Source organism: Dyella sp. 333MFSha, assembly GCF_900102405.1.
GTDB lineage: Bacteria > Pseudomonadota > Gammaproteobacteria > Xanthomonadales > Rhodanobacteraceae > Luteibacter > Luteibacter mycovicinus.
Genome location: NZ_FNBR01000001.1, coordinates 627588 through 741629 on the forward strand (window position 1 = coordinate 627588; position 114042 = coordinate 741629).

99 protein-coding genes, 1 other RNA gene and 1 pseudogene (2 of these 101 running past the window's edge) are annotated in these 114042 nt (G+C 65.0%); 55 read left to right on the plus strand and 46 right to left on the minus strand.

All coding sequences use genetic code 11. The annotated features are described in order from the left end of the window. The 5 genes from infB to pnp form a co-directional block, all read left to right on the plus strand. A protein-coding gene (infB, locus tag BLT40_RS02915) for a translation initiation factor IF-2 (protein WP_090351246.1) crosses the window boundary here: on the plus strand, positions 1-1719 show its 3' portion. Its footprint begins 1203 nt before the window's first position; only the last 1719 of its 2922 coding nucleotides appear in the window; the start codon falls outside the window, past its left edge; it ends in the stop codon at positions 1717-1719. 77 nt (positions 1720-1796) lie between these two features. After that, complete coding sequence (gene rbfA / locus BLT40_RS02920; RefSeq protein ID WP_036112272.1) at positions 1797-2171, plus strand: 30S ribosome-binding factor RbfA; 375 nt, start codon at positions 1797-1799, stop codon at positions 2169-2171. Between the two features lie 35 nt (positions 2172-2206). Next, the gene (gene truB / locus BLT40_RS02925) at positions 2207-3124 is read left to right on the plus strand and encodes a tRNA pseudouridine(55) synthase TruB (RefSeq protein ID WP_090351249.1); all 918 of its coding nucleotides are present in this window, start codon (positions 2207-2209) and stop codon (positions 3122-3124) included. A gap of 143 nt (positions 3125-3267) precedes the next feature. After that, positions 3268-3534: a 30S ribosomal protein S15 gene (gene rpsO, locus BLT40_RS02930; RefSeq protein WP_036112276.1), complete on the plus strand. Its 267-nt coding sequence runs from the start codon at positions 3268-3270 to the stop codon at positions 3532-3534. A 30-nt stretch (positions 3535-3564) separates the two neighbouring features. Beyond that, the gene (gene pnp / locus BLT40_RS02935; protein ID WP_090351252.1) at positions 3565-5670 is read left to right on the plus strand and encodes a polyribonucleotide nucleotidyltransferase; all 2106 of its coding nucleotides are present in this window, start codon (positions 3565-3567) and stop codon (positions 5668-5670) included. Positions 5671-5733: 63 nt separating this feature from the next. Here the strand turns inward: pnp and BLT40_RS02940 are convergent, their stop codons facing one another. Next, positions 5734-6483 carry an SDR family NAD(P)-dependent oxidoreductase gene (locus BLT40_RS02940; protein ID WP_090351255.1) on the minus strand — a complete coding sequence of 250 codons (750 nt, stop codon included), beginning with the start codon at positions 6481-6483 and terminating at the stop codon, positions 5734-5736. 77 nt (positions 6484-6560) lie between these two features. On the opposite strand from BLT40_RS02940, the gene BLT40_RS02945 reads away from it, so the two are divergent. The 7 genes from BLT40_RS02945 (at position 6561) to gyrA (ending at position 16022) form a co-directional block, all read left to right on the plus strand. Beyond that, positions 6561-7127, plus strand: coding sequence for a TetR/AcrR family transcriptional regulator (locus tag BLT40_RS02945; RefSeq protein ID WP_090351258.1), 567 nt, complete (start codon positions 6561-6563; stop codon positions 7125-7127). An 82-nt stretch (positions 7128-7209) separates the two neighbouring features. Continuing rightward, positions 7210-9567, plus strand: coding sequence for a glycoside hydrolase family 3 N-terminal domain-containing protein (locus BLT40_RS02950; protein WP_090351260.1), 2358 nt, complete (start codon positions 7210-7212; stop codon positions 9565-9567). A gap of 41 nt (positions 9568-9608) precedes the next feature. Next, on the plus strand, positions 9609-10649 hold the full coding sequence (locus BLT40_RS20715) for a poly(R)-hydroxyalkanoic acid synthase subunit PhaE (protein ID WP_090351263.1): 1041 nt from the start codon (positions 9609-9611) through the stop codon (positions 10647-10649). Then, the gene (locus BLT40_RS02960; RefSeq protein WP_036112288.1) at positions 10646-11713 is read left to right on the plus strand and encodes a class III poly(R)-hydroxyalkanoic acid synthase subunit PhaC; all 1068 of its coding nucleotides are present in this window, start codon (positions 10646-10648) and stop codon (positions 11711-11713) included. Before BLT40_RS20715 ends, BLT40_RS02960 begins: the two co-directional genes overlap by 4 nt. A gap of 91 nt (positions 11714-11804) precedes the next feature. After that, entirely contained in the window at positions 11805-12818 is a 1014-nt protein-coding gene (gene mtnA / locus BLT40_RS02965) for an S-methyl-5-thioribose-1-phosphate isomerase (protein WP_090351266.1), read from the plus strand. Continuing rightward, entirely contained in the window at positions 12815-13228 is a 414-nt protein-coding gene (locus tag BLT40_RS02970; protein ID WP_255363917.1) for a GtrA family protein, read from the plus strand. Before mtnA ends, BLT40_RS02970 begins: the two co-directional genes overlap by 4 nt. Positions 13229-13367: 139 nt before the next feature. Next, on the plus strand, positions 13368-16022 hold the full coding sequence (gene gyrA, locus BLT40_RS02975; protein WP_090351268.1) for a DNA gyrase subunit A: 2655 nt from the start codon (positions 13368-13370) through the stop codon (positions 16020-16022). Between the two features lie 409 nt (positions 16023-16431). On the opposite strand, the gene BLT40_RS02980 is transcribed toward gyrA, so the two are convergent. Further along, positions 16432-16914, minus strand: coding sequence for a peroxiredoxin (locus BLT40_RS02980; protein ID WP_079520966.1), 483 nt, complete (start codon positions 16912-16914; stop codon positions 16432-16434). A 158-nt stretch (positions 16915-17072) separates the two neighbouring features. Between BLT40_RS02980 and BLT40_RS02985 the strand changes: the two genes are divergently transcribed. Beyond that, on the plus strand, positions 17073-17525 hold the full coding sequence (locus BLT40_RS02985) for an Hsp20/alpha crystallin family protein (RefSeq protein ID WP_090351270.1): 453 nt from the start codon (positions 17073-17075) through the stop codon (positions 17523-17525). 92 nt (positions 17526-17617) lie between these two features. Further along, the gene (locus BLT40_RS02990; RefSeq protein ID WP_036112301.1) at positions 17618-18535 is read left to right on the plus strand and encodes a DnaJ C-terminal domain-containing protein; all 918 of its coding nucleotides are present in this window, start codon (positions 17618-17620) and stop codon (positions 18533-18535) included. Between the two features lie 91 nt (positions 18536-18626). Here BLT40_RS02990 and pilH read toward each other — a convergent pair whose 3' ends face one another. The 8 genes from pilH to BLT40_RS03030 form a co-directional block, all read right to left on the minus strand. Next, on the minus strand, positions 18627-18992 hold the full coding sequence (gene pilH, locus BLT40_RS02995; RefSeq protein WP_036112304.1) for a twitching motility response regulator PilH: 366 nt from the start codon (positions 18990-18992) through the stop codon (positions 18627-18629). Positions 18993-19175: 183 nt separating this feature from the next. Beyond that, positions 19176-20168 (minus strand): acrylyl-CoA reductase family protein, encoded by a 993-nt coding sequence (locus BLT40_RS03000; protein ID WP_090351273.1) that lies wholly within the window; start codon positions 20166-20168, stop codon positions 19176-19178. Positions 20169-20224: 56 nt separating this feature from the next. Beyond that, positions 20225-20815: an LOG family protein gene (locus BLT40_RS03005; RefSeq protein WP_036112310.1), complete on the minus strand. Its 591-nt coding sequence runs from the start codon at positions 20813-20815 to the stop codon at positions 20225-20227. A gap of 158 nt (positions 20816-20973) precedes the next feature. Next, entirely contained in the window at positions 20974-22401 is a 1428-nt protein-coding gene (lpdA, locus tag BLT40_RS03010; RefSeq protein WP_043694639.1) for a dihydrolipoyl dehydrogenase, read from the minus strand. Between the two features lie 112 nt (positions 22402-22513). Further along, positions 22514-23725, minus strand: coding sequence for a 2-oxoglutarate dehydrogenase complex dihydrolipoyllysine-residue succinyltransferase (gene odhB, locus BLT40_RS03015; protein ID WP_090351275.1), 1212 nt, complete (start codon positions 23723-23725; stop codon positions 22514-22516). A 7-nt stretch (positions 23726-23732) separates the two neighbouring features. Beyond that, positions 23733-26585 carry a 2-oxoglutarate dehydrogenase E1 component gene (locus tag BLT40_RS03020; RefSeq protein ID WP_036112319.1) on the minus strand — a complete coding sequence of 951 codons (2853 nt, stop codon included), beginning with the start codon at positions 26583-26585 and terminating at the stop codon, positions 23733-23735. A 132-nt stretch (positions 26586-26717) separates the two neighbouring features. After that, entirely contained in the window at positions 26718-27212 is a 495-nt protein-coding gene (locus BLT40_RS03025) for a DUF7931 domain-containing protein (protein ID WP_090351278.1), read from the minus strand. Next, positions 27209-28411: a cupin domain-containing protein gene (locus BLT40_RS03030; protein WP_079521116.1), complete on the minus strand. Its 1203-nt coding sequence runs from the start codon at positions 28409-28411 to the stop codon at positions 27209-27211. The genes BLT40_RS03025 and BLT40_RS03030 overlap by 4 nt, the downstream gene beginning before the upstream one ends. A gap of 182 nt (positions 28412-28593) precedes the next feature. Between BLT40_RS03030 and BLT40_RS03035 the strand changes: the two genes are divergently transcribed. Continuing rightward, positions 28594-28776, plus strand: coding sequence for a hypothetical protein (locus BLT40_RS03035; RefSeq protein WP_090351280.1), 183 nt, complete (start codon positions 28594-28596; stop codon positions 28774-28776). A 415-nt stretch (positions 28777-29191) separates the two neighbouring features. Here the strand turns inward: BLT40_RS03035 and BLT40_RS03040 are convergent, their stop codons facing one another. Next, positions 29192-29635 (minus strand): lysozyme inhibitor LprI family protein, encoded by a 444-nt coding sequence (locus BLT40_RS03040; RefSeq protein WP_090351283.1) that lies wholly within the window; start codon positions 29633-29635, stop codon positions 29192-29194. Between the two features lie 144 nt (positions 29636-29779). Continuing rightward, positions 29780-31147, minus strand: coding sequence for an adenylosuccinate lyase (gene purB / locus BLT40_RS03045; RefSeq protein WP_090351285.1), 1368 nt, complete (start codon positions 31145-31147; stop codon positions 29780-29782). Positions 31148-31350: 203 nt separating this feature from the next. Here purB and BLT40_RS03050 point away from each other — a divergent pair, with 203 nt between their 5' ends. Together BLT40_RS03050 and BLT40_RS03055 are read left to right on the plus strand one after the other, a co-directional pair. After that, entirely contained in the window at positions 31351-32748 is a 1398-nt protein-coding gene (locus tag BLT40_RS03050; protein WP_036112327.1) for a class II fumarate hydratase, read from the plus strand. A 405-nt stretch (positions 32749-33153) separates the two neighbouring features. Further along, positions 33154-35268, plus strand: a complete 2115-nt coding sequence (locus BLT40_RS03055; protein ID WP_090351288.1) for a TonB-dependent receptor family protein — start codon at positions 33154-33156, stop codon at positions 35266-35268. A 37-nt stretch (positions 35269-35305) separates the two neighbouring features. On the opposite strand, the gene BLT40_RS03060 is transcribed toward BLT40_RS03055, so the two are convergent. From BLT40_RS03060 to BLT40_RS03090, 7 genes are all read right to left on the minus strand, one after another. Continuing rightward, positions 35306-38746 carry a patatin-like phospholipase family protein gene (locus tag BLT40_RS03060; RefSeq protein ID WP_090351289.1) on the minus strand — a complete coding sequence of 1147 codons (3441 nt, stop codon included), beginning with the start codon at positions 38744-38746 and terminating at the stop codon, positions 35306-35308. Between the two features lie 218 nt (positions 38747-38964). Next, a complete protein-coding gene (locus tag BLT40_RS03065) occupies positions 38965-39927 on the minus strand; it encodes a hypothetical protein (protein WP_036112336.1) in 963 nt (320 codons plus the stop codon). Further along, positions 39924-40781 carry an ABC transporter ATP-binding protein gene (locus tag BLT40_RS03070; protein WP_090351292.1) on the minus strand — a complete coding sequence of 286 codons (858 nt, stop codon included), beginning with the start codon at positions 40779-40781 and terminating at the stop codon, positions 39924-39926. Before BLT40_RS03070 ends, BLT40_RS03065 begins: the two co-directional genes overlap by 4 nt. Then, positions 40778-41152 carry a GntR family transcriptional regulator gene (locus BLT40_RS03075; RefSeq protein ID WP_036112341.1) on the minus strand — a complete coding sequence of 125 codons (375 nt, stop codon included), beginning with the start codon at positions 41150-41152 and terminating at the stop codon, positions 40778-40780. Before BLT40_RS03075 ends, BLT40_RS03070 begins: the two co-directional genes overlap by 4 nt. A gap of 5 nt (positions 41153-41157) precedes the next feature. Beyond that, a complete protein-coding gene (locus tag BLT40_RS03080; RefSeq protein ID WP_079520952.1) occupies positions 41158-41493 on the minus strand; it encodes a hypothetical protein in 336 nt (111 codons plus the stop codon). A gap of 49 nt (positions 41494-41542) precedes the next feature. Next, positions 41543-41725, minus strand: coding sequence for a hypothetical protein (locus tag BLT40_RS03085; protein ID WP_079520951.1), 183 nt, complete (start codon positions 41723-41725; stop codon positions 41543-41545). 275 nt (positions 41726-42000) lie between these two features. Next, complete coding sequence (locus BLT40_RS03090) at positions 42001-44268, minus strand: TonB-dependent receptor (protein WP_255363918.1); 2268 nt, start codon at positions 44266-44268, stop codon at positions 42001-42003. Between the two features lie 347 nt (positions 44269-44615). Between BLT40_RS03090 and BLT40_RS03095 the strand changes: the two genes are divergently transcribed. Beyond that, on the plus strand, positions 44616-46007 hold the full coding sequence (locus BLT40_RS03095) for a porin (RefSeq protein WP_197062471.1): 1392 nt from the start codon (positions 44616-44618) through the stop codon (positions 46005-46007). A 143-nt stretch (positions 46008-46150) separates the two neighbouring features. Here BLT40_RS03095 and BLT40_RS03100 read toward each other — a convergent pair whose 3' ends face one another. After that, positions 46151-47893: a M28 family metallopeptidase gene (locus BLT40_RS03100; protein WP_090351294.1), complete on the minus strand. Its 1743-nt coding sequence runs from the start codon at positions 47891-47893 to the stop codon at positions 46151-46153. 115 nt (positions 47894-48008) lie between these two features. On the opposite strand from BLT40_RS03100, the gene BLT40_RS03105 reads away from it, so the two are divergent. The 3 genes from BLT40_RS03105 (at position 48009) to BLT40_RS03115 (ending at position 51613) form a co-directional block, all read left to right on the plus strand. Continuing rightward, a complete protein-coding gene (locus tag BLT40_RS03105; protein ID WP_090351297.1) occupies positions 48009-49385 on the plus strand; it encodes an Hsp70 family protein in 1377 nt (458 codons plus the stop codon). Positions 49386-49586: 201 nt separating this feature from the next. Then, entirely contained in the window at positions 49587-50567 is a 981-nt protein-coding gene (locus BLT40_RS03110) for a helix-turn-helix domain-containing protein (protein ID WP_079520947.1), read from the plus strand. Positions 50568-50641: 74 nt separating this feature from the next. Further along, entirely contained in the window at positions 50642-51613 is a 972-nt protein-coding gene (locus BLT40_RS03115) for an LD-carboxypeptidase (protein ID WP_255363919.1), read from the plus strand. On the opposite strand, the gene BLT40_RS03120 is transcribed toward BLT40_RS03115, so the two are convergent. Continuing rightward, positions 51614-51955: a hypothetical protein gene (locus tag BLT40_RS03120; RefSeq protein ID WP_036112357.1), complete on the minus strand. Its 342-nt coding sequence runs from the start codon at positions 51953-51955 to the stop codon at positions 51614-51616. Between the two features lie 202 nt (positions 51956-52157). On the opposite strand from BLT40_RS03120, the gene BLT40_RS03125 reads away from it, so the two are divergent. The 3 genes from BLT40_RS03125 to BLT40_RS03135 are packed head-to-tail and all read left to right on the plus strand — an operon-like array spanning position 52158 to position 54515. Further along, complete coding sequence (locus tag BLT40_RS03125) at positions 52158-53411, plus strand: sensor histidine kinase (RefSeq protein WP_090351300.1); 1254 nt, start codon at positions 52158-52160, stop codon at positions 53409-53411. Then, positions 53404-54171, plus strand: coding sequence for a LytR/AlgR family response regulator transcription factor (locus BLT40_RS03130; protein ID WP_036112362.1), 768 nt, complete (start codon positions 53404-53406; stop codon positions 54169-54171). Before BLT40_RS03125 ends, BLT40_RS03130 begins: the two co-directional genes overlap by 8 nt. A gap of 14 nt (positions 54172-54185) precedes the next feature. Beyond that, on the plus strand, positions 54186-54515 hold the full coding sequence (locus BLT40_RS03135; protein WP_051943485.1) for a hypothetical protein: 330 nt from the start codon (positions 54186-54188) through the stop codon (positions 54513-54515). Positions 54516-54605: 90 nt separating this feature from the next. Here BLT40_RS03135 and BLT40_RS03140 read toward each other — a convergent pair whose 3' ends face one another. Together BLT40_RS03140 and BLT40_RS03145 are read right to left on the minus strand one after the other, a co-directional pair. Further along, a complete protein-coding gene (locus BLT40_RS03140; RefSeq protein ID WP_090351303.1) occupies positions 54606-56591 on the minus strand; it encodes a CocE/NonD family hydrolase in 1986 nt (661 codons plus the stop codon). 154 nt (positions 56592-56745) lie between these two features. Continuing rightward, the gene (locus tag BLT40_RS03145; protein ID WP_090351307.1) at positions 56746-57528 is read right to left on the minus strand and encodes a dioxygenase family protein; all 783 of its coding nucleotides are present in this window, start codon (positions 57526-57528) and stop codon (positions 56746-56748) included. A 144-nt stretch (positions 57529-57672) separates the two neighbouring features. Between BLT40_RS03145 and BLT40_RS03150 the strand changes: the two genes are divergently transcribed. Beyond that, the gene (locus tag BLT40_RS03150; protein WP_255363921.1) at positions 57673-58551 is read left to right on the plus strand and encodes a LysR family transcriptional regulator; all 879 of its coding nucleotides are present in this window, start codon (positions 57673-57675) and stop codon (positions 58549-58551) included. A gap of 3 nt (positions 58552-58554) precedes the next feature. On the opposite strand, the gene BLT40_RS03155 is transcribed toward BLT40_RS03150, so the two are convergent. Next, positions 58555-58773, minus strand: coding sequence for a hypothetical protein (locus BLT40_RS03155; RefSeq protein WP_090351312.1), 219 nt, complete (start codon positions 58771-58773; stop codon positions 58555-58557). 108 nt (positions 58774-58881) lie between these two features. Here BLT40_RS03155 and BLT40_RS03160 point away from each other — a divergent pair, with 108 nt between their 5' ends. Beyond that, complete coding sequence (locus BLT40_RS03160; protein WP_255363922.1) at positions 58882-59673, plus strand: VOC family protein; 792 nt, start codon at positions 58882-58884, stop codon at positions 59671-59673. Continuing rightward, on the plus strand, positions 59640-61235 hold the full coding sequence (locus BLT40_RS03165; protein WP_090351315.1) for a Na+/H+ antiporter: 1596 nt from the start codon (positions 59640-59642) through the stop codon (positions 61233-61235). The genes BLT40_RS03160 and BLT40_RS03165 overlap by 34 nt, the downstream gene beginning before the upstream one ends. Before the next feature lie 133 nt (positions 61236-61368). On the opposite strand, the gene BLT40_RS03170 is transcribed toward BLT40_RS03165, so the two are convergent. The 7 genes from BLT40_RS03170 to BLT40_RS20185 all read right to left on the minus strand — a co-directional run bounded on the left by BLT40_RS03170 (position 61369) and on the right by BLT40_RS20185 (position 67819). Beyond that, positions 61369-62796, minus strand: coding sequence for a c-type cytochrome (locus BLT40_RS03170; protein WP_090351317.1), 1428 nt, complete (start codon positions 62794-62796; stop codon positions 61369-61371). Further along, positions 62796-64382: a GMC family oxidoreductase gene (locus BLT40_RS03175; protein WP_079522406.1), complete on the minus strand. Its 1587-nt coding sequence runs from the start codon at positions 64380-64382 to the stop codon at positions 62796-62798. Before BLT40_RS03175 ends, BLT40_RS03170 begins: the two co-directional genes overlap by 1 nt. Positions 64383-64442: 60 nt before the next feature. Continuing rightward, positions 64443-65021 carry a sugar dehydrogenase complex small subunit gene (locus BLT40_RS03180; RefSeq protein WP_052191320.1) on the minus strand — a complete coding sequence of 193 codons (579 nt, stop codon included), beginning with the start codon at positions 65019-65021 and terminating at the stop codon, positions 64443-64445. A 206-nt stretch (positions 65022-65227) separates the two neighbouring features. Beyond that, a complete protein-coding gene (locus tag BLT40_RS03185) occupies positions 65228-66262 on the minus strand; it encodes a LacI family DNA-binding transcriptional regulator (protein ID WP_079522408.1) in 1035 nt (344 codons plus the stop codon). A 123-nt stretch (positions 66263-66385) separates the two neighbouring features. Next, positions 66386-66820 carry a hypothetical protein gene (locus BLT40_RS03190; protein ID WP_079522409.1) on the minus strand — a complete coding sequence of 145 codons (435 nt, stop codon included), beginning with the start codon at positions 66818-66820 and terminating at the stop codon, positions 66386-66388. A 318-nt stretch (positions 66821-67138) separates the two neighbouring features. Further along, entirely contained in the window at positions 67139-67603 is a 465-nt protein-coding gene (locus tag BLT40_RS03195) for a heme-degrading domain-containing protein (protein WP_079522410.1), read from the minus strand. Between the two features lie 48 nt (positions 67604-67651). Beyond that, positions 67652-67819, minus strand: coding sequence for a hypothetical protein (locus tag BLT40_RS20185; protein WP_156108705.1), 168 nt, complete (start codon positions 67817-67819; stop codon positions 67652-67654). A 347-nt stretch (positions 67820-68166) separates the two neighbouring features. Here BLT40_RS20185 and BLT40_RS03200 point away from each other — a divergent pair, with 347 nt between their 5' ends. Then, on the plus strand, positions 68167-69594 hold the full coding sequence (locus BLT40_RS03200) for a sugar porter family MFS transporter (RefSeq protein WP_090351320.1): 1428 nt from the start codon (positions 68167-68169) through the stop codon (positions 69592-69594). A 61-nt stretch (positions 69595-69655) separates the two neighbouring features. Continuing rightward, on the plus strand, positions 69656-71311 hold the full coding sequence (locus BLT40_RS03205) for a glycoside hydrolase family 13 protein (protein ID WP_090351324.1): 1656 nt from the start codon (positions 69656-69658) through the stop codon (positions 71309-71311). Positions 71312-71396: 85 nt separating this feature from the next. Here BLT40_RS03205 and BLT40_RS03210 read toward each other — a convergent pair whose 3' ends face one another. Further along, positions 71397-72401 (minus strand): zinc-dependent alcohol dehydrogenase family protein, encoded by a 1005-nt coding sequence (locus BLT40_RS03210; RefSeq protein ID WP_090351327.1) that lies wholly within the window; start codon positions 72399-72401, stop codon positions 71397-71399. Between the two features lie 97 nt (positions 72402-72498). Here BLT40_RS03210 and BLT40_RS03215 point away from each other — a divergent pair, with 97 nt between their 5' ends. Beyond that, positions 72499-73428, plus strand: a complete 930-nt coding sequence (locus tag BLT40_RS03215) for a LysR family transcriptional regulator (RefSeq protein WP_090351329.1) — start codon at positions 72499-72501, stop codon at positions 73426-73428. Here the strand turns inward: BLT40_RS03215 and BLT40_RS03220 are convergent. Both BLT40_RS03220 and BLT40_RS03225 read right to left on the minus strand, forming a co-directional pair. Continuing rightward, on the minus strand, positions 73409-74380 hold the full coding sequence (locus tag BLT40_RS03220; RefSeq protein WP_090351331.1) for an MASE1 domain-containing protein: 972 nt from the start codon (positions 74378-74380) through the stop codon (positions 73409-73411). The two genes, BLT40_RS03215 and BLT40_RS03220, sit on opposite strands and share 20 nt — an antisense overlap. Positions 74381-74410: 30 nt before the next feature. After that, positions 74411-74860, minus strand: coding sequence for a MerC domain-containing protein (locus BLT40_RS03225; protein WP_079522416.1), 450 nt, complete (start codon positions 74858-74860; stop codon positions 74411-74413). Between the two features lie 38 nt (positions 74861-74898). Here BLT40_RS03225 and BLT40_RS03230 point away from each other — a divergent pair, with 38 nt between their 5' ends. The 6 genes from BLT40_RS03230 to BLT40_RS03255 all read left to right on the plus strand — a co-directional run bounded on the left by BLT40_RS03230 (position 74899) and on the right by BLT40_RS03255 (position 80843). Then, a complete protein-coding gene (locus BLT40_RS03230) occupies positions 74899-75420 on the plus strand; it encodes a ZrgA family zinc uptake protein (protein WP_090351333.1) in 522 nt (173 codons plus the stop codon). Then, positions 75417-76121: an ABC transporter ATP-binding protein gene (locus BLT40_RS03235; protein WP_043694574.1), complete on the plus strand. Its 705-nt coding sequence runs from the start codon at positions 75417-75419 to the stop codon at positions 76119-76121. Before BLT40_RS03230 ends, BLT40_RS03235 begins: the two co-directional genes overlap by 4 nt. After that, a complete protein-coding gene (locus tag BLT40_RS03240; protein WP_090351336.1) occupies positions 76121-77377 on the plus strand; it encodes an ABC transporter permease in 1257 nt (418 codons plus the stop codon). Before BLT40_RS03235 ends, BLT40_RS03240 begins: the two co-directional genes overlap by 1 nt. Before the next feature lie 218 nt (positions 77378-77595). Further along, the gene (locus tag BLT40_RS20190; protein WP_176809079.1) at positions 77596-78099 is read left to right on the plus strand and encodes a DUF3299 domain-containing protein; all 504 of its coding nucleotides are present in this window, start codon (positions 77596-77598) and stop codon (positions 78097-78099) included. Beyond that, entirely contained in the window at positions 78096-78869 is a 774-nt protein-coding gene (locus tag BLT40_RS03250; protein WP_143025819.1) for a hypothetical protein, read from the plus strand. The genes BLT40_RS20190 and BLT40_RS03250 overlap by 4 nt, the downstream gene beginning before the upstream one ends. Before the next feature lie 33 nt (positions 78870-78902). Further along, entirely contained in the window at positions 78903-80843 is a 1941-nt protein-coding gene (locus BLT40_RS03255; protein WP_218124525.1) for a CocE/NonD family hydrolase, read from the plus strand. A gap of 60 nt (positions 80844-80903) precedes the next feature. Here the strand turns inward: BLT40_RS03255 and BLT40_RS03260 are convergent, their stop codons facing one another. Both BLT40_RS03260 and BLT40_RS03265 read right to left on the minus strand, forming a co-directional pair. Then, positions 80904-82550 carry a S53 family peptidase gene (locus tag BLT40_RS03260; protein WP_176167859.1) on the minus strand — a complete coding sequence of 549 codons (1647 nt, stop codon included), beginning with the start codon at positions 82548-82550 and terminating at the stop codon, positions 80904-80906. Positions 82551-82848: 298 nt separating this feature from the next. After that, positions 82849-85782: a glycoside hydrolase family 35 protein gene (locus BLT40_RS03265; RefSeq protein ID WP_090351344.1), complete on the minus strand. Its 2934-nt coding sequence runs from the start codon at positions 85780-85782 to the stop codon at positions 82849-82851. A 314-nt stretch (positions 85783-86096) separates the two neighbouring features. On the opposite strand from BLT40_RS03265, the gene BLT40_RS03270 reads away from it, so the two are divergent. Next, positions 86097-87986, plus strand: coding sequence for a tetratricopeptide repeat protein (locus tag BLT40_RS03270; protein WP_143025820.1), 1890 nt, complete (start codon positions 86097-86099; stop codon positions 87984-87986). A 266-nt stretch (positions 87987-88252) separates the two neighbouring features. Further along, positions 88253-88696 (plus strand): hypothetical protein, encoded by a 444-nt coding sequence (locus BLT40_RS03275; RefSeq protein WP_090351350.1) that lies wholly within the window; start codon positions 88253-88255, stop codon positions 88694-88696. A gap of 8 nt (positions 88697-88704) precedes the next feature. On the opposite strand, the gene BLT40_RS03280 is transcribed toward BLT40_RS03275, so the two are convergent. Then, positions 88705-89649 carry an MASE1 domain-containing protein gene (locus BLT40_RS03280; protein WP_090351353.1) on the minus strand — a complete coding sequence of 315 codons (945 nt, stop codon included), beginning with the start codon at positions 89647-89649 and terminating at the stop codon, positions 88705-88707. Positions 89650-90331: 682 nt separating this feature from the next. Here BLT40_RS03280 and BLT40_RS03290 point away from each other — a divergent pair. Next, the gene (locus BLT40_RS03290; RefSeq protein ID WP_079522427.1) at positions 90332-90868 is read left to right on the plus strand and encodes a helix-turn-helix transcriptional regulator; all 537 of its coding nucleotides are present in this window, start codon (positions 90332-90334) and stop codon (positions 90866-90868) included. 99 nt (positions 90869-90967) lie between these two features. Here BLT40_RS03290 and kdsA read toward each other — a convergent pair whose 3' ends face one another. After that, positions 90968-91813, minus strand: coding sequence for a 3-deoxy-8-phosphooctulonate synthase (gene kdsA / locus BLT40_RS03295; RefSeq protein WP_079522428.1), 846 nt, complete (start codon positions 91811-91813; stop codon positions 90968-90970). Between the two features lie 146 nt (positions 91814-91959). Between kdsA and BLT40_RS03300 the strand changes: the two genes are divergently transcribed. From BLT40_RS03300 to BLT40_RS03320, 5 genes are all read left to right on the plus strand, one after another. Then, positions 91960-93390: an ATP-binding protein gene (locus BLT40_RS03300; RefSeq protein ID WP_090351357.1), complete on the plus strand. Its 1431-nt coding sequence runs from the start codon at positions 91960-91962 to the stop codon at positions 93388-93390. Then, the gene (locus BLT40_RS03305; protein WP_079522429.1) at positions 93375-94715 is read left to right on the plus strand and encodes a sigma-54-dependent transcriptional regulator; all 1341 of its coding nucleotides are present in this window, start codon (positions 93375-93377) and stop codon (positions 94713-94715) included. Before BLT40_RS03300 ends, BLT40_RS03305 begins: the two co-directional genes overlap by 16 nt. Positions 94716-94866: 151 nt before the next feature. Beyond that, positions 94867-95628: a hypothetical protein gene (locus BLT40_RS03310; protein ID WP_176809081.1), complete on the plus strand. Its 762-nt coding sequence runs from the start codon at positions 94867-94869 to the stop codon at positions 95626-95628. Positions 95629-95702: 74 nt separating this feature from the next. Continuing rightward, on the plus strand, positions 95703-96272 hold the full coding sequence (locus BLT40_RS03315) for a hypothetical protein (protein WP_036112448.1): 570 nt from the start codon (positions 95703-95705) through the stop codon (positions 96270-96272). A 39-nt stretch (positions 96273-96311) separates the two neighbouring features. Continuing rightward, positions 96312-97511: an MFS transporter gene (locus BLT40_RS03320; protein WP_176809082.1), complete on the plus strand. Its 1200-nt coding sequence runs from the start codon at positions 96312-96314 to the stop codon at positions 97509-97511. 24 nt (positions 97512-97535) lie between these two features. Here the strand turns inward: BLT40_RS03320 and BLT40_RS03325 are convergent, their stop codons facing one another. Further along, positions 97536-99980, minus strand: coding sequence for a mechanosensitive ion channel domain-containing protein (locus BLT40_RS03325; protein ID WP_090351364.1), 2445 nt, complete (start codon positions 99978-99980; stop codon positions 97536-97538). Between the two features lie 261 nt (positions 99981-100241). Between BLT40_RS03325 and BLT40_RS03330 the strand changes: the two genes are divergently transcribed. The 3 genes from BLT40_RS03330 to BLT40_RS19885 all read left to right on the plus strand — a co-directional run bounded on the left by BLT40_RS03330 (position 100242) and on the right by BLT40_RS19885 (position 103282). Beyond that, entirely contained in the window at positions 100242-100715 is a 474-nt protein-coding gene (locus BLT40_RS03330) for an Hsp20 family protein (RefSeq protein ID WP_090351366.1), read from the plus strand. Positions 100716-100992: 277 nt separating this feature from the next. Beyond that, entirely contained in the window at positions 100993-102651 is a 1659-nt protein-coding gene (locus tag BLT40_RS03335) for a methyl-accepting chemotaxis protein (RefSeq protein ID WP_090351370.1), read from the plus strand. 295 nt (positions 102652-102946) lie between these two features. Then, positions 102947-103282 carry a hypothetical protein gene (locus BLT40_RS19885; RefSeq protein WP_139382803.1) on the plus strand — a complete coding sequence of 112 codons (336 nt, stop codon included), beginning with the start codon at positions 102947-102949 and terminating at the stop codon, positions 103280-103282. Positions 103283-103309: 27 nt separating this feature from the next. Here BLT40_RS19885 and BLT40_RS03345 read toward each other — a convergent pair whose 3' ends face one another. Further along, positions 103310-103714, minus strand: a complete 405-nt coding sequence (locus tag BLT40_RS03345) for a response regulator (RefSeq protein WP_090351373.1) — start codon at positions 103712-103714, stop codon at positions 103310-103312. Between the two features lie 86 nt (positions 103715-103800). Next, positions 103801-103968 carry a DUF2256 domain-containing protein gene (locus BLT40_RS03350; RefSeq protein ID WP_218124526.1) on the minus strand — a complete coding sequence of 56 codons (168 nt, stop codon included), beginning with the start codon at positions 103966-103968 and terminating at the stop codon, positions 103801-103803. A gap of 179 nt (positions 103969-104147) precedes the next feature. Between BLT40_RS03350 and BLT40_RS03355 the strand changes: the two genes are divergently transcribed. The 3 genes and pseudogenes from BLT40_RS03355 to BLT40_RS03365 all read left to right on the plus strand — a co-directional run. Continuing rightward, positions 104148-104984 (plus strand): alpha/beta fold hydrolase, encoded by an 837-nt coding sequence (locus BLT40_RS03355; RefSeq protein ID WP_090351379.1) that lies wholly within the window; start codon positions 104148-104150, stop codon positions 104982-104984. Positions 104985-105141: 157 nt separating this feature from the next. Further along, positions 105142-105600, plus strand: coding sequence for a hypothetical protein (locus BLT40_RS03360; RefSeq protein WP_090351381.1), 459 nt, complete (start codon positions 105142-105144; stop codon positions 105598-105600). Positions 105601-105686: 86 nt separating this feature from the next. Next, positions 105687-106036 (plus strand): annotated as a pseudogene (locus BLT40_RS03365) (transposase); the annotation flags it as partial. Between the two features lie 189 nt (positions 106037-106225). Here BLT40_RS03365 and ssrA read toward each other — a convergent pair. After that, positions 106226-106618, minus strand: a transfer-messenger RNA (tmRNA) gene (gene ssrA, locus BLT40_RS03370). Between the two features lie 81 nt (positions 106619-106699). Then, positions 106700-107200, minus strand: a complete 501-nt coding sequence (smpB, locus tag BLT40_RS03375; protein WP_036112483.1) for an SsrA-binding protein SmpB — start codon at positions 107198-107200, stop codon at positions 106700-106702. A 79-nt stretch (positions 107201-107279) separates the two neighbouring features. Between smpB and BLT40_RS03380 the strand changes: the two genes are divergently transcribed. Both BLT40_RS03380 and BLT40_RS03385 read left to right on the plus strand, forming a co-directional pair. Continuing rightward, the gene (locus BLT40_RS03380; protein WP_036112485.1) at positions 107280-107708 is read left to right on the plus strand and encodes a type II toxin-antitoxin system RatA family toxin; all 429 of its coding nucleotides are present in this window, start codon (positions 107280-107282) and stop codon (positions 107706-107708) included. Continuing rightward, positions 107701-107979 carry an RnfH family protein gene (locus tag BLT40_RS03385; RefSeq protein ID WP_176809084.1) on the plus strand — a complete coding sequence of 93 codons (279 nt, stop codon included), beginning with the start codon at positions 107701-107703 and terminating at the stop codon, positions 107977-107979. Before BLT40_RS03380 ends, BLT40_RS03385 begins: the two co-directional genes overlap by 8 nt. A gap of 13 nt (positions 107980-107992) precedes the next feature. On the opposite strand, the gene bamE is transcribed toward BLT40_RS03385, so the two are convergent. Then, positions 107993-108454 carry an outer membrane protein assembly factor BamE gene (gene bamE / locus BLT40_RS03390; RefSeq protein ID WP_036112489.1) on the minus strand — a complete coding sequence of 154 codons (462 nt, stop codon included), beginning with the start codon at positions 108452-108454 and terminating at the stop codon, positions 107993-107995. A 72-nt stretch (positions 108455-108526) separates the two neighbouring features. On the opposite strand from bamE, the gene fur reads away from it, so the two are divergent. Beyond that, positions 108527-108940 carry a ferric iron uptake transcriptional regulator gene (fur, locus tag BLT40_RS03395; protein ID WP_036112492.1) on the plus strand — a complete coding sequence of 138 codons (414 nt, stop codon included), beginning with the start codon at positions 108527-108529 and terminating at the stop codon, positions 108938-108940. A gap of 318 nt (positions 108941-109258) precedes the next feature. Here fur and BLT40_RS03400 read toward each other — a convergent pair whose 3' ends face one another. Next, positions 109259-110878: an MASE1 domain-containing sensor histidine kinase gene (locus BLT40_RS03400; protein ID WP_051943514.1), complete on the minus strand. Its 1620-nt coding sequence runs from the start codon at positions 110876-110878 to the stop codon at positions 109259-109261. Between the two features lie 86 nt (positions 110879-110964). On the opposite strand from BLT40_RS03400, the gene BLT40_RS03405 reads away from it, so the two are divergent. After that, complete coding sequence (locus tag BLT40_RS03405; RefSeq protein ID WP_036112494.1) at positions 110965-111594, plus strand: response regulator transcription factor; 630 nt, start codon at positions 110965-110967, stop codon at positions 111592-111594. A gap of 3 nt (positions 111595-111597) precedes the next feature. On the opposite strand, the gene recN is transcribed toward BLT40_RS03405, so the two are convergent. Beyond that, positions 111598-113268 carry a DNA repair protein RecN gene (recN, locus tag BLT40_RS03410; RefSeq protein ID WP_090352514.1) on the minus strand — a complete coding sequence of 557 codons (1671 nt, stop codon included), beginning with the start codon at positions 113266-113268 and terminating at the stop codon, positions 111598-111600. A gap of 134 nt (positions 113269-113402) precedes the next feature. Here recN and hrcA point away from each other — a divergent pair, with 134 nt between their 5' ends. After that, positions 113403-114042, plus strand: partial view of a heat-inducible transcriptional repressor HrcA gene (hrcA, locus tag BLT40_RS03415; RefSeq protein ID WP_036112496.1) — the 5' portion only. It continues 422 nt past the right edge of the window; only the first 640 of its 1062 coding nucleotides appear in the window; its start codon is at positions 113403-113405; the stop codon falls past the right edge of the window.

A 114042-nucleotide genomic window follows, 5' to 3' on the forward strand; every position in this document is an offset into this window, starting at 1 on the left:
CTGGCCCAGAAGATGGCCGTCAAGGGCGCCGAGGTGGTGAAGGCGCTGTTCAAGATGGGCGTCATGGCCACGATCAATCAGACGATCGACCATGACACCGCCGCGCTCGTGGTCGAAGAACTGGGTCACAACCCGGTTCGCGCCACCGAGAACGACGCCGAAGCCGCGCTCGCGACGCACACGCAGAATGCGGAGCTCGAGGGCGACAAGGTCACGCGTCCGCCGGTCGTCACGATCATGGGTCACGTCGACCACGGCAAGACCTCGCTGCTCGACTACATCCGTCGTACCAAGGTCGCCTCCGGCGAAGCGGGTGGCATTACGCAGCACATCGGCGCTTACCACGTCGAAACGAGCCGTGGCGTCATCACCTTCCTCGACACCCCGGGCCATGCGGCGTTTACGTCCATGCGTGCCCGCGGCGCGCAGTCGACGGATATCGTGGTGCTCGTGGTCGCCGCCGACGACGGTGTCATGCCGCAGACGCAGGAAGCCGTGAAGCACGCGCGCGCCGCCAAGGTGCCGCTGATCGTCGCGGTCAACAAGATGGACAAGTCCGGCGCCAACCCGGACAACGTCAAGCAGGGCCTCGGCCTTCTCGAAGTCATCCCTGAAGAGTGGGGTGGCGATACCCCGTTCGTTCCGCTTTCGGCGAAGACGGGCGACGGCGTGGACGCGCTGCTCGACGCCATCTCGATCCAGGCTGAAATCATGGAGCTCAAGGCAGTGGCCGATGGCCGCGCTTCGGGTGTCGTGATCGAATCCAGCCTCGACCGCGGTCGCGGTCCGGTGGCGACGGTGCTGGTGCAGCAGGGCACGCTGAAGAAGGGCGACTTCGTCGTCTGCGGTGTCGAATACGGCCGCATGCGTGCGCTCGTCGACGAAACCGGCAAGCAGGTCAATGAAGCCGGTCCGTCGATTCCGGTCCAGGTCCTGGGTCTGTCGGGCGTGCCCGAGTCGGGTGACGATTTCGTCGCCGTGAAGGACGAGCGTCTGGCGCGCGAAGTGGCGGCTGAGCGTCTGCTCAAGCGTCGCGAGACCCGCCTGGTCAGCAAATCCAACCGTCTGGAAGACATCATGGCCCAGATGGGTCAGGGTCAGGGCCAGCAGACCCTCAACATCCTCGTCAAGGCGGATGTGCAGGGTTCGGTCGAGGCGCTGCGCGATTCGCTCACCCAGATCGGCAACGAGCTGGTCAAGGTGAACGTGATCTCGTCCGGCGTGGGTGGCATCACCGAGTCGGAAGCCACGCTGGCGGCGGCGTCCAAGGCGCTGATCATCGGCTTCAACGTCCGTGCGGATGCGTCGGCACGCAAGGTGATCGATACCAACGGTCTCGATGTCCGCTACTTCTCGATCATTTACGACGTCATCGATCAGGTGAAGCAGGCGGCGTCGGGTCTGCTCGGTGTCGAGATTCGCGAAGAGATCATCGGTATCGCGCAGGTCCGCGACGTGTTCCGTTCGTCGAAGTTCGGCGCGGTCGCGGGCTGCATGATCGTCGAGGGCCTGGTGAAGCGCTCCAAGCCGATCCGCGTGCTGCGTGACAACGTGGTGGTGTTCCAGGGCGAACTCGAGTCGCTGCGCCGCTTCAAGGAACTCGTCGACGAGGTCCGTAACGGCATGGAATGCGGTATCGCGGTCAAGCAGTACAACGACGTCAAGGTCGGCGACCAGATCGAGTGCTTCGAGCGTATCGAAGTGCCGCGCACGCTGTAACGGCATGCAATGCGCCTCCCCGGCATACGCCGGGGAGGCTTTTTCGTTAGTGCACCTTATTCAGGCTGGAGGCGGATATGCCGTCCCGTGATTTCAAGCGTACCGACCGCGTGTCCGCCCAGCTTCGCCGTGAAATCGGTGAACTGGTCCACGCCGCCGTGCGCGACCACGCGCTGCCTTCGGTCAGCGTGTCGGATGTGGAAGTAACCCGTGACCTCGACTGGGCCACCGTGTGGGTGACGGCCCTGATGCCCGACCAGTCGGCGGTGGTGGTCAAGGCGCTGAAGGAGCTCGCCCCCGAGTTCCGTCATTCGCTGTCGAAGTCGATGATCCTGCGTCGCGTGCCGCAGCTGCGTTTCAAGTACGACGAATCCGTCGATACCGGCGAGCGCATCGAGCGCCTGCTGCGCGAAAACCCCGTTCCGCCGGCCGATCCGTCCGACGAAACCTGATGACCGCGCGCCTGGCGCGCGGGTAAGCGTGTGTGATGAATCGCCGAACCTTCCGTGACCTGCACGGCATCCTTCTGCTCGACAAGCCGCTCGGCCTGAGTTCCAACCAGGCGCTGCAGACGGCGCGTCGGCTCGTGGGCGCCGCCAAGGGTGGCCATACCGGCAGCCTCGATCCGCTCGCCACGGGCCTGTTGCCACTGTGCTTCGGCGAGGCGACCAAGCTCGCCGGCTGGTTGCTCGGCTCGCGCAAGGCCTACGAGGCTGAGGTTCGCCTGGGTGTGACCACGACCACCGCCGATCTCGAGGGCGAGGTGGTGGAGACACGCCCGGTGCCCGCGCTGGACGATGCGGTCATCGAAGCCGCGCTGGCGCCCCTGCGCGGGCACATCGTACAGATCCCTCCCGCGTATTCGGCGATCAAGCAGGACGGCGTGCCGCTGTATGTCCGTGCCCGCCGCGGTGAGGACGTCGACGTGCCGGCGCGCGAGGTCGACGTGTACCGTCTCGAGGTGATCGGTCGCGAGGGCGACACCGTGCGCCTGATGGTCGAGTGTGGCTCGGGGACGTACGTGCGCAGCCTTGCGGTGGATCTCGGTGCGAACCTCGGTTGCGGCGCCCACCTCACGGGCTTGCGCCGGCTCTGGGTCGAGCCGTTCATGGCGCCGGCGATGGTGACGCTGGACGAACTTCGCATCGCCGCCGAAACCGGGCCGGATCCACTCGAAGCCTGTATTTTGCCGGTCGACGCCGGACTCAGTCATATTCCCCGGGTGGAACTCGACCCGGAGCGGACCCGTGTCCTCGGTTTCGGCCAGCCGGTGCCGCTGGGGCAGGGCGTTTCACCCGGTCGCTGCGGTGTCTGGGGTGCCGACGGGCGCCTGATGGCGCTCGGGGAAGCCGGCGAAGACGGCATCCTGAGGATCGTGCGGGGCCTGAACATGCCGCCCGTCTGACCGGGCTTGTTGCCGCTACGCGCAGGACGTTACAATTACGTGCTCGTTTAACAGCTTTCATTCAAAAGCGAGGCTTGCGCAACTTCATCGGTATCCGTTGAGGTTGCGCAAGTCTCGTATCCGCTTTTAAGGAATCGATACACATGCTTACTCCCGAACAGACTGGTCAGATCATCAAGGATTACGGCCGCAAGGAAAACGACACCGGCTCGACCGAAGTCCAGGTCGCCCTGCTGTCCGCCAACATCCTTCAGCTCCAGGATCATTTCCAGGCGCACAAGCAGGATCACCACTCGCGTCGCGGTCTGCTGAAGATGGTCAATCAGCGCAAGAAGCTGCTTGCCTATCTCAAGACGAACGACCTCGCTCGCTACCAGACCCTGATCGAACGCCTCGGCCTGCGCCGTTAATTCACCGGAACAGGACGAGGAGAGATCGAAGTGGCGAAAGTAACCAAGTCATTCCAGTACGGTTCTCACGAAGTCACACTGGAGACGGGCGAAATCGCCCGGCAGGCCTCCGGTGCGGTCATGGTCAGCATGGGCGGCACCGTCGTCCTGGTGACGGTCGTCGCGGCGCCCAAGGCGCGCGAAGGCCAGGACTTCTTCCCCCTCACGGTCGACTACATGGAGAAGTTCTACTCCGCGGGTCGCATCCCGGGTGGCTTCTTCAAGCGCGAAGGCCGTCCGACCGAGAAGGAGACGCTGACTTCGCGCCTCATCGATCGTCCGCTTCGTCCGCTGTTCCCGGAAGAGTTCCGCAACGAGATCCAGGTCATCGCCCAGGTCGTCTCGCTGAACCCGGAAGTCGACGGTGACATCCCGGCGCTGCTCGGTGCCTCCGCGGCCATGTCGCTCGCCGGTGTGCCCTTCAAGGGTCCGATCGGCGCGGCGCGCGTCGGCTACGCCAACGGCCAGTACATCCTCAACCCGACCGCCACGCAGCTGAAGACCTCGGACCTCGACCTCGTCGTGGCCGGTACGTCCAGCGCCGTGATGATGGTCGAGTCGGAAGCCAAGCTGCTCAGCGAAGACGTCATGCTCGGCTCGGTGGTCTTCGGCCACCAGCAGATGCAGGCGGCGATCGACACGATCAACGCCTTCGTCGCCGAAGCCGGCGCCAAGACGTTCAAGTGGGAAGCCCCGGCAGCCAAGACGGCCCTGTACGACGCGGTCAAGGCCGCCGTCGGCAACCGTTTCGCCGAAGCCTTCCAGATCCGCGACAAGCTGGCGCGTCGTGACGTCATCAGCGCGCTCAAGAGCGACGTGAAGGCATCCATCGCCACCGACGCCGAAGCCAATGGCTGGACCGATGGCGACATCGGCAACGCCTTTGGCGAAGTCGAGTACCGCACCCTGCGTGACGGCGTGCTCAGCACCAAGGTCCGTATCGACGGTCGCCAGCTCGACGACGTCCGTCCGATCTCGGTGCGCGTCGGCGTCCTGCCGCGCACGCACGGTTCGGCGCTGTTCACCCGCGGTGAGACCCAGGCGCTGGTCGTTGCCACGCTCGGCACCACGCGTGACTCGCAGCTTATCGACGCGCCGGAAGGCGAGTGGAAGGACACGTTCCTCTTCCATTACAACTTCCCTCCGTTCTCGGTCGGCGAGACCGGTCGCGTCGGCAGCCCGAAGCGTCGCGAAATCGGCCACGGCCGTCTCGCCAAGCGCGGCGTGCAGGCGGTCAAGCCGACGATCGAAGAGTTCCCGTACGTGATCCGCGTCGTCTCCGAAATCACCGAGTCGAACGGTTCCTCGTCGATGGCATCGGTCTGCGGTTCGTCGCTGGCCATGATGGACGCGGGCGTTCCGCTGAAGTCGGCCGTCGCCGGTATCGCCATGGGCCTGGTGAAGGAAGGCAACGACTTCGTCGTGCTGTCCGACATCCTCGGTGACGAAGATCACCTCGGCGACATGGACTTCAAGGTGGCCGGTACCGCCGATGGCGTTTCCGCGCTGCAGATGGACATCAAGGTCGACGGCATCACCGAAGAGATCATGCGTTCGGCGCTGGCCCAGGCCAAGCGCGGTCGTCTGCACATCCTCGGCGAAATGGCCAAGTGCATCACCGAAGCCCGCTCGGAAATGAGCGAGTTCGCACCGCGCCTGCTCACGATCAAGATCCACCCGGACAAGATCCGCGAAGTGATCGGCAAGGGTGGCGCGACCATCCGTTCGATCACGGAAGAGACCGGTACCACGATCGACATCACGGACGACGGCAACGTCGTGATCGCCTCGGTGAACCGCGAAGCAGCCGAAGCTGCCCGCAAGCGCATCGAGCAGATCGTCTCCGACGTCGAGCCGGGCCGCATCTACGAAGGCAAGGTCGCCAAGCTGATGGACTTCGGTGCATTCGTCACGATCATGCCGGGCAAGGATGGTCTGGTGCACGTGTCGCAGATCTCCAGCGAGCGCGTCGAGAAGGTTTCCGACAAGCTCAAGGAAGGCGACATCGTCAAGGTCAAGGTCCTCGAAGTCGACAAGCAGGGCCGTATCCGCCTGTCGATGAAGGCCGTCACCGAAGATGAAAACGTCACGGGCTGATTCATCGCCTCGTGTGTGTAAAAAAACGGCGCCGAAAGGCGCCGTTTTTTTTGTCACCGAGCCTCACACCGCCATCGACCCCCCATCTACAAACAATTCCGTGCCGGCGATATAGCTGCTTTCGCCGGACGCCAGGAAAAGCACCGCCCGTGCGACCTCATCCGGCTGCCCCAGCCGTCCCATCGGCACCATCTGGTTGATGATGTCCTCGACCCCGGGGCGTGCCTCGAGATAGCGACGCATCGGCGTCGTCTCGGTGCCGCTCGGCGACACGACATTCACCCGGATGCCCCGGTCCTTCAGGTCTGTCGTCCAGCTGCGCGCAAACGACCGGACCGCCGCCTTGCTCGCGTTGTAAAGCGACTGGCCCGGGAAACCCTTGCTGCCGGCAACCGAGCCGTTGAGGACGATCGCGCCGCCGTCCTGCAGCAGGGGAAGCGCCTTCTGCACGCTGAAGAGCAGGCCGCGCACGTTGAGCCCGAAGACGTGATCGAAGCCCGCCTCGTCGATCGATCCCACGGGTCGCGGTTCGACTTCCGCCACACCGGCGTTCGCGAAAACGACGTCCAGCGTGCCGTGGTCCCGCTTCACCCGGTCGTATAGCCGGTCGAGATCGTCCAGGTTCGAGGCGTCGCCCTGGACGCCGACCGCGCCGTGGCCGATCGTGGCCACCGCCTCGTCGAGACGGTCCTGCCGGCGTCCGGTGATATAGACCTTCGCGCCCTCGGCGGCGAACTGCCGCGCCGTGGCGAGACCGATGCCCTCGCTGCCGCCCGTGATGACGACGACCTTGTGCTCAAACCGCGTTGCCATATCTGATCCTTGTGTAAGTGGAGGATTGCTCCACTTACTATATGGAGGCATCATCCGCTTTGCAATCGAGGGCGTCGATGAACAACAAGAGGGTCAGTGACGAGGCGCCGCTGCGCGCGGATGCGGCCCGTAACCGTGCGCGGATTCTCGAGGCCGCCGAAGCCGTCTTCGTGGAGCGCGGTGCGGATGCTTCGCTGGAGGAGGTCGCCAGGCGCGCCAACGTCGGCATCGGTACGCTCTACCGTCGATTCCCTACCCGGGAAGACCTTCTCGCGGCCATGAGTGACGAGCGTCTTCTGGCGATCGCCGATGCCAGCCGTCAGCGTGACGAGCTCGGCCCCATGGCCTCCATCCGGATGTTTGTCACCGAACTCGTCGCTCATACGACGCACTACCGGGGACTGGCGGCAACGCTGGGCGCGGTGCTGCGAAGCGAAACGCCGGGATGTCACGCGAGCACGGCGGAAGGGTGCCGGCTGCTCCTCTGGGCGAAGGAGACGGGCGTCATGCGCCCGGACGTGACCATCGGCGATCTGGTCTGCGTGATCATGGCCATCTCGCTCGCCGTCGAGCAGGATGCGTCCGTGAAGGCACGGACCGCACATCGGGTCGATCTGTTTCTCGAGGGTTTCGGGGCGCGCTGAATTCGTCCGTCCGCGACGCGCGCCCATGGCGATGTAAACGTTTCGCTGGCAGTCTCGGGCGGTTATCGTTTCCGGAGCCGTCATGCCTTACACCGTTCGCCTCACTCTCTGCGTCGCGTTGCTCGGTACCGCCACGGCACCCGTCGCGGCCGACACGGCGCTGCCTGCGGACATGGCTGCAAGGCCGTCCAATGCGCAGATCGCCTCGCCCGATATCGGGAACAAGGTCGACGCACTCCTCGCGCGTATGACGTTGCAGGAGAAAATCGGTCAGCTGGTCCAGTACGCGGCCCAGGGCGCGTCGGCCGGCGGCGATAACGACGCCTTCGCGCCCAATCCCGAAACGCGTACGCAGGTCGACACGATGGCATTGGCGCGCCGAGGCCAGCTGGGATCGGTACTCAATCTGGTCGGCGCGGAAAAGACGCGGCCTTTTCAGGAGGCCGCTCTGAAAAGCCGTCTTGGCATCCCGTTATTGTTCGGCGCGGACATCATCCACGGCTACCGCACCATCTATCCCATCCCTCTCGCACTGTCGGCGACATGGGATCCGCGGCTCGTGCACGACCTCTCGCGGATGGCTGCGCTGGAAGCGACCGGCGGCGGGGTGACGTGGGTGTTCTCACCCATGGTCGATATCTCGCGCGATGCGCGTTGGGGGCGTTCGGCGGAAGGCGCGGGAGAGGACGCCTACCTGGGCTCCGCCATGGCGCGCGCGTACATCCTCGGGTATCAGGGTGATGACCTGGCGAGCCCGGATAGCGTGGCCGCCTCGGTAAAGCACTTTGCCGCGTATGGTGCCGCCGAAGCGGGTCGGGAATACAACACGACGGACATGTCCGACGTACGCCTGCGCCAGGTATATCTGCCGCCGTATCGCGCGGCGGTCGAAGCGGGTGCGGCGACGATGATGAGTGCGTTCAACGCGCTGAACGGCGTGCCGGCCACCGCCGATCCCTACCTCATGACCGATGTGCTGCGGAAGGAGTGGGGCTTCAACGGCTTCGTGGTCAGCGACTACACGGCGATCATGGAACTGACTCACCACGGCGTCGCGTCCGATGCGGCTGCCGCGGCGCGCAAGGCGCTCGAGGCGGGTGTTGAGATGGACATGATGAGCCATTACTACGACACCCAGATTCCGGTCTTGCTGGAGCAGGGCAAGCTCTCGATGGCGACAGTCGACGAGGCGGTGCGTCGCGTCCTGCGGGTGAAGTTCGCGCTGGGTCTTTTCGAGCATCCCTATGCACGCACCGTTGAGCTGAAGGCGCCCGCGGCGGCCAACCACGCATTGGCGCGCCGTGCGGCGGAGGAGTCGTTCGTGTTGCTGAAGAACGACCGCGTGGGTACCGCGCCCTTGCTTCCGCTCGGTCCCGGTGCGCGAAAGGTCGCGTTGATCGGTCCGTTGGCGGATGCGGTCAGCGAGATGCAGGGCCCGTGGGGTGGGGCGCGCACGTTCGATGACTTCACCACGGTACGCAAGGGGCTCGCCGGCCGGATGAAAGCGCAGGGCGGCGAGCTGATCTACGCGAAGGGCACCGGGATCGACGACGATTCCGACGCCGGTTTTGCCGAGGCGCTCAAGGCCGCCGCGCAAGCGGACGTGGTCGTGATGGCACTCGGTGAAGCCGCCGACATGAGTGGTGAAGCCGGCGCCCGCGCGCACCTCGGGCTGCCCGGCAATCAGCAGAAGTTGCTCGAGCAGGTGGTCGCCACCGGCAAGCCCGTCGTGCTGCTGGTGTTCTCCGGGCGGCCGCTCGTACTTGCCTGGGCCGACGCGCATGTACCGGCAATCATGGCGGTGTGGTTCCCGGGTGCCGAGGCGGGTAACGCGGTGGCCAATGCACTGTTCGGCGATGTGGTACCGAGCGGCAAGCTGACCATGAGTTTCCCGTACACGGAAGGGCAGGAGCCGCTGTATTACAACGCACTGCCGACCGGGCGCCCCGCAGGCGATATCGATACGCATCAGCCACCCTCGCACGACACGACCTACGTATCGCGTTATATCGACGCACCCAACGATGCGCTCTATCCGTTCGGTTACGGCCTGTCGTACACGACGTTCAGTTATTCGGACGTCCGCGTCTCGCGCGCGTCCGTGCCGTTGGCGGAGGCGAATCGCTCCGATGCGCGAAACCTCGTCACCGTGACGGCCACGGTGACGAACACGGGTCGTCGTGCTGCGACGGAGGTGGCGCAGCTCTACGTGCGCAACGTCGGCGCCAGTGTTTCCCAGCCGGTGCGCGGGCTGCAGGGCTTCCAACGGGTGCCCCTGCAGCCGGGTGAGTCGAAGCGGGTATCCTTCCAGCTCGGCTTCCCGGAGCTGTCGTTCTGGAATGCGAGAAGCAGGCAGGTGGTCGAGGCGACCCGGTACACGGTATGGGTCGGTGGCAGCTCGCGGGCCGAACAGGAGGCGGTGTTCACGATCGCCCCCTGATCCGGGGCGCAGCGGCCCGACGGGTGCCGTAACATAGACCCATGGCCGATAAACCTCACGATTTCATTGACCAGTACCAGGCCCTCGTGCGCGACGGCCTAGAGGCGTGGTCCCGTCAGTTCGATCCCAAGGGCGATACCGCTCCCGGAGTGCCTCCTGCCGACATCATGAGCCGCATGTTTGGCGGTCTGGGCGGCTATGGTGACTGGATGCGTTCGTTCACGTCGGGCGAGCCCGCCGGTGCGCCGCCGTTTCCCATGGGCGGCATGCCGCCCTTCGGCGCCACGGGACCGGGTCCCATGCCTTACGGCGCAGGCGGTCCGGGCATGCCACCGTTCGCCGCAAGCGCCGCCGGAGCGGGACCGTTCGGCTATGGCGCGCCTCCCGGGGCTTCCGCCCAGCCCGGTACGCAGAACTTCGATGACTGGGCGCGCGTCGCGCGTGAAACGCTGTCGATGCCCGCCTTCGGCCTGACGCGTGAACAGCAGGAAGAACAGCAGGCCTTGCTGCGCGCCTGGATCGACTACGCGGAACATTACCAGCGCTACCAGACGCTGTTGCAGGGTGTGCAGGATCGCGCCGGCGCGGCGCTCCGCGAGCAGGCGCCGCCGACGGACGCGGACTCCATGCGCTCGGTATACGACCGCTGGGTGAACCTCGCCGAGGAAAGTTACGGTGAGGCTGCGCTGTCGGAAGAATTCAAGGACGTCTATGCGTCCCTGGTGAACGCGCAGATGCGCCTCAGGCTGCTGCAACAGAAGCAGGTCGAGCGCTTTGCGGTACAGACGGGCATGCCGACGCGAACTGAAGTCGATCGTCTCGGCGAGCGGCTGCAGGCGGTGCGTCGTGAACTGCGTCAGTTGCAGGGCGTGGCGGCTGAAGTCGAGGCGCTGAAGGCGGAGATTGCATCGCTGCGCGGTGGTGAGCCGAAGAAGGCCGAGCCCAGGACATCCGTGCCCGTGGAGACGGCGCCCTCGAAGGGCGGACCCTCAAAGACCGCACCCCGGAAAGTCGCAGCTAAAAAAGCCGCCGCTAAAAAAGTCACGGCCAGGAAAGCCACCTCCCGGGGCGGCAGCCGATGACCGATAACCCGTTCTCGTTCGATCCCGCCCGCGCACAGGCCGAGGTCGACGCGTTCCGCCGCAAGCTCGAAGCCGGCATGGAAACGCTCAGACATGTCGGCCCCATCGAACTGGGTACGACGCCGCGCGAAGCCGTCTATACCGAAGACAAGCTCACCGTCTGGCACTTCAGGGGTGAGAAGAAGCCCACCGCGAAAACGCCGCTGCTGATCTGCTATGCGCTGGTCAACACGCCGTGGATGGTCGACCTGCAGGAAGACCGCTCGATGGTGCGCAACCTGCTCGATCAGGGAGAAGACGTCTACCTCATCGACTGGGGTTACCCCGACGGCGCCGATCGCTGGCTCACCCTCGAGGACTATATCGACGGCTACCTCGATCGCTGCGTGGACGCGGTTCGCGACCGCCATGGCGACGAATCGCTGAACCTGCTCGGCATCTGCCAGGGCGGGGTGTTCTCTCTTTGCTACGCCGCGCTGCATCCGGAAAAGGTCCGCAACCTCGTCACCATGGTCACGCCGGTGGACTTCCATACGCCGGACAACATGCTGTCGCACTGGGCGCGTAACGTCGACATCGACCTGTTCGTCGACACGATGGGCAACATCCCCGCCGACCTGATGAACTTCGCCTACCTGACGCTGAAACCCGTGCGGCTCAATCAGCAGAAATACGTGGGCCTGGTCGACGTCCTCGATAATCCCCGGGAAGTCGAAAATTTTCTGCGCATGGAAAAGTGGATCTTCGATTCGCCGGATCAGGCGGGCGAGGCGTTCCGCGAGTTCGCGCGCGACTTCTTCCAGAAGAACCTTCTGATCAAGGGCGAGGCGAAGGTCGGCCGTCACCGCATCGACCTGAAAAACATCACTCAGCCCGTGCTGAACATCTACGCCGAGCAGGATCACCTCGTGCCGCCTGCCGCATCGAAACCGCTCGGGGACGCGATCGGAAGCACCGATTACACGGCGCTGGCCTTCCAGGGCGGTCACATCGGTATATACGTGTCGGGCCGCGCGCAGAAGCTGGTGCCCCCGGCCATTCATGAGTGGCTGGCGGATCGCTGAGTCCTTCCGGTCGGCGCACGGCCTCGGTGGCGAATGCGCAGGGTTTTCCGCGCTGGCTCCGTCCGGCCGGTGGGAGTGCGATAATGCTCCGATGAATACGACCGCCTCCCATGATTCCATTCGCGCCGTCCAGTGGCACGGCGACCGTCTGCGCCTGCTCGATCAGCGCCGTCTCCCCGCCGAGGAAATCTGGTTCGACAGCACGACGTCCGATCAGGTGACCACGGCCATTCGCGACCTCGCCGTGCGCGGTGCGCCGGCCATCGGCATCGCGGCTGCCTGGGGTGTCGTACTGGCGGCGAAGGCCGGCGAAGACCTGCCCACGGCCCTGGCGACTCTGCGCGCCGCGCGGCCCACGGCGGTGAACCTGATGTGGGCGCTGGATCGCATGAACCGGCGCATCCTCGATGGGGCCGATACGGACGCACTCGAACGCGAGGCGCAAGCCATTCAGGACGAGGATCTCGCCGCCAATCGTCACATGGGCGAACTCGGCGCCGCGCTGATCGAGCCCGGGTCGCACGTACTCACGCACTGCAATACGGGTTCTCTCGCGACGGCCGGCTACGGTACGGCGCTCGGCGTCATTCGCGCCGGTGTGGCGTCCGGCCATATCGAGCAGGTCTACGCCGGTGAAACGCGGCCGTGGCAGCAGGGTGCCCGCCTGACCATGTGGGAACTCGTTCGGGACGGCATCCCCGCACGGCTGATCGCCGACTCCGCCGCGTCGCACCTGATGAAGGATGGCAAGGTGAAGTGGGTGATCGTCGGCGCCGACCGCATCGCGGCCAACGGCGACACGGCCAACAAGATCGGTACCTACCAGCTGGCCATCGCGGCGCGGCATCATGGCGTCAAGTTCATGGTGGTGGCACCGTCGACGACAGTCGACATGGCGACGGCCAACGGCGACGATATCGAGATCGAACTGCGCGATGCGGCCGAGCTCCTGTCGATGTCCGGCACGCGCACTGTCATTGAAGGTGCGGACGCCTGGAATCCCGTGTTCGACGTGACGCCCGCCGAGCTGATCGACGCGATCGTCACCGAGCGCGGCGTGATCCTGAGGCCCGACGAAGAGCAGATGCGGATCCTGTTTCCGTGAAGCACATCCGCCGCGAAGTCGCTCTGTTCGCGGCGGGCGGTGTGCTCGGTCTCTGCGTCGACGCGGGCATGGCGCAGGCACTGGTCGGCTTCGTCGGCTGGAACGTCTACACGGCGCGCGTGGTGTCGTTCCTGTCCGCCGCGACGTTCACCTGGTGGTGGAACAGCCGGCACACCTTCGCGCATCGCGATTCCGGTCGCGGCGCACGCGCGGAATGGCTGCACTGGATGGCTTTGATGGCCGTCGGCGCGGTGATCAACAACGGCGTGTATCTGCTGGTGCTGCAGGCGTTTCCGGGCCTGCGGCCCTGGCCGGCGGTGGCTGTCGCGCTCGGCTCTGCGGCGGGGGCGACGGCGAATTATCTGTTCGCTAGGACCCTGCTTTTCCGCGCCCCGAAAACACTCGCGTAAGTCATTGTTTTTACGCCGTTTTTCGCTGTCTTTTCGGCTCCGGTTGTGATATCATCGATGGGTTGGGTCGACCGCGTCGCCATACCGCGACACATGCGGGCGGCGGGGGCATTTTGATGGACATCCAGGAAGCCGTTTGATGGCAGAACTCGCCAAAGAAATCATCCGCGTCAACATCGAAGACGAGATGCGTCAGAGCTACCTCGATTACGCCATGAGCGTCATCGTCGGCCGCGCACTCCCCGATGTCCGCGACGGCCTGAAGCCGGTGCATCGACGCGTTCTGTTCGCCATGAACGAACTCGGTAACGGTTGGAACCGTGCTTACAAGAAATCGGCGCGCGTCGTCGGTGACGTGATCGGTAAATACCATCCTCATGGCGATTCGTCGGTATACGACGCCATCGTCCGTATGGCTCAGCCGTTCTCGCTGCGTTACATGCTGGTCGACGGCCAGGGTAACTTCGGTTCGGTCGACGGCGACAACGCCGCAGCCATGCGATACACCGAGGTGCGCATGTCGCGCCTCACGCACGAGCTGCTGGCCGACATCGACAAGGAGACCGTCGATTTCGGGCCCAACTACGACGAAAGCGAAAGCGAGCCGCTGGTCCTTCCCGCGCGCGTGCCCAATCTGCTCGTCAACGGTTCGGCCGGTATCGCCGTCGGCATGGCGACGAACATCCCGCCGCACAACATGACCGAGGTGATCAACGCCGTACTCGCACTGATCGAGGATCCCTCGCTCGGTGTGGACGAGCTGATGACCTTCGTTCCGGGCCCGGATTTCCCGACCGCCGGCATCATCAACGGCTCGTCGGGCATCGTCGAGGCCTACCGTACCGGCCGTGGCCGCATCCTCGTGCGCGCCCGCGCCGAGATCGAAACCGAGGCCAACGGCCGCGAGACGATCCTGATCCACGAGCTGCCGTACCAGGTCAACAAGGCGCGTCTGATCGAGAAGATCGCCGAGCTGGTCAAGGAAAAGAAGCTCGAAGGCATCAGCGAGCTGCGCGACGAGTCCGACAAGGACGGCATGCGCGTGGTCATCGAGATCCGCCGTGACGCGATGGCCGACGTCGTGCTGAACAATCTGTTCCAGCAGACGCAGCTGCAGGTCACGTTCGGCATCAACATGGTCGCGCTGCTCGATGGCCAGCCGAAGCTGCTCAACCTCAAGGACATCCTCGAGGCGTTCATCCGTCACCGCCGCGAAGTCGTCACCCGTCGCACCATCTTCGATCTGCGCAAGGCGCGTCAGCGCGCGCATATCCTCGAAGGCCTGACGGTCGCGCTCGCCAACATCGACGAGATGATCGAACTGATCCGCACGTCGGCTTCCTCGACCGAAGCACGCGAGCGTATGGTCGCCCGTCGCTGGGAGCCGGGCCTGGTCAAGGCGCTGCTCGATGCCGCCGGTGCGGCATCGTCGCGTCCGGAAGACATGGATCCGCGCGATGGACTGCGTGACGACGGCTACCAGTTGTCCGAAGCCCAGGCGACGGAGATCCTGCAGATGCGTCTGCATCGCCTCACGGGTCTGGAGCAGGAAAAGCTCTCCGACGAATACAAGGAAATCCTCGAAGCCATCCGTGGCCTCATCGAGATTCTCGAAAACCCGGCGGTGCTGCTCGAAGTCATTCGTGGCGAGCTCGAGCAGATCCGCACGGATTACGGCGACGCCCGTCGCACCGAGATCCAGCACTCACAGGAGGACCTGAACGTCCTCGACCTGATCGCGCCGGAAGACGTCGTGGTCACGCTGTCGCACACCGGCTACATCAAGCGTCAGGCCGCCAGCCTGTACCGCGCGCAGAAGCGTGGCGGCAAGGGTCGTTCGGCCTCGGCGCTGAAAGACGAAGACGTGGTGCAGCAGCTGTGGGTGGTCAACACGCACGACACGCTGCTGACCTTTACCAGCACCGGTCGCGTCTATTGGCTCAAGGTCTACCAGATGCCGGAAGCCGGTCCTGGCGCGCGTGGCAAGCCCATCGTCAACCTGCTGCCGCTGGGTGAGGGCGAGAAGGTGCAGGCCGTCTTGCCGGTGCGCGATTACGACCCGACCTGCTTCGTGTTCTTTGCCACCCGCAACGGTACGGTCAAGAAGACGCCGCTCACGGAGTTCGCATTCCAGCTGCAGAAGGGCAAGGCCGCGATCAACCTCGACGAGGGCGATGCGCTGGTCGACGTGGCGATGACCTCGGGCGAAAGCGACGTGCTGCTGTTCGCGTCCAACGGCAAGGTCGTGCGTTTCGACGAAGGCACCGTGCGCTCGATGGGCCGTACGGCCACCGGCGTGCGCGGCATGCGTCTGGCCGAGGACACCGAAGTCGTTTCGCTGATCGTCGCGAAGGGTGAGGGCGATATCCTCACGGCAACGGCGCGTGGCTATGGCAAGCGGACCGTGCTCGAGGAGTTCCCGAAGAAGGGCCGCGGCACTCAGGGTGTCATCGGCATCCAGTGCTCCGAGCGCAACGGCAAGCTGGTCGCCGCCACGCAGGTCACCGAGGCCCAGCAGCTGATGCTGATCTCCGACCAGGGCACGCTGGTGCGTACGCGCGTCTCGGAAGTCTCCCAGCTCAGCCGTAACACGCAGGGCGTCACGCTGATCAAGCTGCCGAAGGACGAGACCCTGATCGGTATCGTCCGTCTCGAGGCCGAGGAAGAGCTCGAGATCGAAGGCGAGGGCGACGTGGTGGTTGACGGTGACGTCGCGGCCGATCTGCCGCCGGTGGAGAGTGGGCCGACGGGTGCGGATGACCCGGACGAGCCGACTGAGCCGACGGAAGGCTAAAAGAAGAACCCCGCGGAGACGCGGGGTTTTTTTTCGCGCGTCGAGGTGGGGGAGTCGTCGGCTGCCGTTTCCTCTCGCTAAGTCCTCCTCCGGCCTTCGCCTACGTGCGGAATCGCTCCAGGAAACGGCAGCCGACGACTCCCTTTCGACGATGCGGCGGGTTGGGAGGCGAGCGGAGCTGCGCGGCGACACTTCACGCAGCGCTTTGCTTGTCGCGTTCCTTTCCGCAGCCTCATGGGTTGGAGGGCGCTGTTGGGTGTCGTTCTCGGAGCGCTTCCGCACGTAGGCGAAGGCCGAAGGAGGACTTAGCGACGAGAATGACACCCAACGGCGCCCATCCCTCAGCGCGAACAGCCAACGCGATGGCGAAGCCGAGCCCGTGCGCAGGACGCGGCTTACGCCACAACGCTCAGGCGTCGATCGCGGCCAGGACAGTCTCGGCCATCGACACACGAAACTCGCCCGGTGCCTCGACATTGAGCACCTTCACCACGCCATCCTCGATGTACATGGCGAAGCGCTTTGCGCGAATGCCCATGCCGTTCTTCGTGCCATCGAGTTCCAGGCCCAGCGCTCGCGCGAACGTGGCATTGCCATCGCCCAGCATCACCAGGTCCTCGGGGACGCCCTGCGACTCGCCCCAGGCGTGCATCACGAAGGCGTCGTTGACCGACAGGCAGGCGACCTTGACCCCGCGCTCGCGGAAATCTTCCATGTGCTGGATGTAGCCGGGCAGGTGCTTGTTGGAGCAGGTCGGGGTGAAGGCGCCGGGTACGGCGAACAGCACGACCTTGCCCTGGCCGAGCACGTCGGTGCTGGTGACGGTTTCGATACCGTCCTTGAAGACGGTAAGGGTGCCCTCGGGAATGCGGTCGCCAACTGCGATGGTCATGGCAAGGTCCTTCGTGGAGGAAAGCCCCGAGTGTACGTGAAGGCCATTTCCCTGAAGCGACGGCAACCGCAACCGTCGCCCTCTTGAATCGCGCCGGGTCGGTCATATCTTTCTTCGCAGACGGCCACGGGCCGAAAAACTTCTTGGGAGTCAAACAGATGAACCAGCTTCGTCAGGTGTCGTTCCGTCGTGCGCCGGTGTTCGCCAGCGATGTCCGCAACGTCTTCGATCACCTCTTCGGCAACGAGATTCCCGCGCCGGCCAGCCAGGCCGAGAGCGCGTGGGCGCCGCGTGTCGACATTCGTGAGGAAGCCGGTCGCTTCCTGATCCTTGCCGATGTGCCGGGTGTGGATCTGGCCGCCATCGACATCCAGATGGAAAAGAACGTGCTCAGCATCAAGGGCGAGCGCAAGGCATTCGCCAGTGAGACCGAGGGCAAGTTCAGCCGGGTCGAGCGGACCGCGGGTGCGTTCAAGCGTAGCTTCACCCTGCCGGAAAGCGCCGATGCCGAAGGTATTACCGCGTCGGGAAGCAACGGTGTGCTGGAAATCGCCATCCCGAAGAAGGCGGAAAGCGCTCCTCGGCGTATTGTAGTTAACGCCGTGGGCTGATTCGCTCTAAGCTTGCAGGTCAGGCCCGCGGTGGACGCTGTCCGCCGCGGGCATTTCGTTTTATTGGTGTCGACACAAGCCCGGGAGAGCCTGTGGAGTTCAAGGATTACTACGAAGCATTAGGGGTCAAGCCCGACGCGACCGACGCCGAGATCAAGGCGGCGTACCGCAAGCTTGCCCGCAAATACCACCCGGACAAGAACAAAGAGGCGGGTGCCGAAGAGAAGTTCAAGGCGATCAACGAGGCCAATGAGGCCCTGAAGGATCCCGAGAAGCGTCGTCAGTACGACCAGTTCCGCGCCGGCGGCTATCGCCAGGGGGAGCAGTTCCGTCCGCCGCCGGGCTTTGGCCAGGGTGGTGGTGGGTTCGACTTCGGCGACATGGGCGGCCGCGGCAACGGCGACTTCAGCGACTTCTTCGAGAGCCTGTTCGGCGGCGCGGGTCGCGGTCGTGGTCAGCAGCAGAGTCAGGCCCGTCGCGGGCGTGACATCCAGGCGCGGATCGAGACCGATCTGCAGACCGCCTTCAACGGCGGCAAGACCCGGGTCGTGCTCAACGATTCCAACGGCGGCGAGCGCGTGCTCGAGGTAAAGATTCCGGCGGGTATCACGCCGGGGCAGACCATCCGGCTCGGCGGGCAGGGTCACCCGGGTATGGGCGGTGGCCCGTCAGGCGACCTCTTACTGGAGATCGGCATCCGCGACGACGCGCGATTCCGGCTGGACGGGCGGACGGTCACGCATACGCTGCCGATTACGCCCTGGGAGGCCGCGCTGGGTGCCACGGTGCCCGTGCCGACGCTGGGCGGTCACGTGGACCTGCGTATTCCCTCGGGCTCGCAGTCGGGCCGCAAGCTACGGCTGAAGGGGCGTGGTTTGCCGGGTTCGGAGCCGGGTGACCAGATCGTCGTGCTGGAGATACGCGTGCCGGTGCCTGAGACTCATGAAGAGCAGGCGGCCTACGCGGAGTTCAAGGATGCGTTCGCGGGGTTCGACCCGCGGAAGGGGTAAGACCTTCGCGGGCTGCTTTTACGCCAACGGGGTTGGCTCCCAACGGAGCCAACCTCCTTGAGCAGACCCGCTCGACAGCCGTCAGGCTGGATCAGCCTGGCAGATGCTCTTTCAGAGCCGCGACCAGCTCGTCTTCCTTGATCGGCTTGACGACGTAAGCACGCGCGCCTTGGCGCAGGCCCCACACCTTGTCGGTGTCCTGATCCTTGGTGGTCACCAGGATGATCGGGATGTGTTTGGTCGTTTCTTCCTTGCTGATGGTGCGCGTGGCCTGAAACCCATTGAGGTTGGGCATGACGACGTCCATCAGGATGAGGTCGGGTATTTCACGCTTGGCCACTTCGACGCCCTGGGCGCCGTCTTCGGCGGTGATGGCCTCGTGGCCCAGTTTCTCGACGATGCGCTTGATTCCCAGCAACTGCGACGGCGAATCGTCGACGATCAGGATGCGAGCCATTCACTTTCCCCCGGGTCGATGCCCGATGCGTTTTCCTTGGTGACGTGCGCCATCCGGGCGAACGTCTTCGATAACCACGGCGACGTAATTCTGTCGCGCGTTGCGCCTCTGGCGATGCGCCATTCTACCGACCGCTGCGCCCGTATCAATGGTGCGGCGGCGTAAACCTTCCGGGACAGCGACTTAACCGCCAATCCTGACCACGGTTCGACCGAAGGAACCGCCCTCGAGCATGGTGTCGAAAACGCTCGCCACGTCTTCAAGTGCCAGCTCCTTCGTGCACATGGTGTCGAGATGGCGTGGTTTCCAGTCACTGGAAAGGCGTTGCCATACCTCATCGCGAATGGCCCGGCCCGTACCGGCGGACGCCACGCCCAGCACGCTGACCCCGCGGATGATGAAAGGCATAACCGTCGTCGCGAGGTCGGGGCTGCCAGCGAGGCCGCAGATCGCCGCGTTGCCGTAGGACGCGATCATCGGAAGGAAGCCGGCCAGGGTCTTGCCGCCGACGTTGTCGAGCAGGCCGCCGTATTTTGCCGATTCCATGGGCTTGCCGCTGAAGCTCAGTGCGTGGCGATCGAGGCAATCGACCGCCCCGAGCCCCCGCAGGAAGTCGAAGCGGTCGGTTTTACCGCTGATCGCATGCACCTGATAGCCGGCCCGGGTGAAGATATCGATGCCGAGCATGCCTACGCCGCCCGTGGCACCGGTGATGGCGATCGGGCCGAGGTCCGGCGTCTGCCGGTTGTCGGTCATGCGCAGCAGCGCCAGCGCGGCGGTGAAGCCGGCGGTGCCCAGGATCATCGCCTCGCGCGTGGTCAGTGTGGCGGGAAGGGGAATGGTCAGATCGGCCGGAAGCCGGACGTATTCGCCGTAGCCGCCGTCGCGGGTCTCGGAGAGGCCGCTGCCGGTAGCGAGCACCTTGTCACCCTCTCTGAAGCGGGTGTCGGTGGATGCGACGACCGTGCCGGCGACGTCGATGCCGCCGTTCAATGGGAACCTGCGCAGGATTTTTCCCTTACCGGTGCCGGCGAGGGCGTCCTTGTAGTTCACCGAGGACCACTCGGCTTTGACCAGTACCTCGCCGGGTGAGAGGGCGTCGGTGTCCATGGTTTCGATGCCGGCGCGATAGCCGGCGTCGTCGCTGTGGATGCGGAAGGCTTTCATGAGGGGCATCGGCGGTGTCTTTCCTGGCGGTGGCTGCTTGGGGCCTTCGCGCGCGGGGCGCGCTCCTACACCGCGTCTTTGGTGATCCACTTAGGCGTGTAGGTCGACTCGTAGTGCTTCATCCAGTCGAACAGCGCGTCGATGCTGTCGCCGAACCAGACCTGCTCGCGCTGGTTCGGCTTGACGAAGCCTTCCGCCACCATGTGGTCCATGCTCGCCGACACGTGGGAGTAGAAGCCACGCACATTGAGGAAGGCGCAGGGATAGCTGTGCAGACCGAGCTGCGCCCAGGTCAGCATCTCGAACATCTCGTCCATCGTGCCGAAGCCGCCGGGCAGGGCGACGAAGGCATCGGACAGTTCGTACATGCGCGTCTTGCGCTCGTGCATGGTCTCGAGCACCTGCAGCTCGGAGAGGCCCGTATGCGCGACTTCTTTCTCGACCAGCTGGCGCGGAATGACGCCAATGACGCGGCCACCCGCGGCAAGCACGGCATCGGCCACGGTACCCATCAGGCCGACCTTGCCGCCCCCGTAAACCAGAGCGATGCCTTCCTTCGCCATCCGTGTCCCGAAGGCGATGGCCGCCTCGGTGTATTCGGGATGCGAGCCGCTGTTGGATCCGCAGTAAACGCACAGCGATTTGATGTCACGCATAAAAAAATCTCCGACGTATTTCTAGGAGCGCGCCCCGCGCGCGACGGGATTTGCGATGACATCCATCGCGCGCGGGGCGCGCTCCTACAAAGGCGCCGCTTCCGGAACGAAAAAGCCCGCCCATGCTACTCGCAGGGGCGGGCTCGTTTCACGCGGGCTTAGTTGCCCTTGTGGATAGCGCGCTTGTCGACCGACAGGGCAGCTTCGTGCACGACTTCCGACAGCGCCGGGTGAGCGTGGACGATGCGGGCAAGGTCTTCCGACGAGCCCTTGAACTCCATCGCCACGACGCACTCATGGATCAGCTCGGACACGACCGGGCCGACCATGTGCACGCCGAGGATGCGATCGGTTTCGGCGTGGGCGATCATCTTGACCTGGCCGATGCCCTCGTTCATCGCGACAGCGCGACCATTGGCGGCGAACGGGAAGGCGCCCGTCTTATAGGGGATGCCTTCTTCCTTCAGCTGCTCTTCGGTCTTGCCGACCCAGGCGATTTCCGGCTCGGTGTAGATGACCCAGGGCACGGTGTCGAGGTTGATGTGACCCGGCTTCCCGGCGATCAGCTCGGCGACCATGACGCCTTCTTCGGAGCCCTTGTGTGCCAGCATCGGGCCGCGCACGGCATCGCCGATGGCCCAGACACCGTCGACACCGGTGTGGTTGTGCTCGTCGACGACGATGCGGCCGCGCTCGTCGAGCTTCACGCCCGTATCGTCAGCCAGCAGGCCGGCGGTGTAGGCGCGACGGCCCACGGCCACCAGCAGCTTGTCGACGACCAGCGACTGCGCCGCGCCGTCCTTGTCGGTGTAGCCCAGGTGCACTTCGTCGCCCTTGACCTCGGCGGAGGTGACCTTGGCGTTGACCTTGATGTCGAGGCCCTGCTTGGCGAACTCGCGGGCGGCCATCTTGGCGATGTCCTGGTCGGCCACGGCGAGGAATTTCGGCAGCGCTTCGAGCACGGTGACTTCGGCGCCCAGGCGCTTCCACACGCTGCCCAGCTCCAGGCCGATGACGCCGGCGCCGATCACGCCGAGGCGCTTCGGCACGTCGGTCAGGTCGAGCGCGCCGGCGTTGTCGATGATGTGCTTGCCGTCGAACCTGGCGAACGGCAGTTCGATGGGCACCGAGCCCGAGGCGAGGATGACGTTGGTCGCCGAGATGGTCGAGACCGTGCCGTCGTTACCGGTGACTTCGACTTCGTTGCCCTTGAGCAGCTTGCCCTTGCCGAAGAACGAGGTGACCTTGTTCGCCTTGAACAGCATGGTCACGCCGCCGGTGAACTGCTTGACGATCTTGTCCTTGCGGCCGATGAACGTGCCGATGTCGATCTTCGGATTCTCGGCGGTGATGCCGTGGTCCTTGAAGTTGTGCGTCAGGTTGTGGAACTGCTTGGACGAATCCAGCAGTGCCTTGGACGGGATGCAACCGACGTTGAGGCAGGTACCGCCGAGGGCGGCCTTGCCGTCCTTGCCGACGAACGCGTCGACCACGGCGGTCTTCAGGCCCAGCTGCGCGGCGCGGATCGCGGCCACATAGCCCGCGGGACCCGCACCGATGACGATGACGTCGAACTTGTCGCTCATAGCTCTTGCTCCGGATGTTTCTGCGGTAGTTGGCTACCGCCCAATATGGGGTCGGAACACGAAAACGGGAGTCTTTCGACTCCCGCCTTCACGTGTGACGTTCAGCCGATCATTACAGGCCGAGCAGCATCCGCTGCGGGTTTTCCAGCTGGTTCTTGATGTCGACCAGGAACAGCACGGCGTCACGGCCGTCGATGATCCGGTGGTCGTACGACAGGGCGATGTACATCATCGGGGCGGCGATGACCTGGCCGTTCTCGACGATGGGGCGCTCCTTGATCGTGTGCATGCCCAGAATGGCGCTCTGCGGCGGGTTGACGATCGGCGTGGAGAGCAGCGAACCGAAGGTGCCGCCATTGGTGATCGTGAAGGTGCCGCCCTGGAGGTCGTCCAGGCCGAGCTTGCCGTCACGCGCCTTCTTGGCGTAACCGATGATGCCCTTCTCGACGTCGGCGAACGACATGTCCTGCACGTCGCGCAGGACCGGGGTCACGAGGCCCTTGTCGGTGGAGACGGCGATGGAGATGTCCTGGTAGCCGTGGTAGATGATGTCCGACCCGTCGACCGAGGCGTTGATCACCGGGTAGCGCTTGAGGGCTTCGGTCGCGGCCTTCACGAAGAAGCTCATGAAGCCCAGCTTGACGCCGTTGGCCTTCTCGAACTGCTCGCCCAGCGACTTACGCAGCTTGACCACCTCGGCGAGGTTCACCTCGTTGAACGAGGTGAGCATCGCGATGGAGTTCTTCGACTGCATCAGGCGCTCGGCGATGCGCGTACGGATGCGGGTCATGGCGACGCGCTCTTCCGGGCGCGAACCCGGCGTCGGCCTGGCGGCCGGAGCGGCGGAGGCGGCCGGAGCGGCGGAGCCACCCTTGCCGGCGTTGACCAGGTCTTCCTTGGTCACGCGGCCATCGCGGCCGGTGCCGGCGACCTTGGACGGGTCGATGTTTTCTTCCACGGCGACGCGACGGCCGGCGGGCGACAGCTCGTCGACGCCCTGGGGTGCGGCGGCGGCTTCGGTCTTCTCAGCCTTCGGTGCTCCGGCGGCGGCCGGCGCGGCGGCCGGGGCGGGTGCGGCAGCGGCGGCGCCTTCCTCGATCACGGCGATGACCTGGCTGCTGGTGACCGTGGCGCCTTCCTCGAACTTGATTTCCTTCAGCACGCCGTCGACGGGCGAGGGCACTTCGAGCACGACCTTGTCGGTTTCGAGATCCAGCAGGTTCTCGTCGCGCTTGACCGCATCACCGGCCTTCTTGTGCCAGGTGGCGATGAGCGCGTCGGAGACCGATTCCGGCAGGACCGGGACTTTGACTTCGATGGACATGCTTGTCTTACTCCGCTGCGTGATCGGTGCCGACGGGCGCGACGAGGGCTTGCTCGACGAGCGCCGTCTGTTCGGCGATATGGGTGTTGAGGTGGCCGGCGGCCGGCGAGGGCGAGCGCGAGCGTCCCGCATAGGACAGGCTCTGCTTCGACCCGATGCAGGCCTGCAGGTGATGACGGATCTGGAACCACGCGCCCTGGTTCATTGGTTCTTCCTGGCACCAGACCACTTCCTTCGCGGAAGGGTACTTTTCCAGTTCGGCCGAGACTTCCGGACGGGGGAACGGGTAGAGCTGCTCGACGCGGACGATGGCCACATCGGTGAGACCGCGCTTCTCGGCGTCTTCGAGCAGGTCGTAGTAGACCTTGCCCGAGCACAGCACGACGCGCTGAACCTTCCTGGCGACCAGCTCGCGATGCTCGCCGATCACCAGCTTGAACTGGCCGTGGGCGAGTTCGTCCAGCGAGGAGACGGCCAGCTTGTGGCGCAGCAGCGACTTGGGCGTCATGACGATCAGCGGCTTGCGCACCGGGCGCACCTGCTGACGACGGATCATGTGGAACGCCTGCGCCGGGGTGGTCGGCACGCAGACCTGCATGTTGTCCAGCGCGCACAGCTGCAGGAAGCGCTCGAGGCGCGCGGAGGAGTGCTCCGGGCCCTGACCTTCGTAACCGTGCGGCAGGAACAGCGACAGGCCACAGAGGCGATCCCACTTGGCTTCGCCGGAGCTGATGAACTGGTCGATGACGACCTGGGCGCCGTTGGCGAAGTCGCCGAACTGGCCTTCCCAGATGGTGAGCTGATCGGGCGAGGTGGTGGCTTCGCCGTACTCGAAGGCCATCACGGCTTCTTCGGAGAGCAGCGAGTCGATGACGTCGACGCGGGCGTCGGCGCGCACCTTGGACAGCGGCAGGTAGGTGTCGTCGCTCTTCTGGTCGTGCAGCACGGCATGACGGTGGAAGAACGTACCGCGGCCGGCGTCCTGACCGACCACGCGGAGGTCGTTGCCCTCGGCGATCAGCGTGCCGTAAGCGAGGTTCTCGGCGAAGCCCCAGTCACCCGGCAGCTCGCCGGCGGCCATCTTCCGGCGGTCTTCGTAGATCTTGGCGACGCGCGGGTGCAGGGTGACGTCGGACGGAATGTCGAGCAGCGCATCCAGCACCTTGCCGAGCTGTTCGCGCGGCACGCCGGTGTCGACCGACATCGACAGCTTGTTGTTCTGGAAGCGGCTCCAGTCCACCGGGATGTCGCGCGTCGGGTTCGGATCGATCGCGATCAGCGGCTCGCCCTTTTCGAGGCGGGCGCGGTAATCGTCGAGCATCTTCTGGCCGTCGTCGGCACCGATGGTCGAGGACTTGACCAGCGACTGCGCGTAGAGGTCGCGCGTGGTCGGGCGCTTGCGGATGATCTGGTACATCAGCGGCTGGGTCGCCGCCGGCTCGTCGGCCTCGTTATGGCCATGACGGCGGTAGCAGACGAGGTCGATGACCACGTCCTTCTTGAACTGCTTGCGGAACTCGTAAGCCAGGCGGGTGACCTGGATCACCGCTTCCGGGTCGTCACCGTTGACGTGGAACACCGGCGCGTTGACCATCTTGGCCAGATCGGTGCAGTACAGCGTGGAGCGCGAATCTTCGCGCTTGGACGTGGTGAAGCCGACCTGGTTGTTGACCACCATGTGCAAGGTGCCGCCGATGGCGAAACCGCGCGCCTGCGACATCTGCAGGAGTTCCATGTTGACGCCCTGGCCCGCGAAGGCGGCATCGCCGTGGATCAGGACGGCCAGCGATTTGTCGCGCGCGACATCGCGGCGACGCGACTGGCGCGCATGCACCGAGCCGGCGACCACCGGGTTGACGATTTCCAGATGCGACGGGTTGAACGCCAGCGCGACGTGGACGCCGCCGTTGGGTGTCTTGACGTCGGTGGAGAAGCCCATGTGGTACTTCACGTCACCCGTGTGGATGGCGCTGTCGTCATGCTCGAACTTGCCTTCGAACTCGTTGAAGAGCTGCGAGGGCGCCTTGCCGAGGATGTTGACCAGGACGTTGAGGCGGCCGCGGTGGGCCATGCCGATGATGACTTCCTTGACGCCGTTGTCGCCGGCGGCACGGACGACGTCGTCGACCATCGGGATCAGGCTGTCGCCACCTTCGAGCGAGAAGCGCTTCTGGCCGACGTACTTGGTGTGCAGGTAACGCTCCAGACCCTCGGCGGCGGTGAGCGCCTCGAGGATGCGGACCTTCTCGGCGTTCTGCAGGCCCGGCGAACCGGCGGCCTTCTCGAGACGCGAGTAGATCCACGACCGCTGGTCGTAGTCGGAGATGTACATGAACTCGGCGCCGATGGTGCCGGTGTAGATCTGCTTGAGCTTCGCCAGCAGGTCGCGCAGCGTCATGCGCTGGCCGCCACCGGCGAAGGTGCCCGCGTCGAATTCGGTGCCGAGGTCGGCGTCGGAGAGGCCGTGGAAGGCAAGACCGAGGTCCGGGGTGTCGACGTCCGAGACGGTCAGGCCGAGGGGATCGACCTGCGCGGAAATGTGGCCGCGCGAGCGATAGGCTGTCAGAAGGCGGAGGACGCCGGCCTGTTTCTGCGCGTAGGCATCGTCGGCGGAACCGACGGCGGGTGCGGCGACCGCGGAGCGACGCTGTTTCTGCGCGGCCTCGATGCGGGCGATCACGGCGGAGTGGGCGACGTCGCCGGCCTCGCGGCCCTTCAGCGTCTTGAAATAGCCATCCCACTCGGCCGTGACGGAGCCGGGATCGGCCAGCCAGGATTCGTAGATCTGCTCTACGTAGTCGGCGTTACCGCCGGCGAGTTGGGAGGATTCGGAAAACTCGCGGATCAGGTTTGCGCTCACGTCACCACCGGCACACACGAAAAGGACGGGCTGCCGCTGGCCGCACGAGGGCGTGCCGCGGCATAAGAATCCGTTAAGTATAGCTCCGTGCTGCGGCATCACGCCAACTTGAATCGACGTTTCTCATGCCAGCTAGATCCCAAGTGGTCTTATTTGCCACGCGGGCTCGGCCCGCTCCCAGACTTCCTCGAAATAGGCCATCAGGCGAGAGGTCTCACCGGGTGCGTCGAGGTCGCCGCGTGCCTCGAAGCGACTCGCGACGGGTCGGAACAGGTAGCCACTTGTCGTATCGCAGATGAACGCCGATGCGTAGCCCACGTGGATTTCATCGGTCGGCACACGGATGGAGACGGCCGTGGGGAGGCGCTGGGCGAGCGCGATCAGCCGGTGACCCTCGCGGTGCGCCTGCTCGGCATCATGGGTGAGGATACGGACCTGCGCCTGCCGCCCGCTGGTGGCCAGGCGGCGAAGCTCCGTGAGGATCGTCTCATGGTCCAGCATGCCGACGTCCATGCGCGGCAGGTAGATCGCGGCCCGGTAGCGGGCCTGGGTCAGCAGGCGGACATGCGCGATCTCGAGACCGGCACGGTCTTCGACGATCAGCGCGGTGTCCGCCGCGCCGCTCACCGGGAGCGACCCTTGCGAACGACCAGCGCGCCGTCGTTGACCAGAGCCAGCAGAACCTCCCGTTCGGCAGCCGAGGGTGCGCGCTGCAGGCGTACGTCCCGCTCGGTGGCCAGTCGCTCGGCCAGGTCGGCCGGGCAGGCATAGGCACTGCCGCTGACATAGAGGGTGGCGTCCTTCTTGCCACGCACCCACGCAAGCCGCGCGTAGGGGTGACGGATCAGGCCCGAGCCACCGGCCAGTGCCTTGTCCAGCGCGGCGACGGTGGTCGCCTTCGGGGGCGCGGCCGGGGACTGGGCATTGCGGTAGCGGGTGATGAAGCGCCCGAACCAGTCGGCCAGCAGGTCACGATCGAGCGCGGCGGCGAAGGGCAGGGCCTGACGCAGGCGGTTGAGCGCAGCCGTGTCGATCTCGCCGATGCGCTTGACCGGGGTCAGGTCGGCATCGGTGTAACGAAGCTCGTCGGGCATGCGTTCGGCGAGGAAGTCCGCCAGGTCGCCGGTCAGCTCGGCCTGCGAGGGCGCGCGCATGCCGACCGACAACGTCATGCAATTGCCCAGGGCGACGCCGTCGTGCGGCACGCCTGGCGGAAGGTAAAGCATGTCGCCGGGTTCGAGCAGCCACTCGTGGGTCGGCAGGAATTCCTTCAGCTGCTTCAGTTCGACGTCGTTGCGGAAGTCGAGCGGTGCGTCCGGGTCGTCGCTGATCGCCCAGTGGCGCTGACCGATGCCCTGGATGAGGAAGACGTCGTACTGGTCGACGTGCGCGCCGACGCCGCCGCCGTCCTCGGCATAGGACACCATGACATCGTCCACGCGCCAGCTGGGCAGAAACGCAAAGTGCTCGAGCAGGCCCGCCACGTCGGCATCCCACTTGTCGACATCCTGGACCAGCAGGGTCCAGTCGCGCTTGGGCGTCTTGCCGAATTCGGCTTCCTCGAAGGGGCCGCTCCTGACCGTCCAGCGGTCACGCTTTTCGTCATGAACGATGAGGCGGGCGAGCACCCCCTCTTCGCAGGCGAGGCCGGCAAGGTCGTTGGGCTCGATGGGCGCTTCGAAGTCCGGGAAGGCGTTACGGATCAGCAGCGGACGCTTCTGCCAGTAATCGCGCAGAAACTGCGCGGCACTCATGCCAAGCGGCTGGCTGGCGCTGCCGCGCACTTCGATCGGGAGGGGCTTACGGGTGGGGGTCTGGATGGCCATGCCGGCATTGTAGCCGCGCAGCCCGCCTCCGCGCTGCGTCACCGCCCAGCCGGAGCCTGCGTCGCAGGAGCGCGCCCTGCGCGCGAAAAGCCAGAACACCGCTTCCTGCGCTTCATCCCGCATTGATTGACGCACGCGTACGTTACGTCCAAGGCAATAAGCCGCGATCGAAAGAGGCTCTGATGAAACGTCCGCTGCTTATCGCACTGGTTCTGCTTTCCGCTTTCTCCCTGAGCGGCTGCATCATTCGCGACCATCGCCACGGTGGCTACGGAGACCGCGGTGGTCCGGGTTACCACGACGATCGTGATCGTCATTGCGATGATCGCGACCATCGCTGCGATGACGATCACTCGCGTCATTAACATCCGCCAAGGTTCCTATCTGAGTCCCGGGCCGACAATCGATGTTCGCCGTAAATCGGCTTTTCCCCGCCTCTTACCGATGCCTTGCTACGTTGCAACTAGCCTGGTCGGTTGTGCACGACTTGCAGGGTGAGATTGCCATTTGAAGGTGTGCTCAGCTCGTTTAGCTGTGACTGTAGCGCGGTGACCCCCGCGCCGTGCGATCCGACGCGAAGCACGGCGGATACAGGCGTCGAATGCACGGCAGATGTACCGCCAATGACATGCAGCGCTTCCCTGACGTCGTCATCGGCACCTTGGCTGGAAGGGTCGAAGTTTCGATCCGCGACCTTTTGCTCAGCACGCCGCAGTGCGTCGCCTCGCCCGTATTCATTAAGCGCACGCTGGTACGCGCTGGCTATGTCGGCTGCTTTCACTAATAGCCGATGCCGAAAAGATAATGCTCAAGCGTGTTAGCCTGCAGGCAATACCGGAAGAGTTCCGATTCCGCTACGTCTAAATCGTTGATCTGGCTGGATGCGCCGATACTCGTCTGCGCGATGATCGACTTGTTGTTGAAATCAAGCCATGCCCGTTCCGCGGCTCGAAGACTGGCTTTCGACTTCTCGTCGATATGAGCCATTAGCGAGTTGTATGCCTTGTTGAGGCGAACGTCTTGGGCCTTCTTTTCGACGTCGATGCAGTCGCTGAGCTTGTCCTTGTCGGATCCTGCTTTGCCAATGCACGAATAGAAAGCGTCGGAAATTCCCCTGGGGGCCTTGAGCCGAATTGATTGAGCGGTGCTCACATCCTCGGCATGCGTCTGAAGCGATGCCGCGAGCACTGCCATGGCGGCGAAGCCACTAAACTTGCCTCTCATTCACGCTCCTTAGTTTGAAGGCCCACGGCGCAGTGCAGTCACGCTACCGTAGCCAGCCGCTGTGGTCCATCGAACAATTCTGAAAAGCTGACCGAAAAAAGCCCGGCTACGCCGGGCTTGTCGTTTTGCTTCTTGCTACTTGAGTCAGATCGCCTTGGCCAGCTTGTCCGCCAGTCCGATGTAGCTGGCCGGCGTCAGCTCAGCCAGCGCCTGCTTCGCGTCGGCGGGCAGGTCGAGGCCAGCGATAAACGCGCGCATCGACTCCTTCGTAATCCCCTGGCCGCGGGTCAGTGCCTTGAGCTGCTCGTACGGCTCGGGCAGGCCAAAGCGGCGCATGACCGTCTGCACGGCTTCCGCCAGCACTTCCCAGCTGTTGTCGAGGTCGGCGGAGACGCGTTCGGCGTTGACGTTGAGCTTGCCCAGACCCTTGAGCAGCGACTCGATGGCGACCAGCGAGTGACCATAGGCCGTGCCCAGCGCGCGAAGTACGGTGGAGTCGGTGAGGTCGCGCTGCCAGCGGCTGATCGGGAGCTTCTCGGCGAAGTGGCCGAGCAGGGCGTTGGCGAGACCGAAGTTACCTTCGGCGTTCTCGAAGTCGATGGGGTTGACCTTGTGCGGCATCGTGGACGAGCCGACTTCACCCGCCTTCAGTGCCTGGCGGAAGTATCCCAGCGAGATGTAACCCCAGATGTCACGCGCGAGATCGATCAGGATGATGTTGATCCGGCGCAGCACGTCGGCGAACTCGGCGATGCCGTCGTGCGGTTCGATCTGCGTGGTGTACGGATTGAAGGTGAGGCCCAGACCGTCGACGAAGTGGGAGGCAAGACCCGGCCAGTCCACCGCGGGGTACGCGATGACGTGCGCGTTGTAGTTGCCGACCGCGCCGTTGATCTTGCCCGGGATCTCGATCGCGACCAGCTGCTTGCGCTGGCGCTCGAGACGCGCCACGACGTTGGCGATTTCCTTGCCCATGGTGCTGGGCGAGGCGGTCTGGCCGTGCGTGCGCGACAGCAGCGACAGGCCGGCGTGTTCGTGAGCCAGTGCGCGGAGTTTCGCGATGACCTGATCCAGCGCCGGCAGCAGCACCGACTCACGGGCGTCGCGCAGCATCAGCGAGTAGGCGAGGTTGTTGATGTCTTCGCTGGTGCAGGCGAAGTGCACGAACTCCTTGGCCTGGGCGAGGGAGGGATCGTTGCCGATCTTCTCCTTGATCAGATACTCGACCGCCTTGACGTCGTGGTTGGTGGTCGCCTCGATCGCTTTGATCCGCTCGCCGTCTTCGATGGAGAAGTCGTCGGCGATGGCGAGCAGGGTCTTCACCGCGTCGGCCGGAAAGGCCGGCAGCTCGATGATGCCCGGATGCGAGGCCAGGGCCAGCAGCCAGTGGATTTCCACATGTACGCGGCGATGCATGAGGCCGAATTCGCTGAAGATCGGGCGCAGCGGCTCGACCTTGGAGGCGTAGCGGCCGTCCAGCGGCGAGAGGGCGGTCAGCGTGGCGTGGGACATGGGGTGTTCCTGAGGCTTGGCGGGAGCAGCCGGAGATTATAACCCGGCGGGGTGGTGGGGTCCGGTTACCGCGAACGGCCAGGAGGCGGGCTCCCGCCAGAACGGGCCTCTACCACTTAGCGGCGGCCCGACGGGAGCCAGACGGCTGGCGATGGGTGCTTGCGAGGCTTAATGTAAGGGAATCCCCCCCAGGAGCTTCCCGCATGACAAGGTTCCGCACCGAACGTGACAGCATGGGTGAGTTGAAGGTCCCCGCCAAAGCCCTCTACGGGGCCCAGACCCAGCGCGCGGTGGACAATTTCCCTGTCTCCGGCCTCACCCTGCCGCGCGAGTTCATCCGCGCACTGGGCCTGATCAAATCGGCCGCCGCCGAGGCCAACGTCAAACTTGGCCACCTCGACAAAGCGTCCGCCAAGGCCATCCGCGCCGCCGCCGAGCGCGTGGCAGCCGGTGAGGTCGACGAGCACTTTCCGATCGACGTGTTCCAGACCGGCTCGGGCACCAGCTCGAACATGAATGCCAACGAGGTGATCGCACACCTGGCCGAGGCGGCAGGGAGCCCGGTTCACCCGAACGATCACGTCAACGCGGGGCAGAGCTCCAACGATGTCATTCCGACGGCCATCCTGGTCAGCGCGACGCTGGCGACCAGCGAGAAGCTGCTGCCCGCGCTGAAGCATCTGCGCAAGGTCATCGACGGCCGGGCGAAGGAACTGAGGAAAGTGGTAAAGACCGGTCGCACGCATCTGATGGATGCGATGCCGATCACCTTCGGTCAGGAGCTTTCGGGGTGGTCGGCGCAGATCGGCGATGCCGCCGAGCGCATTACCGATACGCTGAAGCGCACGCGTCGTCTGCCGCAGGGCGGCAGCGCGGTGGGCACGGGCATCAACGCCGATCCGAAGTTCGGCCCGGCCGTGGCGACGGAGCTGTCGAAGCTGACGGGGCTAAAATTCGAGTCCTCGGAAAACTACTTTGCCGGCATGGCGGCACAGGACGCACCGGTCGAACTGTCGGGCCAGCTGCGCACGCTCGCCGTCGCGGTGATGAAGATCGCCAACGACCTGCGCTGGATGAATTCCGGTCCGTTGGCCGGCCTGGGTGAAATCGAGCTGCCGGCGTTGCAACCGGGTTCGTCGATCATGCCGGGCAAGGTCAATCCGGTGATCCCCGAGGCAGCCGCGATGGTCGCCGCTCAGGTCATAGGCAACGACGCGACCATCGCGATCGCGGGTCAGTCGGGCAACTTCCAGCTCAACGTCATGCTGCCCGTCATCGCCTACAACCTGCTGCAGTCGATCGAGATCCTGGCCAACGTGACGACGCTGCTCGCCGACAAGGCGATCGCCGGCTTCAAGGTCAACCAGGAGCACATCCGCGAAGCCCTGGACAAGAATCCGATCCTGGTTACCGCACTCAATCCCGTGATCGGTTACGAGAAGGGCGCCGCGACCGCCAAGCAGGCTTACAAGGAAAAGCGTCCCATTATGGATGTGGCGCTCGAAACCACGGGGCTCAGCAAAGCCGAGCTGGCCAAGCTGCTCGATCCGGCGGCACTGACCAAGGGCGGGATCCACGGCGGCGGTGGCGGAGGCGGTTGACCCGCCAGGTCAGCCCAAGGAAATCAAGGTAGGAGCGCGCCCTGCGCGCGATAGGCGTCAGACGACGCCGGATCGCGCGCAGTGCGCGCTCCTACACGTGGGTCTGGCACGGTAGATCGCCACCTCTCCCGACGACGCGACTGCATCGCTCATTCCCGCCTCGCACGTGCGAGCGCCACCCCTTGTTATCGATAATAATTCGCATTATCGTTCGCCGTGGTCGCTTCACCATCGATGCGACAGGACGCAATGAGGCGTCAGACCGGCATTCCGAATTCGCTCCCGGCTCCGGGTTGCCCGTGGCCCTCTTCGGGGAAAACCGCGGGTTGCTCCAGGCTGCCTTACGCAACCGCGTCGCCGGGCTGCGCGACGTCCGACTTCTCTCTTCTCCAACGGAAACGCTACATGAAGGACCGCATCCGCCAGCGCCAGATCGTTTTCGCCCTGGCCCTCGCGCTCGCCGCGCAAGCCGCGGCGGCGCAGGACACCACGCAGGACACGGCGACGGACAAGACACGCAAGCTCGACCCGGTCGTGGTGACAGGCAGCGTGCTGGGCGCGTCGCGCGTGGAAGACGTCAGGACGTATGCGGGCAGCCGCCAGGTCATCGACCACGAAGCGCTGTCGACAGGTGCGAACCGGTCTCTTGACGATGCCTTGCAGCGCGTGCCCGGTGTGAAGATCTTCGACGAGACCGGTACCGGCGTACTGCCCCAGATCGCTCTGCGTGGTCTCTATGAAAGCCGCAGCGGTCGTGTTCAGGCGCTGCTCGATGGCATTCCGCTCTCGCTTGCGCCCTACGGACAGACCAGCCTCTCGCTGTTCCCGGTCACCATGAACCAGATCGACCGCATCGACATCGTGCGTGGCGGCGCGGCGGTGCAGTACGGCCCGAACAACGTCGGTGGCGTGATCAACTTCGTCAGCAAGCCTATCCCGGAGCGCTGGACGACGACCGTCGGCGAGAAGATCACCGCTTACGGCCGTGGCCAGATGCTCCGCGACACGTCGGTATCGACAGGTGGCTACCTCACGCCGAACTTCGGCATGCAGCTCGACGCCGATTACCTCAAAGGCGAATACTTTCGCGGACACAGCGGCACCGACGTGAAAAACGTACGTCTGCGGACCGAATGGTGGATCGCGGACGACAAGGTAGTGAAGGCCGATGTGCAGCGCTACGTGGCGCGCATGGATATGGCCGGTGCACTGTCTGTCGCCGATTACCTTGACGACCCGCGGCAGGCCACACGTCCGCTCGATCGCTTCCATGGCACCACCACGCGTGCCTCGCTGACGTATGAGCAGGATCTGGGTGCCTGGTGGGCCTTCGACAGCTCGAAGTTCAGCTGGACCAACTTCAGCGCGGACAGCGAGCGCAACTTCATCGTGGGCATGCGTCGTCTCGCCACCGAGACCTGGCGCCCCGATCTGCCGCCGCAGTTGCTGCAGAGTGCACCGCGCGGCTTCAAGGTCTACGGCACGCAACCCCAGTTCAGCCTGCACGTGGATGGACCGGTGACCCAGCAGATCACCGTGGGCGCCCGTGCCGTCCACGAGAATATCGATTTTCTCGTGGGCAACACGGGCCTGGATAACGGCGTCTACACGCTGGTCCGCGACTGGCAGTTCCGCGACCGCGCCTGGGCGGGTTACCTCAGCGACGCCATCGGCTTCGCGGACGATCGCTTCACCGTGACCCCGGGTGTGCGTTACGAGCACCTCGACGCGACCTATCTCAATCGCGCCAACGGTGTGTCGTTCACCAACAACGTGCGCAACTGGCTGCCCGGCCTGACCGTGGGCTTCAAGGCATCGGAGCGCTGGTACGTCTACGCGGATGCGCAGCGCTCCCTGCGCGCGCCGCAGGTGACCCAGATCGTGTTCGGCGATAACCTCGATTCCGAACTCGCATGGAATTACGAGCTCGGTGCGCGGTTCAACCCATCCGCGCGCACGGCGATCCACGCCGACGTCTACCGGATCGACTTCGATAAGCAGATCCAGCTCGACAACACCACGCGTACCTACGGCAATATCGGCAAGACCGTGCATCAGGGCCTCGAGGCGGATGTCGCCTGGTCGCCTGAAGTGCTGGACGGTCTGAAGCTCACCGCAGGCTATGCCTACCTCGACGCCGAGCAGAAATCCGGTCTGTACGAAGGCCTTCGTGTGCCATACACCTCGCGTAACCAGGTCAATCTCGGCGCTTCGTATACACGGGGTCATACAACGGTCGCGTTGTCCGGCTATTACTTCAGCAGCGCGTACACCGACGCGGCCAATACGCGCACGGAGAACGCCATCGCCTCGGTCGGTCAGCTTCCTTCCTACGCCGTATGGAACGCGCAGTGGACGCAGGTGCTGATGACGCGTGGCACGTCGTTGCTGACGGGATCGCTCGCAGTAAACAACCTTTTTGACAAGCAGTACTGGTACAGGGGAATCGATACCAGCCCGTGGGGCCGCCAGCCAGCTCCGAGTCGCAGTGTGACTGTCGGGCTGGAGCTGTCCTTCTGACGCTCGACGTTTCGACGACCGGCCAGCTTCGCATGGGTCACCGAGCGGCCAGCGGCCGCGGCACCCACAGTTCGAGAACATTCGCGCTACCCGTGCCGATCGGCAGCGGCACGGCGCGCGCGGGATTGTGCGCGAGCGAAGGCATGGTCGCGTTCGCCCAGTTCACCAGTGCAGTGGCGCAGTCCTTACCATCGGGTGCATAGAGGAGGGTGGGCGTCTTCCATTCGAACGGGCCGTGGCGACCGTCACGTCTGGCCGTCTCGGTGACGTTCTCGACGCCCGCCGCCACGATGCCGAGCTGGCGCACCGCCGCGAGTTCGCGCAGCACGATCACGCGCTGGCTTTCCTCGTAGATCTGCGTATAGAGCATGAAAGGCTGGCGTGCGCTGCCGCAGGCCTTGATCGCCGCGTCGCGGGGTCCGACCGCCGACGGGGCGGCCGACGGCGCAGGCGCGGGCGGTGGCGGCGCGCTCCCAACCGTGCCGGTGACGGCACTCGTCGATTGTGCGGAGGCTGCCCCGGGCGTCGAGGCTTGCGTCGCCGGCGGCGTGCGGGCGAGCACGTCGGCAGCGCGTCGGGCCTGCAACACCGCATCTCGCTCTGCGTCACGCCAGGCCTGATAGTCGTCCATGGCCCGGTCCCAGTCGCCTTTCGACGCCATCCCGTCGGCGCTCAGGGCGAACGCCTGGCGGCTGCACTGGGTCGAGAGCCCGGCATCCGATGTGCGGAGGCATATAGGCTGCAGCAGGTCGCTGACATCCTGAAAGACGCGCTTCTGTTCGTCCGATAAGGTCAGGCCACCGATCACCGCGGTGAGCATGTTGACCTGCGCGTCCATCTCGCTGTCGAATTCGCCGCCCTTGACTGTGGGCGTGGACAGGTAATCGATGAGCAGACGGGTATCGCTGTTGAGCTGGCGGGCCAGATTCGCGCTTTCCGCTTGCAGGGACAGGCGTTGCTGCGAATGGGCGTCCCACGCCTGCCATCCGGCGAGCAGGGCGGTCAGCAGGGCGCCCACACCGATGCCGGTACCGACGGTGGTGGCCAGTCGCTGTCCACGGGTCATTGGCGTCGCCGCCGGAGAGAGCGTGGCGCAGTTCGCGCCGAGGACCGGTGTGCTCCATGCCCAGTCGCCGGCGTGGCGCAGCATGGCGGCATCGACCGGCGCGCCAAGCAGCGCACCGAGTTCGCAATAACTCTCCCACTGGGCTTCGCTGTAGAACAGGTTGGTCGTACTTTGCTGGGGGAAGCTGCTGTCGCTGCCGGCGTAGCCGGCGACGTCCAGCGGCAGGTCGGTGGGGAGGCGTGGTTTGACCACCAGCAGCGTTCCACGCGTGCCATCGACATAGGTGATGCGGGCCAGCATCAGGTGGGCGTCGCCCGGTGCGGCTTCGAGGGTGTTCGGCGAGCCGAACAACGCCGCCAGCGGGCCGGCCGCTGGCGCCAGCTGGTCGGGATCCACGAACGCGATCGTTGCGTCGTAGTCGATGCGCGCCTTGCGCACCAGATTCTCGACATCCGCAAAGCGGAAATCGGGATCGGCGCCACAGTCGGCCAGCACGATGAGCGAGAGGCGTCGTTTGAGCAGCGCGTAGACGCCGGTGTTGTCGAACTGGCCACCGTCGGACAGATACCAGTCACGGCTGCGCAGGCCGGGAAAGCGCGCGAACATCTCGGCCAGCATCGCGCGGTATTTGGCGAACCATGCTCGCCCGCGTACGTAACCGACCGTGAGGTTGGCCTGCCAGTAGCCGAGGCGGAGGCCGCTCAGAAAGGACATCGCCGCCGTGCCAGGCCGGGTCAATGATCCCATGCCCGAGCCCACGGCCGCGCCCGAAATAGCGATCCATTCGGCCAGTGTGGTGTGCTCGAGAAACACCTCCGATCCGGCCACGGGCCCGTGGGTTCCTGTTTCCACACCGAGCGCGCTCACGGTCAGGCTGACGCCTTTGCGATCCGCGTTATAGGTACTCGTGCGGTCGTCCACCGTCTGATTGATGCAACAGTTGACCAGATGAATGGGGCCGCCGAAGCGATGCGGCGTGTAGCTTGTCATTCCAGGGTCGTCGCCATCCAGCAGCCGGGTGACCTTGGTCACTTCTTCGGTGAGTTCGCGCGTGTTGTCCACGAGCGGGCTGGCCGGGAATCGCGGGCTGGGCGCCCCGTCGCTCGCGACATTGCCGACGGAAACATACGCCCGTGCGATGCGCGAACGGTAGAAGTAGTGCAGCGACGATCGATTGAGCTGTTGCAGGGCCCGTCCGTTGAGCAGGATGTAGATGGCGCTGACGATCGCCACCCATGCCCACCGCGCATACGCATTGCGCAGGAGGATGCTGAGTGGATCATCCTTCGCAGGAAAGATCAGCGTCTGGAAAATCGTCATCCAGAACAGCGTGAGGGCGAGCGTCAGGGCGATACCCAGCACGTTCGCCACGACACCCCACGAGATCTTCACCATGCCGCCTTTACCGCCGTCTTGCAGCATGGGCATGAGGTAGCGCGCGAGGCTCATTAGCAGCGTGGTGATTCCGACGCCGGCGGCGACGTGACCCGTCGCGTTCCCGCTCAGTGCCGCGACGAGCCAGACCTTCAGGTACCAGCTGAGCATGTCGAATGCGCCGAGGGCGAAGACCGCGGCAAGCGCCCTCAGGCACATCGCCAGCGCCGTCGTGTAGCGCACGCGGTTGGCTTCTTCCTTTCTTCGCAGGCCACTGACCCGTGCGCAGAGCCATGCGAGTGGCGCGGGTAGCAGGAGGAAGGCCGCGGTGCCCAGCAAAATCTGGTCGAACGAGGCCGGAGCGGATCCGCCTTGAGCCGTGTAGGCCCAGTGTCCGAGGTAGATGCCCACGCCGGCGGCGATCAGAGCGGTCGCTACCCCGCTACCCGTTTCCTTCCCGAGGAACCAGTACCCGTAGCAAGCCGTAAGCACACCAGCCAGCGGAACGGGTAAAAGCCACCACCAGAGGCTGACGGCCAGGGGTATGTTTTGTGTGAGGGGGACGAACCACGAATAGGCGAGGTGAGGAAGGGTGACCGCGCAGGCGACCAGCATCATCAGCACCAGGACCTCCGCCTGCGTGGCGAGAAAGCCGCGAAGCTGGCTGGAGAACGCCTGCAGCAGGTCGCGAGCCCCGGCTGGTGCGAGAAAGCGACCGTTGTTGCGTAGCCACCACAGGAACAACGACCGGTCATTGGCGACACCGGCTTCCACCGAGGCGGCGTCGCCATGGGCACCGGCATGAAACAATCGGCCCAGTGCCGATCCGATGTAGCCGCCGCCCGAGACGGTGGACAGATAGTCGAAACGGTGCAGCACCTTGTTACGCGCCAGCGCACGCAGCAGACCCAGGCAGAACGTCGCGCTGCGAATGCCGCCGCCCGACAACGCCAGTCCGATGACGGGCTCGCCGCTTGCCACCCCGGCTTCGGAGCGCCGGCGGGCCAGCGCCTCGCTTTCAGTTTCCACTGCCGTCATATCCGAATCCCGTGGCTGGGTCGATACGATGCGGCGGTCCCCACGCCGGGCGCTTCGTTACGTTGTTGTAGCGTCAGCGCGGATGGCTCGCAACCCGCCATCCAGCGTATTCCCGTGCGCTGGCGCACGAATCGGAAAGCGCCTCGTACCTGGGCGGCGGTCAGCAGCGGCGCCTGAAAGCAAACGGCCCCCGAAGGGGCCGCTGCCTGGTGCATGGATCAGCTGTCGTCGCGCCATCGGCGGAACCAGATGGCACCGGCGATCATCGCCACACCCGCCGCGGCTCCGATCCAGAGCGAGGGGCTGGCCAGCGCGCTGTAGTGGTAGGCCAGATCCAGGCTTTCGAGCAGGTCGGCCGGATTGTCGTGACCGGGGACGATCATGGGGGACGCATTGCCGACCCATCCACCGGGAGCCAGGCTGCCCAGCAGGCGGCCCACGATATTCTTCCAGAACCAGCCACTTTCCAGACCCGCCAGGCCCATCAGGCCGAACCAGCTGACGATCACGCCGGCACCGAGGGGCAGGGCGATCGCCCAGAGGAACGGCTTGCCACGAGCCCAGGCGGAGCAGAGCAGCAGCCAGCCGATGGTGGGCAGCGCCCAGATCGCATACAGCGGGATCAGCAGCACCAGCTTCAGCACGACCTGAATCGGGTGAGCCTCCATCAGCAGGCGCCAGATGCCCAGGCCATGCAGGGACCCGACCACCGCCAGCACCATCGCCAGGCAAAGACCCACGACCACGCCGACCACGATGGAAATGACCGGGGCGACCAGCGCGGCACTCGCCACCTTCGACAGCACGGTGGACGTATCGGACAGCGGCAGCGACTTCCAGAACAGGATGCTGCGGTCGCGTCGGTCGTCGTACAGCGCGCCAAGGCAGTAGAAGAAAATCACGATGGCGGTGACCGCGAGCACGATGCCAGCCACGGCGTACAACATGATGTCGACGGCCGCACCCGCATTGCGTAGCTGCTCGGCGTCCATGCCGCCCTGGAAGTGCATCTGGTCGAACTTGAAGCCGCCCCACTTGCTGCTGCGGCCGAACACTTCGCCCACGGCGATGCCCATGGTGTTGAGCACGAGGAAAACGATGCCGGTGATCACCGGGGCCCAGAAAAACCCGCCCTTGTGCTCCCAGAATTCGCGCTTGACCATCCAGTAGAAGGTTTTCATGCGTAAGTGCCCTTCATGGTGGCGACGAAGAGGTCGCCGATCGACGGACGTCGTACCTCGCCCAGCTCTTCCAGCTTCAGCCGGTTGACGTTGTCGAAGAGGAAGATGCTCTTGCCGAACACCTGGCGTTCATCCAGGGGTTGCAGGGCGCGTGCGGCGGGAGCGTGTTCGGCGCCGACCAGAACTTCAGCGAAGCGCTCGCCCAGGCTGTCCATGTCCGTATCGAGCACGATCTTGCCGTCGCGGATGAACATCAGGTCGGTGAGGATGTGTTCGATTTCCTCGACCTGGTGGGTAGTCACCAGGATGGTTTTCTCTTCGTCGAAGTAGTCTTCCAGAAGGCTCTGGTAGAACTGCTTGCGATAGAGGATGTCTAGGCCCAGTGTCGGCTCGTCCAGGACCAGCAGCTTCGCGTCGATCGACATCACCAGTGCGAGGTGCAGCTGGACGATCATGCCCTTGGACAGCTGCTTCACCTTCTGTCCCGGCTGCAGTTTGGTGCGGGCCAGGAAGGCGTCGCACTTCTTGCGGTCGAACCGGGGGTGCGTATTGGCGACGAAGTTCACCGCGTCACCCACCTTGAGCCAGCGCGGCAGCACCGCGACGTCAGCGATGAAGCAGACCTGTTCCATCAGCTTGCCGCGATCCTTGCGGGGGTCGAGGCCGAGCACGTTGAGCTCGCCGTCGAAGGTGGTCAGGCCAAGGATCGCCTTGAGCGCCGTGGTCTTGCCGGCGCCGTTCGGGCCGATCAGGCCGACGATGCGGCCCGAACCGATCTGGAAGGAGGCGCCATCCAGCGCCAGGGACGACTTGAAGCGCTTGGTCAGGCCGGTGGCGGTAACGACCGCGGTCATGACGGATCCTCTGTGGAGCCATGGGCTTCACGCATCAGGGTTTTCAGGTCGAGGCCCATGCGCTGGAGGCGGGCGAACAGCGCCGGCCACTCTTCGCGCAGGAAGCGCTCTCTCTCACTTTTAAGCAGCGCGTCGCGCGCTCCGTCAATCACGAACATGCCAAGACCCCTCCGTTTCTCAACCAGTTGTTCGTCGACCAGCTCCTGATACGCCTTCGAAACGGTCAGCGGGTTGATCTGAAAATCCCCCGCGACCTGGCGTACCGACGGCAGCGGGTCGCCCTCACTCAAGGCGCCGTCCAGAATCATCGCCACCACGCGTTCGCGCAGCTGGCGGTAGATCGGGACGCTGTCGTTCCAGGTGATGGACATGTAGTTCAATCCTTCGCCGTGCGGCGCAGTGCATTTCCAAACGAATAGTAGGGCATGGCCAGCTGCGCGCCGATAAGGGCGGCGGCGCGATCCTCCGCGCCGCGCTTGAGCGCGGCGGCGGCCGAATCGAGGCTGGCTTCGCTACCCAGAGCCGCTTCGCGCACATCGGCGGCGGTGGGGCGGACTTCCAGGGCGGGCAGGTCGACGACGCGAACGCCGTTGACGAAATGGGGTGCCGCAATCATGGCGGCAGCACGGTCATCGAAGGAGCGCAGGGCGAACACGCTGGTTCCGGCGATGAGTACAGAGGCGGTCAGTGCGATGAGATTCGGCGCTTTCATGGGACGACTCCGATGACGTGCTGCGGGCTTTGCCGTGCAGGTGTTGAGGTTAGAGGGCGGCGACGGTGGCGCCGGTGTCGGCGTAAACGACGACGGGGGCCATGTTCGTGACCTTGGTGCCGTTGATCACAGCCAGCGGCGCGGCGGTCGTCGACGTGCTGCTGAAGACGGCGAGGCTGGCGACGGCGATGGCGAAGGAAGCGGCGAGGGCGATGTAGTTCGGGGATTTCATGACGTATGCTCCTGTGGTGCTGTGGGTGACCGGTGTTGTAGTGAACTATAACACCAGATTTTCAGTCGTCAACGGAAATTTCGTTAATTTCCATATGACTTATGGCCTAGGCCGAATGGCCGTGCCGCGCTGTGCTGGTGCGGTGCGTCGGCAGGCACCCCTTCTGATGCGGGGTTTTCCCAAAAGGTTTAGCGGGAGCCCTGCTCGCGTTTCCCATACGAAAACGGCCGGCTCCAAAAGAGCCGGCCGTCAGGCGAACGATGCCGCCCGAAGCCTTACAGCTCCGCGCGGAACTCCACACCGATAATCCGCGGGTCGTTGACGAACGCCGTACGGTTATTGAAGTCGATGCCGCCGGTGATCACCTTCTTGTTGGTGATGTTGCGGCCGTAGAACGCGACTTCGCGCTTGCCGAAGTCCCAGTTGTAACCGACACGGATGCCGCCTTCCAGGAACGGCTTGCTCTTGAACTCCGCCGAGTCGTACAGGAAGAAGTTCACTTCGCTGCGGTAGTTCCAGTCGGTGTAGACGAAGAACTCGCCGCTCTCGCCGTACGGGATGCCATAGCGCGCGGTCCAGGTGCCGATCCACTTCGGGGCATTGGGCAGCGTGTTGCCGTTGATCAGCGCATTGCCCGACAGGTTGAGCGGGTCGAGCACGGTGCAGCCGCCGCCGCAGGGTGCGATGGCGAGATCGCGGTCCTTCAGTTCGGTGTGGTTATAGCTGCCGCCGGCGGTCATGTAGAACTGCGGGGTCAGGTAAGCCTCGAGATCGAACTCGGCACCGTAGCCTTCGGTTTTTTTCGCATTGATCAGCTGCGTGACGTTGGTCGCGCCGCCGACGGCCGTCAGCTGCTGGTTGTGCATGTTGTACTTGTAGACGTCCGCGTTGAAGCGCAGCTTCTGGTCGTCCGTGGTCGACTTGAAGCCCACTTCGTACGAGGTGATCGTCTCCGGCTTGGCCGTCGAGATGCTGTTGGCGAAGTTGATCCGGCCCTGCACGCTGGGCGCACGGAAACCGTTGGCCACGCGAGCATAAACGTTGGCGTTCTTCGACAGCTGCCACGTCCCGGTCAGGTCGCCGCTCCAGCGCGCATCGGTGGGATCGGAGGTCAGCGGACCCACCGGGCCCGTGAAGCCGAGGAAGCGCTCCGCCTTGAACTCACGCTTGTCGTGCGACCAGCGCGCACCGGCGCGTAGGTCGAACGTATCGGTGAAGTTGAAGTCCGCCGAGCCGAACACCGCCCAGGCCTTCGTGCGCTGGCTCTGATCCACCCAGCCGTTGAGCACGTGGTTGTTGAGCGTGTCGTACGAGAAGTTGCTGATCGCGATGTCTTCGTCGAAGTAGTACGTGCCGACCTGCCATTTCAGTCGATCAGATGCGTCGTTCGACAGGCGGAATTCCTGAGTGATCTGGCGGTCCTTCGGCAGGGCGTCGGCCGTTTCCGAGAAGAACGGCGTGGTGCGGTTCGTGAAGCTGCTCCGGGCCGGGGTTTCGGAGGCGTCGTAGCCGCCGTCGACGTCGCCGAGGCTGTAGGTGGTCGCGCGCTCGAGGCCTGTGATCGACGCGAAGTTGAGGTCGCCGAAGTGCCAGTTCAGGTGCAGGTTGCTGCCCCAGGTAAACAGGTGCTGCTTGTTGTTGCCGTCCTGCGAGACGGAGTCGCGATCGAAGCCGGGCACGAACTGATCGCCGCCGGGGGTGATCGCGTTGGCGCGGTTGACCATCGCGCTGCCGTCGAGCCAGCGGGCATGGACGTTGATCAGGGCGTCGAAATCTTCGGTCGCCTTGTAAAGTGCCTGCAGGCGGACCGCGCGATCGTTGTAACCGCCGAGGTCGTCCTTCTTGCCCTTGTAGTCGTTGTCGATCCAGCCGTCCCGATGCTGCGCGAGTGCGGAGACGCGGCCCGACCAGCTGGAGCTGAGCTTGCCGCCGAGAGCGGCTTCGGCATTGGCCGTGCCGTAGGAGCCATAAGACACTCGGGCGTAGCCTTCGGTTTCCTGCGTCGGCTTGCGCGACTCGAACTTGATCACGCCAGCCGGCGAGTTACGGCCGAACAGGGTGCCCTGCGGGCCGCGCAGTACTTCGACCTGCTCCAGATCGAACAGCGGGAAACCCTTGAGAATCGGGTTTTCCTGGACGATGTCGTCGTAAACCATCGACACCGGCTGCGACGCGTTGAGGTCGAAGTCGCTGTTGCCCAGACCGCGAATATAGAAGCGCGGGAACTCGCGACCGTAAGAAGTCTCGGCATAGACGCTCGGCGCGCGCGAAGCGAGCTGCAGCACGCCGTCACCGGCCTGGCCGAACGACTCGAGTTTTTCGGCCGTGACCACCGTCATCGAGATGGGCACCTTCTGCAGGTCTTCGGTGCGCTTTTCGGCGGTGACGTTGATCGTCTCGAGTGTGGCCGACTTGGTTTTGCCGGGGGCCTGGCTGGTGGGCGTGGCGTCCTGGGCGAAGCTCGAACCGGCCGCAAGGACGGTGGCGATACTCAGGGCAATGGCGAGGCGACGCGGCATGCGGCGCGTGCTGGCATGGGACATGGTGTTGGTTTCCGCCTGGGTGGGGGTACTTGGGTGGGAAAACGAGCCTCGCCAACGTACGAACCGTTCGTACGGTGCCAAATCCCCTGGCGGGGCCCGAACCCGCAAATTATCCCCTGTGACGCTGTCATGACGAAAGCGTTGCATTGCAAAAACTTACTGCCGCGTCACGAAATCGCGGGCTGTCACGGAAGTGAAACGAGGGCTCGATACCTTGCGCCCCGTCCGACCCCTTGTCGGTGTTTATAACCATTAAACGTCATGATCGACGACGTTTGAGGTTTTTCTCAATACTTTCGGAGCACGCTGGTATGAAGAGACTTCCCCTTGCCGCCGCCTTCTGGACCATGTGCGGAACCGCGGCCGCCGAGGGCGTGCCTCAGGCAGCCATCGAGTTGTATGTGGACTCGGAGACCCGCCAGATCTTTGCGGAACCCGGCCCGGGTCGCACGCGTCTGGGCAGGTTCGCCCAGGTCAGCGACAACCCGGCGCCTGCCGCCGTCACGGCGCCCGCTGTCGCGGACGCGGGGATCGCCGCTCCACGTGGAGCCGCGTCGGCGTCGGCAAGCGTGGCGAGTGCCGCAAAGCCGGCTTCGTCGTCGAAAGCCTGGTACGACAAGATCGGTATCCGCGGCTACGTGCAGATGCGCTACAACCAGGAGCTCGGCGATGACGCGAAGGACCTGAAGTCGCCCGGCGATCGCTACATCGGCCGCGAACAGGGCTTCGGCATCCGTCGGGCCCGTGTGGTGATCAGCGGCGATGTCACCGACAAGATGTCGATCTACATCCAGCCGGACCTCGCCAGCACGCCGTCGGGCTCGAGCACGGGCAACTTCGCTCAGTTGCGCGATGCCTACGCGGACCTCTGGCTGGACAAGGACAAGACCTTCCGCATCCGCGCAGGCCAGTCGAAGATTCCGTACGGCTGGGAAGACCTGCAGTCGAGCCAGAATCGTCTGGCGCTGGATCGCGCGGACGCGCTCAACTCCGGCGTGCGCGACGAGCGTGACCTGGGCGTGTTCTTCTACTGGACGCCGAAGGAGATCAAGGAGCGCTACGCGTACCTGGTCAAGTCAGGACTCAAGGGCTCCGGCGATTACGGTGTCTTCGGTATCGGCGTCTATAACGGGCAGGGCGCCAACCGACCGGATCGCAACGACCAGCTGCACTCGGTCATCCACTTCTCGTATCCGTTCAAGTTCGCCAACGGGCAGTTCCTCGAAGTGGGCGCGGATGCGTATTCGGGTCGCTACAAGGTGAGCACCGCGTCGGCGACGATCGATGGCCGCACGTTCACGCCGGTGGTCGACGCGTCCGAAGCAGGCTCGACGGATCGTCGCGTCGCCGCGCACGTCGTGTATTACCCGCAGCCGTTCGGTTTTCAGGCGGAGTGGACGGTGGGCAAGGGGCCGGAACTCGATGTGGCCAGCCGCACCGTCCGCACGAAGTCCTTGCGGGGCGGCTATGCGCAGGTGATGTACAAGTTCGATGGCGATGCCTATGGATCGCTGATTCCCTATGCGAAATGGCAAACGTATCGCGGCGCGGCCAAGTTCGATAACAACGCGCCGAAGATGTCGGTGGACGAGACGGAGCTGGGCGTGGAGTGGCAGCCGTCGAGCGCCGTGGAACTGGCGGTGGCGTGGGCGAACATGCGCCGTACCGATGTGAGTGCGGCGCCGTACCGGCGGATCGACGGGCAGCTGCTGAGGGTGCAGCTGCAGGTTAATTACTGACGGTAGGAGCGCATGATTGTAGGAGCGCGCCTTGCGCGCGAGAAGCCGACGCACCGGTGAAGGGGTGCCGCTTTTTCGCTGCGTAGGCTTTTCGCGCGCAGGGCGCGCTCCTACCGCGCGGGGTAGGGCGCGCTCCTACCTTGTTATTTCTTTTTGGTACCCGCCGCCAGCGATTTTTCGCGTATCGCCTTGAACTCGCTGCCTTCCTTCCACTCCGGCCATACATCGCTGTCGGCCAGCTTTTCGCCAAGCGCGTAATACGCCTTGACGTTCTGGATCACGCCGTCGAAGTTCCAGCGCATGTCGTACACGTCGGTGGGCTGGTGGTAGTGATTCTTCGTGTAATCCTCGGCCGCCGCTTCACCCGCGGCCTTGCCGCCCTGAACCATGTCGATGCCACCACCGGCGGCCAGGGCGGGTACGCCGGCCTTGGCGAAGTTGAAGTGATCCGAGCGGAAGTAGTGGCCCTTCTCGGGCGTGGCGTCACCACTGACGACACGGCCATCGGCTTTCAGCACATCCGCGAAGATGTCTTCCAGCGTGCCCTGACCCAGGCCGGTCACTTCCATGTCCTTCGTGGCTCCCGTGACCGGCAGCGCGTCCATGTTGATGTCGGCGACCGTTTTCGCGAGTGGGAACGGTGGGTGGGCGACGTAGAACTGAGAGCCCAGCAGACCCGATTCCTCCATCGTCACCGCCGCGAACACGACGGTGCGCTTCGGCTTCTCCTGCGCGAACTTGCCGGCGATCTCGAGCATGGCGGCGATGCCGGTGCCGTTATCGACGGCGCCGTTGTAGATCTGGTGCCCCTTCAACGATGGATCGTGGCCAAGGTGATCCCAGTGCGCGGTGTAGACAACGGCCTCGTCGGGCTTCTCGCTGCCCTTGATCATGCCGATCACGTTGTTGCTGAGCGAATGCGAGATGGTGCTGTTGAGGTGGATGTTCGCCTTCGCGTCCAGTGGCACAGCCTTGAAACCGCGTACATCGGCCTGTTTGGCCAGGTCGTCGAAATTCTTGCCCGCCTTCGCGAACAGTCGTTGCGCGGCCTCATGCGTGAGCCAGCCGGCCACGGGCAGTCGGGGGCCCGGCGCCTCGCTCTCGGGCAGATCCAGACGCGGCATGGTCCAGCCACTCTGCACCACGTTCCAGCCGTAGGCGGCCGGCTCGGTCTGGTGGACGATGAACGCGGCGGCGGCACCCTGACGTGCGGCCTCTTCGAACTTGTATGTCCAGCGGCCGTAGTAGGTCATCTCGCGACCCTTGAAGAGCCTGGGGTCGTTGCCGTTCCAGCCCGGGTCGTTGACCAGGATGACCACGGTCTTGCCCTTAACGTCGACGCCGTCGAAGTCGTTCCACTGGGCCTCCGGCGCGTTGACGCCGTAGCCGACGAAAACCACGTCCGAATCTTTCAGCTCCACATCGGCCCTGGCCTGGAGCGTGCCCACGACCATGTCCTTGCCGAAGGCGAAGTCCTCCTGGGCGCCGCCCTCGGCGACATCGAGCTTCAGGGTGTCCTGGTCGTTCAACGCCGTGGAGACCGCGGGCACGGTCTGCAGCCAGTCGCCCTTGTTGCCGGGCTCGACGCCCATGCGCTTGAACTGCTCGACGATGTAGTTGGTGGTCAGGCGCTCGCCCAGCGTGCCCGGCTTGCGGCCGTCGTACTCGTCCGAGGATATCGTGCGCAGGTGAGACGCGAAGTCGCCGGCCGTGATCTCCGGGCTGAAATCGTGGTGTTCGTTTGCGACGGCGGGCAACGGCGGGGGCGGGGAGGTGGACACCCTGGCCGGGCCCGGCGCGGGTGCCGCGGCGGTCTTGTCTTCGTCGTGGGACTGGCAGGCCGCCAGGGTCAGGGCGGTCAGGCAGGCGAGAGCGAGTCGACGCATCGGCGGGCATACCCTTGTGGATGAGGTGGTCCCCGAGTGTAGCCGCATCGCCGGCCCTGTCGCCCGGCCTCAAGCATGGTCATAATGGACGGTTTTCCTGTCCGGAAACGCCTACATGCGCATCGGCATCGACTTCGGCACCAGCTACTCGGCCGCCGCCGCGGTCGTCGACGGCCAGCTCGAACTGGTCCGCTTCGGCGACGCCCAGCAATTTCGCACCGCCGTGTTCTTCCCCGAGGTCGTCCCGAATATCGACGACTTCGTGCTGACGCCGGCCCTCGAGGCCCAGGTGGACGCTTTCGTGCGCGCCTCGCGTGCGGATGAACGCCAGTCAGGGCGTACCCCTCGCCCGGAAGGCGATCTGCGCCGCGACGCGATCCGTGTGGTCCGCCGCCAGTGGATGGAGGAGCGGACCCGGGAGGCCTCGGCATCGGTGGCCAGCTTCCAGGACGCCCTGTTCGGCGAGGAGGCGGTCGAGGCCTACCTCGAAGAAGGCACAGGCAACCTGATCGAATCGCCCAAGTCGATGTTCGGCTATAAGCTGGATCCCCGTGTCCGCAAGACGATCGTCAGCATCGCGGCGCACATTCTCGAGCACGTCCGCCTGGTGGCGACCCGCCAGTTCGGCACCCCGGTACGGGCGGCCGTGATCGGTCGCCCCGTGGAATTCCGCAGTTCGATGGGCGCGGCGGGTGGCGAGCAGGCGCTCTCGATCCTGCGCGAGGCGGCGGGCATCGCCGGCTTCGACGAGGTCTCGTTTCTCGAGGAGCCCGCGGCGGCGGCCATGCATTACCACCTGTCCCTGCCGGAGCGGCAGAGGGCCATCATCGTCGACATCGGCGGCGGTACCACCGACGTGGCTTATGCCGAGCTGGGCGCGGGCGAGACGCCGGTCATGCATCGCAGTTGGGGCTTGCCGCGCGGGGGTACCGATCTGGATGTCGGCGTGAGCCTGCACAGCTTCATGCCTCTGTTCGGCAAGGACACCACCGGCGTTCCCGTGCACCACTTCGTCGAAGCGGCCAGCGTGCACAACCTGCCCAAGCAGCGCGAGTTCCGCAAACAGGACTACCGCTTCGTCGATGAGCCGTTCCGCTCGCGCCTGCAGGCACTGCAGGGCACGGGCTCGACGACGCGCCTGAACCAGTCGGCGGAGCGGGTAAAGATCGGGTTGTCGGCCAGCGACTCCACAACGGCCTCGCTGGACTTCATCGAGCCAGGCTTGGCGATCCATGCGGTGTCGGCGGATTTCGACGCGGCTTCCGAGGACTTCCTCGATCGCATGGCGCGTTTGCTGAGCGAGGCAAGTGCGGATCTGGACGAGGCGCCTCGCAGCGTTTTCCTGACCGGCGGCACCTCGCGTTCGCCACAGGTGCGCGCGCGGGTGGGCGCCAGCTTCCCCGGTGTGGCGGTGGTGCATGGGGACCCCTCGCTGGGCGTCGTCGCAGGACTGGCCCAGGCGGCACTTTTGCCAATTTCATCAAATGCTTGAGTGAACGTTAGGCCTATTCGGCAAATTCACACACCACTAGCATTTCTTGCCTTACATGAGTAGTTATACGGTCTGACGTCGTCTCACTCGAATGTGTGAGGGCGATTGGCTAGGGAGATGCTGCGGACAGGCAGAGTGCCTGTCCCCGGGACGGTGGGGGTGTAGACGTATGGCTACGATGAATCGCTGGGAGGACCGCACATGAATCGTCCTTCCGATGTACAGGGGCTCGAGGATTACGACCTGGTGACGCTGGGCGCCGCCCTGGGCGTATGCGACGTCGATCTTCTCACTCTGAGTCCGGCGCGACCTCGCGCCGCGCTGTCCTCGAAGTCTCATGACGGTGTCACCTATGTCACCGCGCACCTGGACTTCGACGTGCGCGGGACACTGACCGTTCCTGAAGATGCCTGCATGCTCGTATACCTGCACGAGGCAGGTGAACGAAGCTGGTGCCAGGGCATCAGCGTGGAATCGGAAATGGCGGTGACCCTGCTCAGGGGAACGCCGACAGATTTCATGTTCGAGCGAGGCACGCGCTTTACCCTGGTCGTGGCCCCGTACGCACGGTTCCGCTCCCGGTTCCTCGCGTCCGACCATGCCGACGTCGACATGGCGGCCCAGCGACTGCGTCTGTTTTCGGTCAACTCCGATCATCTCAAGCGGGCTTACAGGCAAATCGCCGACAGGCTGCGTGAGTCCGACGACCTGGCTTTCGGTCCGGTCGAGGATCTCCTCGACGAACACATCCGTGTCGCGCTCGGGTCGTCCCCGGAAGATCGCCCGGTGGCCTCGCGCGGGCGGCGTGCGCACTATCAGGTCATGCGGCGGGCGGAACGTTTCATGCGGGCCAACCTGCGCCGCGATATCTACTCGCAGGAGCTCTGTCAGGCGGCAGGGGCCAGTGAACGCGGCTTGCGCTACGCCTTCGACGACCTGCTCGGTATCCCGCCCAACCGCTACCTGGCGATGCTACGGCTGTGTACGGCCCATCGCAGTCTGGTTACCGCGGAGGCCGGCCGTCGTTCGGTCAAGTCGGTGGCATTGAGCTGCGGCATGTGGGACCTGTCTCGCTTCGCTGAGAAATACCGGAGCGTCTTTGGCGAGCAGCCACGCGAGACACTGACCCGAAGCGCACCGGCGGAAGACCTCACGGTTGCCGAGGAGTACGACGGCTGGTGACGGAGGGGTAAGCGTCGGACAGAGGCGGTCCGTCCAACTCCGGGTTGCCTTCCGGTCGGCGTAGGGGTATTGGTATGGGCGTCCATACTTTGCTTCATATGCCGAAACGACTCGATATACGGCTCATCGCACCCTCTGGTTATGCGGAAGACCGCGCTGCTGGTCAGCGCGGGATCGAACGTCTCCAGGCCGCAGGCCATACCATTCTGGGCACCGATGTGCTCGACCGCGTCTCGCTGCGTTTCGCCGGGAGCGATGCCGAGCGCGCGTCGGAGATCAATCGCCTGGCCGATGCGGGGCGGGCGCTCCCGGATATCGTGATGGCCACCTGTGGTGGCTACGGTGCCGTGCCGCTGCTGGATCGCCTCGACTACACCGGGTTGCGGGAGCGCTTCGCCGACGAGCAGTGCGCCTTCGTCGGCCACGGCGAGTTCACGGTGCTGCAGTGCGCCCTGCTGGCCTGTAGCGGAATCAGCTCGTTCCATGGGCCCATGCTCGTGCCGGACTTCGGCGCCGATTACCTGCGCGAGACCACCTGGCGGCAGTTCTGGCTCACGGTGCTCTCGCCGCGTACGGATTTCGAGTGGCTGTGCCCGGATACCCAGACCGACCTGCGCGCCAGCGGCACGTTATGGGGCGGTAACCTCTCGTCCCTGTGCAGCCTCACCGGTACGGCTTATCTGCCCGACATCGAGGGCGGCATCCTCTATATCGAGGAGAGCGGCGAACAGGCCTTTCGTATCGAGCGGATGCTCTACGAGCTGAAGCTGAGCGGCGTCATCGACCGGCAGTCGGCCATCTTGATCGGTGGCCTGGGCGGCCAACGCGTCAGCGAGTACGACAACGGCTACGACATGGAACACGCACTCGAGCGTTTCGCGGACATTGCCGAGACCCCGCTCGTACGCGGTCTGCATTTCGGCCATGGGCCGGACAAGGTCACGCTTCCCTTCGGCGCGCCTGCCGAACTGCGCATCGTCGACGGCAACGCGTTGCTCTCCGCCCGCGGATACCACTGCGCGGGCGGATCGCGCATGCCATCCTGATCACGCCAGCGCAGTGACCTGCGTGGCGCCGATGACACCGATGAAAACGATGGACAGCACCCAGAAGCGTGCCGGGTCGCGCCACACGCATACGCCCAGACACACCAGGCCAAGCACGCAGGAAACGATGCCCGCGGCGGTGAGTCCGACCGCGACGAGCGAGGGGTCGCCACCGCCGGATGCGATGAGCATCGGACGGAAGATGGCGTACCAGGCAAGGACGAGGCAGGCGCCTCCGACAATGCCTAGCAGCCAGTTGGCGGGGTGATTCTTCGGCAGCATGTTGATGCCGAGAAAAATGGCGAGAACAGCGACAGCGAAAACGACGAGCAACAAAGCCATGCGTTAACCCCTTTGTCATTGTCTTGGCCGGCGATCCCCACCGCCGGGCCGTTTCCCGAGCATGGCCCATCGAGCAGCCAAGGTCATGCTGCGGCGCGGGAACGGGGTTTCGTCGGCCCATGGCCGGTTTCGTCGGATCGGCCCTCACCGGGCGCCGGGAGCGTCGTATGCTCGCCGCACTTTCAGGACGCGGGTGGCTGCGATGGCATGGGGCAGGAGTGTCAGATTTCTGGGGCGCATCGCGGTGGCGTGGGTCGCGGCATGGTGCGTCATGCTCGTGGTCTGGAACGCGCTTGGCTGGAACCATGGCGAGCTGCCATGGATCTTTACCTTTCTGTGGTTCGTCGGTCTGCTGATCGCACTCGGAAGGGGCGTCACGCATCTCTACCGCGTGCGGACCATCGCCGGCCGTATCGATGCGGAGACGTTGTCGAACCGTCAGCGCCGTCGTGTCGAGGTGCCTCATCCCGCCGACGAAGCCTACGCCCTCGTCGAAAGCGTGATGCGCGATCTGCCTGACGTTCACGAGGTCGCGGCGGCGCGCGGCGGCCTGCAGGTGCGCGCCGTCATTCGCGGACCGGAACACGAACGGCCGCGTCTTCGTGGGCGCCAGATGCCCCGGCTGCCGATGGACGTCCAGACGCGCATCTCGGCGACCATCACGCCCGCCGACGGATCATGCAGTGTCATGTTTGTCTGTGAGCCGGACGCCGGTGCCTGGAGCGACTGGTTCAATCCCGACCGTGGCGCCTCGCTCGAGTACGTTGAGACCCTGGTCCGCGCCTTGACCCAGCGACTGGCCGAACGTCGTAACCGCGAACGCGCCGACGTGCGCCAGACCACGATGGAAAAGGAACTGACCGCGGCGCAGCTGGGATTGCTGCAGGCACAGGTCGAACCGCACTTCCTCTACAACACGTTGGCCAGTGCCCAGGAACTCGTCCGTACCGACCCGGCGCGCGCCGATCGCATGCTGGGCCATCTCATCGATTATCTGCGTCGCTCGCTTCCGCGCACCGATGGTTCGCTCTCGACGCTGGCGCAGGAGCTCGAACGTTCCACGGCGTGGCTGGAGATCATGAAGCAGCGCATGGGCGAGCGCCTCACCGTGCATGTCGATGTGCCGACACCTATCGCGGATACGCCGATGCCGTCGATGATGCTGCAGACGCTGGTGGAAAACGCGATCAAGCACGGGCTCGAGCCGAAGCCCGGTGGTGGCGGCATCTGGATCCGCGCGACGCTGGATGGTCCCTCGCTGTCGCTCACCGTGGCCGACGATGGCGTCGGCTTCCGCAGCGAGGGTTCGGGCACCGGTATCGGCCTGAAGAATCTGCGTGAACGACTGCGCCTGACCTACGGTGCCCTGGCCACGTTCGCTATCGGCAACAATTTTCCGCACGGCGTCGCGGCGACCATCATGCTGCCGGCCCGGGGAGTGAACGACCGTGCCTAAGTGCATCGTGGCCGAAGACGAGAAGCTGCTCGCCGCCGCGCTTCAGCGTGAACTGGCACAGGCATGGCCAGACCTGGACATCGTGGCGGTCTGCGAAGATGGCGGCGAAGCGCTGGATGCCATCGCGACGCACCGTCCCGACGTCGCTTTTCTCGATATCCGAATGCCGGGTCTTACCGGCATGGAAGTCGCGGCGGCGGCGGCGGATGCCAGCCCGACGACGCTCGTCGTGTTCGTGACCGCGTATGACCAGTATGCCGTCGATGCCTTCGAACGTGGCGCGGTCGATTACCTGTTGAAGCCGGTGGTGGCGGATCGACTGGTGCAGACCGTGAGACGCCTGCGCAGCCGGCTCGCCGAAGCGGAGCGTCATTCACGCCGCACGGGCGACCTGGCAAAGGATCTGATCGGCCGTTTCGATGAGCCCACCGATGAGCCGCTGACCTGGATCACGGCGGGAGCGGGGAAGGCCACGCGTCTGATTCTCGTCGACGACGTGATCTATTTCCGCGCCGACAACAAATACACGCTGGTGGCCACCGCGGAGGGCGATGCCTTGCTTACGAGGCCGATCCGCGACCTGCTGCGTCAGCTGGATGCCAGGACGTTCCGGCAAATCCACCGGTCCACGATCGTCAATCTGCGCCAGGTGGCATCGGTAGAGCGAGACGACAGCGGTAAAGGCTGTCTTCGCCTGCGCGGTCGTCCCGAAACGCTGAGCGTCAGTCAGCCCTTCATGGCCATCTTCCGGGCCATGTGACGAAGGAGAACGTCATGCGATGGTTCCTCGCGATTTTTTACTGCTTTCTGAATCTTGCCGGTTGCACGGACTCGCAGAACCGCGTCATGGTGGTGACCGCGAAGGAAAACGGCCACGTGAACCTGGACAGCCGAACGGAGGTGCGCATGGGACGCGCGCGTTTCGCCTGCGAAGCGAGCGATTCGGGGCAGTGTCATTACACGGTGTTCGACGGCGATAAGCCGTTGCGAAGCTTCGTGCTCGCGGTGCGCGAAGAGCGGCGGGTGGATGGCTTGCCCGGTGGATTTGCGCAGTGCGTGACCCGCGACGGAGCAAAGATGTCGCCGACCTGCAAGGCCATCTGAAATCGTAGGAGCGCGCCTCGCGCGACTGGACGTTTCGATCGTGCCCAATCGCGCGCGAGGCGCGCTCCTACGTGGATCGCGGCACGCTGGTTACCGCGGCACGACCGTGAACGTGATCTTCGACGGGTGTGCCGCGTCGTGGTGCACCGCGTTATGCGCGATCACGCCGCTGGTCTCATCGAAGTTGTTCCCGCCCGTATTCAGGTTGCGGTCGAAGCGCGGGAAGTTACTGCTCGAAATCGCCACACGCAGCTTGTGTCCGGGATAGAAGAAATTGCTGGTGTCGATCGGCTGGAACGTCACCTTGTACACCTCGCCATCCTTCATCCACACCGGCGGCTTGTCGTAGCCCTCGCGGTAACGCATGCGCTGGATGTTTTCGGTCAGGTTGAAGGCCTTGCCGTCGGTGCCGACGTCCATCACCTTGAAGGTGAAGTCGGTATCTTTCGCATCGGACGACACATACAGCGTCACGGTGATCGGACCGCTGACTTCCGTGCCTTCCTTGAAGGGCTCGGAGTCGTAGACGAGGATGTCGTTACGCGTGAGCTGCGGGTTCTGGTCGAACGAGCCGAACTTCACGGCATTGCCCTGGCAGCAACCGCCACCGCCCAGTGTCGTCACCGGGTTCATCGGATCGTAGAGGAAGTGGTCCGGCTGATCGGTGCCTCCCGCCGCCGTGACCAGCTTGCCGTCGCCGTAAAGCGTGTTGGCCTTGCCGCCGCTGGTAAAGAACAGATCGCGCGTGGTCGCGTTCGCCGGCGGCCACATGGTCGCGTTGTGCCACTTGTTCTCGCCCATGACGTAGTACATGACCTTGGGCTGCTTATCGACGACGGGGCTGTCGACGCCCTTGAGGAACTTGTCGAACCAGCCGTAGACCAGGCTGTCGTAATCGAAGCGCGCATCGCCGACGTCGAGGTCGCCGATCATGGTGTGCTCGGTCGCGCGGCTGAATGCGCAATGCAGCACCGGCGCGATCACCGCGTACTGCTCGTCCGCGATCTCCTTCGGCGCCGTGGCACGCACGTGGTTGTACGCGGCCAGGTTGGGCGACACGGACACGTCGAACCAGCTCATGAACCACAGGCCCGGCTTGTTGATCTTCATGTTCTCGTGCCACAGACCGCCCTTGTACCAGGCGGGACTGTTGGGCGTGCGCGCGATCATGTTGCCGCCGGTCGGCACGTCCATCACATCGGCGAAGATGCCCTTCGGGCCGTCGACCGCCTTGAGGATGTCTTTTTCCGGCAGGTGCCAGAACGCCTGGTCCCAGTCCACCGGCGGCATCTGCGGGTCGAGGTCGAAGGCCTTCGATGCACGGATCAGATCGGCCTGCGAGGTGTTCGCCGGAAACATCGGGCGCACCTGGTTCTGCTCACCGTAGATCCAGGCCTGGAACAGCATCTGCACCGCACCGCCGCGGTACCAGTTGCCCTGCTCGTAGTAGGGGCCGACGCGACCGACGCCCGCACCGAAGCCCTGGACGTTGAACGTGGCCAGACCTGGCTCGTTCTCGGCCACCACGGCCATCTGCCATTCCGCGGTGGACGAGCAGCCCGTGGTGCCGACCTTGCCGTTGGACCACGGCTGCGAGGTCATCCAGCGCACGGCGTCGACGCCGTCACTGAGCGGCGCGCCGAGGATGTCGTAATTGCCTTCGGAGAAGTAGTGGCCACGCTCGTTCATGTCGACATACGCGTAGCCGCGCTTCACGGCGGCGAGCTGACGCGTCATGTCGCGCGGCGCGCCGAGCTTCACGTCCCAGAAATTGAAGTTGTAGGGAGTGCGGACGAAGATCGTCGGCACCTTACCGGTCGCGTTCTTCGGACGATAGACGTCCGCCGCCATGCGCTTGCCGTCGCGCATCTTCACCATCACCTTGCGGTCGACGACGGCGATGTCCTCGAGCTGCTGCTCGGTCTCGATGCGCTTGGCGATGGTCGCCTTCTGTTCCGGCGTGAGCGTCGTCTGCTGTGCGGCAACAGGGGCCGCGATCAGAGCCAGACAGCAGGACGCCAGGCCGACCGACAGCGCGGTCCTGACAGAGTGGAGGGCAGGGCGCGGGGTTCGCATCGGGCGAAGCCTATTTCAGGGACGGTTCATCGAGTCTGACAAAACGGTCCGGTCAGAACAATGCATGACTTCCGGCAGGGGCGGTCTGCCATCCAGACGTCCGCTGCCGGCGATCGCACGAAGCGACCGACATCGACGAGTGTGTCCAGTCCGGTTACGTCGCGGCGCTCCATGCATACGAATCCATCGACAGCACGCCGTAGGTCATTCCGCCGTGCAGCACCTCGAACCGGTCGGCCTCGTCGCTGGCGCCGAAAGCCACGAGCAAGGGCAGATAATGTTCTTCCGTCGGATGCGCGCGCTCGGCGGACGGAGCGATCCGCCGATAATCTTCGAGTGCACCCGCATCGCGCGCGACGAGGCGTTTGCTCGTCCAGTCCGCGAAGGCCTGGGCATACGGCGCGACGTCTGCCGTCATGCGGATGTCGTAGAGGTTATGCGTGAGGCTGCCCGAGCCGACGATCAGCACGCCGCGATCGCGCAGGGGACGCAGCGCACGACCCAGCGCGAGCGCACCGGCAGCGTCGAGGTCGTACGGCATGGCGAGCTGGAAGACGGGCAGCGTGGCGGCGGGCAACAGGAAGCGCAGCGGCGACCAGGCGCCGTGATCCCGCGGGCGCGTCGCATCGGCGTGCACCGTATAGCCCGCCTCTTGCAGCAGCAGGGCCGTCTCCCTCGCGACGTCGGGCGCGCCCGGAGCCGGGTATTGCAGGCGATACAGCGCCTCGGGGAAACCGCGGAAGTCGTGCAACGTGGCCGGCCGCTCACCGGTCATCACGGTCAGGCCCTGGGCCTGCCAGTGGGGCGAGACGACGAGTACCGCACGGATATCGGTCAGGCCGGCGCCAAAGCGTTGCAGTGCGGGCCCGAGCAGACCGGGATCGAGTGCGAACGTGGGCGCGCCGTGGGAGATGAAGATAACGGGAGTGGTGGACATGGCAGGCGGTTCCTCTGCGGATATCGTCACGATATTGGTTCCTCCGGCGCGGATAAACGGCGTTTTGAACGACCCAGTGTTGCGCTTTATGAGACACTCCGGATGTCACGGCATACGGGGTAGGACGTGGACAAGGTCCAGGAAATGAGCAGCTTCGTGGCGGTCGTCGATGCCGGGAGCTTCGTGGGCGCGGCTCAGGCCACCGGCTTCACCAAGGCCGCCATCTCGCGCCATGTCGCCGACCTCGAAAAACGGCTGGAGGTGCGGTTGCTCCACAGGACCACCCGGCGGCTGTCGCTGAGCGAGGAGGGGCGTCTTTTCTACGCAAGGGCGCGCGAGCTGCTGGCCGGGATCGCCGAGGCGGAGTCGGAGCTCACCGCCCGGCATGGCGAGGCCAGTGGCCTGCTTCGCATCACGGCACCGCTGACTTTCGGTGTGCTGCATCTTGCGCCATTGTGGGCGCGGTTCGCGCAGGCGCATCCCAAGGTGTCGCTGGACATCACGTTGTCGGATCGCATGGTCGACCTGGTGGAGGAAGGCTACGATCTTGCCGTTCGCATCTCCACGCTGGCCAGCTCGACCCTGGTCAGTCGCACGCTGGGGACCACGCGGATGATCCTGTGTGCGTCCCCCGCTTACCTCGCCGCCCACGGCGCGCCCGGACGTGTCGCCGACCTGGCCCATCACGCCGTGCTCGGCTACAGCTACTGGCCGGATGACTGGCAGTTCGTGCACGAGGGGGCGGTGGAGCGCGTCACGGTGCGCCCGGTGATTCGAAGCAATAACGGCGATACCTGCCGTATTGCGGCATTGGCCGGTCAGGGCATCACGTTGCAGCCGGACTTCATCGTGGGACACGACGTGCGCGCGGGGCGCTTGCACGAGGTGTTGCCGGGGCACGCGGCGGGCGTCATCGGCATCCACGCCGTGTATCCGTCGCGCAAGCACCTGCCGGTGAAGGTGCGTCGACTGGTCGACTTTCTCGCCGAGTCCTTCAAGGACGTGGACTGGAGCGCTGGCTGAAGCTCAGGCTTCCGGGACGGGGATGCCGTGCCGGTGCAGCATGTCGGCAATCTCCGCGCTGACCCAGTCGAAGTGCTCGTTGCCGGCGGCTTCGAGCACGGCGTTCGACTGCATCGCGAACTCCGGCCAGAAAGCGTCGCGGTCGGGGTTGTCGCGCAAGCCGGTGGTCACCTCGCTGTCGAGGCGTTCGAGCATCTGGCGGAGTTCATCGCGGTTCGTCATGGACGGAGCGTACCCCCACGATGTGTCTGCCGCATGTAAAGGAGGGGGTTGACCTCGAGCGCGCTTGAGGTTGTTCAATGGGTGTCTCGCACATCGCAGGAGACCCCCATGCGCATCACCCGGATCACCCTTCCTTCCGTCGATGTCGGTGCCTGTGTGGCCTTTTATCGCGACGTCATGCAGCTCCCTGTCGAAGGGCGGCTCGTGCGGGTCGGCTGGACGACCCTCGAGATCGTGCCTGCGACGGCCGATACGGGCTCGGTCCATCTGGCGTTCAACGTATCGCCTCGCCGCTTCGAAGCCGCCTTTGCCTGGCTGCGCGAGCGAGCCCTGGTGCTGCGGGATCCCATGGACGAGGAGCGTTTCCGGCTGGGCGGTGCCTGGCGGTCGGATTCGGTCTACTTCGCCGGTCCGCACGACGCGGTGCTCGAGCTGATCGCGCGGGACGCACTGGCGGACACCTTCGACGACGCCTATGAGGACGGTGTCGATGGCCCGTTCCACGGCATGGAGATCGCCTGCGTCAGCGAAGTGGGCCTGCCCACCGACGATGTGCGCGCGCTTGTGCGGGACATGGTGACGCGATTCGGCATCGCACCGTTCGGCGAGTCGTCCGACCTGTTCGCCCCTCTGGGCGATCACGAGGGCCTCTTGATCCTCGTCGACCGTGACCGCCGCTGGTTCCCCGACCTGCGTCGCGTGCCCGGCGCACTGGGCCTGCATGTCACGCTGGAAGGCGCGATGCCAACCGGCCACTTCGCCGATGCCAACGGCTGGTTGCTGACCGCGCGGACGGCCAAGACTGATCGCCGGTCACCTCGACTATCCTTGCCACAAGCGGTACGTCCCGCCGCGTCGGCCTCACCATGTCATCGACAGAAACGTTCAAATTCGTCCTGATCCTTCTGGTCGCGATCGTCGCGCTCGAGCTCATCGCGCGACGTCTTCGCCTGCCTACCGCGGCGGCGTTGCTGGCCGGTGGCATCGGCATCGCCTTCCTGCCTGGCATACCGGCGGTGAGCTTCGATCCCGAGCTGGTGCTGATCGTTTTCCTGCCGCCGCTGCTGATGGACGGAGCGTTCTACACGGTCTGGTCGGACTTCCGCCGCTACCTCGGCGGCATCCTCTGGCTGGCGGTGGGGGCGGTCGTGTTCACCACCTTCGCCGTCGGTGTCACGGTGCATGCCGTGTTGCCGTCGCTGCCATGGGCGGCATGTTTCGCACTCGGCGCCGTCGTTTCGCCGCCGGATGCTGTCGCCGCGAAAGCGGTGCTGGGCAAGGTGAAGCTGCCGCGTCGGCCGATGGTGTTGCTGGAAGGCGAGAGCCTCCTCAACGACGCGACCGGGCTGGTGCTTTTCCGCTTCGCGGTGGCCGCCGCCCTGACCGGTGCCTTCAGCGCTCAGGGCGCGGTGATGAGCTTCGCCGGCCTGGCGCTGGGTGGCATCGCGGTGGGTGCGCTGATCGGTGCGGTCGTCGTCCTGGTGCTGCGCCGGATGGATCAGGTATTTCTCGCCATCACCGCGTCATGCCTCTCGCCATGGGCCGCTTACATCGGCGGTGAGGCCGTGCACGTGTCCGGCGTGATGGCGGTGGTGACGACCGGCATCATTTTCGGCTGGTACCAGCACGAGGTGTTCTCGGCGAACATCCGCGTGCGCGCCACAACCTTCTGGGCGGTAATGATCTTCCTGCTCGAAGCACTCGTCTTCATCCTGATCGGCTTTTCGCTGCGGGGTGTCGTGGAGCGGCTGGGCGGCCTCGGCGATGCGCTGCAGGCGCTGGGCCTTCCCATCCTCGCGGTGGTGGCCGCCGTGATTCTTTCCCGGTTTGTCTGGGTGTATGCCACGGACTATCTGCGTCGGCCGCTCGCACATCTGATCGGACGTGGAGCCGCGCCGCCGTCGCCACGTGAATCGTTTTTGCTGAGCTGGGCGGGGATGCGTGGGGTGGTGACCCTGGCCATCGCACTGTCGTTGCCTGAGGAAATGCCCGGTCGCGACCTGACCCTGGCCGCTGCGTTCGCGGTAATTCTCGTCACCGTGGTGTTGCAGGGCGGCACGATGGGGCCGGTGATTCGCTGGCTCGGCCTGGACCGTGTGGTGCATGTCGACATGGCGCATCTGACCGAAGGGCAGGCAGGTGCGTTGGTCGATGCCGCGCAGCTCGAGGCGGTGAAGGCGCGTGCCTATGGCGCGGATGGATCGTTGATTCATCCGCGTCTGCTGGAGCAGTACACGTACCGCGCGACGATCGCTGAGCGGTTCGCTGCCGCGCCGCAGGACTTTACCGGCGGGCGGGAGTCACATTACGACGTGATTCTGGCGGCGATCGCGGCGGGGCGTGTTGAACTGCTCAAGCTGCACCGCGCAGGGCGGATTCATGACGATCTGCTGCATTATCTGGAGCGGGATCTGGATCTGCAGGAGATCGCTGCGGAGAATGATCGGCAGAGTCCAGTGTGAATCCTCGGACGAGGTGCTACCAGGTCGTTTCGGAAGATGTTGGCATGGCAGCCGACGGCTCCCTCGCCCCGAGTCCACAAAAAAAGGGCGCCGCATCACTGCGGCACCCCTCAAACACCACACCACCAAAAAATCAGCGACGTGACTTACGCTTCCGACGCCGGACCAGAAACACAACCAGCCAAGGCACCAGGACAGCGACAACCACGCCCGCCACCATCAGATACGGCGTGAGCTTAAGCAGCAACGGCTTCGGACCACCCGCACGGATCGTCGCGACATCCTCGGCCGTCGCGTGAACCGCCGGATTGCCGAAGTGCTCTTCCACATAGTTGACGACCGCTGCCACCTGCGCGTCCGTCATGTCGTACTCGAACGCCGGCATCGACACATGCATGTCGGCACCCTGACGGTCGAGGCCATGAAGCACCGCCATGATCAGGTTGTCCGGACGCGACAGGCCCACCGCACGGTTGTGGCTCAGCGACGGGAAGTACTGATTCTCCGTCCCCTTGCCGCTCGGCTGATGACAGCTGGCGCACGCGCCGCTGTAGAGCGCGGCACCGTCCACGGTGTCATGTACGCCGCGCACATCCGGTCCGGTGGCTGCATCTCCACGCAGCGGCTCCAGCGTCGTCGTCGGGGGCAGGGCGCTGCCACCTTCGTACGCATAAGACGCCTTGGTGTCCGCCGGATCGCGGATCGGCTTGACCGTCTTCAGGTAGGCCGCCATCGACTTGATGTCGTCATCGGACAAGAAGCGCAGGCTCTGTTCCACGGCTTCCGCCATGCCGCCGCCGGCCTGGCCCTTGCCGTGCACGTGACCGTTCTTCAGGTACGACGCCAGTTCGTCTTCCGACCAGCCGCCGATGCCGCTGACCGGATCGGAGGTGATGTTCGGGGCGAACCAACCGTCGATCGTGGCACCGCCGAGGTACGCGTCCTGGCGTTCCGCCATGAGCAGGTTACGCGGTGAGTGGCACGAGCTGCAGTGACCCAGCACGTCGACAAGATAACGACCGCGTTCGGTGCCCGTGGCGTCGATGGCCGCGGGCTTGTGCAGGAACATCAGGTTCCAGCCGGCCATCGTCCAGCGCATGCTGTACGGGAAGGCGAGGCGGGTTTCCTTCACCTTGTTGTCCACCGGCGCCACGCCCTGCATGAAGTACACATACAGCGCGTGCATGTCGGCATCGGTGATGCCCGCATATGCCGTATATGGCATGGCGGGGTAGAGGTGGTCGCCTTTTGCGTTGACGCCCTCGCGTACCGCGCGGACGAACTGCGCCTCACTGTAGCCACCGATACCATCGTCTTTCGATGGCGTGATGTTGGATGCGTAGATGTTGCCCATCGGCGAACCGATGCCGCGACCGCCGGCGAACGGCTTGTCCGGCGACGAGGTATGGCAGGCGGCGCAGTCGGCCGCGATGGCGACGCCTTTGCCACGGGCGATCAGCGCGTCGTTGTCGTCCTGGGCAAGTGACGGCGCGGAGACGGCGACGGCGCCGACCAGGACGGCAGCTCGCAGCAGGCCGCGAAACAGGGAATTCGTGGCCATCAGATTTCCTTGTGAATCGTGTCGGCGATGCGGATCGACAGCGCGACGCCGGTGAGCGTCGGGTTGATCACACCGGAGGCGGGAATCACGCCGGTGGTGGCCAGGAACAGGTTGTCGTGGTCGAAGGTGCGGCATTCGCCGTTGACGACGGAGTCCTTCGCATCCGAACCCATGATCACCGTACCCATGATGTGGTCGCGGTTCTGCCAGCCGCTCTCGTCTTCGACGATCTCGGCGTTGAACAGCTTGGCGAACTTGGCGTAGTCCTCCTTGGCGATGACCTTGCCGGCCTTCGCATAGTCGTCCACGTCGTAATTCACGCGCAGCATCGGGATGCCGAGGGCGTCCTTCTTGTCGCTCGGCGTCACGCGGTTGGCCGGGTTCGGCAGCATCTCGAAGACGGTACCGACGTCGATCCAGCGCGACGCGTCGTGACGGATGCGCTCGTCCAGTTCGGGGCCGATCACGCCCTTCTTCAGCAGCCGCTCGGTGACCACGCGGTTCGGTACGGCGTTCGACATCGAGTGCTTGACCGCCGAGTGACGCTTGCGGAAGTCGCCATCGCGCCAGTTGAAGATGCCACCTTGCTGCACGGCGCCACGTCCCGGCCACAGGGGCTGGTCGCCGATCATCAACAGACCGATGCCGGTGTGGTCCATGAGGTTGCGGCCGACCTGGTCGGACGAGTTGGCGACGTCGGACATCAGCAGCAGCTTGGCCGTTTCCAGACCGTGCGCGGCCACGATGAAGTACTTCGCGGTCAGACGCGCGTCGGTGCCGTCCGGCTTGCGGTAATGCACGGCGACGATCTTGCCGCCCGCGCCCTTCTCGAGCTTGTACGCCGTGGATTCGGTGAGCAGCTTCGTACCCGCGCGCTCGGCGTGCGTGGCATGCATGTCGCCGCTGTACATCGCGCCGATGGGGCAGACCGGCATGCAGTTGTTATTGCCGCAACACGCGGGACGGCCGTCGTATGGCTTGGTCACGCGGCCGTTGGGCTCATGGATGTAGTGGTAACCCGCAGGACCCAGGCGCTTGTTGAGCTCCTGGTTCATGTAAGTCGTCGCGTCCGGCGGCAGCGGGTACGGCTTGGAACGCGGCGGCCATGCCTTGCCGCCCTGGCCGCTCTGGTCTTCCTCGCCGTTGCCGGCCACGCCCAGCGCTTCTTCAGCGCGCTGGTAGTAGGGCTCGAGCTCTTCGTAGCCGATGGGCCAGTCGCGACCGACGCCATAGAGCGTCTTCAGCTTCATGTCGTTGGGCAGGTAACGCCAGCACGCGGCCGCCCAGTGCCACGTCGTGCCGCCGACCAGCTTCAGCATGCCCGGCCGGAATTCGAACGAGCCGGTGTTCTCGATATAGTCCGGCTCGAACGTGGTGTGTGCCCACGGTTCGTTCGGGTAGGGATCGTTGAAGTTGGACTTGCGCGACGAACTGCGGAAATTCTCGAGGATCTTCCAGCGCGGAATGCGCGAGCCGGCTTCCAACATGATGACCGAGTGGCCCTGTCTGGACAGCTCATAGGCAGCGTTGCTGCCGAGCGCGCCCGAGCCGATGACGACGACGTCGGCGTCGTATTGCGTATTCATGGTGTGTCCTGCGTGTGCGTGGGGGCGCAAGCGCCCGTACGTGGCGCCGTGTTCGCGCGGTCAGTCCGTCGCGATGCTGGCCGGGGCGGCCGACCAGTAGTCGGTACCGGCGCGGGCATAGGTCGGGATCACCGTTACGTCGATCGTGGGCTTGAACATCAGGGCCCCCGTGTACGTGATGAACTGCGTACCGTCGTCCTTGCCGGTGCCCTTGGGCTCTCCGGTGTAACCGAGGTACCAGCCGCTGACGATGGACACGGCAAGCGCCTTGAGCGCGGGATCGGCGTCGACGGCGGAGCCCTTGAACTTGTGCATGTCGTCGATGCCGGCGGCATCCATGGCGCGGATCAGCGCGGTCACCTGCGGACCGAAGTTGCGGTCGCCGGCGGCCAGCGCGGCAAACAGCCGTGCGGAGACGTCAGCGGGAAGCTCGGGATGGCCGGTAAGGCGGCGACCCAGGGTCAGGAACGCGTCGAGTTCGGCGGGGCTGGCCTGAGCGGGCGACTGGCCATAGGCCATCCGGGTCCAGGGGAGCAGGGCGCCTGCGGCGGCGATCATGCCCGCGGAGATCAGCAGCCGGCGGCGGCCGGTGTTGATCGGCGGAACGGCACGGGGATCGGACCCGTGGATATCTGACATCGGACTGCTTCCTCTTGCGATGGCGGGAGAAGCGAAGCGTCGACAGATGCGGAGCGCATTGTCAGCCGAACGCATCGGCCATCACGGGGAGCTGGAGCAGAAACAAAAGAGCGCTGCGTCACGGCGGCACATGCGGCACGACGACGCGAATTATAGAAAGCGGTTTTGATGTAAAACCCTCAACCTCAAAAGTTGATGGTTTTACATCAAATGTCCCTCGGCCTCGCCGGAAGGTTCTCACGCATGAGGATGGCCGTGGGCTGCGGGTGGGTCGGCGGGGCCGCCGCACGACCGAAACGCGCGAGCACGTGGGTCAGCGCACGGGCGGCCTGCGCCGCCAGGTTCTGGTCGAGCACGGCGTCCATCAGGCCCAGTTCGAGCAGACGGCGATTACTTTCCGTCAGGTCGTGGCCGATGAAGACCACCTCGCGTGGACGCGTGCGCTCGGTCAGCACCCTGGCGACCCCGTCGTCGCCTACGGACGTGTTGTAGATTCCACGGAGGTTGGGCACCGCGTTGAGCACGTCGGTCACGATGCGCCCGGTGCTCTCCGGGTCTTCCTGGCTGTCCGCGCGGTGAATGATCTGCACGTCGGGAAAGTGCTCGCGCAGCGCCTCCACGAAACCGCGCTCGCGCTGCTCATGGCTACGGAAATGGTGGTAGCCCTTGATCAACAGGATCGAGCCGCCCGCGGGACCGAGGAAGCGACCCATCAGCTCGCCGGCGAGACGCCCGGCGGCGTGAGTATCCGTGCCGACATAAGCGAGGCGGCCGCTATCGGGCAGGTCCGAGGCGAGGGTGACGACCGGGCAGCGATCCGCCGCGCGACGCACGGCATCACGTACCAGCGGGTGGTCGTGGGTGGTCACGATCAGCGCATCGGCGCCTTCGGCGTAATGGTCGATCTCGGCGGCGACCGCTTCGGGCGCGATCTCAGACAGATGATGTACCTGGCTGCGTACCCGCATGGCATGCATCGCCAGACGATGTTGCTCAAACCGGCGGCCGAGCTCGTCGTAGAAGGGGATCGTGGGCGACTGCATCAGAATCGGCACGTGCAGCCAGCGGCCGGGCGGGACCTCGATTAACCGGTTTATCTTCAACCGCTTGGCGGCTTCGAGCACGCGAGACTGGGCACGCTCACTGACGCCCCCGCGTCCGTTGAGCACGCGGTCGACCGTCGCGGCACTGACACGTGCGGCGGCAGCCAGATCGACGATGCGGGTTTTCTGTTTCGGCATGGCAATCGGGTGGCATGATGCAGCGCACCATCATACGGGAGCCCGGTCCCGGGGCGGCCTTCGGTCCCCGCGACCAGTCGTCGCGGGCCCGGAGGCACTACCCTCTGGCAAAAAGCGTTCCCGTCAAGCTGTCACACCTGGCCGCGTAGGCACCGGTCCCACCGTCCCCTGGGAGAACTCGGCGATCGTCTCCGCTGTCCCCCGGCTCTCCCGCCGTTGTCCCACGCTGGGCGCCATCACCCGCGCTACAAACCGGACCGCCTTGTTCAGGGCCGTGCTGACGAACGGCAGCCGTCCCACCGGGATGGAGATCACGGCCACTTCCTCGCGGACCAGATGGATGTTGGGCTCCGCGTGGCCCCAGGCCAGCTCCACCTCGTTCGGTGCGCTGCTGCGGCTGGGCACATCGTCGTTGGTGATGCGCTGCGTCTCCCGGAAGAAGTGCAGGTGGACGAAGCCGTCGTCCGTGGGTCCTGTGACGGCTATCCCGGTGGCGACCGCGGACACGAAATGTGCGGGCCGTACATGCAGGATGCTTTTCGTCGACGTCTGCGCCATACCTGGTGTTCCCGGAAAGTGGTCGGGCAGGGGCCGCCCCCCGGTCGGGCCGGAGGAAGCGTCGTTTGGTCCATCGGTTGCCGAAAATACCCCTGTCCGGGAAGGATACGGCGAAGAACGGCACAACGCACAGGGGGTTATGTGACGGGCGTTGGCTTTTCGACGCGTTAGACTGAAATGACCCCTTTTTCGGAACCCTTTCACGCATGAAAACGGCTCTCGCCCTGAGTCATGTTCATTTCGAAGACGCAGGCCATCTCGAGGCCGCCCTCGAACGACGTGGCTATCGGGTGCGCTACTACGCGAGCGCGAGTTCGCCTAACGCTGGAGAAAGCGCGCAAGAACGTCCGTGACCAGCCGGTGGTCCTGCAACGATGGCATGCCGGATACCGTTATCGCGCCGATGACGCCGAGGCCGCGCAGGCGAAGCGGAAAGCCGCCACCGTCGGAAGCATGCTCCGCGGGCGACAGGCCGTAGCGCTCTTCGAGCGTCTGACTGGCTTTGGCGAGTTTCATGCCGACGACGAGGGTACTGGTACCGAGGGCGAGCACCGTATTGCGCTTGCGTCGCACCCAGTTGGCGTTGGCGATATCCGTGCCGGGCAGGGCGGTGTGGAACAGCACGCGGTCGCGCAACGCGATCTCGATCGCGACTTTCGCGGATCGCTGCACAGCCAGCTCGCGCAGTGCGCAACCGACGTCCCATGCCTGTTCAAGGCTCAGCGTGTCGAACTGCAGTCGCGCCTCTTCGGTCGCGAGTTCGTCGAGCGTCGGGTCGCTCATGGATCCCACCTCATGCGTTGCACGGATGAGGTGGGATTCTAGCGGGGACTACGCGTTGCCTCCCGACTTGGCCTTGCCCGGCCTGGCCGGATCGCGGGGCACTTCGGGCAGGGGCGCGCGACGCGAATGCGAATAGACGTAAGAGACGAAGGCGGCGGACGAACGGTCGGCCGGAGCACCCTTGGGGAAGCGATTTTCGGGTTTCTGCGGTGGCATGACATTCCATGATGGGGCGTGGGACCGCCCTGGCGAAGGCACGCGCAAGGGATGCTGTCCGGCGCACCGGACAGGTGCGTCCACCATGCGCCTTCACTTGTTAGTTACATGTAAGTTGGTGGGCGCTTCCGGGAGCGAATCGCGACCAAACGCCACACGTCTAAACCCGTCCTGAGCGCTGAAAAGCGCGTCTGAAATTTGAACCCTCCCGCCGTGCTGAGCTAAGGTGGTCGCAGTTTCATCGGTTCCCCGCGTGCGCTCGACGTTGTTTTTCGCGCCGCGGCCGTGAACATTCTTCTTGCGCGTGTTGTCGCCGCGCCTCACTCCACTCGCTACGGGGGCAGTTCTTGGACGCCAGTAAAGCAAATGAGATTTCAATCGATCTAAACCCTAAGGCCGCTTCGTGGCGCATGACTCTCGTGGCCATGCTCGCGGCGATTTCCGGCGGTCTCTACGGTTACGACACCGGCATCATTTCCGGTGCGCTGCTGCAGATATCGACCGAGTTCCAGCTCGATGCGCAGGCACAGGAAATCGTCGCCGCGGCCATCCTGCTCGGTGCGGTGATCGGTGCCCTCGCCAGTTCGCGCTTCTCGGTAAGCATCGGCCGTCGCCGCACGATCATCGCCGTGGCGATTCTCTATGTCGTCGGCGTGCTCGCCTCCGCGGTATCGCGAGGTGCGTGGGAACTCGCGCTTTCCCGTGTCTTCCTCGGCATCGCCGTCGGCGCCTGCACGCAGGTGGTGCCGACCTACATCGCCGAGCTGGCGCCTGCCGATCGTCGGGGACGACTGGTGACGTTCTTCAACGTGTCGATCGGTGTCGGCATTCTTCTTGCCGCCATCGTCGGCGTGGTGCTGCAGAACGACTGGACCTGGCGCTGGATGATCGGCGTCGCGGCGATTCCCGCGTTCCTGCTGTTCGTCGGCATGCTGTTTGCGCCGTTCAGCCCGCGCTGGCTGGTGGAGCAAGGCCGTGCCGACGAAGCGCACGACACGCTGATGCGCATCCGCGACAGCGAGTCGCAGGTGCGCCGCGAGGTGACGCAGATCGAGAAAGTGCTCGATCGCTCGCAGGCGCGCGGCGCCTCGCGCTGGCGCGATCTCGGCGCGAAGTGGCTCCGTCCGGCGGTGATTGCCGGGCTGGGTGTCGCGGCGTTCACGCAGCTTTCCGGTATCGAAATGATGATCTATTACACGCCGACGTTTCTGACGCAGGCAGGTTTTGGCCACTCATCCGCGCTGCTCGCGGCGCTGGGCGTCGCCATCACGTACCTGTTGATGACGCTGCTCGGCAAGCTGGTGGTCGATCATGTCGGTCGCCGCACGCTCACCTTGTGGATGATGCCGTTCGCCGCTATCGCGCTGGTGCTGCTGGGCGCGGTGTTTCACTTCAATCTCGGCGGCAATCATCGCGGCGCGCTCGTCGTGGCGTGCCTCATCGCCTTCATGATCTTCAATTCCGGCGGCATCCAGGTGATCGGCTGGCTGGTGGGATCGGAAATCTATCCGCTGCGCATCCGCGATCGCGCCACCGGCGCGCACGCGGCGATGCTGTGGGGTTCGAACCTGCTGCTCACCGGCACGGCGCTGTCGATGACGCACTGGCTCGGCGTGGGCGGCGCCATGTGGGTTTATGCGGGCCTGAACGCGCTCGGCTTCCTCTTCGTCTTCGTTTGTCTGCCCGAAACCAAGGGGCGTAGCCTCGAAGAGGTTGAAGAATCGCTGCATGACGGCACCTTTCTACCCTTGAAGAGCGAAACGCGCGCCGCGTGAACCGCTGGCGAGCGATGTTGTCCTTACACGAATACTGCGACCAGCCACGAGAGGAGACTTCATGACGCAGACGAATCTTGCACGATCCGCTCCGCAGGATGAGACCACGTGGTGGCGGCACGCCGTCATCTATCAGGTGTATCCCCGTTCGTTCGCCGACAACGATGGCGATGGCATCGGCGACCTTCCCGGCATCGCCTCGCGACTGCCGTATCTGGCGAAGCTCGGTGTGGATGCGATCTGGCTCTCGCCGTTCTATCGTTCGCCGCAGCACGATGGAGGCTACGACGTCTCGGATTATCGCGATGTCGATCCCTTGTTCGGCACGCTCGCGGACTTCGACCGCATGCTCGCCGAGGCGCATCGTCTGGGCCTGCGGATCATCGTCGACCTCGTACCCAACCATACGTCCACCGAGCACGCGTGGTTCAGGGAGGCGGTCGCGACGTTGCCGGGCAGTGCCGCACGCCAGCGCTACATCTTCCGCGACGGCAAGGGTAAGGACGGTGAGCTGCCGCCGAACAACTGGCAGAGCATCTTCGGTGGCAACGCATGGTCGCGCGCACCGGGCGACAGCCAGTGGTATCTGCATCTGTTCGATCGCAGCCAGCCGGATCTCAACTGGGACCACCCCGAAGTGCGCTCCGACTTCGAGGACGTGTTGCGCTTCTGGCTGGACCGTGGCGTCGACGGTTTTCGCGTCGATGTGGCGCACGGCCTGATCAAGGCCGAAGGCCTGCCCGACTGGGCAGGGCAGACCTCGATGGTCGAAGGCGAGGAAGGTGCGCACTCCAACAACGGCCCGATGTGGGACCAGGAAGGCGTGCACGACGTGTATCGCCGCTGGCGTCAGGTGCTGGACGAGTACGACAACGACCGCATGATGGTGGCTGAAGCGTGGGTGCATCCGCCGCAACGCCTCGCCCGTTATGTGCGCGCCGATGAAATGCAGCAGGCGTTCAACTTCGACTACCTGCTCACCCACTGGGATGCGCAGGCGTTTCGTGACGTGGTCACGCGCTCGCTGGCCGTGAGTGCCGAGGTGGGTGCACCGACGACGTGGGTGATGTCCAACCACGACACGGTGCGGCACACGTCGCGTTATGGCCTGAGCGTGCCGGGTGCGCGGCCGAAGGGCATCGACGCGGCCGGCGAGCAGCCGAACGAAGCGCTTGGCCTGCGCCGTGCGCGTGCGGCGGCGTTGCTGACGCTGGCGTTGCCGGGCTCGGCGTACATCTATCAGGGCGAAGAGCTCGGTCTTCCCGAGCACACGACCCTCGCGGCGGAGCATCGCCAGGATCCGGCATTCTTCCGGACCTCCGGCGAGGAGATCGGTCGCGACGGCTGCCGTGTGCCGCTACCGTGGCAGAGCGCGGCTCCCGCGTTCGGCTTCGGTCCGGGCACGGCGACGTGGCTGCCGCAGCCCGTGTCGTTCGCGCGCTATGCGGTGGACCGGCAGGAGGGCGATGCCGGCTCGACGCTGGAGCTGTATCGCGCGGCCTTGCGGCTGCGTCGTCAACGGGATCTCGGTAACGGCGAGTTGGTGTGGCGGGATGCGGAGCCGGGTGTCGTGGCTTTCGCCAACGGCGGCGTGCATGTGGTGGTGAACACCAATGATCATCCGGTCGCGCTGCCCGGCGGCGAGGTTCTGGTGTCCAGTGTGCCGCTGGACAGTGGACACATGTTGCCGGCGAATTCGGCGGTCTGGTTGGGGTGACAGGCTGACACGACCGACAGGCTCGCTCCCACCACGGCAAGCTGCGGTGGGAGCTGACCCGGAGCGATGCTCTTGGCCCTGTCCCTCAGTCGATCCGAATGACCACCTTGCCGACGTGTCCCGCGTCGGCAAGGTAGTGAAAGGCCGCCTTCGCGTCGTCGAAAGCGAATACCTTGTCGATGACCGGTTTGATCCCCGCCATCTCGATGGCCCTCACCGCGGCGGCGAAGTCGCTCACCGATCCCGTGTTGTTGCCGAGGATCGATATCGTCTTCAGCTGGATGGGGAGCACGGGGATCGTCAGTTCCGCACCGCCGACGAAACCGATGACGAAGATCGTGCCTGCGAAGGCGACGGCATTCATCGACCGGGGGAACGTGGCCGCACCGACGGATTCGATCACCAGGTCCGCACCCCTGCCCTGGGTCAGTTCGAGCACGCGCTCGTCCCACGCGGGCGTGGTCGTGTAGTTGATGACCTCGTCGGCGCCGAGCTTCCGGGCTCGTTCCAGCTTGTCGTCGGACGACGATGTGATGATCACGCGAGCCCCGGCGGCCTTCGCCAGCTGCAGCGCGAACAGGCTCACGCCACCGGTGCCAAGCAGGGCGACGGTCGAGCCCGGACGCACGTGGCCTCTGACGAGGCCATTCCAGGCCGTGGTCGCGGCGACGGGCAAGGTCGCGGCTTCTTCCCACGTCAGTCCATCCGGGATACGGACAAGCGACGACGCCGGGGCGACCGTGTATTGCGCGAGGGAACCCGGGACGGTGACGCCGCGAACGGCGTCATGCGACGAAGGCTGAATCGGGCCGGCGAGCCAGCGAGCCATCAGCGCGGGCGCGACACGATCGCCCACCGCCCAGCCTTCCACACCATCGCCCAGCCCGGCGATTTCGCCGGCGCCATCGGCCACGGGAATCCGCGGAAAGTGGTCGGGCCCGAAGTCGCCGCGGGCCACCGCGACGTCCAGGAAGTTGAGACTCGCGGCGCGTAGCCGGATGAGAACGTCGCCCGGACCGGGCTTCGGTGTCGGCAGCTCGCTCGCGGTGAGGGAGTCGATGGAAGCGGATGTCAGCTGAAAGGCTCGCACGGCGGCGTCTCCGGGTTGGGGGATGCGATCAGTCTGAGGGATTCCCGGTGCGCGAAATCGGTGGTAGAAGCAAGACATTCCTGCACCGGATGCAATAATGGACGCGCTCGAAGCCGACCAGCTGCTCACCTTCCTTGCCGTGGTCGACACGGGGAGCTTCACGGCCGCCGCCCGCCGGCTGGAGCGGGATGCCTCCGTCGTATCGCGCCGTGTGGCTGCCCTCGAGGCACGTCTCGGCATTCGCCTGCTCGAGCGATCGACCCGGCGGGTAAGCGCGACCGAAGCGGGCATGCAATTTCGCGAGCGCGTGCGGCAGGCGATGGACCTGGTGCGGACGGCCGAGGACGAGGCGCGCGATTTCGCCGATGCGCCATCGGGGTTGCTGCGAGTCACCCTGGCACCGGCTTTCGGACGCATGTGGGTCGCGCCGCGACTCACGGAGTTTCTGGCACTGCATCCCTCCGTGCTTATCGAGGCGAGCTTCAGCGACCGCTATGTCGACATGGTTGCGGAAGGCTTCGACGTGGCAGTGCGCATCGGCAAGATGAAAGACAGCCGACTGATCAGCCAGCGCGTCGCACCCGCCGGTCGGATGATCTGCGCTGCGCCATCGTACCTGGAGCGACGGCCGCCGTTGACGACGCCCGACGATCTGACCCGGCACGACTGCCTCGGTTTCACGCCGATGTTCACGCACCCCGTATGGCATCTGCAGCGCGGCCGCGAGGAACGGGCGGTGAAAGTGGCGGGACGTATCGAGTCGGACGACATACACGCCCTCGTCAGTGCCGCCGTCGCCGGGGCAGGCGTGCTGATGGCCGCCGACTGGCTCGTGGCGCATGAGCTTGCGGATGGACGTCTCGTCCCTGTACTCGACGGGTGGCGGGCGAGGGGCGAGACAGGCATCTATGTCATCCGTGCGTCGACGCGTCACGCACCGGCGAAGACCCGCGCCTTCGTCGAGTGGCTGGCGGAGGTGTTGGGGCCGGCCCCCTGGGGCTATCCAGTCAGCCCGCCGTCGCCGTGACGCGGCCCGCGTGGCGTTCGCGCGTACGCCGCGCGATGGGCATGCCGATCAGCAAGGCGCCTGCCATGGCGATGCACATGACCACCTGCGCCTCGATGATCGACACGTCGGTCGACTCGCCTGCCGTCGACATCACCGCCGCGAGGGCGAGGACGCCGGCGAGCGCGCCGCCCTGCCAGCCGAAGCGCAGCGTCAGCGCGAGCACCGGCAGCATCGCGCACAGACGAAGCGCCTGCAGCTCCGCGCCGTGCAGGTGCAGACGTTCTTGTATAAGCACTATCCCGATCCAGCCGGCCAGGCAAAGTGCGACGAGCGCGCTGGTGAGCGGGATGTTTCGCACGCGTCGCCAGGCACCGGACCGTCCCGCGTTGAACACATCCTTCAAGGCGAATAACGCCGGCACGACGGGTACCATCCCGCAGAAGTCACCCAGCAGATAGGCGTAGAAGGAGTCGCGCAGATAGATGGTCGGCGATGTACCGCGGGAGGCATCGATCGCCGCGCTGAGTCCGGCCGTATCGACCACGGCGCTGCCAAGTGCGCATGCCGCGGCTACCAGCAGGACGCTGGGAAGGTGGATCTCCCCGTCACAGAACGGAAACGGGCCCCGTCGCCGGGCCAGCATGACCAGCGGCATACAGACGATCATCAGGGGAATCCCGCCGAGAATGGCCCACTCCAGGCCGAACCGTCCGGCGTTGATCGCGCATTTCTGAATGAGCGGCGCCCACTCGCCCACGATCAGGGCGGGCCAGTAGCGACGAGGAACCAGCAGGATCGCCGCGAGGCGAAGCCCAGCCATCAGATTCCACTGGCTGGATGGCGATATGTAACGGGCTATCTCATATACCGCGGCGTAGGCCGCCGCTACGGCAAGAAACGCACTGCCGGAGATCCACCTGGGTTCCGCGCTCAGGGCAGGGTGTGTCCGTGTGTGGCTCGCATTCGACATCCACGTAGTGTAACGAGCCGAGCGGCGGCTTCACAAAACGTCACGCCTTACCGATCGGACGCACTTCACGTTCCACGTATGCGCGGTGACGAGCAGGGCGCCGCCCAGCATGACGCCGCCGGTGTGCATCCACCCGTCGGCCCACGCGGCGAAGTACCACGCGGCAAACAAGGTCGCGATGCCGGCTGCGGCCAGCGCGGGCGGTCCGGCTCGCCGGTGTCGCCGCCATGCCCTGACCATGGCGAGCGTGCTGATAAACGCGCCGGTCGCAATGAACCAGGGCTCCAGACTGATCAGCCGCAGCAGTGCCATGGCGAGCTCGCGGTGGGGCGATGCGAACGAATACAGGGCGAGGTAAAGCGACGGTACGGCGAACAGGACCAGGGGCAGGGCGAGGCAGTGGATAGCGCACCCGATCGCCCAGAAAGACGCGAAACGATCGAGTGACGAGGAGGGCTGGCGCGACGCGATGCTTGTCATGTAGCTTATGTTATAACATAACAATAAGAGGTGATGGCATGGCTGTGCGTTGGTGGGTGCTGCTAGGCAGCGTGCTTGCGACTGGCGCAGCTGGCGCGGAAGTCCGGCATCTGGGTGCGCACGTGCACGGACGGGCGACGGTCGATATCTCGATCGAGAACAACATGGTCGCCGCCGGGCTCGATCTGGCCGGGCACGACGCCGTCGGCTTCGAACATCCGCCGGGCTCACCGCCGGAGCGGGCGGCACTCGCTCGTGTGAAGGCGGTGTTGCAATCGGGGCGCTGGCTGGAAGCGCCACGCGCCGCGGACTGCCACGTCGCCGAGGCACACGTCGACGCCCATGGTTTCGATGCTAAGGACACCTCGGGCGCGCACGCCGAGCTGCACGCCGACTATCGGCTGCTTTGCGCGCACCCGGACGAGCTCGACGCGTTCGATGTACGACTGGTCGAAACGTTTCCTTCCCTGCAGACCGTCGTAGTCAACGTGCTCTCCGCGAACGGTAGTCACCAGCAGGTGCTCGACCCCGGCGTCGTACGGGTGGACGTGCAGCCATGATTCCTTACGGCGATGAGGTGCTGCTGCGGTGCAGAGGCCTGCGTTTCGCGTGGCCGTCTTCCGATACGGTGCTGATGCTGGACGATTTCCACGTCGCCTCCGGCGAGCGGCTGTTCCTGTGCGGGCCCAGCGGCAGTGGGAAAAGTACCTTGCTCGGGCTCATCGCAGGCGTCCTCTCGCCAGCCGCCGGTGAAGTGAATGTGCTGGGTACGCCGTTGTCGTCGCTGAGCGCCTCGGCGCGGGACCGCTTCCGTGCGGACCACCTCGGTTACATCTTCCAGCAGTTCAACCTGCTGCCCTTTCTGGATCCGGTCGAAAACGTACTGCTCGGGTGCGCGTGGTCGCCCGCGCGTACGGCACGCGCAGGCGATGCGCGTATCGAAGCATCGCGACTGCTCGGCGCCCTTGGCCTCGATCGGCGCACCCTGTCGCGACGAAAAACCAGCGAGCTCAGCGTCGGACAACAACAGCGCGTGGCCGCCGCGCGTGCCCTCATCGGTGGCCCTGAACTGATCGTCGCCGACGAGCCGACCTCGGCGCTGGACACCGCCGCGCGGGACAGCTTTTTGCAACTCCTCCTGGGCGAGTGCACGCGGCACGGCACCGGCGTGGTCTTCGTCAGCCATGACATGTCACTGGCGCGCCATTTCGATCGTGCCCTGGCCCTGGGCAACCTTCCTTCTCACCAGCTGGTCGCCTGATGAACGTCTTCAGCATCACGTTGAAAAGCCTGCGCCAGCGTCGCACCGGTGTCGCGCTGACCGTGATCACCATCGCCCTCAGTGTCTTTCTGCTGCTGGGCGTCGAGCGCGTCCGCACCGACGCGCGGCAGAGTTTCGCCAGCACCGTCTCCGGGACCGACCTGCTCGTCGGCGCACGCTCCGGTCCCGTGAATCTGCTGCTCTATGCGGTATTTCATGTGGGGGAGGCGACGAACAACATCACGTGGAAGACCTATCAGGACATCCGTGCGATGCCTGAAGTGGCCTGGGCCGTGCCGCTGTCGCTGGGCGATTCGCACCGCGGTTTCCGGGTCACGGGCACGACCTCCGATTTTTTCCTGCACTACCGCTATGGGGCACGCAAGCCGCTGGCATTCGCGGCCGGACATGCCTTTTCCGACCTTTACGACGCGGTGATCGGCGCGGAGGTCGCGCGTCGTCTGCACTATGGCGTTGGAGACACCATCGTCCTCGCCCACGGGCTGGGCGGCCCCGCAACGGCGCTGCATTCTGACAAGCCGTTTCGTATCTCGGGCGTGCTGGCGCCGACGGGCACACCGGTCGATGCGACGATCGCGGTGAGTCTGGAGGCGATCGAGGCTATTCACGTGGACTGGCGCTCCGGGGTCCGTCTGCCGGGAATGACGTCCAGCGCCGATCAGGCGCGACACAGGGACCTGACGCCGAAGGCGATCACCGCCTGCCTGGTCGGGCTGCGTTCGCGCCTGTCGGCCTTCGCCGTGCAGCGTGCGCTGAACGAATATCCCGACGAGGCGCTGCTCGCGGTGCTGCCGGGCGTCGCGCTGGGCGAGCTGTGGCACTTGCTGGGTACCGCTGAGAATGCCCTGCGCGTCGTCAGCGCGATGGTGGTGCTGGTCGGCATCTCGGGCATGTTGACGGCGTTGCTGGCGATGCTCAACGAACGACGTCGTGAAATGGCGGTACTGCGCGCGGTGGGGGCATCCACACGCACGGTCTTCGCGTTGCTGGTCGCGGAGAGCACCTTGCTGACTCTTATCGGCATGGTCGCGGGCGGGGTCCTGCTGTTTGCGGTGACACTGCTGGCGCACGATTATCTGCTGGCGAACGCGGGCATCGTGCTCAATGCCACGCCCTCGGCGCAGGAAGGGTGGTTGCTGCTGAGCGTGCTGGTGCTCGGTTCGTTGTCGGGATGCATTCCGGGATGGATCGCGTATCGACGTTCCCTGGCCGATGGCCTGCAGGTGCGCCTGTGATCGCGCGCCTGTGCTGTCTCGCCTTTGCCGTGTGCGTTGCGGGGTGTGCTCGCGACGGTACTGACGACACCGCGGCGCAGGGCCCGGCGACGGCGGCGACATCCGAGCTCGCGCGTGCGCAGGCGGCTGCCGATGAAGGTCGCGCGCGACGAGCCCGAGCGGGTGCTGACGGTATCGCTGCGGCGAATGCTTTCGCGGCGTCGCGTGGCAACGCGGCCGTGGCCGCAGCACCCGCCGCACCCTTGCTCGGCCTGCCCGACGAAAACGGGTTCGCCGATCTCGACTGGAGCCGGATGGTGCCGCCGGAGGATTTCAAGGCGCTGGAGGACGCACCTCCGGTGCTGCACGTCGGCAATCAGCGTATGAAGCAGGTCGGTACCTTGCATACCGTGGCCGCGCTCGACGGCAGGAAGATCCGCTTGCCCGGCTATGTCGTGCCACTGGAGACGGACGACGACGGCAGGATGACCGAGTTCTTCTTCGTGCCGTTTTACGGCGCGTGTATCCACGTCCCTCCGCCGCCACCGAACATGCTGGTGCACGTGCGCCTGGCGAAGGGCATCGATACGCCGAGCCTGTACGACCCGGTGACGCTGAAGGGCGTGATGCACACCCAGGTGACCGAGAACGCGATGGCCGCTTCCGCGTACGCGATGGACGGCGCCACCATCGAGCCGTATCGCAACGATGACGAAGAGCGCCTGAGGCGTGCGTTCGAATGAAGGTGCCATGGGCGGGACGACCGCGGGTGTGGATGCTTGTCGCGGGTATCGTGACGGCGGCGCTGGTGGCGTTGCTTTCGATCGCGGGACCGCCCGACATGCCGCCGGCAAGGCGGCAGGCGGTTGGGAAGACCGCCTCCGCGACCACGAACGCGACGGCACGGGTGGTCGCTGTAAGTGCCCAGGGCAGCGGCACGGACCGGCTCGGTCCACTCCTGCGGGCGAACGAGGCGTTCGCTCAGGACACGGTCTTCCTCGTAGCCGCCTCCGTGCGTGCCCGCTGCGACCCTGCCCACGCGCATGACCTCGCCGCCATGGCGGCGCAAGCCCTGCTGCCGATGCTGGCGGGAGTGACCGAGGCGATCGGCGAGCAGACCGATATGCGTGATTATCTGCTGGCCGCCGTGCGCGATGTCGCACAGCGCGCACCCTGCTCAGGACCCTTCGATATGAGCGTCGGTGACTTTGTGCAGCGGGTCGACGTGGTCCGCTACGCGGCGGCTTTTCCGGACAGTTACTTCGATCCCGCGATGACCGCGACGCCGCAAGAATTCGCGGGGCGGTCTCTCGCTGACCGCGCACACGACGAATGTGGCAAGGTGGCTTACGCGGTGCTGCCGCTCGATGCGCCCCGTGCGTGGCAATGCGCGGGGCTTCGGGCCCAGGGACGAACGCGGGTGAGGGCCCTTTGCCAGCAGATCGGCGAGGCCGACACCGCCGCCGTACAGATCCGGGAGGCTGTCGGACGCATGCCTCCCACGTGCCAGTAAGTCCATGCCCAACCAGGAATCGCCTTGAAAGCCATCACGACGCTCCGTTACTCCCTGCTGGTCACCGCCTTGTCCGCCGTCGTCGCCACCTCGACCTTCGCCGGCGATGCTCCGCCACCCTCCAGGGGCACGTATCCGGCATTGCCCAGCGAGACGCCGGCCGACTTCAAGCCGACGTACGACGGTTTCGACTACGAGACGCGCGACGTGATGATCCCCATGCGTGACGGCGTCAAGTTGCACACGGTGATCCTGGTGCCCAAGGGCGCGAAAAACGCGGGTATCCTGTTCACACGCACCCCCTACGATGCGTCCGAAATGACCAGCGCGGTCGAGAGCGGTCACCTCGGAGTCGCGGTCAGTCACGACGACGACGCCAGCGATGTGCTCGTGCAGGACGGTTACATCCGCGTCGCGCAGGACATTCGCGGCAAGTACGGTTCGGAAGGCGATTACGTGATGAATCGTCCGCTGCGCGGGCCGCAGAACCCGACTCCGGTCGACGATTCCACCGATGCCTACGACACCATCGACTGGCTGGTGAAACACGTGCCGGAGAGCAACGGCCGTGTGGCGATTCTCGGTATTTCATACGACGGCTTCGAACCGCTGATGGCGCTCGTGCATCCGCATCCCGCCCTGAAGGCGGCCGTGCCGATGAACCCGATGGTCGATGGCTGGATGGGCGACGACTGGTTCCATCACGGCGCGTTCCGTCAGCAGAACCTCGAATACATCTATGAGCAGACCGCCTCGCGCAAGAACACGCACAAGTGGTGGAACAACTACGCGGACGACTACCAGTTCTTCCTGGAAGGCGTGTCGGCCGGCGCGATCGCGAAGCGCTACGGGATGGAACAGCTGGGCTTCTGGAACAAGGTGGCGCTGCATCCGGCCTACGATGCGTTCTGGTCCGATCAGGCGGTGGACAAGGCGCTGGCCCGCGAACCCGTCAAGGTGCCGACGATGCTGGTGGCGAGCCTGTGGGATCAGGAAGACATCTACGGTGCCTTTGCCGTTTACAAGGCGATGAAACCGCACGACGACGCGCACAAGCTCTTCCTCGTGGCGGGCCCATGGTTCCACGGCCAGGAAGTCCGCGACGGCAGCAGCCTGGGCGCAGTCCGCTTCGGCACGGACACGGGGCTCTACTTTCGCCAGAAGATCCTCCGTCCGTTCCTCGCGCACTTCCTGAAAGACGCGCCGGCCACGACAGCGCCGGTCAACGCCTATGTCACCGGCGAGAACCGTTGGGAGACGGGTCCGGCATGGCCGATGGACGCGACGGGCGGTTCACGGCCGACGCGGCTCGTGCCTGGTCCGGATGGCACTCTTGCGCTGGGCGCAGGGGCGGGAGAGCCGTCCGCTACGGCGCAGTACGTTTCCGATCCGGCACATCCGGTGCCGTACCGTCCGCGTCCGGTCGGTCCGATGTCGGGTACGGGCTGGCAGCACTGGCTGACCAGCGACCAGCGCGAGGCGGCATCGCGCCCCGATGTGCTGACCTTCACGACCCCGGTGCTTACCGCGCCGGTCCGCATCAGCGGCGAGCCGAACGTTCACCTCGTGGCCAGCACCAGCGGTACGGACAGCGACTGGGTGGTGAAGCTGATCGATGTCTATCCCGATCAGGTCGCCGAGCAGCCGGAGATGGGCGGCTACGAACTCGGCATCGCGATGGATATCTTCCGTGGCCGTTATCGGGAAGGCTTCACCGTCGGCAAGCCGATTACTCCCAACGTGCCGCTGGCGTATGACTTCCGTCTGCCGAACGCCAACCATGTGTTCGAGCCCGGCCACCGGATCATGATCCAGGTACAGTCCAGCTGGTTCCCCCTGTACGACCGCAATCCGCAGACCTTCGTACCCAACATCCTGTTCGCGCAGCCGGCGGACTTCCAGCCGGCGACGCAGAAGGTATCGCTGGGTGGAGCGGACGGCACGTATATCGAGTTGCCTGTCACGGGTTCCTGACGCGGTTGACCCGGGGGCAGGGACGCTCGGAAACGGGGCGGCCGAGGCCGCCCCGTCCCGTTAGGGATTGCTCGCGTTGATGAAGCCGGGATTGGCGGCGATGAAGTTAGCCACCGCCTGGATGTCGAAGCTTCCCCAGCCGGTCGCCAGGTCGTAGCCCTTGGTGGCGGAATAGCCTCCGTTGGTGCCGCTGGCGACGTCGTGCAACGGCAGCGGGGTGGTGGTCGACCTGGCATAGGCGTAGATCGCCGGCGGCGCGAAGCCGATGGCGTTTGCGTTCGCGCTTTCGAGGCGTGCCCACGATCCGCTGAACAGCGGCGCGGCCAGACTCGTGCCACCGTTGGCGTAATAGCCTGACGTGCCCACACCCGAGGTCGAACTCTTGGTCAGGTAGAAGATGATGGGCGAGTTGTCCCAGTCCGCATCGAACGCAAGGTCAGGCACCTGGCGGTGCGCACCCGTCTGCCAGGATGGCGTCGCTTCCGCGGTGCTGGTTCCGCCGCCGCTGTACGGCCAGCTGGTTTCCGACACGTAGTTGTCGGAGGTGTCGGTGTTGAGCGTCGTGCCACCGATCGCGGCAACGTACGGTGAGCTCGCAGGGTAAGACACGCTCAGGATGGTCTTGCTGCCGTAGGCACCGTTTTCGCTGGCGTTGCAGGGATACGAGCCGTTATCGCCCGACGACGCGACGAACGTCTGACCCTGCGAGACACCGAGCTGGAAGACGGAATCCGCGAAGCCCTTGGTGGTGCTGCCGCATTCCGCCGCACCCCACGACATGTTGAGCACCTTGGCGGTGTTGTCGCTGACCGCGCGGTTGAGCGCCTTGAGGATCGCCGAGTTGGAGTTGGTGCCCGACGTGTAGAAGGTCAGGCTTTTGACGCCGCCGCTCACGCCGGTGATCGCCTGAGCGTCCATGGCCCATTCCACCTGGCCCGAATCATCGCTGCTCGACGCGGTGGCGACGATGGAACTGGGGACGGCGGGAAGGCCCTTGTCCGAGATGAAGTGGGCGAGGTCGGCCTGCGCGTTGGTCATGCTGCCCCAGCCGATGACGGCGGCAGCGGTTTTGCTGGCGCGGGCCACGGTGCCCGCGTGATAGACCGTCGCGAATTCCTGCGGGTAGTACCCATGGCCGCCACTGGATGTGGTCACGTACGCCGGTTTCAGCTGCGCGGCCGGCAAGGAATAGGTCTGCATCTTCCGGGTGGTGTCGAGGCCGACCACCTGGTCGATCTGGCTCAGTTCCGCCGGTACCTGCACGGCGCTGTCGTTGGCGATGCCGTTCACGCCTTGCACGTTGAAGCGAGCGATCGTCGTACGGAAAGCGGAACGTGCCTTGCCTACGTCACCATCGGCGGTGACGAGCAGGCGGTTCGGTGCGATTTCGACGTTGGTGAAACCCTGCTTTTTGAGGTACGCCGCGACCGCTTCAGCCTGCTCGGCGGTGGGCGAGAAGGTGGCCTCACTCTGCTCCTTCGTCAGGAAACGGTGGTAAACGAGGCTGTTGGGTCGGAACAGTTCACGCGTGTAGTTGTTCAAGGCGTCAGGATCGCGCACCTTGAGCGACACCGCGATCGATACGGTCTGGCCGTCTTCGGCGTAACCCTGGAACTGTGCGGCACCGGACTGGAAGGCCTCGGTGCGGGTGGATGCCCATGCCTGCGTCGACGAATCCGCCGCGCTTGCCGCGAATGGAACACTCAAAGCCAGTATCAGTGAAGTGGCAAGCAAACGACGCTCGCCATGATGCTTTGCACGCTGCCCGTGGTTCTGCATGTTGGTCCCTCTGGATGACTGGGCGGCTGAATCCCCCTGTAGCCATCGGACGCGCCGCAGTATCGTCCGCTGGCGTTTCCTCCTGTGTATGAACTGTGTCTTTGGATCGTCACATGCGTCGTCCGTGCGGAATTGACTACGACGTCCCACTTTCGGCGTACTTCGTTCGAAAGATCTTGCGCTTTTGTCGATCGTCTTTAGCCGACGGCACGACACCTCGCCGGTATCAGCGCGCCTTGCCGGACTTCGGTGCCCGCATGACGTCCCGATAATCCGGCGCCTTGACCGACTTCGAAACGAGCGACGTACGGTAGTTCCCCTGCATCACGAGCGACACTTCGCCGAGGCCGCCGTCGTGCGCCGTGCTCCACGACGCGATGGCGATGGTGTTTTCGCCGCGCTGGTTGAGCAGGCCGGAGGGCAGCTCGAATTCCGTCTGCGGACCTACGTCGCTGATGTAGCGCCCGATCTGCCAGCCGTTGATGAAGACGACGGCACGGTAGTGATGCGGCGCGATATCGTGGATGCGCAGGGCGATCGGTACGTCCTGATCGGCGGGGAGATCGAGCCGGAACGAGGTCCGGTACCAGTCGACGCCAGGTTTATCGGTACTCGCTGGCAGTGTCGTCCTCGCCCATTGACCATCCGGGAATCCGGGCAATTGCCAGCCCATCCGCTCGCCGTAAAGGCCACCCGCGTTGAATGGACCACGCACGGGGTCGGGCAGTGTTTCGCCACCGGCGTTGCCCTGAATCTTCCAGTGGATGTCGTCCGCAGGCCCGGCGAAGGTCGCCGAGATCAGGCCGCGCGGCTCGCGGAACGTGCCGCTGCGTTCTTCCTGAAGATGCCCCTGGTTGTCGACCAGCACGGCAAGCACGTTGTCTCCGTCCTTCCTGAGCCAGTCGGGATCGATGGCAAACTGCTGTGCGCCACTGGGGTTGTTGCCAAGGAAATGCCCATTGAGCCAGGCGGTGAAGATGCCGCGGTTACCCAGGTGAACACCCATGCTGGCGGACAAGCGGATGGCGGTTTCCTTCCCGGTCGCGCGGAAATGGCCGCGGTACCACACGTTGCCGTGATGGAAACCGTACGCGTCGCTGTCGAGGATCGGCAGCGTGTGCGCCCAGTAAGGATTGGGCGAGCTGGTGCGATCGGTGGGGAGCCAGTCGGCATCGTCGAACCCGGGATCGATCTCCGGCGAACCGTTCGAGACATGCCACGTGGTCAGTGCCGGCAGCGTCACGGGTACCGGGCCATCGAGGTGGCCGAGCAGGCTGCCCGATGGTGTCGTGGTTACCGGAACCGTTTTGCCGTTCCACGACAGGCCGCGAGTGGTCGCCGGCGCAAACAATTCGACGTCGCCCGCCTCTTCCGTATCACCGTTGAGGTAAACACGGTCGCCTTCGGCCCTGGCATGGCGAACCAGATAGGAGCCACGCACGAGAACGGCGCCATCCTTCGTATCTGCCTGCCAGAAGCGTTTCGCCGCATCGTTGTCGCCGATCAGGAGCAGCAGCGATCTGTCGCCATCGTGTATGAGCACGCGGGCAAGATCGTCATGCCGATAGTTGAGCCGGAGCGTGTGCGTTGCAGGGTCCCAGTGCGTGGCGACCTTGCCCGCTATGACCTCGCTGTTCGGCTCCGAGCCGTAGCGCAGGACGGTTTCGCCGTCTTCACCGTGACGACCGTAGAGCAGCGCGATGTCACGATCGCCGATGGTCAGGTCGGTCATCAGTTCGGAGGTGGAGTAGGCCAGATCCTGGCGACCGAACCGATAGTTGGCCAGCAAGATCTTCGAATCCCGGCCATCGATATGGATGGCCGTTCCCGCTTGCTGGGGAATCGTTGTCTCGTGGGCGCCCGATGGATCGGTGGCGATCGTCAGGTGAGTGGCGTCGTTCGTGGTGTCCTGCGGCTCGGCGTGTCGCAGGATATAAAAGCGTGTGCCGTCGTCGGGATTGATCCGCGCCACGACCTTCAGTCGCGGATTGGTCGGCACATGGGTGCCGGTGGCATCGGTCCGTGCCAGCGGTGCGACGGCACGCGTCATGAAGCCAAGGAGCTTCTGCTGGTCGTACTTACTCGTCAGCTGGCGACTTGCCGTGATCGCCGCGCCGTAGTCGTACGACGTATACACGCCCGGTGACGACAACCAGCCCCAGTTGGTCCCGCCGTAGGTCATGTAGAAGTTCTGCATCGTCGAGCCGGCGGCCATCATCGACTCGTAGAACACGCGCTCGAAAGCAGGGCCGGTGAACTTCCGGCAGGCTTCGTAGCCCGGTCCGCCCCAGGTATCGAATGCGCCGCCCTGATACTCGGGGAAGAACAGCGGCGCATGCTTCAGCTCACGGCGCTCCTCGCTGAAGTCGTAGATGCCGTTCCAGCGGTCGGGACGTGTGCAGTCGAAATCGAGCGGGTACGAATCCTGACCGGGGATGTCCGTGGCGCCCAGACCCTCGACGAAATTGCCGTTGTGGTTGCCGGTGAGCGGCACGGTGATGCCATCGGCGCGCGCCTCATCTTCGAGGTTTTGCATATAGCGGCGGGTATCGGAGTTCTCGTCGTACAGCTCGTTCTCGACCTGGTAGAGCAGCACCGTCCCGCGGCCGTCGGTCACCTGATGCCGCGCGATGATGCGATCGATCTGCGTCATCCACTCGCGGTACGCCGCGGTGTATTCCGGCGACGTGGTGCGCGGTTTGCCGGCGGTGGTCACCAGCCAGGCGGGGAATCCGCCGGCGTCCGTTTCCGCATTGATGTACGGGCCCGGGCGCGCGATGACGTAGATACCGACGTCGCGGGCCATGTCGAGCAGGCGGTCGACGTCGCGGATGCCGCTGAAGTCATAAACCCCACGCTCAGGCGAGTGGTAGCCCCAGTGGAAGTAGATTTCGACCGCGTTGAAGCCCGCGGCCTTCATCTTCTGCAGGACATCGAGCCAGAGATCGGGCGATGGCAGGCGCCAGTAGTGAAAGGAGCCCGACCACAGATAGGTAGGCTTGCCGTCGATGATGAGGGAGTAGCGGTCGTAGGTGACCGTGTGCCCGGGCGGCGCGTCGACCCCGAGGCCGGGCAGCGGATTCAGCGCGCCGAGGGTAAGCGCCGCGAGGCTGAGCATCCGCGATACACGGCGGCCGTAACGGCCACGGACAGTACTCATCCCCACCTCCAGTCGACCACGGCGCCCGATGCGGCATCGGGCAGAGCGTGGGGCAAACTGGGTAGTTATGCAAGTTTGGGCGATTTGACTCCCGTCGATCGGCGCTGCGTCGCGCGCCCATGGGAGTACACCCCATGACCACCTGGCGCTCGACGGCGGAAGCGCGACCTTGCATATTTACGTGCAGACCATCCGGCGCGTGCCGCCCGGCCAGTAATTCATTTCGACAGGAAGCACTAGGGATGTTTGGATTTTTCAGGAAGCGCAAGAAGGCCGCTGAGGCGCCCGCTGCGGCGCCGGCCAATGACGGGCGCATGGTTTCCTTCGTCGACACATACGGCCGCTCCTATCAGATTCCGTTCGAGCAATGGCGTCGGGAGGTACTGCAGCCGAACCTCCAGTCCAAGTGGGACGAGCCGGACGCGCTTTACTCCCTCGTCATCTCGGCCCTGGGCGACGATCTCGCATCCGACGTCGACGCAGCCAGTGCGCATCTGCTCGAGATCGATCCAATGATCGAGCGCGGCTTCGTTACGCGGGCGATCGTCCAGTTGAAGCTGGGGCGCACGCGGGATGCGAAAGGTACGCTGCGCAAGGCGATCGACAAGGTCGGCGAGACGCCGACGCTGCTGACCAACCTCGCGAAGGTGGCCAGCGCGGAAGGTAAGGACACCGAGGCCATGGCGATCCTCGATCGCTCGCTGCAGCTCGATCCCAATCAGGACAACGGCCTTGGCTGGCGCGTCGCTGAGCGGACCGAAGCCGCGGGCGCTGAGGCAGCGGAAGCTTTCCTGCGGGCGCTGGCCGAGCGCGACGATGCGTTCCGGCCGCAGTTGCTGCTGGGTCAGACAGCGATCCAGGCCGGCCTGCGCGACGACGGGCTTGCATGGTTCGACCGGGCACTGGCGAAGGCTCCGCACGGGACGGACGTGATGCTCGCCGTCACCGGTACGCTGGGCCAGCACGGCCTGCTCAACGATCTCGTCACGCGCGTGGCACCCTTATTCGATCCACAGCGCGATGACGTCCGGGTGGGTTTCAACTTGTTGCAAGCCTATGTCGAACTCGGCGACGCGGAACGGGGTCAGCTCCTGCTCGGCGAGCTTTTCGCGCTGGGTCAGCCGGCGTACGCCCAGAACCTCCAGCACTTCGCGCAGGCATTCGACGAGATGACGGTGGAACCGTCGAAGCCACTCGATCACACCCCGGAGATTTCGCTCCTCCAGATGGTGCAGCCGCCCTGGCTGCTCGATATGCACGGCATGGAGTGGGCCGCGCCGCCGCGCTCCGGCGATGGTCCGCGCATCGTCTTGCTACCCCTGGCGGCCGTGGACGATGCGGCAGGCGGTGTGGCTCGCAGCGGGCGCGAGGACGACCGGGGGCGGCTGTCGCGCGCACTGCCGCTCCTGCTGCTCGAGCAGTTGGTCTATTGCAGCGATCTGAGGGTCGCCATGAATCTTCCGGTGGCCGATCAGCACAATTTCGTCCTGTTCGGGCAACCGTTGTCGGACGATGAGCTCGACTATCTCGGCCAGGACTTCGACCTGGCGGTCGAGGGTGAGGTCAGCGCAGGGCAGGACGGTTTCCATGTCGTCTGCCGCCTGCGTCGTCTGAGCGACCGCGTCACGTTGAAACGGGTGGAACGGCGGTTCAATGAACGCGAGGTGGGCAACGCGCTGGTCGTATTGTCGGGGGAGTTGCTCGCCTCCCTGGCCGAAGCGACAGGCGCGATCGTCGAGCCCCGGGTCCCGATGTATGCGCTGCCCGGTGCCGACGTCAACGAATACGTCAGCGGTCTGGCGCAGTACCTCGCACTGACCCTCGCCAGCGTGGCGAAAGCGCGCGAGACGCTGTTTGGCGAGCGCAACATCTACGGCTGGCTGCAAACGCTGGCGGTTTCAGTGCCTGACAGCGAGCCGGCGCAGTTCATGTATTTCACCGCACTGGGCAAGGGCCGCCGGATGGGCTCCCCGCTGGTCGACGAGTTTGAAAAGCCGGCCGTGCAACGTATGCGCGAGCTGGTTCAGGCGGGGCGCTTCTCGACCCGGTTGCTTCCACTGCTGGCCGCGGTGTACCCGAACAACGCCGAGCTGGGCGACCTGCTGGCTTCCGCCAAGCCCACAGGTGACGAAGCTTATGCGGCGTGGTGCGCGCGCGTGGCCGCGGCGTTTCCCGTGGAAGCGGTACCTCCCTCACGCGAGTGATCTCCGCAAGGGCGTCACCACGATGCATGAGGCCGGCGATACGAAGGTGACCACGCTTCACCTTCCTGCCGATCATGCATATTCGGACCGACGTGAAGAGCTGTCGCATGCGCTGTTGAAGTGGCTTGCAACGTCGCAGTGAGCGCGCGGCACCGTCATGGCTGACTGCTGGGTGTGCATCGGTTTTTTTGCACGACAGCACACGCGACCGGTCACGATATTCGGCTAGTCTTGGCACTCCCATCAACGCTCGACAAGGAATTCATATGCGCTCGATATACAACCGTACCCTCCTGTCTGTCGCTCTGGTCATCGGCTGCGGTACGGCCGCCGCGAGCACGCCGTCTTCCACGGCGGTCGGCCTCGGTCAGTCCTGGCCGAATACGACGGACGTCAGTGCAAGTTCGCAGTATCACGTTTACCTCTTTGACCGTGCGGGCGTTCGTTATGTCCAGGTCAACGACGCGGCCGGTACGGTGCGTGGGGCGATTGCCGTTGTGGACGGCGAAACGCTCGATCTGCCCATCGGCGTCGATGCGTCACGCTGGAGGAGGGTGAGCGAGACGGCGGCCATCCCCGCTGAAAGTACGTCCGTGTACAGCGATGATGCGATGAGGGTAGTCGTGGCTCCGCAGCCTGATGGTGCCGCTTCACTGCTCGTCGTCACGGAGTGCAACGATCCGACGAAGTGCTCTATCCGCGGCCCCTGAGCCACGCGTCAGAAACGTTTCACCCGGACGCCTTGCTGTTCCAAAGCGGGCGTCCGGGCTTTCCACAACAACATGGCGGTCAGCGATGACGCCAGTAACGCCTGTATGACGAGTGCGCCCTCATCAAGCTGTCCCGTCGCCGTAAGCGCCAGAGCCATGCTGGCCGCCATGCCTCCCAGAGCGGTTCCATGCCATCCATGTCGGGATGCCAGCCCGACCATCGGCCAGAGCAGGGCGAGACGGATTATCTGCCGGATGCTTTCATTGTCGGTCACGGTCGCAAGACAGGTCAGCACCGCGAGAGCGGGAACTACCCAGGCGAGCATGTCGCGAACCAGGGTGCTTCGCCAGATCAGATTGACCCGGAGGGGTTGCCGGAGTGCCCGGTAGCGTTCCTGCAGCGCGAGAATGACGGGGGTCACTGTGAGCGCGCCCAGATAGGCGCCCAGAAGGTATCCGAAGAAGAACGGCGTGGGCGAAGTGACAGGCCACTTTTCCGGCGTGCGTGACAGGGCGGCGACCAGTGCGAGTGTGGTGATGGTCGCCGTGATCAGCGCCGCGCTGACGGTCGCGCCGATGATGACCGGCATGCTTATGCGACCACTGGCATCGTGCAGAGCCCAGCGCTTACGGAGAGGTTTGAGTAACGGCCACCACAGAACAACCGTCGGAACGGAAACGAGGATCGCCCACAGCATCCCGAACTGATTTGCACAGAATGCAGCGGTCTCGACAAGGGGAACGGCCTCGCCTATGGCCAGCGCCGGCCAGAAGCGGGAAGGTAACAACAGCATGCAGGCCAGCCGCAGCCCCGTGGTGAGCAGGAACTGCTGAAACGAAAGGTAATAGGCGATCTCGTAAACCGCTTCGTACGCTGCGGCCACCGCAACGTATTGACCCCATCTGTACCAGACCTCGCTGGTCCTGTGACTTAGTGCCGTGCTTCCGTTCACGCCCCTGCTCCTTGTCCGAGTTATGAGAATTTCGGCGAGGATGACACGATCGAAAAGCGGGAAGGGGACTGGAAGCTTGACGGAATTGGCGTATGGGTCACTCTTGCCGAAATTGCGTGTTGCTGTTTCGTGGCAATTACTTAAGAAGTAAACGCGTCATCGCAACGTCACGTGACCGGCGCAGACGTCCATACGTGCGCTCGCGCGGCAGCGTTCGCGTAAGGGTTAGTCACTGCCATCGCGCAGGCGAATCTGACAGACGCCCGCAGTGTGTTGAGGCAAATTCTCCAGGTGCGCCACGCGGAAAATCGTCGGCGTGCGCCTTGGCGACCTTATTGTCAGTTGACAATCAGGGGTCGGGAGCCTAATTTACATGGGAGCGCGGAGTGCCACGGAATACGCACAGCAAGCGGCAAGTCGAAGACGCCTTGCGATATGCCGAGAGCAACGGTTGGCGAGTCGAGAGTCAGCGATCGCACTGGGGGGTGATGTACTGCCCAGCCAACAATCGGTTGTGCGCCTGTGGCGAATTCTGCATGACGAGCATCGCGGGTGCTCCCCAAAATCCCGAGACGCACGCAAGAAAGCTGCGACGTATCGTAGATCGCTGCCTGGCGGCGCAAGCGGCTCGCCATGAGCGCGGCGCCTTCTAGCGATGGACTGCATTGAGGACAGAGCAGACATGCCTGAGTTCAACTTCGTACTGAAATTCGCTTTCGATCATCCGGACACCGACCCAGCGGACTACGTGCAGGTGCTGGAAGAAAGTGGCTGCGACGACGCAGTCGTGGGCATTGGTAAGCTCGGACGCATCGCACTCGACTTCGGGCGAGAAGCGGCAACGGCGGAGGAGGCGCTTTATAGCGCTGTCGCAGATGTACGCCGCGCCATTCCGGGAATTCATCTGGTAGAGGCGGCGCCGGATCTCGTTGGTCTGACGGAGATCGCCGCGCTGTTGGGCCAGACGCGACAGAACGCGAGGCGCATTCTGCAGACGGACGAAGCGTTCCCGCGTGCTGTGCACGAAGGGACTTCAGCGCTCTTCCATCTTGCAGACGTCTATCGATGGATGGATGAAAGGGGAAAGCGGGTCGATACAGAAAGCCGGGCCGTCGCACTCGCCAGCCAGACGCTGAATACCGCGCGCGACATCGGAGCGCTGTCGCCACATCAGGCTGCTCTGGCTCAAGGTTCGTGGCTGGAAGCTATCGCGCGCTAGGTGGAATGCGAAAGGTCGCTGTCGGTGGCCACCAGAGGATCGTGGCGGCCACCGTTGCCTTGAGCGCTTCGTGAGGCCGTCAGCGCGTAGAGTGGCGTTTCAGCGGATATCGAGCGGTGCGAAACCCTTCACCAGATCGTCGATCGCCTTGATCTGCGCCAGGAACGGTTCCAGCGCCGTGAGCGGCAGGGCGCTGGGACCGTCGCAACGCGCATGGTCCGGATCGGCATGTGCTTCCAGGAACAGGCCACCGATGCTCACGGCCATGCCCGCACGGGCCAGCTCCATCACCTGACGGCGACGTCCGCCACTGGCTTCGCTGCCGGCGTCACGGCGCTGCAGACTATGGGTGACATCGAAGATCGCTGGATAGCCTCCGGTCGATTCGATCATCTCGCGGAAACCGAGCATGTCCACCACGAGGTTGTCGTAACCGAATTGCGCGCCGCGCTCGCAGAGGATGATGCGTTCGTTACCCGCCTCCACGATCTTGCTGGTCACGTGTTTCATCTGCGTGGGGCTCATGAACTGCGGCTTCTTGATGTTCACCGCCCGACCGGTCTTCGCGATGGCCACGACCAGATCGGTCTGGCGGGCGAGGAACGCTGGGATCTGCAACACATCGACCACTTCGGCGACAACGGACGCCTGGGCCACTTCGTGTACATCGGTGATCACCGGTACGCCGAACTCGCTCTTTACCCGTTCGAAGATCCGCAGGCCTTCTTCCAGTCCGACGCCACGATACGAATGGATCGACGAGCGGTTCGCCTTGTCGAAGCTGGCCTTGAAGACGTAGGGGATGCCGAGCTTGCGGGTCACGTCGACGTAGTGACCGGCGGCATGCAGGGTGGAATCGAGGTCTTCGAGGACGTTGATGCCGCCAAAAAGCACGAAGGGAAGCGAGTTGCCGACTTCGACGCCGGGGGCAATGGATACGTTCACGGGGACTCCGAGCGGCAGGGACAAGACGCCTATGGTAGCGCTGTCAGCCCGCCCATGTTTCCGCACGGACCCGTGGCGTCCGCTCCGTTCACGGCGTCGTGCTCAAGCCACGACTACGATGCCGCACCCCGTTCAGGCCGACACCGGTGTTCAACGCGCTTTCCCGCCAGCTCTTCGTCATCTGGGCCCTCGTCGCGCTGGCCTGCGTCGGCATGGGCGTGCTGCTGCTGGTGGCCTGGCGTCAGACCGGATCGGTGCAGGTCGCGCATGCCCGGCAGGCGTTGTCCGCCGACTGCGCGGCGGTGGTCAGTCGTTACCGCGGTGCCAGTCCCGCCGCGCGTGCCTCGTCGCCGTCCAATGGTCTGCTCGACGTCGTTCTGCAACTGGTCTTGCAGGACGCCAGTGGCGTCGAGGGCGGGGCATGGCAATCGGGTCGGGGATTTACCGCATACGCCTATCCCACGTATGAAGGCTCGGGCGACAAGACCGACGTGCCCGAGGCCGAGAGCGGCAACATCGTGACCACCGCCAGCGTGGCCGTGGGCTCGCGGCGGGAGCAGTCCTACGTGCGTCAGGGCGAGCGCGAAACCGTCCTAATCACCGCGTGCCCGTTGGACACGACGCGTGCCGTATGGACGATGACCCGTCTGGCCCGCGCGCCAGGGCGGTCGTCGAGCCTGCTGGCCGCCGGGATCGGTCTCCCGTTCGCCCTGGCGCTGGCCTCGGCCATCGGCCTGGTGGCGATCATGCGACGCTGGCGGCGCAAGCTGGACGCCGTGGAGGATGCGCTGACGCGGTCCTCCGGTGTGCCCGCGTTGCCGCGGACCGGTTCGCCGGAGGTGGATCGTCTGGCGGATGCCGTGGTCGCCTATGCGTCCCGGCTCGACGCCAGCCATCGCGAGGCAGAGGCCTTGTCGACGGAGCTGCGCCGACACGAGCGCCTGGTCGGTCTCGGGCGGATGACGGCCACCGTGGCTCACGAGATTCGCAACCCCATCGCGACGATGCGTCTGGCGGCGGAGAACGCGCTCGCCGCACCCGCCGTGTCCGACGAGCAACGCGCCCCATTGACCATGGTGCTGGCGCAGGTAAGGAAACTGGACGATCTGGTCGAAAGCCTGCTCGGCATGGTGCAGCCGATCCGCCTGCGTCTGGAAGATACCGCGATCGAGGCATGGGTCGCATCGATCGAGCGGGCGACGTGGAAGGAGGTCGGGCCGGTCACCGTCGAGCGCCGCTACGCTCCTGACCTTCACTGGGCGATCGACCGCGAGCAGCTCAGCCGCGCCGTGGAAAACCTCTTACGCAACGCGTTTCAGCACGCGGCCGACGTCGCGATGGCGGTCGTCCACGATGGCCATACCTTGCGCATCACGGTAACCAATGCGGGTCCGTCGCTCGATCCGGAGATCGAGGAGCGCCTGTTCGAACCGTTTGTCAGCGGCCGGGTCGACGGTAACGGCCTGGGCCTGGCCCTGGTGCGCGAGATCGCGGAGGGTCATGGCGGCCATGCGCGTTACGAGCGCGACGACGGCGTCCACGCCTTCAGCCTGGAGATCCCATGGCGCAGATCCTGATCATCGACGACGACGACGATTTCCGCGCGACCATGGCCGCGACGCTGACGTCGCTCGGCCACGGCGTCGCCATGGCGCGCAATGCGGAGGAAGGCCTGGCCAGGCTACGCGCCGGGGATGTCCATATGGCGTTCGTCGACTATCGGATGCCGGGGATGGATGGCCTCGCGCTTTTGCGCTCACGTCACGCCGACGCGCCCGCGTCACCCGTCCCGATCATCATGCTCACCGCGTTCGCGTCAGCTCAGAACACCATCGAGGCGATGCGGCTGGGTGCGTTCGACCATCTGGTCAAACCCATCGGCAGGCAGGATCTCGCCGCCGCCGTGGCACGCGCCATGGCGGCGGGCCCGGTCGAACCGGCGGGCGCCTCCGTGGCGGACGACGGCGACATGCTGGGCCACAGCCAAGCGATGCATCAGGTGCACAAGCGCATCGGCCTCGCCGCCGCCAGCGATATTCCGGTGCTGATCACGGGCGAAACCGGAACCGGCAAGGAGATGGTCGCGCGCGCCTTGCATCGCGCCGGCGCGCGTGCCGAGCGGCCGTTCGTCGCCGTCAACTGCGCGGCCATACCGCCGGACCTGCTCGAGAGCGAATTGTTCGGGCATCGCAAAGGCGCGTTCTCGGGTGCGACGGCGGATCGCAAGGGGTACTTCCGCGAGGCCGATGGCGGCACGCTGCTGCTGGACGAAATCGGCGACATGCCTCTGGCGATGCAGGCGAAGCTGCTGCGCGTGCTGCAGGAAAACGAGGTCACCCCGCTGGGAAGCAGCCAGCCGGTACCGATCGACGTGCGCGTGATCGCGGCGACGCACCGGCACATCGACGAACGCGTGGCGGCCGGCGAGTTCCGGATGGACCTCTACTACCGTCTCAACGTGCTGCCGATCGAACTGTTGCCGCTGCGCGAACGCGTCGAAGACATCGCGGTGCTGGCGACGGCGTTCCTCGATGCGGGCCAGTCGCGGCCAAAGCGGCTGTCGACCGCCGCGGTAGCGCGGCTGGAGCGACATCGCTGGCCCGGCAACGTCCGTGAGTTGCGCAATGTCATGGAGCGCTGCCGGGTGCTGGTGCCCGGACCGGTGGTCGACGCGGCCGACCTCGACGGCATGCTTGCCGACGGCGCGCTGCCGGCGGCGGAAGGCGGGCGCGGTGAGGTCGGCGAGGGCGAGTCGCTGCCTGTCGCTCTCGCGCGGCTGGAGCGCGCGATGATCGTACAGGCGCTGGCGGCTGCGCAGGGCAATCGCGCGGAGGCCGCACGTCGCCTTGGCATCCGTCGTCAGCTGCTTTACCGCAAGCTGCTGGACCACGGTCTCGAATAGTGTCCGTGGCGAGGACACCGGGTGTCCCCGAGGGGGACACTTCCATCGACGCAGATGTGTCGACAGGCCTGTTTTTCAGCGCTTTCGCGGCTGGCACGAACGATGCAACGGTTTTCATCGCGGCCTCCCCACCGCGATGCAGGAGTTCATCATGAATCGTTTTCCCTTGCTCGGTTGCGCGCTCGCCCTGGCCATCGGCAGCGCCGTCGCCCAGGATCGACCGTCCCCCTCGGCGATCCCGCCGCCGCCGCCCGCGCCGCCGGCACCGCTTGCCGACGCGCATCGCACCCAGGTGACCGGCACCGTCGCCCGTTTTCTCGTCAATCCCAATGGCGACGTGGACGGCGTGTTGCTCGACGATCACACGCAGGTCGGCATGCCGCCGACGATGGGCGCCGCGCTGGCGGGCAAGCTCCATAGGGGCGATCGTCTCACCGCCCGGGGCTTCCGCGTGGGTGATTTGCCGCTGCTTCAGGCTGACTCGATCACGGCGGGCGGCACGGAGCTGACCGACACGCCGCCGGCCGCACCACCGGCTCCGCCAGCGGCACCGGCGCTGCAGCCGATGGAAGCGCACGGCCTGGTGCAGCAGCCGCTGTACGGCCCGCGCGGTGACGTGGCCGGTGTGCTGCTGGATGAGGGCTCGATCCTGCGCGTGCCGCCTCCAGCGGCGGTGCGTGCCGGCGCGTTGATGCAGCCGCATGCACGAATCGCCGTCAAAGGTTTCGGCGTGAACACGCCCTACGGCCGTTCCATCCAGGTGACCGCTCTCGGCACGACGCCCGGTAGCGAACAGCCGGTCGCCGCACCGCCGCAGCCTGGCCCGATGGCACCCCGCCCGCCGGTGCCGCCGCAACCGGGTGTCGCGTTGGGCGGAGCACCGGCGCCCACGCCGCCCGTTCCCACGCCCTGACCCCGATCCAGGCGCCGCCGCCCGTCCATGGGCGGCGGCGATTCCTGCCGATTTTTTTATCCCTGGAGTAGCACATGCATTGGCTCGATCCCGATTACCTTCCCGTTACCCGCGGCACGCTGGACCGCTTCCTGCTCAACCCGCACGGCGATATCGATGGACTGCTGTTGACCGACGGCACCGAAATCCACACGCCGCCCCATCTGTCACGGGCGCTGGCGCGAGCTCTCAAACCACGTAGCCGGCTCGAAGTACGCGGCGTGGCCGTGCGCGGCGCCGACGTGATCGTCGCGGTGGCGATCGATCCCGCGAAAGGCAAGCGCATTGTCGATGAGGGTCCGAAACCCGGCGAAGAAAAGCCCAAACCACATGACGATGGTTCCCGCTGGTCGTACGAGGGCGAGATCGCGCGTCTGCTGCATGGTCCCAAGGGCAATGCTCATGGCGTGCTGCTCGATGACGGGGTGATCGTGCGCTTTCCGCCGCACGCGGCGACCGAACTCGGACGGATGCTCGCGCCGGGCAAGTCCATCGCGGTGGAAGGTCGCTGGACCGATACCGCCCATGGCGCGGTCATTCATGCGGAAGCGATCGGTACGAGTGCGGACTCGCTGAAGCCGATGCCGAAGAAGCCGAAGCACTGACGCCGGGAGAAGCACGTGGCACTCGCTCAGGAACGAACCATGCGCGGCCGACGACCGCTCGAAGCACTCAACTTCTTCGTGGCCGATGTGCAGGCCGGCATCGGTCCGTTCCTGGGCGTGTTTTTGCAGTCCGCCGGCTGGCGGACCGGAGCCATCGGCACCGTGATGACGATCGGTGGCGTCGCGGGCCTGTTGGTCACGGCGCCGGCGGGTGCCGTGGTCGATGCGACGCGGTACAAGCGGCTGGCGATCGTCGTCTCGTCGATCTGCACGGTGATCGCGTCGTGCATCGTCTGGTACGCGCATTCGTTTCCGATGGTGGTGCTCTCGCAGGTGGCCACGGCGATCGCCGGCGCGCTGCTCGGGCCCGCGATCGCAGGCGTCACCCTCGGCATGGCCCGCGCGCGGGGCTTCGACCGGCAGTTCGGCCGCAACCAGGTGGCCAACCACGCTGGCAACGTCGTCGGCGCCGGTGTTTCCGGGTTCATCGGCTGGCGTTTCGGTTTCGGTGGTGTATTCCTGGTTGCCGCCGTATTCGGCGTGCTGGCGGTGGTGTCGACGCTCCTGATTCCGGCCGATGCGATCGATCACCGTGCCGCGCGTGGCCTCGAATCGGACGACGGGGATAACGGTGACGCGCCTTCGGGCGTATCGATCCTGGTGACCTGCCGGCCGCTGCTGATCCTGGCCGCCGCGCTCGCGCTGTTTCACCTCGGCAACGCGGCGATGTTGCCGCTCTACGGTATGGCGGTGGTCGCCGCGCACCAGGCCGAGCCCAGCTCGTTTACGGCTCTGACCATCGTCGTGGCGCAACTGGTGATGGTGGGAACCTCACTGCTGGCGATGCGGTTGATCCGCACGCGGGGCTACTGGCAGGTCATCCTCGTGACCTTCCTTGCGTTGCCGCTGCGCGGGGCACTCGCGGCGTTCTTCATCAACCGCTGGGGCGTCTTTCCGGTACAGGTGCTCGATGGTATCGGCGCGGGTTTGCAGAGCGTGGCCGTGCCTGCGCTGGTCGCGCGTCTGATGCAGGGCACCGGGCGCGTCAACGTCGCGCAGGGCGCGGTGATGACGATGCAGGGCGTCGGTGCGGCACTCAGTCCCGCACTGGGCGGATGGCTTGCCGAGACGATCGGATTCCACGGCGCGTTCCTGTGTCTCGGCGCCGTTTCGATGGGATCGCTTGGGCTGTGGTGGGGCGGCCGCGCGCGCCTCCATGAGGTGCGTACCGGCGGTTGAGCCTCCGCCGTGAATCGGCGGCTGTCACTCGGGCGCCATCGGGGCGCGCAGATGGACCTCGACTTGTGGAAACGGAATCTCGATGCCCGCGGCGTCGACAGCGGCCAGGGTATGAGCGAGCAGGTCGCTGCGGACATCGCCCAGCGCGCCGAGATCGTGGGTCCATGCGCGCAGCGCGAACTGCAGGGCGCTGTCGCCGTATCCGATGAGCTGCGCGGAGGGCTTCGGGTCTTCCGAGACACCCGGCGTGCTACCGGCGGCGGTAAGCAGGACCTCGATGACCTTGCCGGGGTCGGCTCCGTAGGCGACGCCGACGATGACCTCGATGCGCCGGGTGCGATCGAACATCGTCCAGTTGGTCAGGTTGCCGCTGAGTAACAGGCCGTTCGGTACCACCACGTCGGCACCTTCGAAGGTTCGGATCACCGTGGCGCGCAGGCCGATGGCGCGAACCGTACCTGAGCTCGCGGCCACATCGACCACGTCACCCGGCTGGATGGGGCGCTCGACCATCAACACCAGGCCGGAAACGAAGTTGTTGACCACGGTCTGCAATCCGAAGCCGATACCCACGCCCAGCGCGCCGAAGATGAGAGCAAGCTGGCTCACCTTGAAGCCAGCGGCGGAGAGCGCCAGGAGAAACCCCAGGATGAGGATCGCGTAGTAGGTGAGCGAGGCGATGCTGTTGCCGGCGCCGCGTGGGAGCGAGGCGTACCGGGGCAGCTCCTCCCGCAACAGCATGCGCAAGCCCCGGGCCGACCAGAACGCGAGCCAGGTGGCGAACACGAAGACGACGACGTCGCCGATGTGGATGGACACCTCGCCGACATCGATGCCCAGTTCCCAGATCGACGCCCCCGCGCGGTACAGCGGACGCAGCACACGGAAACGGGTCATGGCGTAGAACAGCCAGCCGACCAGCGCGGCCATCATCAGGGCCCGGGTTCCGATGCGCCGAAGCGACCCGCTGTGACGCACGAAGAAGCGCCTTCCCGCCACGGCGGGGCGAGCCACCAGTGCGCCCGCGATACCGACGATGGCCGCTACCGCGGCATAAAGCACGAGCGCCATGTAACCGGTGTCGATCACCCCGCTGGTCAGCGTTTCGGCCAGCGTGACATTGCCGATCACATTGGCTACCACGGCGATGGCCAGCAGAATCGCCACGACGCTCGCAGCGGGGCGGACGAAGCGCATCAAGCCGGGTTGCGATAGCGCTGTCGAAGCCCTCGCGCGGTGGAGCAGCCATAGCGTGAGTGCGAGCGCCATGCATGCCAGGCCCAGACCGAATAACCGGTAGAGCGACGCGTCGCCGACGACCGCCACACCCATGCGGTCGACCACATACAGCGCGACGGCGACGTAGGGCCATCCGCCCAGTTGGCGAACGATGCCGCCGGGCAACAGACGCAACGCGGGAATGAGTGCGATCAACAGCACGAACTCCTCCACCAGCAACGGTGCGTCCGGCTCCAGCACGAGGACGGCGAGCATGGAGAGCAACAGCCACGTGGATAGCGGACGCCGTAGTGCGCGTGCGACGCTCGTGGAACTGGCTGTTTGTCGAGCGCGCCGCACCTCGAAGGCAAGCCAGCCGATGAGTGGAACGAGCAGGAACTGGACCAGCTTCAGCGCATCCTGATTGCTTCCTCCAGCCGCGTGGTAATCGCTGGCGAACTGGCTTTCGATATCGAGGCCCTGATCCGCAGCGTCGAACGCGGTCCTTGCGTTGGTGTGCGACGTCCAGGTCGAGGCGGACCATAGCGGCGGAACATCGAGTCGAAGCAGTTGACGGTCGATGCGGTCGATTGCATCAGCCGTGGCCGTCTCACCGGCTTGCAGGCGCGCCTTCAGCATGCCGGCACGTTGCTTGAGCGCATCCTGCCGTGACAGCGCGGCGCTCAGCGCAGCCTCCGAGGCTTCGATCTGCTGCAATATCGAATCGACCCGTTGAGTCAGCACCGGGGGCAGCCCGTCGAGGATGCCCTGCGCGCGCGTGGCGGACCACACGGCGCGTCGCTGCGCCAGGCGTATCGCCTGGTCGGCATACGGCGAAAACGCGCGTTGTTCCGACGCCTCCCAGCGGCTGAACCGCCGCGCGTTGAATGCCCACTGGCGCGCAAGGCTTTCGAGCCGCATCACCGGTACGCCGCGAAGGTCGCCGACGGAAGCGAGACGAGCCTGGCTGTCGACGGAACGGGTGATCGCGTCGAGCGTCGGACTCATCGCGGTCACCGGATCCGGGCCGGCGAGCAATCGTCCCACCTGACTGAGCAGCTCCTGGTCCTCGTCCGCGCGTGCCAGGATCTCCTCCAGGGCAAGAGGTTGCACGGTCACTGGGGCCGTCACGGTCGCGGGTGTCGTCGGCGATGTTTGACCCATCGCGCCGCCGGTGCCGATGAGGCTCAGGGCGACGAGGGCGCCGAGGCATAACGAGCGGCGCGAAATGAGGGCGATGAGGGCGGTCATGGGATCGGCGCACGTCACGGGTCTTGCATGCACTGTGACACGGCCGGCATGCCGCGTGCATGTGGGATGGGCGGGCCCTGCCTCGTTCACGGGCCTGATCGGCACGGAAAACCACTTAAATAACGGCTGAATTCCGGGTCTTGAAATTTTTCAGTCGCTGCATAGATTAGTGCCCGCCGACCGCTTCGGGGTCGGCCTCGCCACTCGCCGAAAGGGGGTGGCAGAGAGAACCCATCCCATGTTGCTCAAGAGGATATGGTCATGCGAACTCTTCTGAATATTGCACCGCTACATCGTTCCAGCGTCGGCTTCGATCGCGTGTTCGATCTGCTCGAGGCCGCGGCCGCAAGGGGCCAGACATCCGACAACTACCCGCCTTTCGACTCGATCAAGCTTGCGGATGATCAGTACCGTATCGCCATGGCGGTCGCCGGCTTCGGCGAAGCGGATATCGAGGTCACCGCTCAAGCGAACTGGCTCACCGTGTCGGGTGAACGCAAGGAAGAACCGGAAGGCGAGTACCTGCATCGGGGCATCGCCACGCGTCCCTTCCAGCGTCGGTTCGAACTGGCCGAGCACGTGCAGGTGGCCGGCGCCCGCCTCGTCAATGGACTACTCACGATCGACCTCAAGCGCGAGGTTCCGGAGGCGATGAAGTCGCGACGTATCGACATCGCATCGGGCTCCCAGGCCGAGCACAGCGTCCGGCAACTTCTCGATAACGCTGCCGCATGATGCACGAGGGCCCCGCACGGAGCGGGGCCTTTTTTTATAGAGCCCGTGGCGACGGGTCGGTACGGCACCCCGTGTTGCCAGACAAGGTAATCGTAGCGGGTGCGGTCGGCGTCAGGAACCAAAAAAAGTCGGGCCTCGCGGCCCTGAATACGACCTCCTTTCGCCAGCCTTTCGGTCGATTTAATCGCGCATGAACGCTTTTCATCAATTTTGTCAAATTTACTTCAGCAGTGTGGGCGCGCGCCGATAGCGAAATGTCCCCGCCTGGAGTGTTCCCATGACTGTTCGCCAGCGCATCGCGCTTCTCATTGCCATCTCCGTAGTCATCGCCCTCTCGGTCGGCGTCGGGGGGCTGATGGCTCTTCGCCAGACCGGCGCGCAGACGGAAGCCATCTACCGCACGTCACTCGAGCCAATCGTGGATGTCACCGGGGTTCGTGCGCTTTTCAATGGGACGCGCACCGGGCTCAACCGGGCGTTGCTGGTGGGCACGGTGGACGCGGCGAAAGCGGAGCAGGCGGACAACGCCGCGGCGGCGAAAAAAATAGACGCCCTCTGGGCAAGCTACTACCCGAACATGGTCTCCTCGCCTGAGGAAAAAGCGGAAGCTGACCGGTTCATTGCGGCGCAGGCGCACGCCCGTGAGCTCAACGCACGTCTCGATCCGCTGATGGCGAGCGGGAAACGGGACGAAGCGGTGCAGTACATGCTCACTGCGGTGGGCCCGGCGTTTACCGCCGAATCGAGTGCGATCGACGCCATCGTGCAGGAAAACGTCAACGAAGCCGCGCAGGCGTTCGCCCAGTCGGAGAACATCGAGCGCCACGCGTTCGTCCTGGTCGTCATCGGGCTCGTGGTGGGCGCGGCGGCCCTCGTTGCGTGCGGCGTCTTCCTGGCGCGTTCCATCATGAGACCCCTGATTCAGGCTCGCGAACTGGCTGCCTCCATCAGCGACGGCGAACTAGGGCACGCCATCGACGTCAAAGGAAAGGACGAGGTCAGCGACACCCTGCGATCGCTCGTCGCGATGGACACGACGCTGGCCGGCATCGTCCGGAAAGTGCGCGACAACGCCAGCCAGGTGAACGCCGCGGCCAAGGACATCGCTGCCGGCAACGACGAATTGTCTTCGCGCACCCAGGAGCAGGCATCGAGTCTGGAAGAGACCGCAGCCTCCATGGAAGAGATGACCGCCTCGGTCCGTCAGAACGCCGAGTCCGCTGCGGCGGCCCGGGCGCTGGCCGAATTGTTGACGTCCCAGGCAGCGACGACGCGCGGGCTCGCGGGGGAAACGTCGGATGCGATGATCAGGGTCAGCGATGCAAGTCGCGAAATCAGCGGCATTGTCACCACGATGGACGAGATCGCGTTTCAGACCAACCTGCTGGCCTTGAATGCCGCCGTCGAAGCCGCACGCGCCGGGGAACATGGACGGGGCTTCGCGGTCGTGGCCGGGGAGGTCCGTCGTCTCGCCCAGCAAAGTGCTGTGGCCGCCAAGGACGTGAAGGTGCTGATCGCATCGAGCGGTGAGCGCGTGGAGGCTGGCGCTGCGCTCCTGACGCGTACCACGGATGCTCTGGCCGATATGCAAGCGGGCGCGGTCAAAGTGGCAAGCTTCGTCACCGACATTGCCACGGCCAATGCCCAGCAGGCGGCGGGAATCGACCAGGTCAACATGGCGGTCACCGAGCTCGATTCGGTCACCCAGCAAAATGCGGCCCTCGTTGAGGAAGCCAGTGCGGCCAGTCAGCAAGCCAGCGAGCTTGCTGAAGGCCTGATGCTCCAGGTCGCTGTCTTCCGCTTTGCGGGGGAGGACACCGCTCCATACGCCGAACGTCCTGCGCCAGCCGGCCGCACCCCGACCCCACCGGTCCTGCTGTCGCCCTCCTCACCGGCCACGGTCGCCATGGCGGCGTCGGTTTGGCGAGACTTTTGAGGGTGCTGGATGCACCGTCCTTCGACGGCGCGGGGACGCGAGTCGCCAGACGCGGGAAGACAAATTCAGCCAAGTGCTGTACATTTGTACGATGTCTGTCCGATTAACATGCGGGTACTCCGTTCATGCCTTACCAGGCGAGGGGTTTCGGGGCTCGTTTCAAGTGTTCGACCACCGTGGCGTGGTGGTCGAAGACGGTGCCGATGGAAGTGCTCACGCCACGCTTCAGCTCGCCTGGGCGAGCGTCTGGAGCCTTGGTCAGATGGCCGTTTCGCGCCTGAGATGAGGATTGGCCATGCGCTCCGCGCCCGCAGAGTCCGCCACTGCCTTTCCACTACGCGGTCGAATGGATTTTGCCGTTGAGAGGGCGCAGAGCAATCAGTATTCTTCCGGAAGTTTTTTTGCCGGAAAAGCGCTCATGTCACTCGTTCGGATATTCATCCTGCACCCCTCGCAACCGGGCGGCCACTGGCACGTGTCGGAGCAGGGGAGGGACGGCGAGTCCTACAAGGACGGGCTGGTAGCCATGCATGCCGCGTGCGACCGTGCCCGCGCGCTCGAGGAAATGGGTTTTGACGTACAGGTCCGTCAGGAAGGCGCAGACGGAACCTGGCAAATCATTCGCGAATAAAGCCGCTGGCCGGCCGGCCCGGGCGGCTCATCTGTCCCGCATCTCTTCCAGGCGTTGGACGAGCGCAAGCAACGCGGCGCGCGAGACCGGTTTTTGCAGGTACGGCAAAGTGGAGAAGGGCGCTGGCAAGACGGACCGCGGGTGCCCCGTGACGAACGCCACCGGAACGTCCTTGGCGATGAGCGCCGTGGCGACGCCGAGCGAATCGCCACCTTCGATGTCGATGTCGACCAGAGCGACGTCAGGCCTGCGTGTGAGGATGGCATCGATGGCGTCGGGTTCGGATGCGGCGACCTGGCAGACACGAAAGCCGCCACCTTCAAGCACGATTTGATACGCATCGGATACGAAGGCGTTGTCTTCGACGAGCAGGCAGGTCGTTTTTTCTGAGGTTTGCACAGTGGGGGCATCCAATGTCTGTTGATGCACCATCGCTGTGTTTCCGTCAACGTGACGGTTTGCCTGTGTGTTTGGATGTAACACAACCGGCCGGGTGATTTCGGGTCAAGGTGGCGTGACTACCGAAGGCTGGGAATGACAGACCCTTTGATATCGGGTTTCGAGCGTCGGCACCGCTCGGAGCAATACCTGACCTGCTCCCAATCCTTCGCCCACTTTCGGCGCCAGCTGAAGGGGAGCCCACAGGCGGCGCAGGTTTTATGAGGCAGGTCGGCCTTTTTTCTCATGCGAGACATGCTGGCGCTCCGCGGCAGGGCGCTATTCGCTGACACCGAAACGCTACCATGACATGAGACATCGATACGTCGCTTTGTGACTCACGGACGTCGTTCAAGCGCATGCAGGTCTTTCTCTCGCTGTTGATGTGGTCCTTGCCAGCGTTGGTATCCAACCCGAGGAGTTGCCCATGCCATTCGTGACCGTCAAATCCACAGCTCAACCGACCACGCTTTTTTATGAAGAGGTGGGCGAAGGCCGCCCGGTTGTGTTCATTCACGGATGGCCGCTGAGTTCGGCCATGTGGGAGTACCAGATGGGTGCGGTGGCCGACGCTGGCTTTCGTGCCATCGCCTATGACCGTCGGGGATTCGGGCGGTCCGACCATCCGGCAGCCGGCTACGACTACGACACGTTTGCCGATGACTTGAACGCCGTGCTGGAAACACTCGACTTGAGAGACGTCACCCTTGTCGGATTTTCGATGGGCGGCGGTGAAGTGGCGCGCTTCATGTCACGCCATGGTGCCGATCGGATTACCAGCGTCGTGTTTGCGTCGGCAGTGACACCGTACTTGCTCAAGGGCGACAACAATCCCGATGGCGTCGACGGCGATGTCTTCACGGAGATGAAAGAAAAACTCCGCGATGAACGTCCCGCGTTCCTTGAAACATTTGGCAAGCAGTTTTTTGGCCAGGGCATGTTGTCCCATCCGGTAAGCCAGGCGACGCTTGATTCGAGTCTGGTGGTTGCCATGCAGGCATCGAAGAAAGGCACGCTCGACTGTGTGGATGCGTTCAGCAAAACCGACTTCCGTCAGGACATCTCATCTATCCGTGTCCCGACGCTCATCATCCACGGTGATGATGACAAGGTCATCCCGATCGACGCCAGCGCGCGCCGTCTGGCCAGGGAGATTCCAGGCTCGGTGCTGAAAGAATATGATGGCGCGCCACACGCCCTCGTCATCACGCACAAGGACGACTTCAATCGCGACCTCGTGTCGTTCTTGCAAGGCAGCATCTGACGGATGCGGGCACGGGGGCGATTGTCCCTTCGTGCCTATTTTTGCAGTCGGATGCCATCGACGTCATCGATTGACGCCGGCCGCGTTCGCCGGGAGGTGAACTGTGACAGGGCCGTTTGCACAATGGTACGGTCACCGTTCCTGAAGGATTTAAGTCATGAAACATCGTGTCAGCGCGGTAGTGTTGGTCATGGTGCTGGTGTGCGCGTCGTCTGTGGCATCAGCCAGGGAATATGTCCTGTCACTCAAAGGCGTTGATGTGCGCCCGGGCGAACGGATCGTTGGCCTGGAGATGCATGGAAAACATCTGACTTTGGCCAGCGTCGTGCACGTTCCAAATGGATGGAGCTTCAAAGTTGACACCGACCCAGCGGGCAACATGGACCTCTCGGGCGCGATCATCGTCGGTGCCGCGGCGCTTTCCCCAGCGGACGTCGAACAGGCGTGGTTGTTTCGCGACGCTGCGGGCGCAGTGAACGAACCGGCGGCGTTGACGGGGACCATCACAGTCACTAAAACATTCGACGACTCCCGTGAAATTCCACTCAAAACCGACATGCTGGTAGCTAAAACGGCTAGGTCGGGAGTGGCTTTAACGAACAATGCTGCGCGCTAAAGCGAGCCCCGATTTCGGCGAGCTGGACCGCCCAGACTTTCGTAGACCACTTGAAGCCATAATTTATGGCAATTGAGGAGGTCTCTATGAGTGGCAAGCGTTATACGGATCAGTTCAAGATCAAGGCAGTTCGAGAGCACGGGCGGCCGGTGCTCGACGTCGCCCAGCGGCTGGGCGTTACGAGCCACAGCCTGTATGGCTGGAAGAAGGCCTTCTCCAAGCCCACGATCGTCAAGCGTGCGGAGCTGCATCAGAGCGCCGAGGTTCGACGCCTACAGGCTGAGCTGAAGCGTGTCGCCGAGGAGCGTGACATCGCCAAGAAAGCCGCCGCGTGCTTTGCCAACGGGTAAGGGCTAAGTACGCGTTCATTTGCGATCACCTCCGTGAGTTCCGGCTGGTCGCCATGTGTCGGGCTCTTCGCGTGCATCGGAGCGGTTAGCCCCAGACCTGTCCGGCGTGGACAGCATTAGAAAGCGAACGTAGAGGCCGGACGGACGTTGAACAAACAAGGGTCTGGGCACAAACGGCAGCTAAAGTGACACCTGAGGAAACGGCGTTTCGGGCGTGGCGTTGCCGCAAAAAGAAACGGCGAAACAACGACTTATCGCTGTCTCGCCGCAGGTGTTGGTGGAGGTGGCGGGAGTCGAACCCGCGTCCGAAGGCGTTTAATCTCCAGATCTACATGCTTAGCTCACCGTTAGATCTCGTCCACCGACAGCACGGCGTGCTAAGCGCACCGGCGGACATATCTGATTGATCTAGCGTCAGGCCCACAGACGGAGAGCCTTTCAGCGGTCTCATGATAGTGACCCTACACCGCCGAGCATGAGCACAAGAGCGGGTCGGGGGTTTGGCCTTTTTTAGGGGCCGGACAGCTTAGGCGGCGAGAGCCACCGAGTTGTCACCGTAGTAGTTGTCATTGGCAACTATATGTTTTGCAGCTGGTTTAACGAGGAAAGCTACCCCCTCGGCATGCACCAGTAGATCGCACTACCCCCGTCGAAACCAGAACACCCCCGGGGAAAACGTGGTGGAACTACATCACTCAGTATATGGGCGGGGAGGGAGACCCACAATGGGCGCCGCCTGACCGTTCAGGTCAGCCCATGCGATTGTGCGAGCGCATGACGCGCTGCTTGTCGATCGCCCATTCGCGCTCCTTGTCCGTGTTGCGCTTGTCGTGCTCCTGCTTACCCTTGGCCAGGCCGATTTCGCACTTCACCTTGTTGTGCTTCCAGTACATCGCAGTGGGCACCAGCGTGTAGCCCTTCCGCTCGACCGCACCGATCAGGCGATCGATTTCCTCGCGGTGGAGCAGCAGCTTGCGGGTGCGGCGATCATTGGCGATCACATGGGTGGAAGCGCTGATCAGGGGCGGGATCTGGGCACCGACGAGGAACACCTCGCCGTGCTGGATGATCGCGTAGCAACCTTCGCCGAAATTGATCCGGCCGGCACGCAGCGACTTCAGCTCCCAGCCCTCGAGGGCCATGCCGCATTCGAAGCGCTGGTCGATGTGGTATTCGTGGCGCGCGCGCTTGTTCAGCGCGATCGTGCCGCCGCCTTCTTTTTCCGTGTCCTTCGGTTTCGCTTTTGCCATGTCCGCTAAAATCGGTCTCTCGAGTCCCTGATACAAGGCCGGCGGGTCCGTTTGCCGGCACATAAGACGAGGTCAGTTCATGATTGAAATCCGCCGCAGTGCGATCGTGCCTTTCACGCCCGCGCAGATGTTCGACCTGGTCAACGATGTGGAAGCATACCCAAAGCGCTTCGGGTGGTGTGACGCTGCCACCGTGATCGAGCGGGGTGACGATGTGCTGGTCGCCCGGCTGGATCTCAAGTTCGCCGGCATGCGGCAGAGCTTTACCACCCGTAACACGACGGTGCGGCCGGAGCGGCTGACCATGCAGTTCGTGGAGGGGCCGTTCCGCTCGCTCGATGGCTTGTTCACCTTCCAGGCCCTGGGTGACGTGGGCTGCAAGATCGCCCTGGCACTGGATTTCGACTACGCCGGCCTCGGCGGGTCCGTACTGAAGATGGGGTTTCAGCAACTCGCCAACCGGATGGTCGACGACTTCTGCGACGAGGCACGCCGCGAGTATGGCTGACCTGAACGTCGAACTGGCCTACGCGGGACCGGAAGCGCAGCGGGTAGTTCGCCTCGTCGTGCCGTCAGGGACGACCGTCTGGCAAGCCATTGAGCTGGCCCGTGCGCAACTGCCCGAAGGTGTGGCGCCCGATGCGACCCGTCTGGGCATCTTCTCGAAGAAGGTGGATGCGGATCGTGTGCTGAAGGAAGGCGACCGGGTGGAGATCTACCGGCCGCTGATCCTGGATCCGATGGAGGCCAGGCGGCGCCGCGCGAAACGCGGCGCCTGAACCTGCCGGCTTCTTACTTCTTGTCGTCCGACGAGCCGCCACCGAACACGCCACCGTCGTCCTTCTTGTCGTCAGCGCTGGTGTTCTTGTCACCCTGGGCGCCGCCGACCGGATTGGCCTTGTACTTCTCGGAGTCCTTCAGCAGCTGCTGCGCGTCCTGGGCGAAGAAATCGCCTTCGGTGCGGACCAGCGTGTCATTGTTGAAGGTCAGGGTGAGCGTACGGGTGGTCATCTTCTGGCCGCGGTGGGAGAAGGTGGACACGTAATCCCAGCGATCCTGGTCAAAAGGCGAGGTGACCGAGGGGGTGCCCAGCAGCACCAGGACCTGACGCTTGGTCATGCCCGGCTGCAGCTGGTCGACGTTTTTCTTGTCTAGCAGGTTGCCCTGCTGCACGTCGGGGGTATAGACGAGGCCACAGCCCGCGATGGCAACCGCCATCATGGCCAAACCCAGCGTGCGGATGAGCTTATGCATGCGTAGTAACGTCCGGATCGTGAAGCCTGCGATGATACACTAAGCGCCTGACGGCACCGCGAGGGGGTCTATATGGACCAGGAAACCAAAGAGCTCCGCAGGGCGGGGCTCAAAGTCACACATCCGCGCATGCGGATCCTGCAGATCTTCGAAGAGGCGGACGAACGCCACCTCACGGCTGAAGACATCTACAAGCGTCTGCTTGCGCACCAGGAGGACATCGGGCTTGCCACGGTGTATCGGGTGCTGACCCAGTTCGAAGCTGCCGGCATCGTAATGAAGCACAACTTCGAAGGTGGGCAGGCCGTCTACGAGCTGGACCGCGGCAAGCATCATGACCACATGATCGACGTTGACAGCGGGAAAGTGATCGAGTTCATCAGCGAGGAGATCGAACGCCTCCAGCACGAGATCGCCGACCGCCACGGATACGTCATCGAAGACCACAGCCTGGTGCTGTACGTGCGGCCCAAGAAGAAGCGCTGAGTCAGGCTTTCGCTCGCGGCGAGAGGGCCCCTTCGGGGGCCTTTTTCGTGGGCGTGATTCAGGCGAGGGGTGTTGGCGGCGACATTTCGGGCGCCCATAAAAAACGCCGCCGGCGGACTCCTGTCCACCGGCGGCTTGATCCGCTTCGTTGTGGAACGTGGATCGCGAGTTGCTCGCTGGATTCACGTCTGCCCACTTCGAACCGGCGAGGCCGACATCCTGTCGCCTCATCAGGTCGATCGTCCCCACGACCGACCTGGGCTCACCGTCTCTCGACGGCGGCTCCCCCACATCGATAATGGGATCGTAACGAAGTGTTCACTGACCCGGTATTGGAAAATTTCCTATGCTCATTCCGATACTTGTGCTGCGGAGCAACACGCGGAGGTGCAGTCCGACGGGCTCGGGCCGGATCCGGAAGAGGCCTCCAAGCGCGGTGATTCGGTCACTCATGCCCTGTAGTCCGCGCCCTCCGCCGTCGGTTCTTGCGGGTTTGGGGGTGGAGGGCAGGCCGGTGCCGTCGTCACGAATGTCGAGGATGGCGACCGGACCGCTGTCACGCATGCCGATGCGGAGGCGTAGGGCCATCCGGCTGGCGCCGGAGTGGCGGACGACGTTGGTCGCGCTCTCCTGGACGACGCGATAGATCGCGGTCAGCGTGTCCTCGTCCAACAGGCGGGGCTCGCCCCGCAGGTCGGTGACATAGTGGATGCCCGCAGCGGTCAGCATGTCGCGGATCGGGCCTTCGTCCAGTGCGCGCAGCAATCCGAACTCGTCGAGCACCGAGGGGCGCAGACTGTCGAGCATCTTGTGCAGCGCCTTGCGCATGTGCCCAAGGATGCCGTTGATGGATTTACCGATGTCCTCCATGCCCGCGCTGCCTAGCCGCGCCTGTGCCAGTTTCAGGTGGGTCTGGATCGCGGTGAGGTTCTGTCCGAGTTCGTCATGCAGCTCGGCGGCCATGTGTCGGCGCAGGTTTTCCTCCGCCTGCAGGTTGCCGCGGGCGGCGTCGCGCAGCTGACGGGCCAGCTGATCCAGGCGCTGGTTGGCGGCGGCGAGGTGGGTGTTCTGCTGGGCGACGCGCTCGCTGCTGCGGCGAAGCGCGTCGGTGGCTGCGCCGAGCATCAGCGTGCCGGTGCCGGCCACGGCAAGGAACAGATGGGCCGCCGCCGTGGGCGCGCCGCGGCCGATCATGTCTTCGGTGACATTCAGGCCCACGCTGGTGATGAGCATGGCCAGGCCCGCGCCACGCCAGCCATGACGGAAGGCGAAGAAGAGCACCGGTGCCAGTGACAGCACGCGGGCGAACTGCGGCTGCGGAGAATACTCGGCCAGGGTGATCAGGATGGCCAGCGAGGGCAGCATGACGAGCAGGCCGTCGAGCAGGAGCTCGGCCATGGACGACTGCGTGGGGCGCTCGCGAAAGACGAGGATCATCACCGGCACGACCAGCAGAACACCGAGGTAGTTACCGAGCAGGTCGCTGCCGAAGGTGGTGCCCAGCATCTCGACCGGCGCGGCCGGGTGCAGCGAGGCCATCATGGCGGCGTTGCCGGCGGTGGCGACCGTGGCCGTCACCATCGCCGAGAGCAGCAGGCGGGCGACGTCTTCCGGGGTGCCCAGGCTGGCGTGCAGGTGGGCGCGGCGAAGCAGCCACAGGCACGCGGCCACCATCAGGGGCTCCGGCGCGTCGCCGAGCAGAAAGCCGGCGCCGCCGATGGGCAGGCCGCTGCGCCATTCGCAGATCATGCTGCCGGCGAGTTCCGCTCCGAGGATCCAGAACCAGTTGCGGGTGCGGGTGAGTAGCAGCGCACCGAAGCGCAGGCCAAACGGCAGTACCCAGTAGGGCTGCTCGGTAGGCCAGAGCATGATCCAGATCGCCGCGTAGGCGAGCGCTAGCAGGGGACCGGCGAATCGGGAAGGCGCGTGTAGTCGCATGCCCGAATGTTACACGGCGGATGTGCCGGCCCGACGCTCGGCGTCGCCCATACGCACGCGTCGGGATTGCCTGTTACATTCTGTGCATGCCAAGAATCGCTCTTGTAGATGACCATGCCATCGTCCGTGAGGGTTTCAAGCGACTCATCGAGCTTGAACCCGATCTGGACGTCGTTGCCGAAGCCCGCAATGCCGACGAGGCTGTCGATGCGGTCACCCAGCATCGCCCCGACCTGGTGGCGGTGGATCTGTCGCTTCCCGACGGTAGCGGCCTCCCGCTGATCGAGCATCTCGCGAGCATTTCGCCCGGGATGAAGATCGTCGTGCTGAGCATGCACGACGGCGAACCTTACGTTTCCGAGGCGTTGCGTCGCGGTGCGCGCGGCTATGTGACCAAGGGTGTCGCGCCCGAGGAACTTGTCGCCGCGGTGCGTTCGGTGCTTAGCGGTGAGCAATATCTCAGTTCGGATCTGCGGCAGCGGCGCTCGGGACGGCCTTCGGCGGATCTGGATCCGTTCAGTCGTCTGACGGCGCGTGAGCGGGAGGTATTCCTCTTACTCGCGGCCGGGCGCGCGCCGAAACAGGTCGCGGCGGAACTGGGGATCGGGCAGAAGACGATTTACATCCACCGGGCGGCGGTGATGAACAAGCTCAATGCCGGGTCGGAGCTGGACCTTTATCGGATGGCTCAGGAGCGGGGGCTCATCAGGACCTGACGGTCACCCCTGAGCCCGATCCAGCATTTTCTTCGCGTGCGCCCGCGTCTCCTTCGTAATCTCGACGCCACCCAGCATGCGCGACAGCTCGTCACGACGGCCGGATGCATCCAGCGGATGGATACGCGTACGGGTCGAATCGCCGTCGCTCTCCTTGGCCACGCGCAGGTGTGAGTGACCTTGCGCCGCCACCTGCGGCAGGTGGGTGACGCAGAGTACCTGCACCTTCTCGCCCAGCGCGCGCAGCTTCTGGCCGACCACCTCGGCGACGGCACCGCCGATGCCGGTGTCCACTTCGTCGAAGATCATGCAGCCGATGTTGTCGTTGCCCAGCGTCGCGACTTCGATCGCCAGACTGATGCGGGCGAGTTCGCCACCCGAGGCCACCTTGCGCAACGGGCGTGGCGGCTGGCCGGGGTTGGCGCTGACCAGCAGTTCGCAGCGCTCGCGGCCCTGCGGATCCGGGTCGTCGCCCTCGGCCGGCTCGAGCGACACTTCGAGACGGCCACCGCCCATGCCCAGCTCACCCATCAACGCGGCCACCGTGCCGCCGAGTCGACCGGCGGCGTCGGCGCGGGCTTTCGACAGCGACGACGCCGCGTCATCCCATGCCTTGCGCAGACGATCGCGCTCGCGACCCAGACGGTCGAGCGCATCCCCGGCGCCTTCCAGTTCGGCAAGGCGCTCGCGGACTTCCTCGGCCTTGGCCGTCAGTTCCTCGATGGGCAGGCGGTAGCGGCGGGCGAGGTCGTGAAGGTGCGTGAGGTGGGTGTCCACCTCGGCGAGCCGTTCGGGATCCAGTTCGACATCCTGCGCGTAGCGGCTGAGGCCGTCGACGGCCTCGCCGACCTGAATCTGGGCGCTGTCGAGCAGCTCCAGGGTCGGGACGAGCGAGGCGTCCAGCTCGGCCAGGCGCGACACCTCGGCATGGGCGCGCAACAGGGCGCGGCCGACAGCGAATTCGCTTTCGCCGTCGAGGATTTCAACGACGCCATTGGCGCCCTCGGCCAGCCGGCCGGCATTGGCCAGCCGGCGATGCTGGGCTTCGAGGTCTTCGAGCGCGGCGGGCGCGAGGGCCCAGCGGTCGAGTTCTTCCAGTTCGTGGGCGAGCAGCTCGATCTGGCGCTCGCGGTCATCGCCGCCGGACAGCGTACGAATGCGCGCCACGGCGTCGCGCCAGGCTTTGGCCGTGTCGCGGACGCTCGTCTGCAAGACCTCGTTGCCCGCGTAGGCGTCTAGCAAAGCCATCTGATGCTGGCGCGAAAGCAGGGCCTGGTGCTCGTGCTGGCCGTGGATCTCGACGATCAGCGAGGCCAGCGCCGACATCTGGGCGAGGCTGGCCGGGCGGCCGTTGATCCAGCCGCGCGAGCTGCCTTCGGTGCGGATCACCCGACGCAGCTGGCAGGTCTCGCCATCGTCCAGTTCTTCCTGGCGGAGCCACTCGGTGGCTTCGGGCAGGCCGGTGAGGTCGAATTCGGCGGCCAGCTCGGCGCGGTCGCTGCCGGCCCGGACCATGCCGCTGTCCGCGCGGGCGCCCGCCAGCAGCATCAGGGCATCCACCAGCAGGGACTTGCCCGCGCCGGTCTCGCCGCTGACCACGGTGAGGCCCGGACCGAAGGCGATCTCGGCTTCTTCGACGACGGCGAACTGGCGGACGTAGAGCGACGTGAGCATGAGGACCAGGCGGCGGATGGAATCGCGCCGATTGTAGCGGGAGGCGAGTCGCATAAGCCGAGACTTGCAAGCGAGGCGGCGAGACCTTATTGATAGCGCGAGCTTCCAACCCCTTTCCCACACCAGCCAGGCGCATGAATCCGTTCTCCGGTCACGACATCGATGCACGAGCGCGCCGGCTGCTGCGGACCCTCATATCGCAATACCTTTCCGACGGTGAGCCGGTGGGCTCACGCACGCTGGCGCGTTCGTCCGGCCTGGAAGTGAGTCCGGCGACCATCCGCAACATCATGGCGGACCTGGAAGAAGCGGGCCTCGTGGCATCGCCCCACACCTCGGCGGGGCGTATTCCGACGCCGCGCGGCCTTCGTCTGTTCGTCGACAGCCTGCTCGAACTGAAGCCGTTGCCGCGCGACGACATGGCCCGCCTGCAGGGCGGGCTGCCACCGCATCAGACGACCACGCGCGACCTGCTGGGCAATGTCTCGAACCTGCTTTCGGCGATGACCCGCTTCGCCGGCGTGGTCACGGTGCCGCGCCAGGGCGATTTCCCGCTGCGCCACATCGATTTCGTCAATCTGCCCGATGCCCGGGTCCTCGTGATCCTTGTGTTCTCGGACAACCAGGTGCAGAACCGGGTGGTTCAGCTGGCCAGGCCGCTGGACGCCACGGAGCTGGAGCAGGCGGCCAACTATCTCAACGCTCAGTTCGCCGGCTTCCGTCTGGCGGACATCCGGGCGCACCTCGCCACCGAACTGCGCGAGGCCGGGGGCG

Excerpts from the sequence above, each read along its gene's own strand:
- BLT40_RS03190 (WP_079522409.1), bottom strand. The coding sequence starts at position 66,820 with ATGGCGCAGACGTCGACGAAAAGCATCCTGCATGTACGGCCCGCACAT.
- BLT40_RS03325 (WP_090351364.1), bottom strand. The coding sequence starts at position 99,980 with ATGACCGCCCTCATCGCCCTCATTTCGCGCCGCTCGTTATGCCTCGGC.
- BLT40_RS03070 (WP_090351292.1), bottom strand. The coding sequence starts at position 40,781 with ATGACCGCGGTCGTTACCGCCACCGGCCTGACCAAGCGCTTCAAGTCG.
- mtnA (WP_090351266.1), top strand. The coding sequence starts at position 11,805 with ATGAATACGACCGCCTCCCATGATTCCATTCGCGCCGTCCAGTGGCAC.
- BLT40_RS02985 (WP_090351270.1), top strand. The coding sequence starts at position 17,073 with ATGAACCAGCTTCGTCAGGTGTCGTTCCGTCGTGCGCCGGTGTTCGCC.
- BLT40_RS03180 (WP_052191320.1), bottom strand. The coding sequence starts at position 65,021 with ATGTCAGATATCCACGGGTCCGATCCCCGTGCCGTTCCGCCGATCAAC.
- purB (WP_090351285.1), bottom strand. The coding sequence starts at position 31,147 with ATGTCCCACGCCACGCTGACCGCCCTCTCGCCGCTGGACGGCCGCTAC.
- BLT40_RS03125 (WP_090351300.1), top strand. The coding sequence starts at position 52,158 with ATGGCATGGGGCAGGAGTGTCAGATTTCTGGGGCGCATCGCGGTGGCG.
- BLT40_RS03275 (WP_090351350.1), top strand. The coding sequence starts at position 88,253 with ATGCGCTCGATATACAACCGTACCCTCCTGTCTGTCGCTCTGGTCATC.
- gyrA (WP_090351268.1), top strand. The coding sequence starts at position 13,368 with ATGGCAGAACTCGCCAAAGAAATCATCCGCGTCAACATCGAAGACGAG.
- BLT40_RS03115 (WP_255363919.1), top strand. The coding sequence starts at position 50,642 with ATGGGCGTCCATACTTTGCTTCATATGCCGAAACGACTCGATATACGG.
- BLT40_RS03350 (WP_218124526.1), bottom strand. The coding sequence starts at position 103,968 with ATGAGAAAAAAGGCCGACCTGCCTCATAAAACCTGCGCCGCCTGTGGG.
- lpdA (WP_043694639.1), bottom strand. The coding sequence starts at position 22,401 with ATGAGCGACAAGTTCGACGTCATCGTCATCGGTGCGGGTCCCGCGGGC.
- BLT40_RS03405 (WP_036112494.1), top strand. The coding sequence starts at position 110,965 with ATGCCAAGAATCGCTCTTGTAGATGACCATGCCATCGTCCGTGAGGGT.
- BLT40_RS03135 (WP_051943485.1), top strand. The coding sequence starts at position 54,186 with ATGCGATGGTTCCTCGCGATTTTTTACTGCTTTCTGAATCTTGCCGGT.
- BLT40_RS03360 (WP_090351381.1), top strand. The coding sequence starts at position 105,142 with ATGAAACATCGTGTCAGCGCGGTAGTGTTGGTCATGGTGCTGGTGTGC.
- rpsO (WP_036112276.1), top strand. The coding sequence starts at position 3,268 with ATGCTTACTCCCGAACAGACTGGTCAGATCATCAAGGATTACGGCCGC.
- BLT40_RS03265 (WP_090351344.1), bottom strand. The coding sequence starts at position 85,782 with ATGAGTACTGTCCGTGGCCGTTACGGCCGCCGTGTATCGCGGATGCTC.
- BLT40_RS03090 (WP_255363918.1), bottom strand. The coding sequence starts at position 44,268 with ATGTCCCATGCCAGCACGCGCCGCATGCCGCGTCGCCTCGCCATTGCC.
- BLT40_RS03005 (WP_036112310.1), bottom strand. The coding sequence starts at position 20,815 with ATGCGTGACATCAAATCGCTGTGCGTTTACTGCGGATCCAACAGCGGC.
- BLT40_RS03330 (WP_090351366.1), top strand. The coding sequence starts at position 100,242 with ATGCGAACTCTTCTGAATATTGCACCGCTACATCGTTCCAGCGTCGGC.
- BLT40_RS03400 (WP_051943514.1), bottom strand. The coding sequence starts at position 110,878 with ATGCGACTACACGCGCCTTCCCGATTCGCCGGTCCCCTGCTAGCGCTC.
- BLT40_RS03335 (WP_090351370.1), top strand. The coding sequence starts at position 100,993 with ATGACTGTTCGCCAGCGCATCGCGCTTCTCATTGCCATCTCCGTAGTC.
- odhB (WP_090351275.1), bottom strand. The coding sequence starts at position 23,725 with ATGTCCATCGAAGTCAAAGTCCCGGTCCTGCCGGAATCGGTCTCCGAC.
- BLT40_RS03160 (WP_255363922.1), top strand. The coding sequence starts at position 58,882 with ATGCGCATCACCCGGATCACCCTTCCTTCCGTCGATGTCGGTGCCTGT.
- BLT40_RS03080 (WP_079520952.1), bottom strand. The coding sequence starts at position 41,493 with ATGAAAGCGCCGAATCTCATCGCACTGACCGCCTCTGTACTCATCGCC.
- BLT40_RS03155 (WP_090351312.1), bottom strand. The coding sequence starts at position 58,773 with ATGACGAACCGCGATGAACTCCGCCAGATGCTCGAACGCCTCGACAGC.
- BLT40_RS03145 (WP_090351307.1), bottom strand. The coding sequence starts at position 57,528 with ATGTCCACCACTCCCGTTATCTTCATCTCCCACGGCGCGCCCACGTTC.
- BLT40_RS03240 (WP_090351336.1), top strand. The coding sequence starts at position 76,121 with ATGAACGTCTTCAGCATCACGTTGAAAAGCCTGCGCCAGCGTCGCACC.
- BLT40_RS03055 (WP_090351288.1), top strand. The coding sequence starts at position 33,154 with ATGAAGGACCGCATCCGCCAGCGCCAGATCGTTTTCGCCCTGGCCCTC.
- fur (WP_036112492.1), top strand. The coding sequence starts at position 108,527 with ATGGACCAGGAAACCAAAGAGCTCCGCAGGGCGGGGCTCAAAGTCACA.
- BLT40_RS03315 (WP_036112448.1), top strand. The coding sequence starts at position 95,703 with ATGCATTGGCTCGATCCCGATTACCTTCCCGTTACCCGCGGCACGCTG.
- BLT40_RS02940 (WP_090351255.1), bottom strand. The coding sequence starts at position 6,483 with ATGGCAACGCGGTTTGAGCACAAGGTCGTCGTCATCACGGGCGGCAGC.
- BLT40_RS03320 (WP_176809082.1), top strand. The coding sequence starts at position 96,312 with ATGCGCGGCCGACGACCGCTCGAAGCACTCAACTTCTTCGTGGCCGAT.
- recN (WP_090352514.1), bottom strand. The coding sequence starts at position 113,268 with ATGCTCACGTCGCTCTACGTCCGCCAGTTCGCCGTCGTCGAAGAAGCC.
- BLT40_RS03205 (WP_090351324.1), top strand. The coding sequence starts at position 69,656 with ATGACGCAGACGAATCTTGCACGATCCGCTCCGCAGGATGAGACCACG.
- BLT40_RS03100 (WP_090351294.1), bottom strand. The coding sequence starts at position 47,893 with ATGCGTCGACTCGCTCTCGCCTGCCTGACCGCCCTGACCCTGGCGGCC.
- BLT40_RS03030 (WP_079521116.1), bottom strand. The coding sequence starts at position 28,411 with ATGGCCATCCAGACCCCCACCCGTAAGCCCCTCCCGATCGAAGTGCGC.
- bamE (WP_036112489.1), bottom strand. The coding sequence starts at position 108,454 with ATGCATAAGCTCATCCGCACGCTGGGTTTGGCCATGATGGCGGTTGCC.
- BLT40_RS03290 (WP_079522427.1), top strand. The coding sequence starts at position 90,332 with ATGCCTGAGTTCAACTTCGTACTGAAATTCGCTTTCGATCATCCGGAC.
- BLT40_RS19885 (WP_139382803.1), top strand. The coding sequence starts at position 102,947 with ATGCGCTCCGCGCCCGCAGAGTCCGCCACTGCCTTTCCACTACGCGGT.
- BLT40_RS20715 (WP_090351263.1), top strand. The coding sequence starts at position 9,609 with ATGGCCGATAAACCTCACGATTTCATTGACCAGTACCAGGCCCTCGTG.
- BLT40_RS03230 (WP_090351333.1), top strand. The coding sequence starts at position 74,899 with ATGGCTGTGCGTTGGTGGGTGCTGCTAGGCAGCGTGCTTGCGACTGGC.
- BLT40_RS03140 (WP_090351303.1), bottom strand. The coding sequence starts at position 56,591 with ATGCGAACCCCGCGCCCTGCCCTCCACTCTGTCAGGACCGCGCTGTCG.
- BLT40_RS03120 (WP_036112357.1), bottom strand. The coding sequence starts at position 51,955 with ATGGCTTTGTTGCTCGTCGTTTTCGCTGTCGCTGTTCTCGCCATTTTT.
- BLT40_RS03235 (WP_043694574.1), top strand. The coding sequence starts at position 75,417 with ATGATTCCTTACGGCGATGAGGTGCTGCTGCGGTGCAGAGGCCTGCGT.
- truB (WP_090351249.1), top strand. The coding sequence starts at position 2,207 with ATGAATCGCCGAACCTTCCGTGACCTGCACGGCATCCTTCTGCTCGAC.
- BLT40_RS03075 (WP_036112341.1), bottom strand. The coding sequence starts at position 41,152 with ATGTCCATCACCTGGAACGACAGCGTCCCGATCTACCGCCAGCTGCGC.
- BLT40_RS20185 (WP_156108705.1), bottom strand. The coding sequence starts at position 67,819 with ATGCCACCGCAGAAACCCGAAAATCGCTTCCCCAAGGGTGCTCCGGCC.
- BLT40_RS03175 (WP_079522406.1), bottom strand. The coding sequence starts at position 64,382 with ATGAATACGCAATACGACGCCGACGTCGTCGTCATCGGCTCGGGCGCG.
- BLT40_RS02980 (WP_079520966.1), bottom strand. The coding sequence starts at position 16,914 with ATGACCATCGCAGTTGGCGACCGCATTCCCGAGGGCACCCTTACCGTC.
- BLT40_RS03305 (WP_079522429.1), top strand. The coding sequence starts at position 93,375 with ATGGCGCAGATCCTGATCATCGACGACGACGACGATTTCCGCGCGACC.
- BLT40_RS03085 (WP_079520951.1), bottom strand. The coding sequence starts at position 41,725 with ATGAAATCCCCGAACTACATCGCCCTCGCCGCTTCCTTCGCCATCGCC.
- BLT40_RS03355 (WP_090351379.1), top strand. The coding sequence starts at position 104,148 with ATGCCATTCGTGACCGTCAAATCCACAGCTCAACCGACCACGCTTTTT.
- BLT40_RS03225 (WP_079522416.1), bottom strand. The coding sequence starts at position 74,860 with ATGACAAGCATCGCGTCGCGCCAGCCCTCCTCGTCACTCGATCGTTTC.
- smpB (WP_036112483.1), bottom strand. The coding sequence starts at position 107,200 with ATGGCAAAAGCGAAACCGAAGGACACGGAAAAAGAAGGCGGCGGCACG.
- BLT40_RS03170 (WP_090351317.1), bottom strand. The coding sequence starts at position 62,796 with ATGGCCACGAATTCCCTGTTTCGCGGCCTGCTGCGAGCTGCCGTCCTG.
- BLT40_RS03220 (WP_090351331.1), bottom strand. The coding sequence starts at position 74,380 with ATGTCGAATGCGAGCCACACACGGACACACCCTGCCCTGAGCGCGGAA.
- BLT40_RS03215 (WP_090351329.1), top strand. The coding sequence starts at position 72,499 with ATGGACGCGCTCGAAGCCGACCAGCTGCTCACCTTCCTTGCCGTGGTC.
- BLT40_RS03095 (WP_197062471.1), top strand. The coding sequence starts at position 44,616 with ATGTGCGGAACCGCGGCCGCCGAGGGCGTGCCTCAGGCAGCCATCGAG.
- BLT40_RS02960 (WP_036112288.1), top strand. The coding sequence starts at position 10,646 with ATGACCGATAACCCGTTCTCGTTCGATCCCGCCCGCGCACAGGCCGAG.
- BLT40_RS03150 (WP_255363921.1), top strand. The coding sequence starts at position 57,673 with ATGAGCAGCTTCGTGGCGGTCGTCGATGCCGGGAGCTTCGTGGGCGCG.
- BLT40_RS03270 (WP_143025820.1), top strand. The coding sequence starts at position 86,097 with ATGGTTTCCTTCGTCGACACATACGGCCGCTCCTATCAGATTCCGTTC.
- rbfA (WP_036112272.1), top strand. The coding sequence starts at position 1,797 with ATGCCGTCCCGTGATTTCAAGCGTACCGACCGCGTGTCCGCCCAGCTT.
- BLT40_RS03050 (WP_036112327.1), top strand. The coding sequence starts at position 31,351 with ATGACAAGGTTCCGCACCGAACGTGACAGCATGGGTGAGTTGAAGGTC.
- BLT40_RS03040 (WP_090351283.1), bottom strand. The coding sequence starts at position 29,635 with ATGAGAGGCAAGTTTAGTGGCTTCGCCGCCATGGCAGTGCTCGCGGCA.
- BLT40_RS03380 (WP_036112485.1), top strand. The coding sequence starts at position 107,280 with ATGATTGAAATCCGCCGCAGTGCGATCGTGCCTTTCACGCCCGCGCAG.
- BLT40_RS03165 (WP_090351315.1), top strand. The coding sequence starts at position 59,640 with ATGTCATCGACAGAAACGTTCAAATTCGTCCTGATCCTTCTGGTCGCG.
- pilH (WP_036112304.1), bottom strand. The coding sequence starts at position 18,992 with ATGGCTCGCATCCTGATCGTCGACGATTCGCCGTCGCAGTTGCTGGGA.
- BLT40_RS03105 (WP_090351297.1), top strand. The coding sequence starts at position 48,009 with ATGCGCATCGGCATCGACTTCGGCACCAGCTACTCGGCCGCCGCCGCG.
- BLT40_RS03000 (WP_090351273.1), bottom strand. The coding sequence starts at position 20,168 with ATGCCCCTCATGAAAGCCTTCCGCATCCACAGCGACGACGCCGGCTAT.
- BLT40_RS03195 (WP_079522410.1), bottom strand. The coding sequence starts at position 67,603 with ATGAGCGACCCGACGCTCGACGAACTCGCGACCGAAGAGGCGCGACTG.
- BLT40_RS03310 (WP_176809081.1), top strand. The coding sequence starts at position 94,867 with ATGAATCGTTTTCCCTTGCTCGGTTGCGCGCTCGCCCTGGCCATCGGC.
- BLT40_RS02950 (WP_090351260.1), top strand. The coding sequence starts at position 7,210 with ATGCCTTACACCGTTCGCCTCACTCTCTGCGTCGCGTTGCTCGGTACC.
- BLT40_RS03250 (WP_143025819.1), top strand. The coding sequence starts at position 78,096 with ATGAAGGTGCCATGGGCGGGACGACCGCGGGTGTGGATGCTTGTCGCG.
- BLT40_RS03385 (WP_176809084.1), top strand. The coding sequence starts at position 107,701 with ATGGCTGACCTGAACGTCGAACTGGCCTACGCGGGACCGGAAGCGCAG.
- BLT40_RS03060 (WP_090351289.1), bottom strand. The coding sequence starts at position 38,746 with ATGACGGCAGTGGAAACTGAAAGCGAGGCGCTGGCCCGCCGGCGCTCC.
- BLT40_RS03065 (WP_036112336.1), bottom strand. The coding sequence starts at position 39,927 with ATGAAAACCTTCTACTGGATGGTCAAGCGCGAATTCTGGGAGCACAAG.
- BLT40_RS03185 (WP_079522408.1), bottom strand. The coding sequence starts at position 66,262 with ATGCCGAAACAGAAAACCCGCATCGTCGATCTGGCTGCCGCCGCACGT.
- BLT40_RS03345 (WP_090351373.1), bottom strand. The coding sequence starts at position 103,714 with ATGGTGCATCAACAGACATTGGATGCCCCCACTGTGCAAACCTCAGAA.
- BLT40_RS03035 (WP_090351280.1), top strand. The coding sequence starts at position 28,594 with ATGAAACGTCCGCTGCTTATCGCACTGGTTCTGCTTTCCGCTTTCTCC.
- BLT40_RS02945 (WP_090351258.1), top strand. The coding sequence starts at position 6,561 with ATGAACAACAAGAGGGTCAGTGACGAGGCGCCGCTGCGCGCGGATGCG.
- BLT40_RS03110 (WP_079520947.1), top strand. The coding sequence starts at position 49,587 with ATGAATCGTCCTTCCGATGTACAGGGGCTCGAGGATTACGACCTGGTG.